Origin of the sequence: Nonomuraea sp. NPDC050202, from assembly GCF_040656115.1 — a bacterium.
Taxonomy (GTDB): domain Bacteria; phylum Actinomycetota; class Actinomycetes; order Streptosporangiales; family Streptosporangiaceae; genus Nonomuraea.
In genome coordinates this window covers 174,487-282,642 of sequence record NZ_JBFALF010000005.1, presented here as the reverse complement: position 1 = coordinate 282,642, position 108,156 = coordinate 174,487, and the positions used below count along the sequence as shown (strand labels likewise).

133 protein-coding genes (2 of these 133 cut by a window edge) are annotated in these 108,156 nt (G+C 69.9%); 43 read left to right on the top strand and 90 right to left on the bottom strand.

Annotated elements, in window-relative coordinates:
• The 13 genes from AB0I79_RS18005 to AB0I79_RS17945 all read left to right on the top strand — a co-directional run.
• Window positions 1-504, top strand: partial view of a hypothetical protein gene (locus AB0I79_RS18005; RefSeq protein ID WP_357873838.1) — the 3' portion only. The gene continues 468 nt to the left of window position 1, outside the view; the window shows 504 of its 972 coding nt (coding positions 469-972); its start codon lies beyond the left edge, outside the window; its stop codon occupies window positions 502-504.
• Window positions 505-649: 145 nt separating this feature from the next.
• Window positions 650-1,777, top strand: coding sequence for a pentapeptide repeat-containing protein (locus AB0I79_RS18000; protein WP_357873835.1), 1,128 nt, complete (start codon window positions 650-652; stop codon window positions 1,775-1,777).
• Window positions 1,778-2,070: 293 nt separating this feature from the next.
• Window positions 2,071-10,206 (top strand): hypothetical protein, encoded by an 8,136-nt coding sequence (locus AB0I79_RS17995; RefSeq protein ID WP_357873832.1) that lies wholly within the window; start codon window positions 2,071-2,073, stop codon window positions 10,204-10,206.
• A complete protein-coding gene (locus tag AB0I79_RS17990; RefSeq protein WP_357873829.1) occupies window positions 10,206-10,421 on the top strand; it encodes a hypothetical protein in 216 nt (71 codons plus the stop codon). Before AB0I79_RS17995 ends, AB0I79_RS17990 begins: the two co-directional genes overlap by 1 nt.
• Before the next feature lie 3 nt (window positions 10,422-10,424).
• Complete coding sequence (locus AB0I79_RS17985; protein WP_357873827.1) at window positions 10,425-10,682, top strand: hypothetical protein; 258 nt, start codon at window positions 10,425-10,427, stop codon at window positions 10,680-10,682.
• Between the two features lie 415 nt (window positions 10,683-11,097).
• The gene (locus AB0I79_RS17980; RefSeq protein ID WP_357873825.1) at window positions 11,098-12,036 is read left to right on the top strand and encodes an alpha/beta hydrolase; all 939 of its coding nucleotides are present in this window, start codon (window positions 11,098-11,100) and stop codon (window positions 12,034-12,036) included.
• Window positions 12,037-12,267: 231 nt separating this feature from the next.
• The gene (locus AB0I79_RS17975) at window positions 12,268-12,729 is read left to right on the top strand and encodes an IPT/TIG domain-containing protein (RefSeq protein WP_357874272.1); all 462 of its coding nucleotides are present in this window, start codon (window positions 12,268-12,270) and stop codon (window positions 12,727-12,729) included.
• A gap of 25 nt (window positions 12,730-12,754) precedes the next feature.
• Entirely contained in the window at window positions 12,755-14,425 is a 1,671-nt protein-coding gene (locus AB0I79_RS17970; RefSeq protein ID WP_357873823.1) for a hypothetical protein, read from the top strand.
• Window positions 14,426-14,540: 115 nt separating this feature from the next.
• Window positions 14,541-14,741, top strand: a complete 201-nt coding sequence (locus AB0I79_RS17965) for a hypothetical protein (RefSeq protein WP_357873821.1) — start codon at window positions 14,541-14,543, stop codon at window positions 14,739-14,741.
• 222 nt (window positions 14,742-14,963) lie between these two features.
• Window positions 14,964-16,046 (top strand): hypothetical protein, encoded by a 1,083-nt coding sequence (locus AB0I79_RS17960; protein ID WP_357873818.1) that lies wholly within the window; start codon window positions 14,964-14,966, stop codon window positions 16,044-16,046.
• Window positions 16,047-16,112: 66 nt separating this feature from the next.
• Window positions 16,113-18,104 (top strand): 2'-5' RNA ligase family protein, encoded by a 1,992-nt coding sequence (locus AB0I79_RS17955; protein ID WP_357873815.1) that lies wholly within the window; start codon window positions 16,113-16,115, stop codon window positions 18,102-18,104.
• The gene (locus AB0I79_RS17950) at window positions 18,101-18,457 is read left to right on the top strand and encodes a hypothetical protein (protein WP_357873812.1); all 357 of its coding nucleotides are present in this window, start codon (window positions 18,101-18,103) and stop codon (window positions 18,455-18,457) included. The genes AB0I79_RS17955 and AB0I79_RS17950 overlap by 4 nt, the downstream gene beginning before the upstream one ends.
• A gap of 132 nt (window positions 18,458-18,589) precedes the next feature.
• Window positions 18,590-19,921, top strand: a complete 1,332-nt coding sequence (locus tag AB0I79_RS17945) for a phage major capsid protein (RefSeq protein ID WP_357873810.1) — start codon at window positions 18,590-18,592, stop codon at window positions 19,919-19,921.
• 85 nt (window positions 19,922-20,006) lie between these two features.
• Here AB0I79_RS17945 and AB0I79_RS17940 read toward each other — a convergent pair whose 3' ends face one another.
• Window positions 20,007-20,363, bottom strand: a complete 357-nt coding sequence (locus tag AB0I79_RS17940) for an STAS domain-containing protein (protein WP_357873808.1) — start codon at window positions 20,361-20,363, stop codon at window positions 20,007-20,009.
• Window positions 20,364-20,862: 499 nt separating this feature from the next.
• Here AB0I79_RS17940 and AB0I79_RS17935 point away from each other — a divergent pair, with 499 nt between their 5' ends.
• Genes AB0I79_RS17935 through AB0I79_RS17925 form a run of 3 tightly spaced genes read left to right on the top strand, consistent with a single transcriptional unit; the run spans window position 20,863 to window position 22,458 of the window.
• A complete protein-coding gene (locus AB0I79_RS17935) occupies window positions 20,863-21,462 on the top strand; it encodes a hypothetical protein (protein WP_357873805.1) in 600 nt (199 codons plus the stop codon).
• Window positions 21,463-21,472: 10 nt separating this feature from the next.
• Window positions 21,473-21,940 carry a hypothetical protein gene (locus AB0I79_RS17930; protein WP_357873802.1) on the top strand — a complete coding sequence of 156 codons (468 nt, stop codon included), beginning with the start codon at window positions 21,473-21,475 and terminating at the stop codon, window positions 21,938-21,940.
• Between the two features lie 11 nt (window positions 21,941-21,951).
• Complete coding sequence (locus AB0I79_RS17925; RefSeq protein ID WP_357873799.1) at window positions 21,952-22,458, top strand: hypothetical protein; 507 nt, start codon at window positions 21,952-21,954, stop codon at window positions 22,456-22,458.
• A gap of 8 nt (window positions 22,459-22,466) precedes the next feature.
• Here the strand turns inward: AB0I79_RS17925 and AB0I79_RS17920 are convergent, their stop codons facing one another.
• The 7 genes from AB0I79_RS17920 to AB0I79_RS17890 form a co-directional block, all read right to left on the bottom strand.
• Window positions 22,467-23,105: a hypothetical protein gene (locus AB0I79_RS17920; RefSeq protein WP_357873796.1), complete on the bottom strand. Its 639-nt coding sequence runs from the start codon at window positions 23,103-23,105 to the stop codon at window positions 22,467-22,469.
• Window positions 23,106-23,160: 55 nt separating this feature from the next.
• The gene (locus AB0I79_RS17915) at window positions 23,161-23,409 is read right to left on the bottom strand and encodes a hypothetical protein (RefSeq protein WP_357873794.1); all 249 of its coding nucleotides are present in this window, start codon (window positions 23,407-23,409) and stop codon (window positions 23,161-23,163) included.
• A complete protein-coding gene (locus AB0I79_RS17910) occupies window positions 23,410-23,775 on the bottom strand; it encodes a hypothetical protein (RefSeq protein WP_357873792.1) in 366 nt (121 codons plus the stop codon). It lies immediately after the preceding gene.
• Complete coding sequence (locus tag AB0I79_RS17905; RefSeq protein ID WP_357873789.1) at window positions 23,775-26,234, bottom strand: DNA translocase FtsK 4TM domain-containing protein; 2,460 nt, start codon at window positions 26,232-26,234, stop codon at window positions 23,775-23,777. Before AB0I79_RS17905 ends, AB0I79_RS17910 begins: the two co-directional genes overlap by 1 nt.
• 72 nt (window positions 26,235-26,306) lie before the next feature.
• Window positions 26,307-27,215 (bottom strand): AAA family ATPase, encoded by a 909-nt coding sequence (locus AB0I79_RS17900; protein ID WP_357873786.1) that lies wholly within the window; start codon window positions 27,213-27,215, stop codon window positions 26,307-26,309.
• The gene (locus AB0I79_RS17895) at window positions 27,212-28,390 is read right to left on the bottom strand and encodes an RNA ligase (RefSeq protein WP_357873783.1); all 1,179 of its coding nucleotides are present in this window, start codon (window positions 28,388-28,390) and stop codon (window positions 27,212-27,214) included. Before AB0I79_RS17895 ends, AB0I79_RS17900 begins: the two co-directional genes overlap by 4 nt.
• Before the next feature lie 80 nt (window positions 28,391-28,470).
• On the bottom strand, window positions 28,471-28,815 hold the full coding sequence (locus AB0I79_RS17890) for a hypothetical protein (protein ID WP_357873780.1): 345 nt from the start codon (window positions 28,813-28,815) through the stop codon (window positions 28,471-28,473).
• A gap of 294 nt (window positions 28,816-29,109) precedes the next feature.
• Between AB0I79_RS17890 and AB0I79_RS17885 the strand changes: the two genes are divergently transcribed.
• The 3 genes from AB0I79_RS17885 (at window position 29,110) to AB0I79_RS17875 (ending at window position 30,664) form a co-directional block, all read left to right on the top strand.
• Window positions 29,110-29,598 (top strand): hypothetical protein, encoded by a 489-nt coding sequence (locus AB0I79_RS17885; protein ID WP_357873777.1) that lies wholly within the window; start codon window positions 29,110-29,112, stop codon window positions 29,596-29,598.
• 119 nt (window positions 29,599-29,717) lie between these two features.
• On the top strand, window positions 29,718-30,338 hold the full coding sequence (locus AB0I79_RS17880; RefSeq protein WP_357873775.1) for a hypothetical protein: 621 nt from the start codon (window positions 29,718-29,720) through the stop codon (window positions 30,336-30,338).
• Window positions 30,317-30,664, top strand: coding sequence for a hypothetical protein (locus tag AB0I79_RS17875; protein WP_357873773.1), 348 nt, complete (start codon window positions 30,317-30,319; stop codon window positions 30,662-30,664). The genes AB0I79_RS17880 and AB0I79_RS17875 overlap by 22 nt, the downstream gene beginning before the upstream one ends.
• A gap of 4 nt (window positions 30,665-30,668) precedes the next feature.
• On the opposite strand, the gene AB0I79_RS17870 is transcribed toward AB0I79_RS17875, so the two are convergent.
• The 3 genes from AB0I79_RS17870 to AB0I79_RS17860 are packed head-to-tail and all read right to left on the bottom strand — an operon-like array spanning window position 30,669 to window position 33,431.
• Window positions 30,669-31,235 (bottom strand): hypothetical protein, encoded by a 567-nt coding sequence (locus AB0I79_RS17870; RefSeq protein ID WP_357873770.1) that lies wholly within the window; start codon window positions 31,233-31,235, stop codon window positions 30,669-30,671.
• Window positions 31,236-31,282: 47 nt separating this feature from the next.
• The gene (locus AB0I79_RS17865; RefSeq protein WP_357873767.1) at window positions 31,283-31,921 is read right to left on the bottom strand and encodes a 2'-5' RNA ligase family protein; all 639 of its coding nucleotides are present in this window, start codon (window positions 31,919-31,921) and stop codon (window positions 31,283-31,285) included.
• Window positions 31,893-33,431: a hypothetical protein gene (locus AB0I79_RS17860; RefSeq protein WP_357873764.1), complete on the bottom strand. Its 1,539-nt coding sequence runs from the start codon at window positions 33,429-33,431 to the stop codon at window positions 31,893-31,895. The genes AB0I79_RS17865 and AB0I79_RS17860 overlap by 29 nt, the downstream gene beginning before the upstream one ends.
• 230 nt (window positions 33,432-33,661) lie before the next feature.
• Here AB0I79_RS17860 and AB0I79_RS17855 point away from each other — a divergent pair, with 230 nt between their 5' ends.
• From AB0I79_RS17855 to AB0I79_RS17820, 8 genes are all read left to right on the top strand, one after another.
• On the top strand, window positions 33,662-34,564 hold the full coding sequence (locus tag AB0I79_RS17855; protein ID WP_357873761.1) for an SAM-dependent methyltransferase: 903 nt from the start codon (window positions 33,662-33,664) through the stop codon (window positions 34,562-34,564).
• 23 nt (window positions 34,565-34,587) lie between these two features.
• Window positions 34,588-35,514, top strand: coding sequence for a hypothetical protein (locus tag AB0I79_RS17850; RefSeq protein ID WP_357873758.1), 927 nt, complete (start codon window positions 34,588-34,590; stop codon window positions 35,512-35,514).
• 31 nt (window positions 35,515-35,545) lie between these two features.
• The gene (locus AB0I79_RS17845) at window positions 35,546-35,869 is read left to right on the top strand and encodes a hypothetical protein (RefSeq protein WP_357873755.1); all 324 of its coding nucleotides are present in this window, start codon (window positions 35,546-35,548) and stop codon (window positions 35,867-35,869) included.
• Between the two features lie 831 nt (window positions 35,870-36,700).
• Window positions 36,701-37,438, top strand: coding sequence for a hypothetical protein (locus AB0I79_RS17840; protein ID WP_357873753.1), 738 nt, complete (start codon window positions 36,701-36,703; stop codon window positions 37,436-37,438).
• On the top strand, window positions 37,435-38,175 hold the full coding sequence (locus AB0I79_RS17835) for a hypothetical protein (protein WP_357873751.1): 741 nt from the start codon (window positions 37,435-37,437) through the stop codon (window positions 38,173-38,175). The genes AB0I79_RS17840 and AB0I79_RS17835 overlap by 4 nt, the downstream gene beginning before the upstream one ends.
• Window positions 38,172-38,792 carry a TIGR02466 family protein gene (locus AB0I79_RS17830; RefSeq protein ID WP_357873748.1) on the top strand — a complete coding sequence of 207 codons (621 nt, stop codon included), beginning with the start codon at window positions 38,172-38,174 and terminating at the stop codon, window positions 38,790-38,792. The genes AB0I79_RS17835 and AB0I79_RS17830 overlap by 4 nt, the downstream gene beginning before the upstream one ends.
• Window positions 38,789-39,328 (top strand): hypothetical protein, encoded by a 540-nt coding sequence (locus tag AB0I79_RS17825; protein WP_357873745.1) that lies wholly within the window; start codon window positions 38,789-38,791, stop codon window positions 39,326-39,328. The genes AB0I79_RS17830 and AB0I79_RS17825 overlap by 4 nt, the downstream gene beginning before the upstream one ends.
• 33 nt (window positions 39,329-39,361) lie before the next feature.
• Window positions 39,362-39,583 (top strand): hypothetical protein, encoded by a 222-nt coding sequence (locus tag AB0I79_RS17820; protein WP_357873742.1) that lies wholly within the window; start codon window positions 39,362-39,364, stop codon window positions 39,581-39,583.
• 74 nt (window positions 39,584-39,657) lie between these two features.
• Here the strand turns inward: AB0I79_RS17820 and AB0I79_RS17815 are convergent, their stop codons facing one another.
• The 6 genes from AB0I79_RS17815 to AB0I79_RS17790 all read right to left on the bottom strand — a co-directional run bounded on the left by AB0I79_RS17815 (window position 39,658) and on the right by AB0I79_RS17790 (window position 46,654).
• The gene (locus tag AB0I79_RS17815) at window positions 39,658-40,002 is read right to left on the bottom strand and encodes a DUF6300 family protein (RefSeq protein WP_357873740.1); all 345 of its coding nucleotides are present in this window, start codon (window positions 40,000-40,002) and stop codon (window positions 39,658-39,660) included.
• Window positions 39,999-43,553, bottom strand: coding sequence for a DNA polymerase III subunit alpha (gene dnaE / locus AB0I79_RS17810; protein ID WP_357873737.1), 3,555 nt, complete (start codon window positions 43,551-43,553; stop codon window positions 39,999-40,001). Before dnaE ends, AB0I79_RS17815 begins: the two co-directional genes overlap by 4 nt.
• A gap of 183 nt (window positions 43,554-43,736) precedes the next feature.
• Window positions 43,737-44,726, bottom strand: coding sequence for a hypothetical protein (locus AB0I79_RS17805; protein WP_357873735.1), 990 nt, complete (start codon window positions 44,724-44,726; stop codon window positions 43,737-43,739).
• Entirely contained in the window at window positions 44,726-45,892 is a 1,167-nt protein-coding gene (locus AB0I79_RS17800; RefSeq protein WP_357873732.1) for a hypothetical protein, read from the bottom strand. The genes AB0I79_RS17805 and AB0I79_RS17800 overlap by 1 nt, the downstream gene beginning before the upstream one ends.
• Before the next feature lie 16 nt (window positions 45,893-45,908).
• Window positions 45,909-46,298: a hypothetical protein gene (locus tag AB0I79_RS17795; protein WP_357873729.1), complete on the bottom strand. Its 390-nt coding sequence runs from the start codon at window positions 46,296-46,298 to the stop codon at window positions 45,909-45,911.
• Window positions 46,295-46,654, bottom strand: a complete 360-nt coding sequence (locus AB0I79_RS17790) for a hypothetical protein (protein WP_357873726.1) — start codon at window positions 46,652-46,654, stop codon at window positions 46,295-46,297. The genes AB0I79_RS17795 and AB0I79_RS17790 overlap by 4 nt, the downstream gene beginning before the upstream one ends.
• A 265-nt stretch (window positions 46,655-46,919) precedes the next feature.
• On the opposite strand from AB0I79_RS17790, the gene AB0I79_RS17785 reads away from it, so the two are divergent.
• Window positions 46,920-47,075, top strand: coding sequence for a hypothetical protein (locus AB0I79_RS17785; protein WP_357873723.1), 156 nt, complete (start codon window positions 46,920-46,922; stop codon window positions 47,073-47,075).
• Window positions 47,076-47,135: 60 nt separating this feature from the next.
• On the opposite strand, the gene AB0I79_RS17780 is transcribed toward AB0I79_RS17785, so the two are convergent.
• The 9 genes from AB0I79_RS17780 to AB0I79_RS17740 form a co-directional block, all read right to left on the bottom strand.
• Window positions 47,136-47,261, bottom strand: a complete 126-nt coding sequence (locus AB0I79_RS17780; RefSeq protein WP_357873720.1) for a hypothetical protein — start codon at window positions 47,259-47,261, stop codon at window positions 47,136-47,138.
• Between the two features lie 66 nt (window positions 47,262-47,327).
• Complete coding sequence (locus tag AB0I79_RS17775) at window positions 47,328-47,579, bottom strand: hypothetical protein (protein ID WP_357873717.1); 252 nt, start codon at window positions 47,577-47,579, stop codon at window positions 47,328-47,330.
• An 87-nt stretch (window positions 47,580-47,666) separates the two neighbouring features.
• On the bottom strand, window positions 47,667-48,314 hold the full coding sequence (locus AB0I79_RS17770) for a helix-turn-helix transcriptional regulator (RefSeq protein WP_357873714.1): 648 nt from the start codon (window positions 48,312-48,314) through the stop codon (window positions 47,667-47,669).
• A gap of 312 nt (window positions 48,315-48,626) precedes the next feature.
• On the bottom strand, window positions 48,627-49,010 hold the full coding sequence (locus tag AB0I79_RS17765) for a hypothetical protein (RefSeq protein ID WP_357873711.1): 384 nt from the start codon (window positions 49,008-49,010) through the stop codon (window positions 48,627-48,629).
• On the bottom strand, window positions 49,007-49,330 hold the full coding sequence (locus AB0I79_RS17760) for a hypothetical protein (RefSeq protein ID WP_357873708.1): 324 nt from the start codon (window positions 49,328-49,330) through the stop codon (window positions 49,007-49,009). The genes AB0I79_RS17765 and AB0I79_RS17760 overlap by 4 nt, the downstream gene beginning before the upstream one ends.
• Window positions 49,327-49,632: a hypothetical protein gene (locus tag AB0I79_RS17755; RefSeq protein WP_357873705.1), complete on the bottom strand. Its 306-nt coding sequence runs from the start codon at window positions 49,630-49,632 to the stop codon at window positions 49,327-49,329. Before AB0I79_RS17755 ends, AB0I79_RS17760 begins: the two co-directional genes overlap by 4 nt.
• Window positions 49,633-49,700: 68 nt before the next feature.
• Entirely contained in the window at window positions 49,701-49,895 is a 195-nt protein-coding gene (locus AB0I79_RS17750; protein ID WP_357873702.1) for a hypothetical protein, read from the bottom strand.
• A 96-nt stretch (window positions 49,896-49,991) separates the two neighbouring features.
• A complete protein-coding gene (locus AB0I79_RS17745; protein ID WP_357873699.1) occupies window positions 49,992-50,390 on the bottom strand; it encodes a hypothetical protein in 399 nt (132 codons plus the stop codon).
• Window positions 50,387-50,614 carry a hypothetical protein gene (locus AB0I79_RS17740; protein ID WP_357873696.1) on the bottom strand — a complete coding sequence of 76 codons (228 nt, stop codon included), beginning with the start codon at window positions 50,612-50,614 and terminating at the stop codon, window positions 50,387-50,389. The genes AB0I79_RS17745 and AB0I79_RS17740 overlap by 4 nt, the downstream gene beginning before the upstream one ends.
• A gap of 118 nt (window positions 50,615-50,732) precedes the next feature.
• On the opposite strand from AB0I79_RS17740, the gene AB0I79_RS17735 reads away from it, so the two are divergent.
• Window positions 50,733-52,070: a pentapeptide repeat-containing protein gene (locus tag AB0I79_RS17735; RefSeq protein WP_357873693.1), complete on the top strand. Its 1,338-nt coding sequence runs from the start codon at window positions 50,733-50,735 to the stop codon at window positions 52,068-52,070.
• A 30-nt stretch (window positions 52,071-52,100) separates the two neighbouring features.
• Here the strand turns inward: AB0I79_RS17735 and AB0I79_RS17730 are convergent, their stop codons facing one another.
• The 13 genes from AB0I79_RS17730 to AB0I79_RS17670 form a co-directional block, all read right to left on the bottom strand.
• Window positions 52,101-53,192: a tyrosine-type recombinase/integrase gene (locus tag AB0I79_RS17730; RefSeq protein ID WP_357873691.1), complete on the bottom strand. Its 1,092-nt coding sequence runs from the start codon at window positions 53,190-53,192 to the stop codon at window positions 52,101-52,103.
• Window positions 53,176-53,583: a hypothetical protein gene (locus AB0I79_RS17725; RefSeq protein WP_357873688.1), complete on the bottom strand. Its 408-nt coding sequence runs from the start codon at window positions 53,581-53,583 to the stop codon at window positions 53,176-53,178. The genes AB0I79_RS17730 and AB0I79_RS17725 overlap by 17 nt, the downstream gene beginning before the upstream one ends.
• A gap of 3 nt (window positions 53,584-53,586) precedes the next feature.
• Window positions 53,587-54,033, bottom strand: a complete 447-nt coding sequence (locus AB0I79_RS17720; RefSeq protein ID WP_357873685.1) for a hypothetical protein — start codon at window positions 54,031-54,033, stop codon at window positions 53,587-53,589.
• A complete protein-coding gene (locus tag AB0I79_RS17715) occupies window positions 54,030-54,977 on the bottom strand; it encodes a DNA translocase FtsK (RefSeq protein ID WP_357873682.1) in 948 nt (315 codons plus the stop codon). Before AB0I79_RS17715 ends, AB0I79_RS17720 begins: the two co-directional genes overlap by 4 nt.
• Window positions 54,974-55,312 carry a hypothetical protein gene (locus tag AB0I79_RS17710; protein ID WP_357873679.1) on the bottom strand — a complete coding sequence of 113 codons (339 nt, stop codon included), beginning with the start codon at window positions 55,310-55,312 and terminating at the stop codon, window positions 54,974-54,976. Before AB0I79_RS17710 ends, AB0I79_RS17715 begins: the two co-directional genes overlap by 4 nt.
• Entirely contained in the window at window positions 55,309-55,905 is a 597-nt protein-coding gene (locus AB0I79_RS17705; protein WP_357873677.1) for a hypothetical protein, read from the bottom strand. Before AB0I79_RS17705 ends, AB0I79_RS17710 begins: the two co-directional genes overlap by 4 nt.
• The gene (locus AB0I79_RS17700) at window positions 55,905-56,246 is read right to left on the bottom strand and encodes a hypothetical protein (RefSeq protein ID WP_357873674.1); all 342 of its coding nucleotides are present in this window, start codon (window positions 56,244-56,246) and stop codon (window positions 55,905-55,907) included. Before AB0I79_RS17700 ends, AB0I79_RS17705 begins: the two co-directional genes overlap by 1 nt.
• The gene (locus AB0I79_RS17695) at window positions 56,243-56,629 is read right to left on the bottom strand and encodes a hypothetical protein (protein ID WP_357873672.1); all 387 of its coding nucleotides are present in this window, start codon (window positions 56,627-56,629) and stop codon (window positions 56,243-56,245) included. Before AB0I79_RS17695 ends, AB0I79_RS17700 begins: the two co-directional genes overlap by 4 nt.
• Complete coding sequence (locus AB0I79_RS17690; protein WP_357873669.1) at window positions 56,626-56,904, bottom strand: hypothetical protein; 279 nt, start codon at window positions 56,902-56,904, stop codon at window positions 56,626-56,628. The genes AB0I79_RS17695 and AB0I79_RS17690 overlap by 4 nt, the downstream gene beginning before the upstream one ends.
• On the bottom strand, window positions 56,901-57,251 hold the full coding sequence (locus AB0I79_RS17685; protein WP_357873666.1) for a hypothetical protein: 351 nt from the start codon (window positions 57,249-57,251) through the stop codon (window positions 56,901-56,903). The genes AB0I79_RS17690 and AB0I79_RS17685 overlap by 4 nt, the downstream gene beginning before the upstream one ends.
• 57 nt (window positions 57,252-57,308) lie before the next feature.
• The gene (locus AB0I79_RS17680) at window positions 57,309-57,785 is read right to left on the bottom strand and encodes a hypothetical protein (protein WP_357873662.1); all 477 of its coding nucleotides are present in this window, start codon (window positions 57,783-57,785) and stop codon (window positions 57,309-57,311) included.
• A 56-nt stretch (window positions 57,786-57,841) separates the two neighbouring features.
• Window positions 57,842-58,177: a hypothetical protein gene (locus AB0I79_RS17675; RefSeq protein WP_357873659.1), complete on the bottom strand. Its 336-nt coding sequence runs from the start codon at window positions 58,175-58,177 to the stop codon at window positions 57,842-57,844.
• A 102-nt stretch (window positions 58,178-58,279) separates the two neighbouring features.
• Window positions 58,280-58,669, bottom strand: a complete 390-nt coding sequence (locus AB0I79_RS17670; protein WP_357873656.1) for a hypothetical protein — start codon at window positions 58,667-58,669, stop codon at window positions 58,280-58,282.
• 166 nt (window positions 58,670-58,835) lie between these two features.
• Between AB0I79_RS17670 and AB0I79_RS17665 the strand changes: the two genes are divergently transcribed.
• Window positions 58,836-59,195 carry a hypothetical protein gene (locus AB0I79_RS17665; protein WP_357873653.1) on the top strand — a complete coding sequence of 120 codons (360 nt, stop codon included), beginning with the start codon at window positions 58,836-58,838 and terminating at the stop codon, window positions 59,193-59,195.
• A gap of 124 nt (window positions 59,196-59,319) precedes the next feature.
• Window positions 59,320-59,676, top strand: coding sequence for a hypothetical protein (locus tag AB0I79_RS17660; RefSeq protein WP_357873650.1), 357 nt, complete (start codon window positions 59,320-59,322; stop codon window positions 59,674-59,676).
• A gap of 94 nt (window positions 59,677-59,770) precedes the next feature.
• On the opposite strand, the gene AB0I79_RS17655 is transcribed toward AB0I79_RS17660, so the two are convergent.
• Window positions 59,771-61,249: a hypothetical protein gene (locus tag AB0I79_RS17655; RefSeq protein WP_357873647.1), complete on the bottom strand. Its 1,479-nt coding sequence runs from the start codon at window positions 61,247-61,249 to the stop codon at window positions 59,771-59,773.
• Window positions 61,250-61,395: 146 nt separating this feature from the next.
• Here AB0I79_RS17655 and AB0I79_RS17650 point away from each other — a divergent pair, with 146 nt between their 5' ends.
• The 5 genes from AB0I79_RS17650 to AB0I79_RS17630 all read left to right on the top strand — a co-directional run bounded on the left by AB0I79_RS17650 (window position 61,396) and on the right by AB0I79_RS17630 (window position 64,706).
• Window positions 61,396-61,749, top strand: coding sequence for a helix-turn-helix transcriptional regulator (locus AB0I79_RS17650; RefSeq protein WP_357873644.1), 354 nt, complete (start codon window positions 61,396-61,398; stop codon window positions 61,747-61,749).
• A 302-nt stretch (window positions 61,750-62,051) separates the two neighbouring features.
• Complete coding sequence (locus AB0I79_RS17645) at window positions 62,052-62,483, top strand: hypothetical protein (RefSeq protein ID WP_357873643.1); 432 nt, start codon at window positions 62,052-62,054, stop codon at window positions 62,481-62,483.
• Window positions 62,484-62,553: 70 nt separating this feature from the next.
• Window positions 62,554-63,045: a hypothetical protein gene (locus AB0I79_RS17640; RefSeq protein ID WP_357873640.1), complete on the top strand. Its 492-nt coding sequence runs from the start codon at window positions 62,554-62,556 to the stop codon at window positions 63,043-63,045.
• A gap of 33 nt (window positions 63,046-63,078) precedes the next feature.
• Complete coding sequence (locus AB0I79_RS17635) at window positions 63,079-64,143, top strand: MAB_1171c family putative transporter (protein ID WP_357873637.1); 1,065 nt, start codon at window positions 63,079-63,081, stop codon at window positions 64,141-64,143.
• 29 nt (window positions 64,144-64,172) lie between these two features.
• Window positions 64,173-64,706: a hypothetical protein gene (locus AB0I79_RS17630; protein WP_357873635.1), complete on the top strand. Its 534-nt coding sequence runs from the start codon at window positions 64,173-64,175 to the stop codon at window positions 64,704-64,706.
• 1 nt (window position 64,707) lies between these two features.
• Here the strand turns inward: AB0I79_RS17630 and AB0I79_RS17625 are convergent, their stop codons facing one another.
• From AB0I79_RS17625 to AB0I79_RS17580, 10 genes are all read right to left on the bottom strand, one after another.
• Window positions 64,708-64,902, bottom strand: a complete 195-nt coding sequence (locus tag AB0I79_RS17625) for a hypothetical protein (RefSeq protein WP_357873632.1) — start codon at window positions 64,900-64,902, stop codon at window positions 64,708-64,710.
• Window positions 64,899-65,264, bottom strand: a complete 366-nt coding sequence (locus tag AB0I79_RS17620; RefSeq protein ID WP_357873628.1) for a hypothetical protein — start codon at window positions 65,262-65,264, stop codon at window positions 64,899-64,901. The genes AB0I79_RS17625 and AB0I79_RS17620 overlap by 4 nt, the downstream gene beginning before the upstream one ends.
• Window positions 65,265-65,364: 100 nt before the next feature.
• Complete coding sequence (locus tag AB0I79_RS17615; protein ID WP_357873626.1) at window positions 65,365-66,174, bottom strand: N-acetylmuramoyl-L-alanine amidase; 810 nt, start codon at window positions 66,172-66,174, stop codon at window positions 65,365-65,367.
• Between the two features lie 177 nt (window positions 66,175-66,351).
• Window positions 66,352-67,248 carry a hypothetical protein gene (locus AB0I79_RS17610; RefSeq protein WP_357873623.1) on the bottom strand — a complete coding sequence of 299 codons (897 nt, stop codon included), beginning with the start codon at window positions 67,246-67,248 and terminating at the stop codon, window positions 66,352-66,354.
• 63 nt (window positions 67,249-67,311) lie between these two features.
• Entirely contained in the window at window positions 67,312-67,614 is a 303-nt protein-coding gene (locus tag AB0I79_RS17605) for a hypothetical protein (protein WP_357873621.1), read from the bottom strand.
• Window positions 67,615-67,677: 63 nt separating this feature from the next.
• Entirely contained in the window at window positions 67,678-68,094 is a 417-nt protein-coding gene (locus AB0I79_RS17600; RefSeq protein ID WP_357873617.1) for a hypothetical protein, read from the bottom strand.
• A 68-nt stretch (window positions 68,095-68,162) separates the two neighbouring features.
• Window positions 68,163-68,645, bottom strand: a complete 483-nt coding sequence (locus AB0I79_RS17595; RefSeq protein ID WP_357873614.1) for a hypothetical protein — start codon at window positions 68,643-68,645, stop codon at window positions 68,163-68,165.
• A 55-nt stretch (window positions 68,646-68,700) separates the two neighbouring features.
• Window positions 68,701-68,952, bottom strand: a complete 252-nt coding sequence (locus AB0I79_RS17590) for a hypothetical protein (protein ID WP_357873612.1) — start codon at window positions 68,950-68,952, stop codon at window positions 68,701-68,703.
• A gap of 8 nt (window positions 68,953-68,960) precedes the next feature.
• Complete coding sequence (locus AB0I79_RS17585; protein ID WP_357873610.1) at window positions 68,961-69,146, bottom strand: hypothetical protein; 186 nt, start codon at window positions 69,144-69,146, stop codon at window positions 68,961-68,963.
• An 80-nt stretch (window positions 69,147-69,226) separates the two neighbouring features.
• The gene (locus tag AB0I79_RS17580) at window positions 69,227-70,120 is read right to left on the bottom strand and encodes a hypothetical protein (RefSeq protein WP_357873607.1); all 894 of its coding nucleotides are present in this window, start codon (window positions 70,118-70,120) and stop codon (window positions 69,227-69,229) included.
• A gap of 195 nt (window positions 70,121-70,315) precedes the next feature.
• On the opposite strand from AB0I79_RS17580, the gene AB0I79_RS17575 reads away from it, so the two are divergent.
• From AB0I79_RS17575 to AB0I79_RS17555, 5 genes are all read left to right on the top strand, one after another.
• Window positions 70,316-70,870 (top strand): hypothetical protein, encoded by a 555-nt coding sequence (locus tag AB0I79_RS17575; protein WP_357873604.1) that lies wholly within the window; start codon window positions 70,316-70,318, stop codon window positions 70,868-70,870.
• A gap of 62 nt (window positions 70,871-70,932) precedes the next feature.
• On the top strand, window positions 70,933-71,277 hold the full coding sequence (locus tag AB0I79_RS17570; RefSeq protein WP_357873601.1) for a hypothetical protein: 345 nt from the start codon (window positions 70,933-70,935) through the stop codon (window positions 71,275-71,277).
• A gap of 56 nt (window positions 71,278-71,333) precedes the next feature.
• Complete coding sequence (locus AB0I79_RS17565) at window positions 71,334-71,570, top strand: hypothetical protein (protein ID WP_357873599.1); 237 nt, start codon at window positions 71,334-71,336, stop codon at window positions 71,568-71,570.
• 161 nt (window positions 71,571-71,731) lie between these two features.
• On the top strand, window positions 71,732-72,070 hold the full coding sequence (locus AB0I79_RS17560; protein ID WP_357873596.1) for a DUF3846 domain-containing protein: 339 nt from the start codon (window positions 71,732-71,734) through the stop codon (window positions 72,068-72,070).
• 63 nt (window positions 72,071-72,133) lie between these two features.
• A complete protein-coding gene (locus tag AB0I79_RS17555; RefSeq protein WP_357873593.1) occupies window positions 72,134-72,514 on the top strand; it encodes a hypothetical protein in 381 nt (126 codons plus the stop codon).
• Between the two features lie 183 nt (window positions 72,515-72,697).
• Here AB0I79_RS17555 and AB0I79_RS17550 read toward each other — a convergent pair whose 3' ends face one another.
• The 29 genes from AB0I79_RS17550 to AB0I79_RS17410 all read right to left on the bottom strand — a co-directional run bounded on the left by AB0I79_RS17550 (window position 72,698) and on the right by AB0I79_RS17410 (window position 90,599).
• The gene (locus tag AB0I79_RS17550) at window positions 72,698-72,964 is read right to left on the bottom strand and encodes a hypothetical protein (protein WP_357873590.1); all 267 of its coding nucleotides are present in this window, start codon (window positions 72,962-72,964) and stop codon (window positions 72,698-72,700) included.
• Window positions 72,961-73,512, bottom strand: coding sequence for a hypothetical protein (locus tag AB0I79_RS17545; RefSeq protein ID WP_357873587.1), 552 nt, complete (start codon window positions 73,510-73,512; stop codon window positions 72,961-72,963). The genes AB0I79_RS17550 and AB0I79_RS17545 overlap by 4 nt, the downstream gene beginning before the upstream one ends.
• A complete protein-coding gene (locus AB0I79_RS17540; RefSeq protein ID WP_357873584.1) occupies window positions 73,509-73,853 on the bottom strand; it encodes a hypothetical protein in 345 nt (114 codons plus the stop codon). The genes AB0I79_RS17545 and AB0I79_RS17540 overlap by 4 nt, the downstream gene beginning before the upstream one ends.
• A complete protein-coding gene (locus AB0I79_RS17535; protein WP_357873582.1) occupies window positions 73,850-74,005 on the bottom strand; it encodes a hypothetical protein in 156 nt (51 codons plus the stop codon). Before AB0I79_RS17535 ends, AB0I79_RS17540 begins: the two co-directional genes overlap by 4 nt.
• 11 nt (window positions 74,006-74,016) lie before the next feature.
• A complete protein-coding gene (locus tag AB0I79_RS17530; RefSeq protein WP_357873579.1) occupies window positions 74,017-74,697 on the bottom strand; it encodes a helix-turn-helix domain-containing protein in 681 nt (226 codons plus the stop codon).
• Window positions 74,682-75,152 (bottom strand): 6-carboxytetrahydropterin synthase, encoded by a 471-nt coding sequence (locus tag AB0I79_RS17525; protein ID WP_357873576.1) that lies wholly within the window; start codon window positions 75,150-75,152, stop codon window positions 74,682-74,684. Before AB0I79_RS17525 ends, AB0I79_RS17530 begins: the two co-directional genes overlap by 16 nt.
• Window positions 75,153-75,159: 7 nt before the next feature.
• Window positions 75,160-75,420, bottom strand: coding sequence for a hypothetical protein (locus AB0I79_RS17520; RefSeq protein ID WP_357873574.1), 261 nt, complete (start codon window positions 75,418-75,420; stop codon window positions 75,160-75,162).
• A complete protein-coding gene (locus tag AB0I79_RS17515; RefSeq protein ID WP_357873571.1) occupies window positions 75,417-75,650 on the bottom strand; it encodes a hypothetical protein in 234 nt (77 codons plus the stop codon). The genes AB0I79_RS17520 and AB0I79_RS17515 overlap by 4 nt, the downstream gene beginning before the upstream one ends.
• Window positions 75,651-75,740: 90 nt before the next feature.
• Complete coding sequence (locus AB0I79_RS17510; RefSeq protein WP_357873569.1) at window positions 75,741-76,706, bottom strand: hypothetical protein; 966 nt, start codon at window positions 76,704-76,706, stop codon at window positions 75,741-75,743.
• A gap of 182 nt (window positions 76,707-76,888) precedes the next feature.
• Window positions 76,889-77,782: a hypothetical protein gene (locus AB0I79_RS17505; RefSeq protein ID WP_357873566.1), complete on the bottom strand. Its 894-nt coding sequence runs from the start codon at window positions 77,780-77,782 to the stop codon at window positions 76,889-76,891.
• A 109-nt stretch (window positions 77,783-77,891) separates the two neighbouring features.
• Window positions 77,892-78,932, bottom strand: coding sequence for a hypothetical protein (locus AB0I79_RS17500; protein WP_357873563.1), 1,041 nt, complete (start codon window positions 78,930-78,932; stop codon window positions 77,892-77,894).
• A gap of 53 nt (window positions 78,933-78,985) precedes the next feature.
• The gene (locus AB0I79_RS17495) at window positions 78,986-79,573 is read right to left on the bottom strand and encodes a hypothetical protein (protein ID WP_357873560.1); all 588 of its coding nucleotides are present in this window, start codon (window positions 79,571-79,573) and stop codon (window positions 78,986-78,988) included.
• 18 nt (window positions 79,574-79,591) lie between these two features.
• Complete coding sequence (locus AB0I79_RS17490) at window positions 79,592-80,284, bottom strand: histone-like nucleoid-structuring protein Lsr2 (RefSeq protein WP_357873557.1); 693 nt, start codon at window positions 80,282-80,284, stop codon at window positions 79,592-79,594.
• The gene (locus AB0I79_RS17485) at window positions 80,281-80,628 is read right to left on the bottom strand and encodes a hypothetical protein (RefSeq protein WP_357873554.1); all 348 of its coding nucleotides are present in this window, start codon (window positions 80,626-80,628) and stop codon (window positions 80,281-80,283) included. Before AB0I79_RS17485 ends, AB0I79_RS17490 begins: the two co-directional genes overlap by 4 nt.
• The gene (locus AB0I79_RS17480) at window positions 80,628-81,293 is read right to left on the bottom strand and encodes a hypothetical protein (protein ID WP_357873551.1); all 666 of its coding nucleotides are present in this window, start codon (window positions 81,291-81,293) and stop codon (window positions 80,628-80,630) included. Before AB0I79_RS17480 ends, AB0I79_RS17485 begins: the two co-directional genes overlap by 1 nt.
• Window positions 81,294-81,348: 55 nt before the next feature.
• Window positions 81,349-81,975: a hypothetical protein gene (locus AB0I79_RS17475; protein ID WP_357873548.1), complete on the bottom strand. Its 627-nt coding sequence runs from the start codon at window positions 81,973-81,975 to the stop codon at window positions 81,349-81,351.
• A 58-nt stretch (window positions 81,976-82,033) separates the two neighbouring features.
• Window positions 82,034-83,089 carry a phosphoadenosine phosphosulfate reductase family protein gene (locus AB0I79_RS17470; protein WP_357873545.1) on the bottom strand — a complete coding sequence of 352 codons (1,056 nt, stop codon included), beginning with the start codon at window positions 83,087-83,089 and terminating at the stop codon, window positions 82,034-82,036.
• A gap of 3 nt (window positions 83,090-83,092) precedes the next feature.
• Window positions 83,093-83,470, bottom strand: a complete 378-nt coding sequence (locus AB0I79_RS17465; RefSeq protein WP_357873542.1) for a hypothetical protein — start codon at window positions 83,468-83,470, stop codon at window positions 83,093-83,095.
• A gap of 93 nt (window positions 83,471-83,563) precedes the next feature.
• On the bottom strand, window positions 83,564-83,917 hold the full coding sequence (locus AB0I79_RS17460) for a hypothetical protein (RefSeq protein ID WP_357873539.1): 354 nt from the start codon (window positions 83,915-83,917) through the stop codon (window positions 83,564-83,566).
• A gap of 134 nt (window positions 83,918-84,051) precedes the next feature.
• A complete protein-coding gene (locus AB0I79_RS17455; RefSeq protein WP_357873536.1) occupies window positions 84,052-84,528 on the bottom strand; it encodes a helix-turn-helix domain-containing protein in 477 nt (158 codons plus the stop codon).
• On the bottom strand, window positions 84,525-84,686 hold the full coding sequence (locus AB0I79_RS17450; protein ID WP_357873533.1) for a hypothetical protein: 162 nt from the start codon (window positions 84,684-84,686) through the stop codon (window positions 84,525-84,527). The genes AB0I79_RS17455 and AB0I79_RS17450 overlap by 4 nt, the downstream gene beginning before the upstream one ends.
• A complete protein-coding gene (locus tag AB0I79_RS17445; RefSeq protein ID WP_357873531.1) occupies window positions 84,683-85,264 on the bottom strand; it encodes a hypothetical protein in 582 nt (193 codons plus the stop codon). Before AB0I79_RS17445 ends, AB0I79_RS17450 begins: the two co-directional genes overlap by 4 nt.
• Window positions 85,257-85,838, bottom strand: coding sequence for an XF1762 family protein (locus AB0I79_RS17440; RefSeq protein WP_357873528.1), 582 nt, complete (start codon window positions 85,836-85,838; stop codon window positions 85,257-85,259). The genes AB0I79_RS17445 and AB0I79_RS17440 overlap by 8 nt, the downstream gene beginning before the upstream one ends.
• Window positions 85,835-86,749, bottom strand: a complete 915-nt coding sequence (locus AB0I79_RS17435) for an ATP-binding protein (protein WP_357873525.1) — start codon at window positions 86,747-86,749, stop codon at window positions 85,835-85,837. The genes AB0I79_RS17440 and AB0I79_RS17435 overlap by 4 nt, the downstream gene beginning before the upstream one ends.
• Complete coding sequence (locus AB0I79_RS17430; RefSeq protein ID WP_357873522.1) at window positions 86,746-87,702, bottom strand: hypothetical protein; 957 nt, start codon at window positions 87,700-87,702, stop codon at window positions 86,746-86,748. The genes AB0I79_RS17435 and AB0I79_RS17430 overlap by 4 nt, the downstream gene beginning before the upstream one ends.
• A 515-nt stretch (window positions 87,703-88,217) precedes the next feature.
• Window positions 88,218-88,559 carry a hypothetical protein gene (locus tag AB0I79_RS17425; protein WP_357873519.1) on the bottom strand — a complete coding sequence of 114 codons (342 nt, stop codon included), beginning with the start codon at window positions 88,557-88,559 and terminating at the stop codon, window positions 88,218-88,220.
• Entirely contained in the window at window positions 88,556-88,798 is a 243-nt protein-coding gene (locus AB0I79_RS17420) for a WhiB family transcriptional regulator (RefSeq protein WP_357873516.1), read from the bottom strand. The genes AB0I79_RS17425 and AB0I79_RS17420 overlap by 4 nt, the downstream gene beginning before the upstream one ends.
• The gene (locus AB0I79_RS17415) at window positions 88,795-89,388 is read right to left on the bottom strand and encodes a hypothetical protein (RefSeq protein WP_357873513.1); all 594 of its coding nucleotides are present in this window, start codon (window positions 89,386-89,388) and stop codon (window positions 88,795-88,797) included. The genes AB0I79_RS17420 and AB0I79_RS17415 overlap by 4 nt, the downstream gene beginning before the upstream one ends.
• Window positions 89,385-90,599: an AAA family ATPase gene (locus AB0I79_RS17410; RefSeq protein WP_357873509.1), complete on the bottom strand. Its 1,215-nt coding sequence runs from the start codon at window positions 90,597-90,599 to the stop codon at window positions 89,385-89,387. The genes AB0I79_RS17415 and AB0I79_RS17410 overlap by 4 nt, the downstream gene beginning before the upstream one ends.
• A 327-nt stretch (window positions 90,600-90,926) precedes the next feature.
• Here AB0I79_RS17410 and AB0I79_RS17405 point away from each other — a divergent pair, with 327 nt between their 5' ends.
• Window positions 90,927-91,451, top strand: coding sequence for a hypothetical protein (locus AB0I79_RS17405; protein WP_357873506.1), 525 nt, complete (start codon window positions 90,927-90,929; stop codon window positions 91,449-91,451).
• A gap of 167 nt (window positions 91,452-91,618) precedes the next feature.
• Here AB0I79_RS17405 and AB0I79_RS17400 read toward each other — a convergent pair whose 3' ends face one another.
• Both AB0I79_RS17400 and AB0I79_RS17395 read right to left on the bottom strand, forming a co-directional pair.
• The gene (locus AB0I79_RS17400; RefSeq protein WP_357873503.1) at window positions 91,619-91,969 is read right to left on the bottom strand and encodes a hypothetical protein; all 351 of its coding nucleotides are present in this window, start codon (window positions 91,967-91,969) and stop codon (window positions 91,619-91,621) included.
• 77 nt (window positions 91,970-92,046) lie between these two features.
• Window positions 92,047-92,373, bottom strand: a complete 327-nt coding sequence (locus tag AB0I79_RS17395; protein WP_357873501.1) for a hypothetical protein — start codon at window positions 92,371-92,373, stop codon at window positions 92,047-92,049.
• A 152-nt stretch (window positions 92,374-92,525) separates the two neighbouring features.
• On the opposite strand from AB0I79_RS17395, the gene AB0I79_RS17390 reads away from it, so the two are divergent.
• Window positions 92,526-92,972 (top strand): hypothetical protein, encoded by a 447-nt coding sequence (locus AB0I79_RS17390; RefSeq protein ID WP_357873498.1) that lies wholly within the window; start codon window positions 92,526-92,528, stop codon window positions 92,970-92,972.
• On the opposite strand, the gene AB0I79_RS17385 is transcribed toward AB0I79_RS17390, so the two are convergent.
• The 9 genes from AB0I79_RS17385 to AB0I79_RS17345 all read right to left on the bottom strand — a co-directional run.
• Window positions 92,944-93,363: a hypothetical protein gene (locus tag AB0I79_RS17385; protein WP_357873495.1), complete on the bottom strand. Its 420-nt coding sequence runs from the start codon at window positions 93,361-93,363 to the stop codon at window positions 92,944-92,946. The genes AB0I79_RS17390 and AB0I79_RS17385 overlap by 29 nt on opposite strands.
• Window positions 93,360-95,930, bottom strand: coding sequence for a fibronectin type III domain-containing protein (locus AB0I79_RS17380; RefSeq protein ID WP_357873492.1), 2,571 nt, complete (start codon window positions 95,928-95,930; stop codon window positions 93,360-93,362). The genes AB0I79_RS17385 and AB0I79_RS17380 overlap by 4 nt, the downstream gene beginning before the upstream one ends.
• Before the next feature lie 89 nt (window positions 95,931-96,019).
• A complete protein-coding gene (locus tag AB0I79_RS17375; protein ID WP_357873488.1) occupies window positions 96,020-98,665 on the bottom strand; it encodes a fibronectin type III domain-containing protein in 2,646 nt (881 codons plus the stop codon).
• Between the two features lie 15 nt (window positions 98,666-98,680).
• Entirely contained in the window at window positions 98,681-100,981 is a 2,301-nt protein-coding gene (locus AB0I79_RS17370) for a fibronectin type III domain-containing protein (protein ID WP_357873485.1), read from the bottom strand.
• A gap of 112 nt (window positions 100,982-101,093) precedes the next feature.
• Window positions 101,094-106,430 (bottom strand): hypothetical protein, encoded by a 5,337-nt coding sequence (locus AB0I79_RS17365; protein WP_357873482.1) that lies wholly within the window; start codon window positions 106,428-106,430, stop codon window positions 101,094-101,096.
• A gap of 71 nt (window positions 106,431-106,501) precedes the next feature.
• Window positions 106,502-106,663: a hypothetical protein gene (locus AB0I79_RS17360; RefSeq protein WP_357873480.1), complete on the bottom strand. Its 162-nt coding sequence runs from the start codon at window positions 106,661-106,663 to the stop codon at window positions 106,502-106,504.
• A 77-nt stretch (window positions 106,664-106,740) separates the two neighbouring features.
• The gene (locus AB0I79_RS17355; protein WP_357873478.1) at window positions 106,741-107,343 is read right to left on the bottom strand and encodes a hypothetical protein; all 603 of its coding nucleotides are present in this window, start codon (window positions 107,341-107,343) and stop codon (window positions 106,741-106,743) included.
• Window positions 107,344-107,433: 90 nt separating this feature from the next.
• The gene (locus AB0I79_RS17350; protein WP_357873476.1) at window positions 107,434-108,030 is read right to left on the bottom strand and encodes a hypothetical protein; all 597 of its coding nucleotides are present in this window, start codon (window positions 108,028-108,030) and stop codon (window positions 107,434-107,436) included.
• 115 nt (window positions 108,031-108,145) lie between these two features.
• On the bottom strand, window positions 108,146-108,156 hold the 3' end of the coding sequence (locus AB0I79_RS17345; protein WP_357873473.1) for a hypothetical protein. It continues 427 nt past the right edge of the window; 11 of the gene's 438 nt are visible here — the last part of the coding sequence; its start codon lies beyond the right edge, outside the window; it ends in the stop codon at window positions 108,146-108,148.

Genomic DNA, 108,156 nt, shown 5'->3' with positions numbered 1-108,156 from the left:
AGCGTGGACGACTACCTCGCCTGCGTCGCCCTGTACGAGGAGCACGGCGTCCACCTGGCGGAGGACTTCGAGATCGTCGGCGTCGGCTCCGTCTGCCGCCGCCAGGCCAGCGCAGAGATCGGCGACATCTTCCGCACCCTCGCCCAGTTCGACCTGCCGCTGCACGGGTTCGGAGTGAAGTTCGCCGGGCTGCGCCGGTATGGCCGATACCTGACGACGGCCGACAGCATGGCCTGGTCGTACGCCGGGCGCCGCACCCCCACCCAGTGCGGATCCACCCGCCACAAGAGCGAGGCTAACTGTCAGGTGTTCGCCCTCCAGTGGCGTGACCGTGTCGAGGCGGTCGCCGCTGAGGCCAAGCGGGAGATCGGCCAGCCCGACCAGCTCGACCTGTTCCCCACCCCGGCCCGCGCCGCCCAGCAGCGCATCCACAAGCCTGCTCAGCAGGCTAAGGGCACCCTCCCCAATAAGGGAGATCAGCTCAACCTGTTCGTGGCCGCCTAGCCATATCCAGCCGAGCGGGGCGGCAGGTCATGCTGCTTGTATGTCGTCGATACTTCGCAGCGCCTACCACGGATTTCGCTACGGCCTCCTGACATACCGTGCCATTCGCTGGCGGCAGCATCGACCTGGGCGTCCCGTGCGATTGATGCCCATCAGTCTGGCGCTGGTCCTGACCGTCTTGCTGGCCGGAGCGGCAGCGGTTGGGCTGGTGGCTCTGGCTCTGTCACAGTTCAGCGCGGTGGACCTCGCAACCAGGCGGCTGGGCACGACTGAGGTTCTGGAGATCGTCAAAATCTCCTTAGCCGTGGTGGCCGGCATTGGCGGCGTGGTTGCCCTCGTTGTGGCCTACCGCAAGCAACGCGTCAGCGAGGCCGGGGAGACCCGGGAGCAGGCCAAGCTGTTTAACGAACGCTTCACCACCGCCGCTGGACAACTCGGCAACGACTTCCCTGCGGTGCGCCTCGCTGGCGTGCACGCGCTGGCGGCGCTGGCCGACGATTGGGAAGGCGGTCGGCAGATGTGCATTGATGTGCTGTGCGCCTACCTGCGCATGCCCCCCGGCCATCTGCCCGACGCCAGCACGGCTCCGGCTGAGCACACCACGTGGCTGGCCATGGGCGAGGTCCGCGCCACAATATGGCGCTTGATTACTGCTCATCTCAAAGCCGACGCTCGCAAACCGTGGCATGGGGCAGATATGGATTTCACTGGTGTTAGCGTCACCCATTCGATCGACTTTTCCCGCACTGTTTTCCCATCTGGCACGGTTCTGTTCGACAGGGCGAAGTTCTCCGGCGGCCGTGTTCGGTTCGATGCGGCACGGTTCTCCGGCGGCCACATAGGCTTCTACCAGGCGGAGTTCTCCGGTAGCCATGTCCAGTTCACCGATGCGGAATTCTCCAGCGGCCAGGTCTGGTTCACAGGAGCGGTGTTCTCTGGCGGTGCGGTGGCGTACAACGGGGCTAGGTTCTACGGCCAGGCCGGATTCAGCGAAGCGAAGTTCTCCGGCAGCAAGGTCACATTCACCAATGCGTCGTTTGCAGACGGCACGATTTGGTTCGACGGGGCGATGTTCACTGGTGGCCGTGTCGCGTTCGACGGGGCAATGTTCAACGGCAGCGCGGTTCACTTCGAGCGGGCCGTGTTTGACGGCGGCAAGGTCACATTCTCCGACGTCGCCGATTGGTCCCGTCCGCCCACGGGCCTCCCTTCTCAGGTGCCTGGGTTGCTGCTCCCCCCCGCCCGTGGATCACAGCCTGGTCCGGACGCCTGACCGGCACCCATCCCTTCGCATCGCGTGCGCGAGCTGTAGCCATCGGCGGACCGGGACGCTAGCCCAGTCCGCCATGTTCCCTGCCCTGCACACCAGCACGGGGCAGAGCAGGGGGCACGGTGACCGAGCAGCGGCGGACGTGGACGATCGGCGGAGTCACCTACACCGCCGAGTTGGAGGAGAAGGCCCGCCGGCTGCGGAACGCTTTCGACCCTGACCAGCCAAGAGACAGAAAAGGGCGTTGGATCGAGACTGGCGCGTCCGTTTCGATCTGGGGTGGCGGCACTGGCACCGTGGCCCGGAACCTGGGTGGTGGCCGCCTGGAGGTGCACACCGCAGATGGGCGCAAGCTTGCCGTCCACCGCAACTACCTGACCGTCACCGCCGCCCCCGGCGGGAAGAAGCCGTCCGGCAACCCGGCAGACCGGCCGCGGCCGCAGCGGGCAGGCAAGCCCTCCAAAGACGTGGAGGAGTTCACGCCGTCCGGGCAGGACACCCGCGTCCCCGTCTCCGAGCTCCGGCCCGGCCAGCTCGCGTACGTGCACGGCTGGGACCAGTACGGCGACAGCACCAGCAACCTGGGCCGCGTCTCCGGGGTGTCGCCGGCGGGTCCGCCCAAGGACGCCGACACCCGCCCAGGCTCCGGCTGGGCTGTGTCGTTCGTGGACAACACGAACCGGCACTGGACGATGTTCACGACCGACGACGCTGTGGCGCGCGTCGTGCCGGGCGAAGACTTCGCCCGCCTGGTCGAGGCCGAGCGGGACAACGACCAGGAGCAGGCCGACCGGATCGCGCGCGAGATCCGCGACCAGGTCAACGCGATCGACGACGCGGAAGCCTCCCCTCAGACGCCTGCCAGCCCGGCCGTCGAGGTGCCCGCCGTGGGCTCGCGTGTCCGGCTGTCGAACGGCGCTGAAGGCACAGTGGCCAGGACCCGGGAGGACGGCGCGCTCGCCGTCAGGCTCGACTCCGGCAGCCAGATCAGCACCAACACGTCCGACGTCGAAACCCTCGACGCGCCCGCCCCGACCGAGAACGGCGGACGTCCCGAACTGGCTGCCCGTCAGTGGATCACCACGCCGGCGTTCAACGACCCGGTGCGTATCGAGCAGATCCAGGACACCCTCACTGGCGTCGAGGTCGAGGTCGTCACTATCCGCGGTGACCGGCGCACCCTGGCGGAGGAGGAGCTCGGCGACTGGCAGCCGGCCGACGAGCCGCCGAACCACCGTGCGGACGGCGCCCCCGTCACCCCGCAGACACGGCCCCAGGAGGGCCTGTTCGCGGACATGGGGACCGACAAGGACGGCAACCGCGACATCTTCATGGAGCTGGACGACGAAGACGACCAGCCCACGCCTACGGCCGAGGCCTCCGCCGTGCCGGACACAGCGGAGGGTAATGCCGCGGTGGAGAGCGCCGCCGGCGAGATGTCCGCGCAGGAGCGCATCCTCGACGCGTACACGCGCACCGCCCCGGGGCCTGGCCGGTGGGCGGGCTTGGCTGAACTGCGGTCGCTGTTGGGCGACATGCCTCGCGCCGAGCAGGACCAGGCGCTGCGCGAGCTGGAGCGGCTCCCGTACGCAAACCTGGTCCCTGAGTCGAACCAGAAGACGCTCACCGCTGACGACCGCGCGGCGGCAGTCACCCTCGGTGGGCAGGACAAGCACCTCATCGCCGTCTACACCGAGCGGCCCGAGACGGGCCAGTGGATCCGGCCGCGCGGCGCCGACCCCGTCCGCGTGGAGAGCGTCGAAGACACCTACGACGGGCCGGCCGCCACCGTCATGAACGCGGACGGCGAGACCTCCCGCCTGGAGGGGTGGAACCTGTTCGGCTGGCAGGCCGCTGACGCTCCCGAGCAGCCGACGCGCGACCAGCAGACGAGCGGCCAGCCCGAGGCGACCACCGAGCCGGACGGCATCAGCCCTGCCCGGCAGCGGCAGCTCGCCGAGCTCATCGAGGAGCAGGCCGCCCGGTACGTCCCGACAGGCGACCCGGGCCGCTACCTGTCCGAGGTGGCTGGCGATCAGGGTGTTCCGCGCCCCGGCGAGCGGGCATGGATCGACGCCTACCTGCGCGACCACCCCGAGGTGCTGACCGCCACCGGCGAGGAGCGCGCCGCCCGGCAGCAGGAGCGCGCCCAGCAGCAGGAAGCGGATCGGGCACGCGCGAAGACGCTGTCGCTCAACGCGCGCGCCGCGTTCGACGAAGGCCGCTTCGACGAGGCGCTGCAACTGCTCGACCAGGCGGAAGAAGCCGACCCGAACGGCCGCAACTGGGACCGGGTGCGGGAGAAGATTCGCCAGGGCCAGGTCGCCGCCGCGGCGGCGGCCGCTCAGCCCAACCCGGAACCGGCCCCTCCTCCGGCGGAGGCCGCCCCGGAACAGCAAGGTCGTGTGGTGCGGGGCGTGCGCTGGGGTCACGCCTGGGAGGTGGACGGCGTTCGCTCTGGGGTCAACTTCGCCACCCCGGAAGAGGCGCAGGAAGGGCTTGACCGGTACCTGGCCTACCAGAACGACCCACCCGAGCGTGGGCTGGCCAGGCTCGACAGGAGCGCAGGCGGCGACGGGCCGCTTGAGCGTGGCGACGTCGTAGACATTCCGCGCTGGGACATCTACGGGGGGACTGTCGAGGCCATACGCGACGGAGGCATCACCAACCCGAGTGCCCCGCAGCCGACCGCGATGACGGAGATCGAGGTTCGCCGCGCGGACGGCAAGACGGTCCGTGCTCGCGTTCGGGAAAGCTCCCTCGTCCTGCGGTATCTCCCCGACGATGCTCGTGCGCACCACGACGCCCGGATGGCGCCCATCATCGCGCAAGAGCGGGCGATGGCGGAGGAGAACCTCGCCGCCATGCGCGCCGACCGCGAGCGGCAGCAGGCGCGGCAGCCGTGGGACGGCACCAGCGAGATCACTGAGGGCAACATTCGTCACGGGGCGGAACGGATCGGCTTGGCGGACGCCAATGTTGAGGCCGCACTGGCGGGCTACAGAAAGGCGCCGGGGCGGGTCCGTACCGACGCCACCAAATTCGACCAGCACATCGCCAGCGAGGGCCAGGAGTTCGCAGAGCAGGGGCTCATGGCGGCGCACGCCCTTGCCGACGCTGCACCGCTGCACGCGGAAGGGGCAACAGGGCCGTCGCTCGCCACGATGATGGTCTCCCTGGGGCGCGCGTTCAACGAGCGGGACGTGAACACGGAGTTCCTGGCCGGCCGCGACCGCGCACGGCGGCTCATGGACGGCGACACTGACGCCCTCGACGGCTCCACCGACCGCGAACGGGAAGGCGCCGCCGCCTACCTGGCCCACTACGCCAAGGCTGTGAGCCGCGCCCAGGGGGCGGACGGCGACACCGCCCGGGAACGGGCTCGGCGGGCGCAGCAGCAGTTCGACGCCTACCAGCCTCAGGCTGAGCAGCCCTCCGTGGACACGCCCCGCGAGGCGGCACCGGAGGGACAGGCGTACGCCGACGAGATCCAGATGGGCGACACGCTCGCGGAGACCCAGTGGCGGATGGCCGGCCCTGAGGCGGGCGCTCTGCGCGCCGGCGAGTCCGCGTACGCGAACCCGGCGGGCCCGGCCCGGCTGGGTGAGCCCATCCGGGACAGCCGCCGCGTCACCGACATCCAGCAGGAGCCGGGCGGGCGGCTCACGTTCACCTTCGACGACGGCACCCGGATCAGCCGCCGCCCGGACGCGCTCGTCACCCGCGGCACGCCCGCCGACGTCGAGGGCGGCGAGGACATCCCGCAGGCCAACGCGCAGGTGGGCGACCGGATCCAGTTCGACACCGCTGGGCCGAAGCTGCCTGCTGGACTGGACCGGGAGGCGCTCGGCATCGGCCGGTTCGACCGGGTCACGGTGACGGGCAAGGTGTCGCGCCGTCAGCCCGGCATGCCGTCCGTGGTGCTCGACGACGTCACCATCACCCGCGCGGACGGCACCGCCGTGTCGGCGCCGTCCGGCACCAGGTTCACCGTGCCACGCCGCGTGACGCGACTCGACGACAGCGAGCCCACCCCGCAGCCGGAGCAGGTGCCCAGCGCAGCCCTGCGCGACGGCGACCGCATCGTGGGCCCGACCGGCGACGTGGCCGTGGAGCGGGTGGAGCAGCTCGACGACGGGCTTGTGACCGCCGTGGTGCGCGACGCCGAGGATCGACGAGAGCGGCACCTGATCGCCGCCGACCGGCCCGTCCGGCTCGCCCCTGTGCAGGACGAGGACTCGGTGGACGAGGTCGAGGCGTCTGGCCTGGCCGTGGGCGAGTGGGTGCTGATTGACGACGTGCCCATGCAGGTCGCTTCCCCGCCGGAGGTGGACGACGGGCGTGCCCGGTTCGACGTGCGCGACCAGGATGGCCGCCTGTCGGAGGTGGAGCTCGACGAGCGGCTCCTGCTGCCGCGCTTCACCGGCACTCCCTCCTCCGAGGCTGCCGTCCCGGCCGCGCCGGCGGCGGAGCCGGAACGCGTCACCGCCACTGACCTGCCGGACGGCACCCCCACGGGCAGGGTTCGGCTGCGCACCGACCAGCGGCGCCGCCTGCTGGACCTCAACCTGGACGCCACCAACTCGGGTGCGTCGCCGGAGGTGGCTCAGGCCGCCGCCCGGCTGCGCGCCCGCCGGGAACTGTCCGCTGAGCAGATGCAGGCCCTGGCCGCGCACCTGCGCACGCTGGCCGCCGACGAGAGCACGCCCGCGCCGCGCCGGCGCGCGCTCGCCCGCACGGCGGGGTGGGTCGAGGCCGCCAACGCGAAGCTGGAGGGGTTCCCGCCACCGCCGCACGATCCCGGCCGGCCCGCGCCGGAGCGGGCGTACGCCCGCAACCTGGCCATGGGCGACGTGATCGCCCTCCCGGGCGAGGACGGCACCGTACGGTTCGGCACCGTCACCGCAACCCGTCCCGTGCGGGGGTTCGGCCTGCACACGGTGCACGTCCGTCACGAGGACGGCAGCGTGGAGCAGCGGGTCCTGCCGGACGGCGTGGACGTGTGGCTGATGCCGGACCTGCCGCCCGACCTGCCCACGTCGCTGGCCGACTTCACGCGCGAGCACGTCACCGCTGACCGGATCGACGTCGGCGACCTCATCCGCTGGGACGGCTCGGACTTCGCCGACCCCGTCGTGGGCCAGGTCCTGTCCGTAGAGCGGCGCGGCGGCGAGTTCGCGGCGGTCCGCCTGTACGAGATGACGGTCCTGGACGGCGACGACGAGCAGCGCACGATCACCATCACCGACCAGGGTTGGCCCTCGGTGGAGCGGATGGGGCGCGGGCCCGCCACCAGCGACCAGCCGTACGACTCGCTCATGCAGCCGGAGACGGCCGAGTATGTCGGCTGGCGTGACCTGCGGGTGGGCGACCGCGCCACGGTGATGATGGCAACCGGCACCATCACCGGCATCACCCGGCACCCGACCGGCGACGACGTGCCCGCGGGCGCCACCGTCCAGATCATGGCCGACTCGGGCGAGCAGCGCAGCGTGTCGGTGTTCGACGACCCGGACATGCCGGACGACTACGTGGACCCTTCGGTGATGCGGCTCATCCCGGCCGACGACAACGCGGCCGCCCGCATCGCCGCCGTACGGCGCGAGCGGGAGCGCATCGCCCGCGAGCGGGAGTTCACCGCGTTCCTCGCCGACCTGGAGACCACCCGCTCCCGGTGGGCGGCAACCGACATCGCCCAGGTGGCGCGCGAGCTCCCGGCCAGCGCAAGCAGGGAGGAAGCACTCGCTGCCGCGATGGAGCGGCTCGACCGCATCGACACCATGGACGACACCGCCGCAGCGACACTCGCGTTCCGGCTCGGCGCCCGGGACAACACCCAGACCGCAGCCATGGCCCCGGCCACCAGCGCCGTCACCCAGGCGGTGAAGGCCCGCGCCACCAGCCGGATCCGCGCCGCGCTGGAAGGCACCGACCTGCTCGGCGGCGAGACGTGGCCGCGCGCACTCGCCCGCGTCGCGGCCGCGTACCGGGACCACCCGCCCGCGCCCGGGGTGCTGCCCGCCGGCGTGTCCCTGGCCAGGTTGCGCGAACGCATCCAGGGCCAGCCGGAGCAGCCCGCTCCGCGCATGGCCGACATGCCGCAGGACGCCGACCTGCCTGGCCGCCTGGCCGCGTACCGGGCTCAGCTCCCCGACGACCTGGCCAACGTGGGCCGCCAGCCCGTCATGCGGACGGTGTTCGAGCCGACCACTCTGGAGGACCTCGAAGCAGGGCGTGTCCCTGCCGTACGGCAGGCGATGCTGTGGGCGCCCGACGTCGCCGACGACGACGGCCCCGGCCCAGAGGCGATGCGGCAACTCGCCGTGCTGCGCGCGGCGGGCGCGGACCTGGACGTCCGCTTCCGCAGCCACCTGGCGGGGCGGGACGTGGCGCTCGGCGCGGAGCTCGACGCCGTCACCCGGGAGCGCGGGCAGGCATGGAAGGCGGCCGACGAGCTCGACGCGGAGATCGCCCGCATCCGCAGCGAAGGCGGCACCCCCGACGCGGGCCTGCTGGGGCAGCGGGACGACGCGGCCGCGCGCTGGCAGGCGGCGGCGGTGCGCGAGCAGGAACTGCGGCGCATGCTGGCCGAGGCCCGCCGAGAGGCGCTCGCCGCCACCCTCGCCGAAGTGCGGCAGGTGGGCGGTGACGGACTCGACTACATCGACCGGAACGGCCGCCCCCTGACCGGGCGTGCAGGGTCGAACGCCGCGGCGCTCCGCTTCGTGGAGGAGGTCCTCCCGTCCGACTGGCTCCAGGCGGCACGCGAGTCCGGGCCTGTCGAGGTGGTGACCGGTCCTGGCCAGCACGTGCACGTCCGGGCGGACGGCTCCACCCGGATCAGCCTGCCCGCCGACGACAACACCGAGATCGCCCCGGCGATCCGCGAGGGGCAGCCCGGCCGCGTCCCGGTGCCGTCCGCGCAGCCTGGCGGGGTGGCCAAGGCCACGGTGGCGGCGCACGAGCTGGGCCACCACCTGGAGGCGACCGTACCCGGCCTGCGCGCGGCTGGCCAGGCGATGCTGTGGGACCGCACCAGCCACGGCCCGATCGGCGACCGCGTCCGCCCAGAGCCGATGTACGGCGAAGACCGCGGCCGCCCGTTCGAGATCCACCCGGGCGACTTCCCGGACGCGCGCACCGGCCGCGTCAACGGCGACGGCACGCAGGAGGTGTTCGCCAACGTGCTGGAGTCGCTGGCCGGCGGCGGCGACTACGCCGACGACGACCTGCGGCACTGGGGGCTCGGCGTGCTCGCCCTCCTAGCCACCGATGCGACCGGCCCGCAGGGCGGCGTCCGCCGCGACGAGGGCGCCGAGCGGCGCGACCCGCTGGACGGGATCAACCTGCTCGCCCTGTCCGATGAGCAACTGCGGGCGCTGCTCGCCAGGATCGGCGACCCGCAGGCCGTCGCCAGGCTGCGCGCGGTCCTCGACGAGCGCGAGCAGCGCCGGACCGGCCAGGACGAGATCGACCTGGCCGACCTGTCGGACGCCGAGCTCGAAAGCATGCTGCTGGCCGGGTGGGACGGCTACGGCGACGACCCGGCGAAGACTGCGTTGCAGGACCGGGTGATCGCCGAAACCGAGGCGCGGGAGGCGGAGCGGCGCCGCCGCGGCGACGAGCTCGGCGACCTGGCCGCGTCCGACCTGCTGTCCATGGACGCCGACGACCTCGCCGCGCTGTACGGCCGCAACCTGGGCCGCTACGGCATGGATCCGGCGGTGACCGCGCTGCTTGACCAGATCAGCGCCGAGTTGGAGGAGCGCGACCGGCGGCGCGACATCGGCGCCGACCCGTATGCCGGCATCGACTTGGCGGGGATGAGCGAGGAGCAGCTTGCCGAGCTGATCGAGCGGCACCAGCCGCTCTACCACTCCGACCCGTGGTCCGGGGCGCTGGTACGGCGGATCATCGCCGAGCTCGACGACCGCGACCGGCAGCGGGGCGCCGAGGACGACCGCACCCCGGAAGAGATGCGGATCGACGACCTCATCACCCAGGGCTGGAATCCGCGCGACGCGTACGCCGAGGTGTACGGCCTGTCGGAGGAGGAGATGGACCGGCAGGAGCGGATTGCGATCATCGACGCCGAGCGCGGCACCGGCGAGCGGCGCGAGCAGGTGGTGCGCCGCATGTACCGGCAGTGGGTGTACGAGCAGGCGCTCGAGGCCGAACGCGCGACGAACGGCTACATGCTGTCCCCGCTCGGCAGGAAGGCCGGCAAGGATCCGAAGGATCTGTGGGGCGGCAACGCCGACCACGCGTACGCGTACGCGTCGGAGGAACTCAAGCGGTGGTGGGCAGACCAGCCGAACGGCGGCAGGATGACCTACGAAGAGTGGCGCGCCCAGTGGCTCGGAGACTCCCGCGACCGCAGGCAGGCACAGGAGCGGCGGCAGACCGCGGGCAACGGAAGGGACTTCGGCTGATGACGACCGGCCAGGGGCGGATACCCACCACCGAGGAGCTGGCCGCCGCGCGCCGCTCCGCCAAGCGTGCGGCGGGGCTCGGCGCCCCGCCCGGGGCGTGCCCGTACGACCCGCGCAACGCCGACGAGGAGACTCTGGCCACCGTGTGGGTCACCACGTACGTTGACGCCCTCCCCAACAACGAAGCGGCCGCCACCGGCCAGGAAGAGGCATAGCCCGTGGACCGCATCGTGGAGGGCTATATCGACGGCGTGTACTACGCCGTCACCGTGTTCGACACCGCGCCGGGCGGGGACGACACGATCGGCGTCGTCTCGGGCGCGGTCGCAGCGCGCCGGCTGCTGGAGTTCCACAACGGGCAGCCGCTGCCACACTCCGGCATCGTGCTCGACGTGACCGACCCGGAGACGGTCGTGCAAGCGCTCCAGGACCTGACCGACGTCATCCACGTCCGGCCGGCGGCCCAGATGGAGTGATCGGAGCAAGACACTAGCCCCGGGAGCCCTGCATGTTGCCAGACGTGCGGGGGTCGGGGTGGCGGTTCAGGCTCACGCTTGGGATCACGCGGGGCTGCTGGTGGGGCAGCCCTGCTGCTGATCTGCGCGCCTGAACCGCCCCCTTGGACAACTCCTTCGAGTTCGGCCCTCCGCTTCAGGACGCAAGCATTCCGAGGGGAGCGCCGTGACGAGATACCCGGCGATTGGTGCGCAGATCCACAGAACTCAGGAGGTGGCGTCCTCCGCCGTTCCACTGGCCGAACCCGCCGTCAGTGGTCCCCGCGACGGCCAGCCGGGCGCTGACGGGCGATCGCCGAGACTGCCCCGCCTGGTCGCCGTTGTAGCCGTTCTCGCTGCCTTGTTGACCGGCGTGGCCTGCTCACCCTCCCCACCCATGCCGGGGAGTCTCACCATCCATAAGGACATCGCGTACGCTCCTGCGCAGCCAGTCGGCAGCCGAGGCCACCTGCTCGACCTGTACGTGCCGACACGGTCCGGCAAGACCCTGCGGCCGCTGCTGATCGTGACCGGCGGCAGCGCCTGGCGGGAAGACAACGGCAAGAACTTCGCAGCCCAGATCGCACCTCATTTCACTGCTGCGGGCTACGTGGTGGCTGGCGTGTCCGTTCGGTCCAGCTCACAAGCCCGGTTCCCCGCCCAGGTGCACGACGCCAAGGCGGCGGTCAGGTGGCTACGTGTGAACGCCAAGCGATTCGGCATCGACCACACCCGCTTCGCCATCATGGGAGACTCCTCCGGCGGGTGGGCAAGCGCCATGATCGCACTCACTGGTGACGTGCCCACCTTGGAAGGCAACGTCGGCGTCACCGGCGTGCCCAGCAGCGTGCAAGCGGCTGTCAACCTGTACGGGCCGACCGACTTCCCAAAGATGGACGCGCAGATGCTTCCAGGCGCGTGCCAGACGTTCAACCAGATGATGGATCTGACCGGCTGCCACAACGATCCCGGCTCGCCGGAGTCGCAGTTGATCGGCTGTGCCATTCAGTCCTGCCGCTCCCATGCTCGCAAGGCCAACCCGATCACGTACCTGTCGAGCAACGATCCGCCCATCCTCATCGCACACGGGCAAGCCGACATCCTCGTCCCGCACGACCAGAGCAAGCTGCTGTACCAGGCGGCAAGGCAACGATGCGTGACAGCCACGTGGTACTCAGTGCCCGGCGTCGGTCACTCCACCGACATCCTGAAGCCCACGGTCGCAACGCCTGAGGTGCGTTCCACTGCTGGCTGCCAAGCCAAACGTGTGGACCAGCAGGCGATCCGGCCGACGCTGGACACGATCCAGTCCTTTCTAGAGAGCGCGTGGCATTGACACACGCTGGCGGATCATGATCGGAGTGAGACAGTAGGCTCCCCGGCCCGGCATTGTGCCGGTCGTGCGGGGGTTGGGGTGGCGGTTCGGGCTCGCCATAGGGATCACGCTGGGACTGGTTGTGGGGTCGGTCCTGCTGAGGTCCTGCGCGCCCGAACCGCCACCCGCGGACATCTATCTCGACGGCCCGCCGCTTCAGACCGCAAGCATCAGCAGGGGGACGCCGTGACGATGTACCGGGCCAACGGCACACAGATCAACAAGACGCAGGCGACAGCGCTGGCCACCGCCGTACCGGTGACCGATCCGCTGGTGAAGGTCTCCGAGCACCTGTACGAGGGTGTGCGGCCGGACGGCACCGACTACCCTCCCCGCCGGCGGCGGCTCAAGTTCCGTAAGGACCAGATCATCCGTACGTCGGAGCTCAACGCCTGCTTCCCCGCGCCGACGATCAAGGCGATCAGCCCGGCCGCTGGCGCGGCCGCGGGCAACACGCTCGTCACCATCAAGGTCACGAACGCGACGCCTGGCACCACGGTCACGTTCGGCGGCACCGCCGCAACCAGCATCGTGGTGGAGGACGAGAACACCATCACGTGCCGGACGCCTGCCAAGACGGCAGGCGCGGCCGACGTCGTCGTCACGAACGACTCCGCCAGCGTCACCGCCACCGGCGGCTTCACCTACGCCTGACCCGCCCGACGAGGAGCCGCCCCCCGTGGCCGTGTACCAGTGGAGCCGGTTCGGCGTGCAGTACAAGGCCGCCGTCCTGGAAGTCAAGGAGTTCGACCCCGACCAGCCGCGAGGCTGGCACGGGCGATGGATCAAGGTCGGCAGCGTGGTCCGGCTCCACGGCGGCGGCAGAGCCACCGTGACCGGCAACATGGGCGACTGGTACCAGGTGCGCCACGCCAGCGGGCACGTGACGACCATCCACACCAGGCAGATCGCCGCGGTGGTGAGCACGCCCGGCCGGCAGCAGCGCGGCAACGAGCGTAAGCCGGGGGGAGTGGTCCCCGGGCGGGCGGCGGAGGCGGCCGACCTGGACACGCTGGATGAGCGCCTGTGGGGCGACCTCGACCCGGCCGGGCGGCGAAGGCCCTTCGAGTTTGAGGCCAGCAACCATGACCTGTTCATGCGGAACCGGGCCCTGGCCAAGCGGCAGATCTCCGAGGATCTGACGCGCCGCACCGCGCACGTGAGCGACGAATACGTGCTGGAGGACTACGTCCGGGAGGTGCTCGCCCGGATCAAGTCGGGAGAGTCAATCATGGTGCGCTCACCCACCCCGTACGTGGCCAAGCATGCGCAGCCGGACTCGCCCGAACTGCCCAACGATCTGGCCGACTGGGAGTACCAGGAGCTGCTGCCCGAGGAATGGGCCAACGCCCAGGAGCGCATGCACATGCGCGACTTCGAGGTCATCGACGCGGATCGCTACCGCGACATCCTCCGGAGGAACGCGGTAGCCAGTCTGGTGGCTGCGTGGGCGCAGAACTCTGCCTCGCCCAGATCGCTGGCCGTTCAGATCGTCGCCCGGGACATGTTCGGGCTCCAGCGGACCACGCTGAACGACGTGGACGATTTCAAGCTTGAGATGGCCCTGGAGATCCTGGACCGGCAGCGCCCGTTCATCGAGGCGTTCGCCCGCGCCCAGTACGAGGCCACACAGCAGTGGCTCCGCGACGCCGGTGTCACCCACCTGCACGTGCTGCGGGGCATGGTGTGGAATCCCGTGGATCTCGGGGACGAACTGCCGGCGTGGGCCGGGCCGGAGCGCGGGCCGGACGCGTACGAGGAAGAGGTACCTCTGCGGCCGCTGTCATCGTTCACGCTATCGCCGTTCACCGCCCAGGAATTCGTGGGCCAGGAGGGCGATCCCGATTGGCAGCACGAGCATGGGCTGGTCATCGACGGCACCATCCCGGCGGAGCGCGTATTTGCTCTGCCCCGGACGGGGATCGGGTGTTTGGACGAGTGGGAGGCGGTCGTGCTGGGCGGCACCGACAGGTGGCGTGTCTCGGCGCGTACAGGCAAGTACCGCTTCTACCTGCGGCATCTCATCGCCGCCGCCACCACCCGCTACGAGCAGATCGTCGCCACCGAGTTCGCTCGTAGGATGAACATGATGGACGAGCTCCCCGACGTCTGGCCTGGGATGCATCAGAAGACTCTCGCCTTCAAGGAGATTCCGATGGCGCACAAGCGCACGTGGGATGTGTGGCTTGAAGGGCGGTTGGTGACCGACCTGACCACATGCGCCAAGATCGCGGGCATGAGCGAGGAGGACACGGCTCGGGACCTGCTCGCGCAGGAGCGCCGGGTGGATGTCCCGGCCGAACTGCTGGAGGAGTGCCGGCGAGCCCTCAACCCCGCCAGGCCAGTATAGACGACATTAAAGAAGAAGCGGTATTCTTTGAAGTTTGACGGGCTTTCGGCGGCATGTCTGCCACTGCCCGCCCGGAGAGGAGACCGTAGCCATGCCCGCACCTACCATGACCGTCGTGGAAGACAGAACCCGCCGTCCTCAGCGCCCTCACCCCAACGTCGTCGCACGAGAGCAGGCATACAGCCGGCTTCGTGACGAGTGGATGGCGGCCCACCCGGGCGCCGACGAGGACGCCATGCTCAACGACCGCGACTTCGTCCGCGCGATGAACGTGATCGACGGCCGCGACCCCGACCACGGGCTCGACGAAGACTGACGCTAACCCGACCCACCAAAGATCATCCCCGGCGTGGGTCGGGAACCGGGCGGCGACTGGCAGCCGCGAGGATGGCACGGGCGTTGGATCAAGATCGGGGACCGCGTCAACCTGGTCGGTTTCGGCCGGACAGGGACTGTAATCGGCGCCAGCCGGCGGCGCGGTGTCGGCGTGCAATGGGACGACGGCGGCACCACTACCGTCGCACCCCACCGTCTGAAGGTGGCCGAGCCTGAGCCATACCGGCCGCCCCGGCACGTTCCCGAAGCGGATCCGACCGCCACACCTGATGGGGCCGCGGCCTACTTCTCCCGCCCCGGGCATCCCAGCGACGCGTGGGTCCGCTACGACGCGTCTGGAGACCTGGACGGCTGGATCCGCTACAACCGCGACGACCCGTCCACCATCAGCCGCTACCGGGAGGTGTTCAACGATCCCTCCTGGCGGCGCGGCGTGGACGCAATGGGGTTGCGCGAAGCTCCCCCGCCCGGGGCGAGCGGCTCGCCCAGGCCGTCTCTGTCCGACCTGATCCCCGCGTCCAGAGACGACGTCCACGACCGGGGAGACGAGATCACACAGGCGTTCCGGCAGGAGCTCCAGCACCGCGACTATGCCGGCTTCGGCGTCGTCCTCGACATGGCCGAACCGGACTACTCCGAAGAGGACGGCGGCGAGGTCACCCTGGACGCCAAGGTCGTCAAGAACGGCAGGAAGGCGGGGCAGACGACCCGCATCTTCCGCCGAGGTCTGGACGGCAGCCTGTGGGTGTCGCACAACTACCTCAAGATGGAGGACGAGTTCCAGGGGCAGGGCTTCGCCAAAGCGTGGAACGGCCACCTCGAAGCGTGGTACCGCGAATCCGGGCTGGAGCGCATCGAGATCTCCCCCGGTTTGACCGCCGGCGGCTACGTGTGGGCCATGGACGGCTACGTGTGGTTCGACAGCTACGAGGCGGGCCCGTTCATGCTTCCGGACGACAGCAGTGAGCACAGCAAGAAGCCCATCCCCCGCCTAATGGGCGAGATCGCCAGCCTGGAGGCGCTGCTGGCTGTCAACCGGGACGGCACGGCGCCCGCAGGCTACGGGCTGACCGACGAGGAGATGGTGCAGGAGCAGGCGGAGCTGGAGGCGGCCCTCGCCGTCCTGGAGCGGCTCCGCCTCCCCTTCGACCATCCGGACTATCCGACGCCCCGTGAGATCGCCCTGATCGGGTGGCGGCCCGGCCGCGACCGCAAGAACGACCCGTGGCTCGGGCACCGCGTGATGGCGGGCAGCACCTGGCGCGGGGTGAAGTGGCTGACCTAATCGTGACCGGACGCTAACGGCCCTGCGCGGCCACCCTGCACGGCAGTCGATCAGGGGGTGGCTGCCGTGCCAACGCTGGAGCTCGAACGCAAGAGTGCCGGGGGACTTGCCGCCGGCGTCGTCAACGCGCAGGACCAGGGCATCGTAGAAGCCCTGGTCAGCATCACAAACGTAGTCGATAACGTCGGTGATCTCATTCTGCCCGGCGCCTACGCCGAGACGCTGGCGACGCGCACGCCCAAGGGCTTCTACAACCACGACGACAAGATCTGGGTGGCCCGCACCGAGCACGTTGAGGAGTTGCTGCCGGGCGATCCGCGGCTGCTGGCCATGGCCGCCGAGGCGAAGGTGGAGTGGCCAGCCGAGGCGGGTGCCCTCTACGTCAAGATGCGGTTCAACCTGGAGACCCCCGATGGGGCGAAGGCGTTCTCCAACGTCAAGTTCTACGACCGCGAGCAGGAATGGTCCATCGGCTACCGGGTGCCGAAAGGCGGCGCGGTCCGCGACGCCAAGGGCATCCGGCGGATCAAGAAGGTGGACCTGTACGAGTACAGCCCCGTCGCTTTCGGCGCCAACAGCCAGACGTTCACCCTGTCGGTGAAGTCGGCGCTCGCCGACAACGAGGACCTGCCCGGCAGGATCGCCGGCTGTCTGCGCGAGGGGGCGCCGCTGGAGGTCAAGCGCGACCTGATCCAGGAGGCGCGCGAGGCGGGGCTGCTCGACGTGGTGCCGATGGGGTGGCGCGACGGCATGGACGCTGCGGCTGCGCTCGAGGACTTGGCGGCCGCCGCCGGGCGGGAGGTGAAGGCGGATCGTGCCGACGCCGGCTCAGGGGTGATGGTGGCGTTCATGCTGCCCTCCGAGGTGGCCGCGCAGCTCGCCGTGCCGGACGGGGTGCCCGCCGACCACCTGCACGTCACGCTCGCCTACCTCGGAAAGGAGCTCGACGAGGCGGCGCTCGCCACGGTGGCCGACGTGGTCGCCGCGGTCGCCGCCGGGTCTGGGGCGCTGGCTGGCACGGTGGGCGGGATCGGCGCGTTCCCCGCCGGGGAGGACGGCGTGCCCGTCTACGTTCCGGTGGATGTGCCCGGCCTGGAGGTGCTGCGGCAGCGGCTGGTGGACCGGCTGGCCGAGGCCGGCATCGCACCGGCAGCGGATCACGGCTACACCCCGCACGTCACCCTCACCTACCTGCCGGAGGGCGAGGTGACGATGCCGGCGCCGGTGCCCGCGCACGAGGTGGAGTTCGGCGAGGTGTCGGTGGTGCGCGGCGATGAACTGCTGTCGGCTCTGCCGCTCGGCAGCCCGGTCGAGACCGACGCGGACGCGGAGCCGGGAGAGGACGGCGGGGACGGCTGGGACGACCTGCTCGATATCGACGACGCCGTCGAAGACGAGAGCGTCGGGGAGACGAAGGACGCCCAGCTCGACATGGCCCGCGCGATGGGGTTCCCCGTCCCGGTGAGTCTGGAGGAGGTGCGCGAGAAGCTCCGCCAGGCCGTAGCCAGGTGGGCGCGCGAGGCGGGGTTCCCTGGCTGGGTGAACCTCGTGGCCACGTTCGCCGACGTCGCGTTCGTGTGCATCCACGACGACAGCGAGATCGAGCAGACCGTCCAGGTGCCGTACGAGGTCACCCTCGCCGGCGATGTGACGATTGGCGAGCCCGTCCCCGTCGAGGTGGCCCGGTCCGGCGTGCCGGACGAGGGCGCGCTCGTGGCGGTGCTGGAGGAGGCGGCGGCCGCCGTCAAGCACATCGGCGTGGACCTGGAGACGAAGGCGGGCAGGGTGCTGTCGTCCGCGACCGCGAAGGACCTGCGGCAGGCGGTCGCGTCGCTGCTGGCGGTGTTCCGGCGGGCGGGCATCGACATCTCCGACCCGACCGAGCCGGACGAGCGGAACATCGACGAGGAGGAGGTGCTGCCGGACGAGCCGACCGTCCGGCCGGACTCCACCGCCCCGAGCGCCTTGCCGACCGAGATGAAGGCCCTCACCCCGGAGATGCTGGCCGAGGCCGCCGAGATCACCGCCGCGGCGCTGCTGTGGGGGGCCGAGCAGTGAGGTGGTGGCGGCGCGGCCGCAACCCGGAGTGTGGCCGCTGCAAGGACGCGGAGCGGCTGGAGCGGGCGCTGGCCGACGCCCGCCAGGCGCAGGCCGAGGCGGAGCAGGCCGAGCAGCAGATCCGCGTGGAGAAGGACCGGGCGTGGGAGCACGTGGATCGGCTCACGCGCCGGCTGGCCGCCATCGATGGCGACCGGTTGCGCGGCGAACGCGACGATCTGCGCCTGGAGAACTCGACTCTGCGGGCCCGGCTCATGCTGGGCGACCGGTCGGAGCTCGCTCGGGCGCGGGAGACCATCGCCGCTCTGGAGGCCCGCCTGGAAGCCGTCGAGCGCGGCTCCGTCACCCTCTGACCGCTCGCCCGCGATCGGGCGCTGACGCAAACCCTGCCGACCCGCTTTCCTCCCCCTTGATCGTCTGACGTCCCGGTGCTGACCGGGCGGCGCGACCGCGAAGTCAATCCGTGTCAGCATCAAGGGGGAGCCGTGACCACGGCTAAGAGCGACATCAACGCACGTATCAAGGAACTGACCTCCGCCCTGGAGCAGAAGTCCGCCCGGCTGAACGCCATCTCGAACACCGTCACGGACGAGACCGGCAAGGGCCACATGGTCATCTCGACCGAGGCGCACGCCGACTACCAGAAGACGCTGGGCGAGGCGCGTGAGATCAAGGCGCTCATCCAGGAGCAGAAGGAACACCTGGACATCGAGCGGTTCCTCGACGAGCCGAACGAGCCGTCCTACGCGGCCCGCGACGCCGTGGCGACCGCGCACGGCAAGCAGCACAAGTCCCTGTCGGAGGCGTTCCTCGACTCCGACGCGTACGCCGAGATGAAGTCCGGCCAGTTCCGGCAGCTCGGCCAGGTCGCCGAGTTCGAGCAGGGCTTGTACGACTTCGAGAGGAAGGACATCTTCTCCCTCTCGGCCGGCACGCACACCACGCCCGCGTTCGGCACCGCCGAAAACGTCGGCCTCGCCGAGCGGCAGCGCAGGCCCGGCCGCGTGCGCGACCTTTTCCCGTCCGAGCAGACCCAGAGCAACATTTTGTACGGGATCAGGCAGATCGGGTTCACCAACAACGCCCGGCGGGTGCCCGAGCGGGAGCAGCCGAACGGCTCGCCGGCGCTCGGCAACGACACCGACGTGTTCGGTAAGGCCCCGAAGTCGAAGCTGAGCTTCATCCCGTACACCGCGCCGATCGTCGAGCTCGCGCACACGGTCCACATCCACAAGAACACGCTGGCTGACGAGTCCCGGATCAGGGGCATCATCGACCGTGACCTTGTGGACGGGCTGAAGCTGAAGGAGGACGAGGAGATCCTCTACGGCGCCGGCAACGGCGACGAGATCACCGGTCTCTTCAACATCCCCGGCGCCCAGGAGTACACCGGCCTCGCCGCGGACGCCGCGTACAAGAGCCTCCAGCTCCGGCGCTCCGCCACGATGGCCATCCTGGCGTTCTTCGAGCCCAACGGCGTCGTGCTGCACCCCTTCGACTGGGAGCAGATCGAGACAGAGCGCGACGAGAACGGCCAGTACCTGATCGCCGTGTCCGTCGCGGTCGGCGGCGAGAAGCGCGTGTGGCGGATGCGGGTCGTGGACACCGCCGCCATCAACCAGGGCACGTTCCTGACGTGCAGTTTTGGCTACGGCGCGAAGTTGTTCGACCGGGAGAGCGTCTCCGTCCAGGCGAGCACCGAGACGGGCGAGGCGTTCGAGCGCGGCTACGTCGTGCTGCGGGGCTCCGAGCGGATCGGCCTGGCGGTGGACCGGCCCGAGTCGCTGGTGCTCGGCGAGTTCGCCACGACCCCGTAGCACTCTCGCGGCGCAGTGGGAGAGGGCAGCACACGCTCTCTCCCATTCCTCGCTTCACGCACCGTTGTGGTGAGTTGCATGGGCCTCACGAAGACTGTGCCTGCACCGCAAAGTCACGTAGCACCGTGGCAATGGCCCCCTCCACACTGAGGTGGATGTTCATGGCGTCCCACACACCGGTGATCTGAAGCACGCGAGCGGGCACATCCTGCACAGCGGCTAGGTGCAGGCATGTGCCCTGGTTTCGCGTTGCCGCGCTGAGCAGAAGCAACACGTTCAGGCCGCTGCTGTCCATGAAGGTCAGCCCGCCGAGATCCAACACCAATGGCTCTCCCGGGCGAAGCTCACGGCTTATGTAGGACTCAAACTCTTCCATGTTGGTGTGGTCAATCTCGCCGACCACGCTGATCAGCATCCCGGTGATCAGTTGCTGGCTGTCCATGTGAAGGGGAGACATGTGTACCCGTGGGTTTATGGTGCGGACGGCGAATGAGCGATGATCATGACGTCCTCCATGAGAGGCACCAGTGATTACGGTTCGTATCCGCGTAACGACAGTATTCCCGGTCTTTGGGGGTGGGAAGACCTATCGGCAAAGAATCTTGCGGAAAGCCCTCCCCGCCGCTGCTTGCGCCACTCGTATCGAAGGGAAGAGACAGCGGTTGACCTTGCCCAGCGCTTCGCTGATCTCAGTCAACCGCTACGCCTCCTGGAGGCGGGCCTGCCGCACGCCCCCCCAAGCACATCACGCCCCCTCTTCACGCCCCTCCCCTTGGCCGTATGCGGGTCAAAGCATGGGCAAAGCTTTACCTTTGGCCCGCCCAGCCGAATGTGATTGCCCCTCCTGGCGGCGAACCGACGCGAGTCGCTAGTGCTTGGCGAGATCGCCACCCCGGATCGGGAGAGGACACTAGCGGTCCTCTCCCGGCACTCTCCACCGCATGACTCCCAGCACGCGTGACCTGTACGTTTACAGGGCCCGATTCGGCGAAAGCCGCCGCCGTCGATCAGCCACTGTGCTCGATCTCGGGTTCGGCATCGAATACACCACGACGGTCACCCTGACGCTGCCCGGCAGCGTCGGCGGCCAGCCGGTCACGGACTGGCTGGCCGAGCGCGGCAACGCCAGCCTCGTACGGCTGGACGTGTCCAAGCCGGACAAGCTGGCCGGCGAGGTGTTCGACGGCGACGCGCCGCCGTACCTGTACCGGGCGCGGGACGTGCGCGTCATCGACGGCGACACAATGGAGGCGACGCTGCTGCCCATCGACGGTGTCGCCATCAAGACCAAGCTGCGGCTCGTCGGCCTCAACGTGGCCGAGAAGAACACCGGCCGCGGCGCGCACGTGGCCGCATTTGTGCGCGGCTGGGTGGACGGTCAGCCCGAGCTGCTGGTGGAGACGCAGAGGAACCACCGCGAGAAGTACGGGCGCATGCTCGGCACGCTGCGCAGCGCCTTCACCGGCGTGTCCCTCAACGACCTGCTGCTTGAGCACGGCCTGGCCGTCCCGTACGACGGAGGTTCCCGTGCCGGGGCGTAAGCAGCTCAACGTGGACGCGCTCGTCAAGGCGTACGAGGCGGGCGCGTCGGTGCGGTCGATGGCCGCCCAGTTCGGTGTGTCGCATGCCGCCATCCACCGCAAGCTGAAGGGGCGCGTCACCATGCGGCCGGTCGGCGGCCGGACGGGCACCCAGCTCATCCCGCAGGAGAAGCGGGACAAGATCGCCGAAGCATACGCCGGCGACGCCGCGATGGCGGACATCATGGCCGAGTTCGGGGTGTGCGACGAGACGGTGCGCCGCATCGCGGATGAGGCTGGGATACCGCGGCGTCCGGTAGGCGGGCAGCAGCGTCTCGACCATGCCCAGATCGTCGAGCTGGACAGCCAGGAGTGGCCGCCCGAGGCGATAGCGGTCCTCACGGGTGCGAGCCCTTCCCGCGTGCGGGCGATCTTGCGTGAGCTTCGGGACGGGCTGGCCGAGATGCCGGACGCAGACGCTAACGGCTCAGGTGAATGACACTGCCCGGCATGGCATCACCCTCCAGCACGACACGCACCCGCATCACGGACGACATGGTGGACAAGGCGGCCGCCCTCTACCGGCAGGGGTGGACGCTGCGGGAGATCGCGGCCGAGCACCGCTGTTCGTTCCAGCGGCTGTCCACGCTTCTGCGCCAGCGCGCGGACGTGGAGATGCGGACGCCGGCGCATCCGCGGGCGCTGCGGCTGTCGCCGGACAAGCAGGCGGAGATCCGGGCTGCGATCGAGCAGAAGATGAACCAGGCCGAGATCGCGCGGCTGACGCGCGTGACGCCCTCGACGGTGGCGCGGCTGGCCGAGCGGGAGAACCTCACCCTGTTCAAGGGGAAGCGGCCGAAGTGGGATGTGGATCGGGCCCGCCGCATGCGGGCCGAGAACGTCACCTACCGGGAGATCGCGGACGACGTCGGCGTGGGGATCATGACGGTGTGGCGCAAGCTCAACCCGCCCCGGGCTGCTGCTCAGCCCGTCGTAGCGAAGGCTGAGCAGCAGTAGCGCCAAGGTCAGGCGCTGCGGGTCATCTCGGCGGCGAGCAGGATGACCCGATCCACTGGGTCAAAGCCTGAGTCGCCGCCGACCGTGGCCGGCAGGATGCTGCGCGGCGCGGATTCGCAGCGCTGCCCTGACAGGGTCCACCAGAGCTGGTATGCGTCATCGGGATTCTCGGTGGCGGGGACGGGCGCGGTACTGAGCAGGTGCGGAGGGGTGTCGTACGCCGGAACGAGCGCCGCCAGGTAGATGATCCGGTCCTGGTCTGTGGCTTCGACCCGGGTTTCGAGCTCGCCGCGGTTGAACCCCACCCGGCCGTACAGGTTGGGCAGGTTGGGAGTGTGGGAGTGGGGGCCGAACTCGCTGGTGTAGACGGCGAGTCGCGCCTCGCCGGACAGGTAGGCGGTCGCCGCCTGATGCACGGCGACGTGTACGGCGTCGATGGCGTGTCCGGCCGGCAGGATCGCCTTGGCCGTATACATGGTGGCGGTTCCGTGGGGGACCTGGAGGGTTGCCGAGCACGCCTCTGCGTAGGTGGAAGCGGCCACCCAGCGGTTCAGGTCGGAGTGCCGCCTGGGGCGGTACGGCGTAGGCGGCTCGGGCTGCGGGTCAGGGCAGGAGCAGGAGCCGCAGGAGATGGTGATCTCGCACATGGCCGCGCAGACTAGGCCCCCCGGCCAGGTACCGTCCTTGGCCGATCATCGGGGGTCAGAACAGTGCGTAGCCCTGCGCGTTGAGGTCGATCTCGATGTTCAGGATGTCGGGGTCTGCCGTGTGGGCCGCCTCGATCCATTCCTGGTGAAGCCGGCGCGTGTTCTCCAGTGCGGTGTGGAAGCCGGCGCCGTGGTTGAGCCCGCCGCACACGCATTGACATTCGGCCTCGTGGGCGTCGTAGCAGCGGGCGTCACACCGCTGGGTGCGACCGCCAGGCCGGATTACGGCGAGGAGTGTGGCCACCTACGCCTCCCCGATGCCAGGCAGCGGATCCTGACCGGCGGCAGAGAGCGCTGCGGCGCGCGTGCGGGCGCGAGTCTCGGCTTGGTGGTCCTTGTCGTAATGAAGATGACAGCCCTGGCAGAAGGCCCGCAGGTTGGAGCGGTCACAGTGCTCAGGCGTGTGGTCCAGGTGCGCCGTAGTGAGGATGACGCGGGAGCCCGTGCCGTAGGCGGGCTGGTCGTGCACGTTGGGGCAGCGGCCAGCGTGGGTGCCGCGGCCGCACTCTCCGAGGCACTCGCACCGCCACCCGGCGTCTTCCTTCACCGCGAGGGAGATCTCGGGCCAGTCCGCCGGGTACCGGTGCTTGTTCTCGGGCCGGATGGGCATCAGCGGGCGCTCTCGGCGAGCCCGTCCAGGAAGGCGGGCAAGTCATCAGGCTTGACGAGCACCTCGCGCGCCTTAGAGCCCTCGCTGGGGCCGACGACGCCCCGGGATTCGAGCAGGTCCATGAGCCGCCCTGCCTTGGCGAAGCCGACGCGGAGCTTGCGCTGAAGCATCGACGTGGACCCAAACTGCGTGGTGATGACGAGCTCGGCGGCCTGGACGAGCAGCGGCAGGTCGTCGCCAATCTCCTCGTCGATCTCCCGCCGGGCGGGCGCGGCCGCGACGTCTTCCCGGTAGTCGGCGCGGGCCTGCGTCTTGCAGTGGGCGACGATCTCGGCGATCTCCCTCTCCGACACGAACGCGTTCTGCACGCGGATCGGCTTGCTCGCCCCCATGGGGATGAACAGCGCGTCGCCCTGGCCGACCAGCTTCTCGGCGCCGGGCTGGTCGAGGATGACGCGCGAGTCGGTGAGGGAGGAGACGGCGAACGCAAGCCGGGAAGGCACGTTGGCCTTGATCAGGCCGGTGACGACGTCCACCGAGGGGCGCTGGGTGGCGATGACGAGGTGGATGCCGGCGGCGCGCGCAAGCTGGGTGATGCGGACGATCGAGTCCTCGACGTCCTTAGGGGCAACCATCATGAGGTCGGCGAGCTCGTCCACGATGACGAGTAGGTACGGCAGTGGGCTGCGCGGCTCCTCCCCCGGCCGGGGTGCGACGGTGCCGGCGCGGACGGCGGCGTTGTAGTCGTCCACGTGCCGGAAGCCGGTCTCCGCCAGGTCGTCGTAGCGCCGGTCCATCTCGCCCACCATCCATTCGAGCGCTTCGGCGGCCTTCTTCGGGTTGGTGATGATGGGGGTGATGAGGTGGGGGATGCCCTCGTACACGCTGAGCTCGACCCGCTTCGGGTCCACGAGCACCATGCGCACCTCGTCGGGGGTGGCGCGCATCAGGATGGAGGTGATCAGGCCGTTGACGCAGACCGACTTGCCGGCGCCGGTGGCGCCCGCGATGAGCAGGTGGGGCATCTTGGCGAGGTTGGCGATGATGGTGCGGCCCTCGACGTCCTTGCCCAGGCCGACGATCATCGGGTGGTGGTCGGCGCGGGCCACGGCCGAGCGGAGGACGTCGCCGAGCGCCACCAGGTCCTTGTCCGTGTTCGGGATCTCCACCCCGATGGCCGACTTGCCGGGGATCGGCGACAGGATGCGCACGTCTTCGGACTTGACGGCGTAGGCGATGTTCTTGGTGAGGGCGGTGACCTTCTCCACCTTCACCGCGGGCCCGAGCTCGATCTCGTAGCGGGTGACGGTCGGCCCGCGCGTGAATCCGATGACCTGGGCGTCGATGCCGAACTGGTCCAGCACGCCGGTCAGCGCGTTGACCACGACCGTGTTGGCCTTGGTTTGCGGTCTGGGCGCACGGCCGGCCTGGAGCAGGGCGGGGTCGGGCAGGACGTACGGGCTGGGGTCATGGACGGCCACCGGGAGCAGTTCGGCGGGGTCCGCCGGTGCCGGGACGTTGTTGGCCGGTGGCGCAGGCGCGGCCGCTGAGGCGGCGGACGGCTCTGCGGCTGCGGCGGCCTCCACGGCGGCTGGTGAAGCAGGCGCGATGGTGGGCGCGGGCTGCGGGTCGGGCTCGCGCGTAGGGGGCGCGGGCGTGGCGGGGGTGGTCGTGGGCTGCTTCTCCGCCGCCTCGACCAGCGCAGGCCGCTCGGCGCGGGCACGACGGGCGGCGGCCCGCTCCAGGACGTCGCTGACGGCGCCCCGGACGAGCCGGGGGACGCGGTGAAGCGGGATGCCGGTGATGAGCAGCAGTCCGAACACGACCAGGATCAGCAGCAGGGGAACGACCACGGCCACGGGCAGCACGAGCGCGGGCAGCGCGGCCAGCAGCCAGCCTGCCAGCCCGCCGGCGGCCGCGACGGCGTCCCAGCTTCCGCCCTGGCCGAACGGGGCGGGCAGCCCCTGGGTGACGTGGACGATGCCGAGCAGCGCGGCCGCGAGCAGGCACCAGCCGGCGACCGTCCGGCCGGGCGAGGTCTTGGATCGCAGCAGCCGCCAGGCGACGGCCCCGACGAGGAGCGGAAGCAGCCACGCGCCTACGCCGATCACGGCGCGGATGACGACGTCGGCGGCGGTGGCGATGTGGCCGTCCGCGAGCCGCCACACGATGGCGGCCAGGATGATGGCGGCGGCGATGATGGCCAGCGCGATGCCGTCGCGCTGCTGCGCCTCGTCGAGGTTCTTGGCGCCGCGTACGGCCGCGCCGAGGGCCTTCGCGGTGAGCTTCCAGCCCTTGGCGGGCAGGGTGACGACCAGCTTGTTGAGGGCCCACCCGAGCGGGTCCTTGGACGCCGAGCGGCGGCGTGCCGGCGCGGTGCGCGGCTTGGCACTGGCGGTGGTCTTGGTGGTGGCCCGGGTGCGGGTGGCGGTGCCCCGGGCGCGTCTCTTGGTAGGCACGTGCTCCTCCGGCGGGGTGAGGTGCGGGCGGTTCGGGGGCCCGCGCCCGGGTGGGCGCGGGCGGGGAGTGGGTCAGAAGTTGCCTTCGGCGACCTGGAAGGTGGTCAGGCCGAGGCGGCGCCACATCTGGACGACCTGGTCGCGGTCGTCGAGGACGAAGTCCACGATGAAGTGGTCGCGGACGTGCTCATCGAACAGTTCGGCCTTGACGATCCAGTCGGCGCGGCGGTCCCCTGCGGCGCGCATGAACGGGCCGTGGATCGGGATGCCGAGGTGGTAGCGCAGCCATCGGACGGTCTCGTCTCGGCAGATCTCGTCCCGGCCGGACAGGACGATGCAGTCCCAGCCGCGCCAGTACATGGAGCGGGCGACGTCGAGCACCGGCTTGTTCGGCAGGTCCTCCCCGACGCGGCTGAGGTCGTACGGGGAGCGATCGCCCATCAGCGCGGCGGTGCCGTCCACGTCCAGGAGGAACGCCTTGGTCAGGCGTCCGGTGGGCGGCGTGTACGGGACGAGCAGCTTGCCGCGCGGCGCGGCGGCCGGAGCCGGGAGCGGCAGCGTGCGGCCCTTCAGGTACCGCTCGTGCATGCCCCGAATCACCTTCTCACCCACCGACTGGGGGCGGGCGGCGTCCCGCTCCAGGCAGACCTGGAGCGGGACGGTGGTGAAGTCGCGGACGTGCACGTCCGCGCCCGCCTTGGCGGCGAGCTGGTGCAGGCCGCGCGCGACCCGCTGGGGCAGGTTGGTGTCGTCGCAGACGACGTCCACGCCCGCCGTGAGCAGCCCGAGGATCGTGCTGTCGCGGACGGTGTTGATCCGCTGCTCAGTCACGCCCGGCACGAACTCGCTGTTGTGGGCCATGGCGCGCAGGTCGTCCTTGTTGACGCGGGCGCGGCCGCCGACGTTCTCGGCTACCCACTGCTTGGCCCATGTGGACTTGCCGGAGGCGGGCAGGCCGCGCGTGTAGATGAGGGTGCTCACGCGGCCTCCTCCTCCTGAACGAGCCACGGGATGTCCGCCTCGGGGTAGAAGCGGAGCCAGAGCTGGGCGGTGATGTCGTCGCCGCTGACCCGCTTGAACACCAGGCCCTGCTCGTGGTGGTCGGCCACTTCGGCGGCCATGGCCTTGCGGTCGTCGCCGTAGACGTAGCGGGCGAGGTCGGCGTACTCGTCCACCTCGCGGGCGAGCGCTGCCACGCTGCTGGTCAGGTCGGCGGCGGTGCGCTTCACCCAGGCGTGGAACTCGTCCGGCACGTTGTCGAGCATCCGGGCCAGCCAGTCCGGGCCCACCGCCTGGCGGCGCTCGGCGCGGCGCGGGTCGAGGCGCAGCAGGGATGCCCACTTCTTGGGGTGGTCGATGAGGTGCGCGACGGCGTTGACGGCCAGGTACTCCCAGATGGTGCGGGCGCTCGTGTTCGTGAGGACGGCGTGGAGGGCGAGGTAGTCGGCCTGCTTGAGCTTGATGATCAGCTTCTGGACAGGCAGGTGGATGACGAAGCCCTCTGCGTTCGGCCGGGGCGGAGCGGCGAGCGCCTCCCCGAGCGTGAGGTACGTGAACTGCTCCGCCACGCGGCCGGGCCAGTCGATGAGGCCGGGCAGCATGAGCAGCCCGGTCTCGTTGTTGACCGCGCCGAGGAAGACGAGGTCGTCGAGGTCGCCGTAGTCCAGCACGATCCGGTTGCTGGGGTAGATGATCTCGAACAGGTAGGTGAACGTGGGGTCGATCATCACCTTGTCGGCGAACCGCTCACGCCACACCTTCGTCGCGTGGCGGGCCTGCGGGCTGGTGAACGAGCCGCGCGTGGCTACGGCGTGCTGGCCGTCGCCGGTCGGGTAGAGGATGCCGAGGCTGCCGTCCAGCTTGTCGAAGACGTACGCGGGCGCGTCGATCGGGAGACCGTGGTCGATCTGGTCGAAGGTGAAGAACTTGGCCAGCGGGCGCGCGACGACGTCGCCGGTGCGGGTGTCGATGATCAGGCCACGGCACTGCTTGGTGACCTCGTTCCAGACGCGTTCGGCCTGCGTCTGGGTGGTGTAGTTCAGGATGGCCAGCGGCAGCTTGGGGTGGGTCTGCTGGCGGACGTAGCCGTCCTCGATGGCGTCCAGCAGGGCGCCGGGGTTCATCAGGTCGTGAAGGTGGAGCGCCGTGGTGAGCACGGGGTTTCCTTTCAGGGGGAGGCGCGGCCCGCGCCCAGAGAGGGGCGCGGGCGGCAGGCACGGGGCGAGGCGGCGATGGCCTAGCGGCCGCACTCCTTGCAGCGCTCGCAGTCGGCGCAGAAGTCGGTGACGTATCCGCAACTGACGCAGTGCTCGGGCGAGGGCGCGTTGAGGGTGTCGGCGTTGCAGGTGTAGCCGCACCACGAGGTGTCCTCGTCGGCGAGTGCGTCCTCGCTGATGTCCTGCGGGTCGGTGGTGAAAGTCCCGCAGGTTCGGCAGACGTTGCAGTTCTCGCAGGCGTAGACGGTCCGCTTGCACTCGGGGCACTGGCCCTCGGTGGTGGGCGTCGGTATCCGGCACAGGTGGTTGCAGCGTTCTAGCTCGTCGCTGGTCGCCTCGTCGGTCTGCACCTCGATCGCGTGCACGTGGGTGTTCCTTCCGGTGGTGGGGTACCGGTTCGCGCCGCTCGCAACCCGGTAACACACCCAAACATTAGCAGCGTTCTTTAATAGTGTCTATCGTGTTTCTCAGGTTGCGAGCGGCACAGGCACGGAAGCTAGGGCGGGCCGCCACCTACCGTCCGCCTCCGATTGAGGCGGACGCCGCTCGCCGCACACCCCCCGGGGGCGGAAGCGGACGGAAGGACGGGCCGCCGCCTACCGTCCGCGTCCGATCTGGACCGCCGGTTCAGAGACATCCGTTGACTCTGGAGGCGCGCCATGCCACCCCGGACCCGAAACCAGACCAAGGCGGCAGCAGCCGACCCAGTCGAGGAGACCCCCGAGGTCGTCCCGGCACCCGAGCCCGCCAACCCGGCGCCGCTCACCCCTCCCGACGAGCCGGCCGAGGCCGACACCGCCGACGACGAGCCGGTCACTGACGCTGCGCCGCTGACCCCGCCCGCCAAGCGCGAGAAGAAGACCGAGGTCAAGCAGGACCCGATGACTCCTCCGCCCCCGCCGCCGGCCGTGGGCCAGGAGGGGACGCTGGACCTGCGCTGGAGCAACGGCGAACGCGTGACGGACGCGGACGACCTGTTCGAGGACCCGGGCCCGCGCTACACGCACGTGCACGTGAAGCGGCGCGTGCTCGAGCGGCACTACTACGCCGGCGCGTCCACGCCGACCAACCGGCTGCTGTACCCGGAGGGTGCGCGGGTGCCTCGATCGGAGGCGGACCGTATCCGCCAGAAGCTGGCATCCTCCTGACCGCGTGATCGGGGGGACTCGGCGGCGTACTGGTGGGGTGTGGGTGCCCAGACGGTGGGGACCCGGCGCCCACACTCCTCCAGTGCGCCGCCGAGCTGTTTCTACGGGAGGAGGTTCGGGTGAGCGCTGACGAGCTGCTGGCCGTCACTCCGGAGAAGGTCGCGCTCCGGGCCGGGCTGAAGCTGCCGCTGACGGAGGAGCAGCGCGAGACGGTCGCCGAGGCGATCAGCGACGCGTTCGGGGACGTCGCCGCCTACCTCGGGAAGCCGCCGCTTCCGGTGACGCTGGTGCAGCGTGGCGCGCGCGGTGACGGGCGAGGCGGGTGGCGACTCGGCTTCGGCCCGGTGATCGAGGTGCTGTCCGCCGTGGCGGAGACGGGACCGGGTGGCGAGCTCACCGGGCTCTACACGATCACCTACCGCGCCGGCCTGAACCCGGCGGAGAATCCGGTGTACGGCAAGGCGCTCACGCGGTACGTGCGCGCGGCTGCGGCCGCCGCGCCGGAAGTGCGGCGCGTCGTCCAGCGCGACGCGCCGGACACGCGGCTGATCAAGGCGGCCAGTGTCGAGGGGCAGAGCGTCACGTATGAGGACGCCGGCGGCGGCGCGGCCGGCTCGGGCGCGGCCGGTGCGCCGCCCAGCCTGGAGAGCCTGAAGCGGTGGAAGCGCCGCGGCGTCAACCAGGAGCCGGGGATCGCCCCGCATCCGCTGGAGATCACGTGGCGGTGGCCATGGCCGTGATGCTCGCGACCACGCAGTTCGCGGTGCGGCGCGCGACGGTGACGACGGATGCGCACGGCATCCGCTCCGCGTCCGGCTGGGCGCCGGCGGGCGTGGCGCGGCCGGGCCGGATCGTGGACGAGCCCGTCGAGGATGGCGAGCGCGATGGGCCGGGTGTGTGGGTGCTGGGCGTCGATCCTGCCGAGTGGCCTCTGCGTGCCCGTGATCTCGTCGTGGAGGCGTCCACAGGCCGGGAGTGGGTAGTGATCACGGCGGAGCGGCGTTCGCATGCTGTAGAGCCGTCTGTGGGCTGGCTGCGCGTGGAAGGCTCGCTCCGCCCCACGTGATCGGCTACCGGCGGCGGGCCATAACGAGCGACCCGGCGAGGCTCAGGAAGTGCGAGCCCGGGGTGTCGTTGGTGCCGAACTCGGCTTCGGCGATGCGGTCAAAGACCACTTCGACGGCGGCGGACACCTTGGAACCGCGGACGCGCGTCGGCAGAGCGCGGGTCGCCGCAGCGATCACGCCCGGAACAATCACGCTCTGGCACTCGCAGTTGATCCGCTGATGAATCGGCAGAGACGGATCACGCGGCCGGTCAGCCAGGTCCACGGCGGTGCTTGTCACCCACCTACCCGCGCCCGCCGCTGCTCTGCCCCGGTCATCGCTGGCCCTGCCGACGTACTCCATCTTCGGGAGCTGGTAGGGGATAGTCGCTGGGATGGTCTGCCCGTCAGCGTGCCGGTGCGAGGGGCGTGCCTCGGCACCGTTGGTGGTCTGCCACCGCTTGGCGTCCGGCGCCCGGTCTTTCGCCTCCTCTGCCACCGCTTCGGTGATCCGTTCAACCTTGTCCCGGATGACGCCGGCAGCGAGCCGCTTGGCGAGCCCCGGAGAGATGCGTGCCTTGCTACGAGCCATGGGCGGAGAATGCCCGGCGGGTGCCGGTTGCGTCCGCCGCCGCCGACTTACGTCCGCCCAGCGCCGAAGGGTACCCGCCTGATGAGCTTCCACTGGTACATGCGGTGATCGCGGTTGATGTCGATCAGCGAAGCACGGGCCAGCACGGCGGGGATGGTGGTCGCGTGGCGGGCCAGGATGCTGCGAATCGGCTCCAGCCAAGCACCGCTGGTATGGGAGTAGGCAAGGCTCACATGCGGGCGAAAGCCGTCTTCTGCTTCGGGCACACGGTCGCTACCCCAGACGTCGGCGATCCCGTCGCGTACGGCCCGCCGTACGGCATTCACGGCTTCTGCCGGCTGGACGGGTAGGTTGACGCCTTCCGCGTCCGCGACTGGGGGTCCGAGCGTGACGGTGACTGGCCCGAGGGCGGCGAGACGGGCGGTCGCTGCGGTTGCGATCTCGTTGAGAGTCTCCGCGCTCACCTCATGGGTAAAGCCGACGCCCTGCATGGTCATGTGGAGCCATTCCACGGGGATGGGCCCCAGCACGCCAGTGGCTGCTAGTTCAGGCTGGATCTGCTTGGCGAACTCGTGGATCGCGGGTTGGTCGTCCACAAGGATGTGCCAGGTGTAGAAGGAGCGGCCTTGTTTCCAGCCCGGCCGCCACCACCAGTGGTCACGAGTCTTGGTGTCTTCCGTCGTCAAGGGCCCGCCTTTCCGGTCGCGATGTCGTCGCCGCTCGGAAGGCGCCGATCGCGTCACTGATCCTTCTGCCATCACGGCTGTCACGCAAGCTCGGGCCCATCCTCGTGGGGATTTCGGAGAGTTGCAGCAGCAGCGGTGCCGGCCGAGCATCAAGAGGCGTGTCCAGCACGGTGGCCAACGCGTGCTCGGCAGCTTCGAGTTCGTCCTGGTCGATGTGCGCTCTGACAACGTGGAGCTGTGTCATTCGTTCCGTGCCGAGGTTGCGGTCCGGCGCCGATCGGGCGCGCGATGCTGCGACGCCGCTTTCGGCCAGTTCCAGGGCCAGTGCAGGCTGGCCAAGGACGAGGGCGGCGTCGGCCCAGTAGCTAAGAGCTCGCTCTGGTGGGCAGCTCAGCACTCCTCCCAGGCACTGGCGTTCCTGCTCGGCGGGAATGTCTCGGGCCTGCGCGAGGGTCTCGCGGGCATCGTGGAGCCTGCCTGCGCGCGCGTAGTCGAGCGCCAAGGTGCTCGCGAGCATCACGTGCGTCTGCCCGCCGACCCGTGCAGCGAAGAAGGCGCCGCGCTCGGCGTGCTGGATGGCCGCCTCACGGTTATTTGCCCAGTAGGCGGCCACCTGCCTGGTCTTGCAAACCCAGGCACGGAGGACGTCGCTCCCGGCTTCCTGTGCGAAGTACCACGCAGTGTGCGTATGGGCTGCGGTCGCGTCTACGCGGCCTAGGTCGGTGCTGGCCCAGCCGAGTACGGTCATGGCCCAGGATGCGATCACGTGGAGCTCTGTCCGGTACCGCAGGGGCTGCCGCCCTTCGAGAAGGTGGAGAGCCTCATCTCGAATGCGCCGCACGTCCGCGAGCAGCTTTCCCATGGGGATCTTCAGGTAGTTGTGCGCGGCCTGCTGGAGCTCCGCTTGTAGCCGCGCGATGGTGTCATCACCGACGTTGCTCTGCTCGGCCTGGGTCAATATCTTCGAGGATTCTCTCGCGTAGAGGGAGAGCTGTTGCGCGGGGTCCAGGATGCGGCGATCTCGGAGATCGGTGAGCGATGGGTGCGATACTTCGGGTGTGCCCGGATATGGCGTCTCAGGGATCTCAATGGGTTCGTGTGTCCTGTAATTCTCGTCAAGAGACCGGTAGTCGATACGGTCAATCTCGGCCCTTTCATCACCCTTATAGAGCGCGTACTCAGTATTGGTAAGCAGGCTCCGCGCATGGGTCTGGTAGATGCGTGCGAGCACATGCAGGCCGGTTACGCTGGGCCTGCGGCCCCTCTTGGGCCAGCGCTCGAACTCAAGGATGCGCGATCTGACCATGGGGGCATCGCCGGCGTCGAGCTGGTTCCAACGGTCGGCGACGTCTTGCAGACTGAGGTCGTGAGCCGTCCGAAATGCCTCACGAGGCGACATATCCGGATGGTCCGTTTCCCACACCGCTGCGATATGTTCCCACGTGAGCCCACGCATCCGCAGTTGGTGCGAGCGAAGTGCGCGTTGCTGCCGCTTGGATGGGGTTGCCATGACTCATCCTCTGCCTTGAGCCGCCTGTTTCTAAGGTAGCGCTTACGCATCTGCCGACGAACAGCTAACGTTTCGCCCTCGCTCCGGGGAATTTCCCCAGGCCAGCGCTAACGCGTGGCGCTAACTTTTTCGGGTCTCTCTACGTTCCGCGGCTGAGCGTTTACTGACATCGAACCCTTACACGCGGTAGCAGGAGCGCGGCAACGCTCCCCCGAAACGATAGAGGCCTCATGACCGACAGCCCCAGAGGTCCCGGCAGCACGTTCAACCCGGCCCTGGCAGCCCCCTCTCACATCGGACGCCCGAACCGCCACACGCCAGCGACGGGCCCAGGAATACCAGTCACCCGCCCGTCGATCGCCGGCGTCTACAACGCTGCGACAGGCGGGAAAGACAACTCGGCTCCCGAACGGGCCGTGCTGGATGCGATGAACTCCGCGGGGAACGGCATCCATCTGAAGGTGGCCACGAGAGAGCACCTGCGGTTCGTCGCCCGCGCCACCGCCGCTGTGGCGGCCGAGACGGGCATCACGCAGTGGCTGAACCTCGGGTGCGGGCTGCCATCGGAGGATCAAGAGAGCACGTTCGACATCGTCTCCCGGTACCACAAGGGCGCCCGCGTGGTGTACGTGGACAACGATCCGAAGGTGGCGGTGCACGGGCGTGCACTGCTCGACGTGGCCGAGACAACCGCCGTGATTGAGGCGGACGCCCGGCACGTGGACATGGTCCTCGCCACCGCCAAGGCCCTCGGGGGGATCAGCCGTGACCAGCCTGCGGTGATCGCCGCCACGGCGCTGGTGCACTTCTGGGCGGATTGGGACGACCCGGGCGGGGTGCTGCGCCGCTACATGGCCGCCTTCCCGTACGGGGTCCTGATCTTCTCGCACGCCCGCGATGACCTCCTGAAGAAGGGGGAGCGGGCGAAGATGCTCTCCGACTACAAGCCGATCGCCGACATGTATCCGCGGCCGCGGGCGGTGATCGAGTCGATGTTCCTCGACGGCCTGGAGCTGCTTGAGCCCGGCCTGGTCGAGGCATCCACGTGGCGGCCCGACCACGAGCTGGAGGAGGACGTCGGCCGCGCGCACTATCTCGCGGCTGTCGCCCGCTTCGGGCCGAACATGACCTGACTTCCCCCTTCCTGGAGACTGTAATGAATCACCTTCGCTGGACCCGTGTCCCTCCGCACGTGCAGAACGCGATCGTGCAGCAGATCGGCCCCGTGGACAAGGACGGCGCCCAGACCGTCCCGGGCAAGCCCGACGAGTTCGCGGCCCGCATGTACGGCGCCGACGACCACGTGTTCATCAAGGCGATCCCGACGACCAGCCCGTACGCCTACCTGCACAAGCATGAGCGGTGGGCGGCCCGCCAGATCGCCGTCACCGCGCCGTCCGCGCCCGTGCCGCGCAAGCTGTGGGAGACCGAGGTCGGCGCGAACGCCGGCCCGCGCTGGTACATCACCGCCTGGGAACTGATCAACGATCACGCCCGCCCGGTGGACCTGCGGCGCGGCATCACGGCCGACCTGCCCGACGCGCTCGACGCCGTGGCGCAGCTCGGCAAGCTGCTCACCCCGTGCCCGCCGAACACGCCCACGATCGTCCGGCGCCTCCAGCAGGACGTGGTCCCCAAGGCCCGGCTCATGCTGAAAACGCCGCGCAGCGCGATCGCGTCGCGTGACCTGTACGAGCGGGCTCTGGACGGGTTCGTGATCGACCGCCTGAACGGTGAAACGCTGCTGCACTCCAACCTGTCCCCGCGGCACATGCTGATCAAGGACAAGGTCGCGTCGGTCGTCGGCTGGGGGCGCGCGTGCTCCGGTCGAGCGTGGATCGAACCCGCGCTGCTCGCCCCGCACCTCGTCGCCGGCGGCTTCCCTCCCGAGGAGGTTCAGGCGCTGATGTGGGCGGTCCCCTCGTGGGCGTACACGCCCAAGGACCTGAGGGCCGGCCTGACCGCGCTGTGGACGCTCTACCACCTGCACGAGGCCCATTTCGCGGACGAGCCGGACGAGACGTCGATCCGCCTGGCCGACGCCGGACGGCAGATGCTGGAATACCTGGTCGCCGAGCTCTAACCCACCGATCCGTTCCCCAAGGAGGCGCAACATGCAGGCCCGCGAGGCTGACCCCGTCGCCGAGACGACTGCGCGGCAGCAGCAAGTCGCGGATCTCCAAGAGCGCGCCCGCGGCTGGTTCCTGGTGATGGACTCGCACTACTGGCGCCGCTACATCGCGATTTACAGGGGCCACTGCGACGAGGGCATCATCTTGCAGGCGGCCGACCCTGACGCGCTGTGGCAGCTCATGGATCGGGTGGCGCCGCCGCACTGGCAGGCCGACACCCTGCCTCACATCCCCCCGGCCCGGCGATCCCAGACGGCCGAGGTGCTGCAAGAACTTCCCGCCGCACTCTGGGGGGCGGCGGGTTGAACAGACGAGACGCGGGGAGAAGCTGGTCAGAGCAGGCCGGCGGCCCTTCACGTCTTGGCGCGGCCGGTCCGGGACGGTGCACCCTGGGCCGGTCGCGCGCTAACGGCGCAGGCCCGGTGTCCGGATCCCACCGTCTCGGCCTGCGCTGGCTGACCCTCGCCGCCCACGGCGGGCCTGCCCCGTCCGGGGCGGCGAGTCCCATATCCCCCTTGGATGCCGTCTTCCCCGCGCACGGGCCTGACCGCTCTATCGCGCGGACTCCAAGGGGGCCGAGGGAGGCGGGCCTGAGCGGTCGCCGGCCTGTCTCCCTCACTGGTCAAGCGCGGGCGCACCCACGCCCTCGCCACCTGCGGGAAAAGAGCCGACACGATGCACGCGGTCTACTTCGCCTACCTGAACATCCACTACGTGGAGCTCCGCGAGGAAGACGCCCCGCCAGACATTGCCGCCCAGCCTCCCCGGGCAGACACTCACGGCGAGGAGTGACAGACGAAGGCCTTCCCCGCTGTGGGCCTTTCCCCCGTGAAGGCCCGCAGCCTCGCCCCGGGCAATGGCCCGGTCCGGGGCGGCCGGCCGTGGGACCGGCACGGCTCCAGCCGTCCCACGGCCGGCCCTGCAACGGGCGTCCCCGGCATGGCAAGGACCTGAGATGTTCCCCCCTCCCGCGCCTGACGGCGGCTTCTATGGCTGCGCGCCGGCGAATGCCGAACTGCGGCCCTGCTGGAAGAGGCTCGGGCTTCGGCTCCGGGCTTGGTTCCCCGCGCTGTTCGTAACGGCGCCCGCCGGACAACTTTCCAACTCCGTAACGACCCCCACCCCCTGGAGCGGCGTATGCGCGATCCCTGCAAAACCCAGCTCGTTGGCTGGAAGGAAGCCCAGACAGGCATGACGCTCCAGGTCTTCTACACCACCATCCGGGCCGGGCAGCGCCGCCTGTCCGATGGCGGCGGCCCGTTCGGATTCGACATCACTGTGGCGCTGCTCGTGGACGACCTGCTCAGTGACTTCGAGTGCGACGCGATCGTGGAAACCGGCTGCTACCTCGGTGACACCACCGCCTACCTCGCCCGCCGCTACCCGAGCGTGCCCGTGTATTCGTGCGACATCGACCGCGAGCACGCCGGCTTCACCCGCCATCGTCTTGCCGGCCTGCGGAACGCCCATGTGGAATGCCAGGATTCACCCTCCCTGATCGAAGAGATCAGCCTCGCTCACCGGCAACCCTTCTACTTCCTGGACGCCCACTGGGCGCAGGACTGGCCTCTGGAACGCGAGCTGGCCGCCATCCGGCGCGGGGTCGTCCTCATCCACGACTTCGACATCGGGCATCCCCGTTTCGGCTACGACACCTACAACGGGCTGGTGTGCGGGCCGCAGGTGCTGGCCCGCATGCCAGACCCTCCCGACACGTATTTCACTCCCGATCCGGACGCGCGCTGGCCGCTGCCGTGCTTGCAGACCGGCCGCCGCGCCGGCGTTGCCGTGCTGGTCATCGGCATGGACGACGAGCCCGCTCGCATCCATCGGGCTCTCATCACCCGCCAGCTCAAGGAAGAGGTGAGCACGTGAGCACTGCCCTGGCAGATCCAGTCACTGAACTGGGTGGTCTGCCCTTCCTGGACGACTCGTTCGAGCACGCGCGACTGCTCGCCCTCGTCGCTGCGCTGCGCCACCACGAGGCCACCAGCCGCGGTCTCACCGCCGTGGGCGCCGCTCCGCACGATCCGACGTCGTGGCTCATCCCCGGCAATGCGCTGCGGCTGCGCCCTGATCGGCCGCCCATCGCCGAGGTCGAGCTCACCGAGACGCGGCAGCAGGAGGTCGCGCTGGTTCTCGACATGCTGCCGGCCGTCGTACCCTCGTGGGGCCCGCTGCTGAGGCTGCCGATCCGCTATCTCGCTCACGCGGACGACACCGCATACTCGGCGTCCCTGCGGACGTGGCCGCAGCACATTTTTCTGTCCCGGCGCGCGTTCACCGCCCGGGACCAGGTCATCTCGCAAGTGCTGCACGAGAACTGCCACCAGTGGCTGTACCTCATCCAGGAAGCCTGGGACTTGCAGACGCGTGCCGAGCACGACCTGACGATGCCGTCCGGCACCACCGGCCGGTCGCTGGCGGAGGTGCTGGGCGGCGCTCACGTCGCCGCGGCGTTGATCCGCCTGTACCGGACGCTCAGCGGCCAGGAGAACCGGATCGACCACCTGGTCACCTACTCCAAGGGCTGCCTGTCCACCATCGACAAGCACCGCGACGGCCTGACCCCCGCCGGGCAGGCCGTGGCCCAGCGTCTGGAGGATCTATGACGAACGCACCCCCGCAGATGGTTTCCCAGATCTGGCCGGTACCCATCTACCAGGCGGACCTGCCGGACGCGGACGGCTACAACGCTGACCTTCAGCGGATGATCCTTCAAGCGCAGGCCGAGCAACCAGCGCCGGTGATCCTGCCGGGCGGGCTCGACGCCCGCAAGTCCAGCGAGGACATCCTGACCTGGCGCCAGCCGGCGGTGGCGTGGCTGCGGGCCCGGATTTACGACGCCGTCATGGCGATGGTCGCCGACATGCTCGGCGACGCCGCCCGCGACGTCAAGGACGAGCCGCTCGCGGAGGGCTGGGCGGTCACCTACGCCGAAGGAGCGTCGCTCCTGCCGCACACCCACCACTCCACGGCCATCGGGGGCGTCTACTACATCTCTCCCGGCGACGGCGATGCTGGCTTCCTCCAGCTCCTGGATCCGCGGCCGGCCGCGGTCGCCCGCTTCGCCTCCCCGGGGCCGATCCGGATCCAGCCGGTCGCCGGGCGGATGGTGGCGTTCCCGGGCTGGCTCAGGCACCAAGTCCGTGCCACCGCGTCGCGGGAGCACCCCCGGATCTGCGTCGCCTTCAACGTCGGCTACCGGCCGAGAGGGGACCGGTCATGAGCAGCATGGTGACCCGCCACTGGCCTACCAACGTCGTGGTCAGCGAGATCGACCTCCTGGGGATCGTCCACGACCACATCGGCAACCTTCTGCTGGAGCCATCCGACGTCCCGTTCGAGATCCTCGACCCCGAACTCGTGCTCGCCAGCCCCGGCAAGCTGTGCGACGCGCTCACCGCGTCCATGGCCGCTCTGGCTGACGCCGACAGCCGCCCTCACGTGGCACAGGCGCGGATGGAGGTGCAGCGGTGGGGCGGCGGCTATGACCTGGCCGCCTCGGCGTCTCCCGCCGACTACGTGGCCTGGTGTGTGCTGGCCGCGACCGAGCGACACCACGAGCAGTCCGGCGGCATCGCGGCTGAGGACCCGCGGGCCGGCTGCGCGATGGTCGAGATGCCGGGCCTGCCCTGGGGCCGCCCCCTCATGATCGCCGCTACGCCGGGCGCTCACCTGGCCATCCCGGGGTGGCTGACGCACTTCGTCGTCCCTGTCGAGAAGGAACAGGGGGTGATCGTCGCAGTAGCCATGTCCGTCTAACCCGATCAATCACACAGTAGCGAGAGGTATGTCATGACTTCCAAAGGCATCGACGACCGTGGGCCTCTGAGCCTGCGCCTGGACACCGACGCCGGGACCGCTCTCGGCGTCAACCCGGACGACGTCAGCCGGTTCATGGGCCTGGCCGCGCAGGGCCTGCTGGTCGCAAAGGACTGCACCGACCCGGCCGTGCAGGACGACAAGGCCCTCGACCCGTCCCGGACCGTCAGCCTGGCGTCCGCGCTCAGCGCCTGACCGGTGAACAAAGGCAGGGCCCCGGCGCCTCTCGTCGAGAGGTGCCGGGGCCCTGCCCCGTTCTGCTCGTGCGGCTACAGTTCGCCGCGCCGCCACTGCTCGATCTCGTCCTCCAGCGCCTGCTCATCCAACATCGGGACGAACACGTGGGTCGCCCACGCGATGAGCAGCCGCACGAACTCCGGGTCCTCGTCGTCCGCCTCGCCGTTGACGTGGAACCAGGTGATCAGCGGCCCGGAATGGGTGGCGTTCGCGTCGCAGTCCGCGCACAGCACAACCCCGGTGTAGCCGTCCACCCGTTCCCCAGCCGCGTTGACCCAGCCGTGCGGCACGCGCGCGTACAGCAGCCCCTCCTTGCCGCAGCGCGGGCACTCGGGTACGTCGTCGGAGGACATGACGTCGATCTGCCGGCGGGTCATAGGGACAGCGCCTCCGGCCCGAGCAGCGCCTTGATGTCGGCCGCGAATGACGATTCGCCGTTGACCGGCCAATCCGGCAGCGCCATCACCATGGTTTTGCCCGCCAGCCGCCGCACGTTGACGTGCAGCGGCACGCGCCCCTGATGTGTTTGCAGCACGTGCCGCAACTCAGCCAGCAGCTTCGGTGTGATGCGCTCCTCGCGCAGGAACAACGTGATCGGCGCCCCGGCCTCGCTGCTGGCGGCGGACACGTCGAGGATCGCCATCTCCTGGGCGAAAATCGAGATGGCGCCGTCCCGGTTGTTGATCTGACCCTTCACCGACACCACGATGTCCGGTCGCAGCTCCGGCCCGTACAGCTCGTAGTTGCGGGGGAAGAACAGGCACTCTACCGCGGCGTCCATGTCCTCTACCGTGAGGATGGCCCACGTGTTGCCGGCCTTGTTCACCCTCCGGTCCACCTTGGTGACCAGGCCGGACACCTGGACATCGCCGCGGTCTTCACGCCCGGAGTCGAGCAGGTCGGCGATGGTGGTGTCTCGGTTGCGGGCCAGGATGCGCTCGGTGCCGGCCAGCGGGTGGTCGGACACGTACAGGCCGAGCATCTCCCGCTCGAAGTCGAGCTTGGTCTTCTTGTCCCACTCCATGTCCGGGATGGCGATCGTGAACGCGGCGTCGTCGCCTGTGTCGTCCATTCCGCCGAACAGGGAGTCCTGGCCGTGCGCCTCGTTCTTCTTGATGTCGATGACGGACTCGACGGCCTGCTCGTGGATCATGAGCAGGCCCTTGCGCGGGTGCTCCATGGAGTCGTACGCGCCTGCCTTGATCAGCGATTCGATAACGCGCTTGTTGCAGGCCGTCAGCGGCACCTTGGCGAGGAAGTCGTTGAAGTCGGTGAAGCGGCCCTTCTCGGCGCGGGCTTTCACGATCCCATCGACGACGTTCTCGCCGACGTTGCGGACCGCGCCCATCCCGAACCGGACCTGTGTGTCTCCGACCGCGACGAAGTCGAGTTGGGAGTCGTTGACGTCCGGCGGGAGCACCTGGATGCCCATCTTGCGGCACTCGGCCAGGTAGACCGCGGCCTTGTCCTTGTCGTCGCCCACAGAGGTGAGCAGCGCGGCCATGTACTCGGCGGGGTAGTTGGCCTTCAGGTAGGCGGTCCAGTAGGCGACGAGGCCGTAGCCGGCGGTGTGCGACTTGTTGAACGCGTACCCGGAGAACGGCAGCATGACGTCCCACAGCGCCTGGATGGCCTCGTCGCTGTAGCCGTTGCCGCGCATGCCGGCCTGGAAGTTCGCGAACTCCTTGGCCAGGATCTCGGGCTTCTTCTTACCCATGGCGCGGCGCAGCAGGTCGGCGCCGCCGAGCGAGTAGCCGGCGAGCTCCCGGGCGACGGCCATGATCTGCTCCTGGTAGACGAGCAGGTGGAACGTCGGCCCGAGGATCGGCTCCAGCGCGTCCTTGAGCTCGGGGTGGATCGGCCCGATGTCCTGGCGGCCGTTCTTGCGGTGGGCGTAGTTGGTGTGCGCGTTGGCCGCCATCGGGCCCGGCCGGTAGAGGGCGAGCACGGCGGCGATGTCCTCGAACCGGGTCGGCTCCATCAGCTTCAGCAGCGAGCGCATGGGGCCGCCGTCGAGCTGGAACACGCCGAGCGTGTCGCCGCGGGCCAGGAGCTGATAGGTCTTGGTGTCGTCGAGCGGCATCGTCAGGGTGTCGAGCTCGACGCCCCGGTTCTGCTTGATGATCTTGATGGCGTGGTCGATGATGCCCAGGTTCCGCAGGCCCAGGAAGTCCATCTTGACCAGGCCCATGTCTTCACAGGATGGGTAGTCGAATCCGGTGATGACGACGCCGTCCTTGTCCCGCATGTGCATGGGGATCAGGTCGAGCAGCGGGGTGGAGGACAGGATGACGGCGGCGGCGTGCACGCCGGTGCCGCGGATCAGCCCTTCGATGCCGCGGCCGGTGTCGATGACCTTCCGCACGTCGGGGTCGTTCTCGTAGAGGGCGCGGATCTCGTTGCCCTCGTTGTAGCGGGGGTGGTCCTCGTTGAACAGGTCCGCGAGGGGGACGCCCTTGCCCATGACGTCCGGAGGCATAGCCTTGGTGATCTTGTCGCCCACCGCGAACGGGTAGCCGAGAATGCGGCTGGCGTCCTTGACGGCGGCCTTGGCCTTGATGGTGCCGAAAGTGTTCACCTGCGCGGTGTACTCGCTGCCGTACTTCTCGGTGACGTAGGCCACCATGCGGTCGCGCTGGCGGTCGTCGAAGTCGAGGTCAACATCCGGCGGGTTGATCCGCTCGGGGTTGAGGAACCGCTCGAACAGCAGGCCGTGCTCCAGCGGGTCCAGCTCGGTGATGCGGGTCGCGTACGCCACGATCGAGCCGGTGGCGGATCCTCGGCCGGGCCCGACCGGGATGCCGTTCTCGCGCGCGTACCGGCAGATGTCGGCCACCACGAGGAAGTAGCTCGAGAACCCCATCGGTCCGATGACCTTCATCTCGGTCTCGTACCGCTCCATCACCTCGGCCGGCACAGGGTCGCCGTACCGCATCACCAGGCCGCGCTCCACCTCCTTGCGAAGCCACGACTCCTGCGTCTCGCCCTCGGGCACGTCCGGGTAGTCCGGCATCCGGTCTACCTGCTTGAACACGTCGCTGTAGTCGCCGATCATCTCGGCCACGAGCAGCGTGTTGTCGCACGCCTCCGGCAGCTCAGGGAACAGCGCGTACATCTCGTCAGCAGACTTGAGGTAGTAGCCGGACCCGTTGAACCGGAACCGGTTCGGGTCGTCCTTGTTCTTGCCCACACCCACGCACAGAAGGCTGTCGTGCGCGTCAGCCTGGTCCTCGGTCACGTAGTGGGAGTCGTTCGTGACGAGCAGCGGAATGTTGAGCTGCTTGGCCAGCCGGAGCAGGTCCTCCCGGACCTCCCGCTCGATGCTGATGCCGTGGTCCATCAGCTCCAGGAAGTAGTTCTCCTTCCCGAAAATCTCCTGGTACTCGCCGGCCACCTTCACGGCCTCGTCATACTGGCCGAGCCGCAACCGGGTCTGCACCGCGCCGGACGGGCACCCGGTCGTCGCGATGATCCCGGACGCGTACTGCGAGATCAGCTCCTGGTCCATACGCGGCTTGGAGTAGTAGCCCTCGAACGACGCCAGCGACGACAGCCGGAACAGGTTCCGCAACCCGTCCGCGTCCTTGGCCCACATCGTCATGTGCGTGAACCGGCCGCCACCGGAGACGTCCTTGCCACCCTCGCCGTCCGCCACACCGGTCTCAGCGCGCTGCCCCCAGAACACCGGCTTCTTCACGAACCGGTTGTGCGGCGCCACGTACGCCTCAATACCGATGATCGGCTTGACCGGGGAGCCTGCCGCGACCTTCTGAAACTCGTACGCGCCGAACATGTTGCCATGATCCGACATGGCGATCGCCGGCATGTTCAGTCGTTCGGCCTCTTTGAACAGCGGCTTCATCTTGGCCGCCCCGTCCAGCATGCTGTACTCGGTGTGGACGTGCAGATGCACGAACGACTTGCTCACCCGGTCCCCTTAACGCTCGCCCCGGCAGACTTACCGCACGAGCCTATTCCGTCCCATGGGGCTGTTGGGGCGTCGTGCGCCAGGTGGTCGAGGTTGTTGCCAGCCTGTTGTTGACGCTCCGTACACCATCCAGAACACACGCGATGAGCTGGGGAAACACCTACACGGCGCTGGTCAGGAACGTCACTTGGGGGTGACCTGGATGTAGGAGCCGGCGTAGATGTTCATCCACCCGGTCGTTGTACGCAGCTCGACGTCGTCGATGTAGACGACGCTGCCCGTCGTGTGGCCCTCAGCCACCTCCATGCCAGCCTGGGCGTAGAGCTGGACGGCCCCAGCGGGCGCGCCGCCCTCGATCTGGTAGAGCGTCCAAACTCCGGCTGGTAGCGGCCGCTCGTCCACGAGTTCGCTGATCTGGTTGCCGTCCGCGTCGTACCAGGCGATGGAGACTCCGGCCTGAGGGTGGCCAGCAGGCGAGTACAGCCAGGCGCCGAATCGCCACCCTGTTCCTGCCGTGGTGGTGAACCAGTCGAACAGGACTGCGCGTGACTCGCTGTCCTGTGCGGTGAGCTTGCCAGAGTAGTCGCCGCCGTGCGCGAAGTCCGTGCTGGGCTCCTGGTCTACGCCTGAGGTATCCCAAGCTTCCCACTCGAAGTCGTAGTCGGCGCGCTGGAAGTGGGAGCCCTGGCCAGCGTCGAGCCTGATGGTGCCAGGCTCGTGCACGAGCAGCGGCCCAGTCACGCTCATGGTCGCCGCCCCGAAACGGGGGTCGCCGAAGATCTCTTCGCCCCAGAAGATCGGCCAATGACCCTGGTACGCCTGCCCGTCCTGAATGGACAGGAGGTCCATGGAGCCGAACGCGGCAGTTGGAGTGATGAACCTGAAGTCGGTCGGGTTGCTGCGGTCGGCGTCGAGGGTGACGTACATGCTCAGCTCGTACAGGCCGGGCTCCACCTGGAGCGACAAGGGCAGCGGCTCCCAGAAGCCCACGTTCGTGTAGTTGTGGTCGGCCGTCAGCGTGGCGCGGGCGGCAGCCGGGAACCGGCCTTCCCCGGCCTGGGTGCGGGCGCGTAGGCTGCCATCCGTGGCGGGGTAGACGAGCGCCTGCCCTGCGGGCGGGGCGGCGGGCGGGCTGGCCAGGATGGGCAGGCGCGGCAGGCTGAGGTGACGCATCAGGACTTCACCGTGATCCGCAGCGCGCCGGCCGACACGGCGATGTCGGAGCGGACGGCGACCGTGTTGGCGTCCACGGTGCGGGAGTCGAGGCGCACGTACTCCTTCGTCGCGACGTCCTTGAAGGTGGGTTCGACGATGTCCTCCGTGCCGAGGCTGTGCGTGATGTTCGTCCACACGCCGGCCGTCAGGGCGGGCAGGTCCGCCGAGTAGGTGCCGCCGACGCCGAGCGCGGCCCGCGCCGCCGCCGCGGTGGTGGCGCCGGTGCCGCCTTTGGCGATGGGCACCAGGCCCACGGTGATGGAGTCAGGGTTGACGACGATCGACCCGTCCGCGGCGGTGACGTCGATGTTGCCGCCGTTCTGGATGAGGCCCGCGCCGGCGCCGCCGCCGCCTCCGCCGCCAGCGAACTGGGCCCAGGCGATGCTCGTGGTGCCGGGGGTGATGGGCCCGTTGGTGGAGATGGCCCAGCCGGTCTCGGCGAGGGTGGTGCCCTCGCTGACGAACACGAACGTGTTGGGGTTGAGAGCGTCCGCGGTTCGCGCCCACGCTCCGGACGCCGCGGTGTAGAGGCCGTTCTGGGTGGCGGTGGTCTGGTTCTTGACGAGCACCCGGTCGCCGGCCTGCACGCTGACGCCGTCGATCGTCTGGAGCCCGGAGAGGGTGATGTTGGCGGTGGTGGCCACGCGGACGGCGGGCTTCACGGAGATGCCGGCGGCCGCGGCTTGCACGTCGGCGAGCCGGGCGGCGTCGTTGGCGTTGACGGGCGCGCCGAGGTTGGTCAGCTTGTACCCGGCGAGCGGGATGTCCGCCCCGGGCGCGGTGAGCTGGTCGAGCCGATTCGCGCGCACCTGCGCGACGAAGTCCGAGATGGTGCTCGCGGGCTGGGTGCCGGTGTGCTGCGCCCTGTCGAGCGGGTTGGTCGCGAGCTTCGTCAGGGCGATCCCGGCGTTGGCAGCGACCTTGGCGTTGGTGATCGTCCCGTCCGCGACGTCGTCGAGCGCCATCCACGCGCCGCCCGGGGTACGCCAGGAGGCTTTCCCGGTCGCTGGTGAGGCCCACAGCTCGAACGTCACCGGCGCGGCCGGCTCGGTGGACGACGTCGGCATGACGAAGCCCACGGGCGGGATCTGGTTGTACTTGTGCTGGCTGTACCAGTTCGGCATGACGGTTCCCCCGAGGTCAGGTGAGGCGGAGCGTGCCCGACATGGGCACGGCCCAGGTGATGCGGACGGTCGTCTCGGTGGGGTAGGACGGGTCGCCCTCGATTCGCTCCCCGTCCGGGGAGAAGCAGGTGGCGTTCGGCTGGCGGGACTGGCCGTGCTCGACCTCCCACACCAGGGCGGGCGCGGCGAACACGATGTCGCGCTGGAAGGCTCCGCCCTCCGGTCCGGCCGGGCCCTGCTCGCCGCGCGCGCCGGGCGGCCCCTGGATGCCGGGGACGGCCAGGTCGAGCTCCACCACCTGGTGGTGCTGCTCGATCGTCAGGGAGATGCCGCCATCCTGCTCCACCGTGAGGGACGGTCCGGCGGTCTGCTGGACGACGAGCTCCACGCCGGGCTGCTGGGTCATCGGGTCACCTCGCCGGTCACGCGGACGGCGCCCTGGAGGAGGCGGAGGGGGCGGCCGCCAGCGTCCACGAGCTCCAGGTCGTATACGCCGACCCGCCACGTCCAGGCGGCGGACGTGGCGCCGGGGATGTGCAGTGTCACCGTGCCCGCGGCCGCGTCGGTGATGGCGAGCCCGCCGCCGGTGGCCAGGTCGTACAGGAGGGGCGCGTCGGCGCCGTGGTGGGCGCGCACGTGGGCGCGGACGGTGCAGCCGGTCAGGTCGAGTGGCGGCCGCCCATCGGCTTGGGAGCGCACGGTGAGGACGTAGTCGTAGTCGATGCCCTGCTCAATCAGCATGTGGAAGGTGGCTGCGGCCATGGCGGCATGGTGGCGATGGCCAGTCGTTTGCGTCCCCGTTCGGGGATCCCACGCTGAAAGACCCGTTATAGCTGGCGCACCCCCCATCCTCGGCCGTAACATAAGCGCGTCCACCAAGAAACGGGCAGGGACAGAGAGGAGCGGGGCTTGTAGAAGCCGCCACGGAAGCAATGTCCAGCCGGATGGGTCGGGTGACCCATGCCTGGATTTGCGTCCTGCCCGTTTAAAGATAGGTGGAACTCGACGTATGTCCCCCGAACGCGTCATGCTGATCGTCATCGCGGCTATCTGCACCATCAGCATCGCCACTGGCCTCATGCTCGCGGACGGCTCAACGTGGCCCGCCGCGCTCCTCACAGGTCTTGCTGCTGGAGGTGCAACGTTGTGGGGGCTGCTTGGCTGGTTCGGCCGCCATCCCTAACTGCGGGGCCCGAACCGAAGCGCTTCGGTTCGGGCCCCGGTCGCTCTCGGGCGAAGGAAGTTACCAGCCGCCCATGTGCCGCATGCCGCCCGTTGAGTCGCGGAAGCCGCCGCCGACGCTGTGGGGCAGCCAGCCGCCGGTGTCACTTCCAGGGGCCCAACCGCCGGTGTCGCTTCGTGTCATCATGATCGCGAGCATGCCAGGCGCGGACGATGAGAGGCAACGCCGGGCTGGCCCAGGCTGGAGCGTGGGTTACGCGGTCTCCTCGCCGTGGCCTTCTTCGACCTCGTGCAGGTCGGCCAGGTTCACGATGTCCTGGAGCTCGTGCAACTGGTAGTAGCCGGGGAAGCCGATCGCCTGCCCGTTCCTGGTGACGCGGTACCACACCTCGCCGGGCATCGCCTTCGTCTCCCGCAGGCGCGCGAGCAGCCAGTGCTCGTTGTGCGGTGAGAGCTGGACGGGTACGACACGCAGCCCGTCAGGCCCTGCGAGGTAGCGGCTCATCATGCCGCCTGGCCGGTCGAGCGTCCCATGGATCGACGATACGCCTGGTGCGTCGGCGAGCCGAGGGATGGGCGATGCCGTCCTTGGTCAGCCGTCGGGCCGATGGTCGAGGTGGATCAGTTCGGGCGGCAGCGGCGGCAGAGTGATGTCGCGGGCGCGCATGGTGTCGCGGAGCTGGGCGAGGAGTTGCTCGGCGTGGCCGGCGCGCTCGGTGTGGCCGTGGGCGGCGGTCTTCCACGCGTCCCGGTGTTGTTCGGCGTCGTCTTCGGCGCGGGCCTGGGCGGCGGCGGCCGCGCGGGTGCGGGCGGTCCAGTCGGCGAGCAGCTTCTGGTGCTCTCGTAAGAGCCGGAGCGCGGCGCGTGGTCCGGCACCGTCGTCGTCGGGGTCGCCGGGGAGGGGCGCGGTGCCGTCGAGCCAGGCGAAAGCCTCCTGCGGGTCGGTTTCGACGCCGGGCAGGATCTCTACCCGCTCATCGCTGGTGGGCGGCGTGAGCAGGGTGAGGGGCGGTACCTGGAGGGCGCGGGCGACGACAAGGAGTTCGGGGACGCTGAGGAGGTTCCGCCGTCCGAGTTCGAGGTTGGTCAGGCTGGTCCGGTCGATGGGGTAGCCCATCGCGGTGCAGCGGTCGGCGAGTTTCTGCACGCTGAGGCGGCGGCGTGATCGGTAGTGCCGGATGTTGTCGGCGACCTGGTGGGTGTAGCTGACGGCCCATTCGGTGTGTTGCTTGCCGGGCACGAGCGGTGGGGTCCTTCCGTGCTGAGGGCTTGCAGGGGCGGAGTGACACAGGGTAGGTGATCTTTAACGGGTCGCACAACTGCGGTTGACTAAGCGCTGTCACTGCGCTCGTGGGGGTGCGCCGCTCCACGCAGCAGCGCACCCCAAGAGCTTCACGCAGAGTAGGTGCTCGCCCCGACATTTTCCGCACCTTCGCCCCGCTCTGTCACAGCCTCCGGGGCCGGAGCGGCAGTTCTGTCGATGCCGGCGTCTCCCGTGGCGGCGGCCGCGCCCGCCCGGGAGCCGCCGCGCAGGTGAGACTCGGGCTGTCCTTCACCGGGGTGGGGAACGCGTTCGACGGTGCTGTGCAGGCTGGCCAGGGCTCAGGTGGAAGGCGTTGACGGCGAGCTCGTGCCGCGGGTCGTGCCGGGTGGCGTGGGTGGCGTCCGGGTAGGAGATGGCGCCGGTCGTCCCCCAGGTGACGACGTGGTCGATGCTGGACTGCGGGTGGCGACGCACGAGGTTGACGAACTGGCTGCTGGCCGTCTCGTCCAGGTGCCAGACTGCGGTGTCCCCGCCGGCGCGCTCGGCGATGGTCTTGTTGTCGAGCAGGTGGTTGGTCAGCCACGTCACCATGTCGCGGGCCTGCTGCACGTCGAAGCTCGGCGTGGCTGTGCCGGGGTCGCGGCTGCCGAGCTCGTCGTAGAGGCGGCTCATCGGCGTCCCCTTCGTGTCCGGCGGCGGGCCCGCGCCTGGTAGCGGGTCTTGGCGCGCCGCTGCCCGGGGTGCGGCCGCCCGTACATCCAGCGGTGGGCGTTCCAGGAGCAGCGGATCACCTGGAACGGGATGGTGAAGGTGACGTCGCCGGGCAGCTTCCACGACTCCCGCGGTGCGGCCTCGACCACGCCGCCGGACGCGAAGCCGATGCCGTCGCCGAGGATGCCGAGGTCGCGCCAGTCGCCGTCCGGGTCGTCCAGGCGGGTGCCCGCCGGGGCGACCATGGCGCGTACGCGGCCGCCGAAGATGATGCCGGTCACCGCGCCCACCACGGGCCGAGCAGCGGGTGCATGCGGTCCATGAGCTTGCGGAAGCTCGCCAGCGCGGCCGGCGTGCCGGTGAGGGTGAGCAGGTGGAGCCGGAACAGGTGCCCGCCGTCGTGCCGCACCTTGACGGTGATGCCGCGCGCCTTGGCGGCGAGGAGGATACGGCGGAGGGTGCGGCGGGATGTCGGCGAGTACCGGCGGACGATCACGTGCCAGGGGATCGTGCGGACCGGGGGCGGCAGCGGCGGCCAGATGTCCAGCGTGGGGGCTGGTTTTCTGCGGAACAGGCGGAGCATGAGAAACGGTCCTCTCCATAGTGGGGAGAGGACCGTACGAGGTGGCTCCGGTTAGTGTCTGTCTCCGATCAGGCGGGCGGGAACGGGCACGGGTTGTTGCCGGGGCTCCCGCCGTGCGCGATGCAATACACCTGGTCCAGCGGCGCGTGGGCTCGGGTGGGTTCCGTGATGGTGAACTTCTGCCCGGGGACGATGGCGCGGGCCTGCTCCCCGGTGACCGGGACGAAGATGGTGGTTGCCCACCTGTGTGGTGTGTCAACCATTGTGCGATCTTGGCGGGATCGCGCCCGGATGTCCAGTATGTGCGCCCATGTGTCGTCGCATGCCGGCGGCGAAGCGGCGCCGCTCCCGTATCTCCTTCACGCGGAGGTTCCCGCGGTGATGTGGGTGATCTCGTCCTGGAGGAGCTGCATGTGCCGGTACTTCACCTCGACGGTCTTGTAGGGCCAGTCGCGGGTGGAGGTGTCGCCGAGGTAGGCGTGGCCGAGGCCGAGCACGTGGACGCGCCCCTCGCGTCGTTCGACCTGATACCAGGGCGTGTCGCCTGCGCCGGGCAGCGCCGCGTTGTAGGAGGGGTGGGCGCGTACCTGGGCGAACGCGGCGAACAGGGCGGGCACCTGGTCGAGGGGGATGCTCCATTCGCGGTCTGGGGCGATGGCGAGGTGGTCGCGGTGGCAGCCGAGGTAGAACGACTCGCGGCGTACTTCGACGGCGAAGGGGCCCATCTGCGGGGTGGGTTCGAGGCAGCCGCCCATCATCGTGTCCTTGCGTCGGGGCCGCTGGAGGTTACGCGGTCGGTGAGCAGGCCGTCCAGGGCGAGCAACAGCAGTTCGCCGGTCTGCCAAGTGCCGGGCTCGCTGTCGAGGGCGCCGAGCGCGTTCTCCAGTTCGCTGGTGCGCTGGCGGACGGCGTCCATGTCGAGGTCGAGCGCGGCGGCGAGCCGCTCGGCGGCCTTCACGGTGTAGTGGTCGCGGTAGCTCACTGGTCTGCTCCTGGCTGGGGTTGGGCCCGGTTGGCAAGCGTAGCCGCTGGACGGCTGGGCGTGCGGGCGGGTAGCCGAACCGAGGCGGCGCGGCAACCGTTCTGCAAGCCTCCCGAGCTTGGATCACAACATGAAGTTGCCGTCGTGGAATCCCCGGCTCAGGCAGTCCGCCGGCGTCACGCCGCGCGCTCCCGAACCGGCGGCAGATGCGCACCCCGTGCCCGCCCGCCCGAAAGTTCCCGCCAGGCCGGTCCCCTGGTGGATCCCGCCCACCGCGGTGCTCGTTATCGCCGCGGCAGGATCCGCGATCTGGTGGCTGCTGTCCAACAAGGCGACGGCAGCCGCGAATGTCGAGGTGGTCCGCACGGTGCTGCTGATCGTGGGCGGGGTTGGCGCGGCGATCACGCTCATGCTGACGTTCCGCCGGCAGCGGCATCTGGAGATCGTCGCGGCCAGCACCGAGCATGACGCGGCCGAGCGGCGCGTCACCGAGCTGTACACGAAAGCGGTCGAGCAGCTCGGCAACGCGCAGGCCCCAGTACGGCTGGGCGGGCTGTACGCGCTGGAGCGGCTGGCGCAGAACACCCCCGAGCTGCGGCAGACGGTCGTGGACGTGATCTGCTCCTACGTGCGGATGCCGTACACGCCTCCCCGCGATGATGCCGGAGAACGGCAGGAGAAGATCCGCGCCGCGCAGCGCGCCGCCCGCACGCGAGGAGGAACGCCTTCGGGTAGCGCGGCTGACGGGCGAGACCCCCGCGAGGAGAAACAGGTCCGGTTGACGGCTCAGCGGATTCTGGCCGACCATCTGCGCTACATCCCGCCGTCTTCCGAGCGGCGCCGGTGGCGGCGCGGTGAACCGGCGAACCCGCGGTTCTGGCCGGGGATTCGCGTGGACCTCAGCGGCGCCACCCTTCTCAAGCTGGATTTCAGAGGCTGCCGCATCGACCGCGCCGACTTCAGCGGGGCGGCCTTTGCCGGCGACGCCTACTTCCGCGGGGCGACCTTTGCCGGCGACGCCGACTTCCGCGGGGCGACCTTCACCAACGACGCCTACTTCAGCGGGGCCACCTTCACCGGCGAAGCCCTCTTCGATGAGGCGACCTTCACCGGCGAAGCCCTCTTCGGCGGGGCGACCTTCACCGGCGAAGCCCTCTTCGGCGGGGCGACCTTCACCGGCGAAGCCTTCTTCGGCGGGGCGGCCTTCACCCGCAACGCCTTCTTCGGCGGGGCGGCCTTCACCCGCAACGCCTTCTTCGGCAAGGCGACCTTCACCCGCGATGCCCTCTTCGCCGGGGCGACCTTCACCGGCGACGCCTTCTTCCGCGGGACGATCGTCACCGGCGAAACCCACTTCGGCGGGGCGACCATCACCGGCAACGCTTTCTTCAGCAAGGCGACCTCCACCAGCAACGCCTCGTTTGACTCGGTGGTGCCCTCCGAGGATGAGCCGTGAACGGGTGGTCGGCGAGGGTGCGCTGCGACGTCACAGGCTGGGGTTGCCATTGCTGTCAGCGCCTGGCTGGGCCTGGCCGGGTAGGCGTAGCCGCTGGACGGCGGCGCGGCGGGTGGCTTTCGGCCTGCGGTCGTAGCGGGCGGTCGTGGTGGGGGAGGCGTGCCCGGCCAGGGCCTGGGCAGTGGCCAGGTCCACGCCCTCGTCGAGGAGGTCGCCGATGAACGTGCGACGGAAGTCGTGTGGGGCGATCTTCTTCCCGGCGATGGTGGGCTCGTTGTGGGCGGCCTGGGCGATGCGTTTGATCAGCATCTTGCGCAGGGCTTGCCCGGTCATGTGGGCGGGCCGGCCGGTGTGGTCGGTGCGCAGCCGTCCGCCCTTCCATACGGAGGGGAACAGGGCGCCGGGGGTGCGGCCGCGGACGCTGATCCACGCGGCGATCAGGTCGGCGACGTCGGCCGGGACGTAGGTGTCGCGTTCCTTGTTGCCCTTGCCGAGGACGCGGAGCTCGTGCTCGGTGGGGTCCCAGTCTGCCAGGGTGAGGCGGACGAGCTCGTCGCGGCGGAGTCCTGCCCGGTAGAGGGTGGCGAGCATCGCCTTGTCCCGTACCCCGGCCGGGTCGCCGGGCTTGTCCGGGGCGTCGCACGCGTCGAGGAGCGCGGCGACGACTTCGGGCGGGAGGTGCTGCCCGGCAGGTTGGACGCTGGTGCGTTCGGGTTCGAGGTCGCCGGCGCGCTGCGACTCCTCCAGGGAGACGAGGCCGAGCCTCCACGACTCCTTCAGCACGCGACGGAGGGCGACGAGGTGCTTGTTGATGTAGGCGGCGGACCAGCCCTGTTGCAGAAGCTTGGCGCGCAGGCGGGTGGTGTGCTCGTACCGGAGGACGTGCCACGGGAAGTCCTCCCCCGTCACCTCCTGGTCGTCGAGCGGGGCGCCGCGGATGATGCGGGCGAGCCGGTCGAGGCAGCCGCGCATCGCGGTCTTCGACCCAGGCGAGCGCAGGTTGTCCAGGTACGCCCGGTACGGGTTCCGGATCGGGTCCACGCGGACGATGGCGCCGTCGTCCACCAGCTCATCACTGGCGGACGCGACGATGACGGGCAGCCGGTCAGCGGATACGGACATGGACCTGATTCATCTTCCCCTTGACACGCAGTCTGGCGATGCCTGCCAGAAGCGAAGCGATAGTTGCTGTCCATTCAGGCGAGGGGATGGTGGCGAGCCTGACCGCGTCTTCCGGGCCGGCGCAGTCGTGTATGAAGCGGCGACGCCACAGCTCGCCGAGCTCCTCCATCTGCAGGAGGATGCGCCTGGCCATCTCGCTGTTGTAGGCCATCCATTCCTCTTCAGTGCCGGCCACCGCGTGGTCCGCGTCGTGGGCGCGCTGGGCCCGTGCGGCGCTCGCCCGCGCGGACGCCAGTTTCTGCGCCTGCTGTTCAACGTTCTCGTCCATGCGGGCGATCGCGTCTGCGAGCATCGCGGCGAGATCTTCCGGGGCGTGGTGTCCGCTGGTCATTCGTCATCCTCTCCTTTGGCCGGCCGCAAGCGCCGCGGCGCAGGCTTCCCAGCCGGCGCGCCACGCGTCGGCGTACAGCCGGTCAATCAGCTCTAGCGGGTCGGTGGGTGTTCCGTCCGGGTCGGCGAACCCCATCACGTCGAACGCCCACTCCTCCGGCGCGGCCGGAGGCACGCCTTCGTCGAGGGCGGGGCCGACGCGTAGGCCGCGCTCCTCCAGCTCTTGGGCGAAGTCGGGGGAGGAGAGAGCCTCGTACATCTTGTCGGCGAACGCGTAGAACAGGGCGTCCGCGACCAGGTCGTACGGGGACGCCGTCTCATCGTGGGATGTGCGGTCGGCCAGCCGCCGTTGCAGCCCGTAGTAGACGTCACGCGCCGCCCGGTACCGGTCGCGGGCGGCCTTCTCCTCCGGGGTGCGCGGCTCGACACCGGGCAGCAGCGGGCGGCTCACCGGGTCCTCGTCTCGTCCACGGCGACGCCGAGCGACGCCAGCAGCTCGGGCAGCGCTGCCGGCTCGACGAGCACCTTGCGGTTCTGCCCGACCATGGAGGAGACGACGCCGAGCTCCTCCATCCGCTCGAGCAACTTCATCGCCTTCGCGTAGCCGATCCGCATCCTGGTCTGGAAGCGGGCAGCCGACCGGGAGCCGACAACGAGGGTGATGCCCTCCGCCAGGAGCCGCAGATCCGCATCCTGGGCCGGGTCGTAGCTGGGGGCGGCACGCCGGGCGGTCATCGCCCTCCACCCTGCCGGCAGCTTGTCGGCGAGCCTGGTCAGCACGGACGGTATCGGCAAGGCGAGCTCCCGCAGCGGACCGGGCAGGTACTGGGCGAGCCACAGCAGCCGGCCAACCTGCCGATCCACCGCGTCCAACTGCCGTACGTGCTCGCGGCCCACGTCCGCCAGCCGCTGCTCGCAGATCTGCTCTGCCTGCCGGGCGCGCTGCTCGGCGGCGGCCGCCCGCCGCTCAGCGGCGGCGATCACCGGCGCGGCAACCTCGCGGGCCCGCTTCTCGATGTGGTCGTCCAACCGGTCGATACTGTCGAACAGCGTCCTGCCGAGCCGCGCGAGCTCCCGCTCCAGGAGACCATCCGCGTCGCTGCCGTCCTGCCCGTCATCGCGCGCATCACCCAACAGGGCCTTCAGCCTGCCCCCGGGAGTGGCGGCCACGTCGGGGACGTCGAACGCGAACAGGCCAGCGCGACGGCCGGCGCGCAGGTACAAGGCCGCGTCCACCATGAGGGCGTCCTGCGCACCAGAGAACGGGAAAAGGCCAGTGGACTCGGGATAGTCGGCGTAGTGCTCGGCGGCCAGGGCCTGCCGCGCGGCCGCGAGCCGGCGGGCGTGCTCCCGCTCCACGTCGTCGGCGTACTCGAACGGGTGCCTGATGCTCACTGCGCGCTCCTCGTCTTCCTGCCCGCCCGGCGGGCATCCCCGTCCACGTACACCACGCCGTCAACCGGATGACACGGCACACTCCACCCCGGGCCCTCGTCGAACCGCACCCGGATACCAGCGTCCCGAAAAGCGGTGATCCGCCCCGGCTTGCCGTACACCGTCACCCGATCACCACGAAAGGCGGGCACCCGGTAGTACCGGCGCACATACTCCGAAGGACTACCGTCCCAGCCCTCCCACCAGTACCCCGCGCGTGCGCGCGCGTTAGCCTCCCGAAACTCCCGGGGCGGGGTCTGGCCTTTGGTCAAAGGGGCGTCGGTGTTGGTGGTCATGAGGGTCTCCGTGCGGTCTGGGCGGCGATGTGGAAGCCGTAGGCGAGTACGCAGGCTGCTCGGACTGTGGGGGCGTTCTTGCGGGCCAGGAGGGGGCGGATGGGGACTCCGCAGGTGCAGGTGATGACGCCGGTGTCGCTGTCCATGGCTTCCGGTACGTGGAGTCGGGTGGTGCCGTCTGGGGTAGCTGTGGGTGCGTGGCGGGGGCAGAGGTTGGTTCCGCCGAGGATGCCGCGCTGGAGCATGCGCCAGCCGGGGGCGATGGGTTCGCCCTCGTGCATGGCGATGAAGTCGTAGGAGGCGGCGCAGTGGGCGGCCGCGCAGCGGCGGATGCCGGGTGGGGCGATGCGGAGTTTGTCGATGGTGGCGATGAACCATGCGGTCTTGTAGCGGTACGGGTTGGAGCCGTCCGCGCGCAGGACCTGGCCGTCGAGCCACACGTCTCCGGGGAGCCCTTTGGCCGGGGTGGCTTCGCCGATGATGAGGGCGAGCGGGCGTTCGCGGGAGAGCGCGGCGCCGGCGGGGACGTAGACGAGGCGGCCGGGCTGGAGGTCGTCGAGGGTGGGTGTGGTGGCGTCGATCTTCGTCGCCATCAGGCGCCCCTCTCCTTCTGCTGGTGGATCAGTTCCCAGACATCGGGTAGCTTCGGCGGCTTGATGCCCAGCGCGGTCATCAGCCGGATCGCCGGGCCAGTGTCGTAGCCCAGCCCGTGCAGCATGAGCACATACGTTGAGCACGGCCAGGCAAGCCGCTTACCCCGGTGGTCGCGGCATGTCGGGCACCTGGGGATCTCGTCCCAGCCATCCGGGGTATCCCAGTCTGCGGGGGCGTGCGTAGCCATCAGCACGGCCTGGCCGCCCTGGACGCGCCGGATGTAGTTGGTCGCCCCCCACGAGGTGAGCGCCATGCCCTTGAATCCGTCCGCCTCGTTCATTCGTCTTCCTCCCAGGTGTGTCCGTGCAGCACGTTCTCGTGGGGTCGGCCGGTGTGTCCTGCTGGTAGAGAGCAGAGGACTTCGACGGGGTAGGGCGGGCCGGGGGCGTCCCATGCTTCGCACCGGGGGCCGCTGGCGCGGGCGGCGTCCTCCAGCTCGTCCAGGCGGCGCTCCTCTTCTTCGCGGGCCTGGGCGGCGGCGCGGCGTTTGTCCCAGCCGCGGCGCGCACCGGCGGAGCGGCGTTCGCGGATGGCGGCGCGTCTGGCGACCTGCTCAGGGGACGCCTCGAACGCCTCCTGCTCGCGGCGCTGCTGCTCCATGAAGGCTTCGACAGCGCGGACGGTGTCGTCCCATACCTGGGCGGGGCTGCGGTTGTCGGTCACCGGGCGCCGTTCGTGTCGTGCTTGGCCTGGTCCTGGGCGTCGAGGTGGGCCTTGACGGCGAGGTAGCCGGCGTCGGTGACGGTGACGTGGTGCCCGCCCTGGCCGGGGACGCCGAGGTCGAGGGTGATAAGCCCGAGTTCGACGAGGGCGTCCACGTCGCCGGGGTTGAGGGCGTGGCCGGTGGTGTCGGGGAAGGCGCTGTAGACCCATACGGGCTCGGTGATGGCCTTGGCCAGAAAGTCGAGGCGGGTCTGGGTGAGGCGGCGGCGGGTCACTGGACGATCTCCCATCCGCCTTCGCACTGCTCCAGCATCCAGTCTCGGTACTCGCGGTCGGCGTATTCGGTGCGCTGCTCGTCCGTCATGGCGTCCCATTCGGTGACGGGGATGCCGGTGTCGTAGGTGTCCCACACCTTCGCGCCGTGGAGTCCGATGCTGAGGTCGAACTTGAGCACCATCGTGGCGGGGTGGCGCTTGTCGCAGCCGACGTCTCCACAGCCGAGGTCAGGGTGGGTGACGACATGGCCGCGCTCGGCGCAGTCGTCGCAGTGGCCGGGGCGCCCGATGCGCTGCCGCTCGGGGTTGCTGCCCGCGTAGAGGTGGGTGGTGCCGGTGGTGGCCATCAGGCGTTCCTTCCAGGGGGTGGGCCGCCGGGCGGAGCGCCTGGCGGCTGGGGGCGGTCAGTCTCCGTACGAGCAAAGGATCCAACCGGGGGCGGGCTGCTTGGGGGTGATGCCGAGGGTGGCCAGGGCGGCGGCGAGCTTGGCGTCCCAGCCGTGGCGCTCGGGGCCGGTGGCGAGCCGGTCGGGGTCGATCATCGTGGTGTAGCCGCGGGCGATGGTGATGGTGTGGGCGGCGAGGACCAGCATGGGTTCGGCTTGGTGGCAGTAGGTGCTGAAGTGGACGCCGAGCCGCTTCTTGGCCTCGCCCTCGCGGGTCCAGTAGTCGTCCCCGATGCGGGTCGCGTAGGTCTCGGTGAAGCCGGACGCGTTCAGCAGGTGGCGCGTGGCCTGGTCTTCGAGGTCGTCGTCGTTGTCCTCGTTGTACCAGGGGAGGCGGGCGAGGTTGTCGTAGTCGTCGTCGATCTCGTGGATGGTCCACATGCCGCTGTGGCCGAGGTTGTAGCCGTAGGCGAGGATTCCGTCACTGGATGACATGGTGCGCTCCGGAAGGGGTTAGGGCCGCCGGGTGAAGTGCCCGGCGGCCGGTGCGGCTATTGGATGGGGAAGCCGAGGAGGTGCGGGGGCACCGTCCAGGACTTGTGGTGGCAGGAGACGATCACCTCGCACGAGGCGTGGGCGGTGTTGAGGGTCTCGTCGGGACCGATGTCGGTGGCGATGGCGACGGTGACGGAGAGGGTGATGCTGGTGTGGTTGCCGATGGCGCCGGTGAGCATCTTGGCGATCTCTTCGTCGGTGGCGTACCGGAGGGGCTTGTACTCGCCGATGATGCATTCGGTGCAGCCGCACTCCCAGGGGTCGATCGCGTAGGGCTTCTGCCGGGGCTGCGGGCGTTGGCTCGCGGCGGCGATGATCTCGCTGAGGGTCACGGGGTGGTTCCTTCCGGTGGTCGCGTGTTGATCGTCGCGCGATTAGTTCCTGGAACTTTGATTCCAGTTACTAATGGTTTGGGGTTGTTGGGGCGGGCGGGGCTACTCGTCGGCGGGGTCGTCGGGGTATTCCCAGTCGGACCATTCGACGCGCCCACCCTCGACGGTGATCTCGGAGGTGCCGCCCTCGTCGTCGCGGATGTGCAGCGTGCCGGAGAACTCGCGTCCCTCGCCGCACGTGGCCATCAGGTCCTGGATCTCGGCGTACGGGCTGCCGAGCTTGCGGCCGTAGTCCATGGCGGGCACCAGGCCGACGATCATCTTCCAGCCGGTGACCGGGTTGGCCTCGATGTCGAACACGAGGTCCACGGGGACGCCTGCGCGGGAGCCCTGGTACTTCTCCGGGTTGTGGTCGCTGCGGGAGCGGGCGGCGGTCAGGGGGATGGACGGTTCGATGTCGATCCGCCCATCCATGGTCATACTGGTGCTCACGTTCTGCCTCCTTGACACCAAAACATTAGCATCAATCTTTAATGATGTCTATATGGGCAACCATTCAAGATCATTTGCTATTAACGGCCAGAGTTCACGCGCTGACACGCTGGGTGGAGGTGATCACCGCCCTTGGGTGATCAACGATCACAACGAGGAGAACCTGTTGACTAACAGCTCCAACACGGCCAACAACCCCGTGGCAGTAATCGCCGTGCTCCGCTCCGCGCCCTTCCGGCCGGAGCCGCCGGCGGCGTGGGCGCTCGCCCGCGACACCGGGCTCGGCTGGATCTTCGAGGACGACATGAAGATCCGCCTGGAGTCTTACCGCTATGACTCCGACCTGGACCACTACACCCTGTATGTGGCTCCTCGGGCCGAGTGCCACCCGCGCGACCTTGACGCCATGCGCGTCAGCAAGGCCCCCAACGACGTCGTGCACCGGGAGACCTTGTGCGACGACGACACGTTGATGGCTGTGCGGCAGGCCGCGCATCGGCGCGGGAAGGCCACGCCGGTTTCCTGACCGCCCATCCCCAGGCGGCCCGTCGTCTCGTATCGCGCGAGGCGGCGGGCCGTCGCGCGCCCACCCGCGCAGCCTCTCCCCCGTCTTTTGCGGCACTAGCTCATGCGTTCGATAACGTGAGCATATGGAGCGGTCGCGGGTGCACCTGCACAACTGGCCTGAGGACCGCGGGGCGGGCGGTCAGTTGATCCCGCATGATGACCCGCTGGTGTGGTGGACGGTGACTGCGGTGCACGCCTGGTATGAGGTGCCGCGCGAGGAGGTCGCCGAGTACGACGAGTTGCTCGGCATGGTCGTGCCGAAGGTGAATCGGCTGGCCAGCCTGCGGGCGTACCTGGTGGACCTGGACGGGACGGCGGCCGGGCTCGACGTGCGGGAGCGGGTGCTGCTGCATCAGCGGGCGCCCTACACGGCGTGGTGGTTCCTGCGCGCGGTGAGTGCGGAGGAGCTCGAGAAGATGGAGCAGTACAGGAAGGGGTAGGGCTTCGCGTCTCCGCCCCTCCCGCCTAGCAAGGACGAGCTCTGCGCAGCTCGCCAAGGGGCGGAGACGGAAGCCCGGTTCAGGGGACGCCCGGTCAGGGGCCGTACCACCACGCTGACGCCGGCGAGGGCAGGCCGGCGGGCAGGCCCGGTGCCAGCGTCTGGGGCGGCGCCGCCGGCGGGTCGGTGGGGTCGGGTGCGGGCGTGGTGGTGTCCGGTTGTGGCGTATGCCTGGTCGGCTCTGGGGTGGAGCTCGTCGGCGGTGCGGTTGGCGTGCTGGGGTCCGGCGTGGGTGTTGGGAGGTCGGGGGATGTCGTCGGCAGCGGGGCCGAAGTGGACGGGTCTGGTGTGGGCGTCTGCTCGGGCGTGATGGTCGGTGTCGCTGTCGGCGTGGGCGGCGCTACCGCCGCCTGGTCGGGCGGTGGGAGGGTCGGCGTGGAGGTGGGCTGCGTCGGCTCCGCAGTCGCCCGCGGCGAGGAGGACGTGACGACGGGCTGCGGCGTGACGGCTGCCGAGCTCGTGGGCTTCGCTTCCGGCGTGGCCGCCTTCGTCGCCACCAGGGGGTAGGACTTCACAGGCGAGGGCGGCGCCGTGGTGGTCGGGGCTGTGGCCGTGGGCGTGTGCGTCGGTATCGCGGTCGTCGGCGTTGAGGTCGGCGTGGCGTACGGGGTGGGTTCGGCCCAGGTGGGGCTGGCGGCGGGCGCGGTCGTCTCCGACGTGGGGGCTGGTGCGGGCTCGGCAAGCATGACGATGGGGGCGGGCTCGCGGGGCGCGTCGAGAATGACGGGCGCTGTGGCGACCAGGCCGGTGGCGGCTACCGCGGTCGCCGCCTGCGTCATGGTGATGCCGGCGACGCCGGCGACCTGAGCGATGACCTGGCTGGCTGCGCCGACCAGGGTTGTCCCTCCCCCGCTGATCGCGGCCGCGCCTAAGCTCGTGGCGCCTGCGGTGCCGGCGACGGCCGGGGCCGCCACGCCTGCGACGCTCGCCGTGCCGGCGGCGGCCGGGGCTGCGGCGCCAGCGGCGGCGGCTCCCGTTGCGCCGCCGGAGGTTGCCGCGGCCTTACTGCCGAGGAGTCCGCCCGCGCCGAAGGGGATCAGCGCGGAGACGGGGATGCGGTTGAAGCGGCCGATGAACCGCTTGGTGGCCTCGCGCATTTGGATGACCCGGGCGCGCGCGGCGAGCCGGTAGGCGGTGCTGGTGCGCGGGTCGTCGGCTGCCTGCTGGAGGAGCGCCTGCTCGCGTTGGAGGAAGTCGGTGAGCAGTTCGGCGGCTTCGGGCGCTTTCTTAATCAGGTCGTAGAGCGCGGTCTTCTTCCGGTCGAGAGGGGTCTTGTTCTGGATGTGGGAGACGATGACCTTCGTCTGGACTCCGTCTTCGTTGACGAGGCGTTCGGCCTCGAGCGACAGGAGGGACAGGAGGACTTTCGCCCGCTGGTCGGCGATGGCGAGCTCATTGGCCAGGGCGTCGATGAGCGCGAACTTGTCGAGGGCGGGGCCTTCGCGGTGGTCGCGGAGGTAGAGGTCGAGGAGGCGGCTGAAGTCGCCTCCTGGGGTTTGGGGTTCTCTCGCCATGTGGTGCTCCTTGGGCGGGGCTCCACTAACAGTAGTTAGCGCCTTGGGATGGTTCATCGTTCCGACTAATGTGCACCTATGTCAACTAGGGTTCGCAGCGCGTTTGGGCAGGTGGGATGCCGCATCTAGCGGCTCGGCTCAAGCGCATGCGCGAGCTGACGATCAATCCGGTGGACGGCGAGCCGTACTCTCTGCGAGAGGTGGCGGCGAGGATCGCCGCGACGGGCGTGCCGATCACGGACGCCTACCTGTCGATGCTGGAGACCGGCCGCCGGAAGTCGATCTCCGTGGACAAGGCTGTCGGCATCGCCCGCTTCTACGGGGTCCCGGTCGAGTATCTGCGCGAGAACCTCGAACAGGAGCTGCTTGAGGCGGTCGAGTCGCAGCTAGGCCTGTTCCAGCGGGTGGCCGAGTTGCCGCCGGAGGCGCGCCGGCGGATCGCCCGCGCGGTCGAGCGGGAGCGCCAGGCGCACGGGCTTCCGTTCCAGCCGGAGCCGTGACGGGCGTGCCGTGCCGTCATGCCGCCTGTGGAGCCGCGGGGATGGCGGGTCGGCGGGGCGAGGAGGGGCGGCGTGCCGTCCGGCGAGGTCAGGGCCGCAGCGCTGCGGTGTGACAAATCGTGCTCCAGTACGGTGTGTCAACTGGCGGAAGCTTGGGTTGGTCGTCGCTGGTTTCCACTCGGAGGGACGATTCGATCGCTTGATGAGTCAAATGTCAACTAGTGGCGACCATTCCGGGAAAAGTGTGTACTGTTGGCGTCCAGCCGGAATGTGTGGGTTATCCCGGAAGGGCAGGTATAACGGTGGCGACTCTGGCCGAACGGCTAGATGAGGCGTTGCGCGAGAGAGGTCTGTCCGACCGGAAAACCGCGAAGCTGCTGCGCGAGCAGGGCGTTACGGTCACGCACGCCTACATCGGCCAGTTGCGTAAGGGGACGGCGGAGAATCCGTCGCTTGTGATCCTGACGGGTCTGGCCCGGTTCCTGGGCAAGTCCCTCGATTGGCTGGTCGGCGTCGAGGAGCAGCCTGACGAGGGGCCGCTGACGCCTGAGGAAGCGGCGCAGGTCGCTCGTATGGAAGACAAGGCGATGGCGCTCAAGATGCGCAACGTCGCCAAGCGGCTGACCGGCTTGAAGGACTCGGCGTCGCTCGACGCCGTCGAGCAGATGCTGGACACCATGCTGAGCGTCGAAGAACGCCATCGGCAGCGCGAGCGTGAGCGAGACGAAATCTAGACGATCTGTAGCAGCCAGCAGGCGGGGGCCGGGGTAGGCTGTCCAGCCTGCTCGGAAAGGTCCCCAACAGGTGCGTTTCAACCCTGATCTGCATGCGGCTCTGCAAGCGGTCCCGATTCCGCAGCCGTTCGATCTTGAGACGTACCTGGATCGCATCTCCGAAGCTCGTGGCCGTCCCCTCTTCGTGCTCGACCTGCCCGAGGGGATTGCCGGCGCCGTCAACGGGCTGTGGATCGCCACCGAGATGGCTGACCACATCTGGGTCGCCCCGGGCGCCCGGGGCATCCTGCGCGTGCTCATCGTGCTGCACGAGATCTCTCACATGCTGCTCAATCACGGCCAGGTCGGGGACGACGAGACGGCGCTGAGCTGGCTCTTGGGCAAGGCGCTGGGGATGACGGCGATCCGGGCGGCCGGGCGGAGCAAGTACCAGACGCAGGAGGAGCGCGACGCCGAACGCTTGGCCACGCTCATCCTGATGCACGTGAACGAGCCGCTCGACGACGCCGCTGACGGCGACGAAGGGATGCGGCGGATCAAGCAGACGTTCGGATACGAATAGGAGCAGCGTGTGGGCGTTGTTGACTGGTTAGCCATGGTCTTGCTGTGGGGTGCTGCGATCTCCCGCATCCGGCCGGCTATGGAGTCGGTCCAGCAGAGGATGCTTTGGGGCGCGTTCACCGGCCTGGCTCTCAGCAGAGTGTTCTCAGCGGCGCCGATCGTCGAATGGCTGGACGCCACCACGCAGACGGAACTGGCCACTCTCCTTCGCCACCTCACCGGCCTGGCGTCGGCGACGTTCCTGCTGGTGTACGTCGAGACGATCACGCGCGATCCGGACACGTGGCGGGCCCGCCGGATCTGGACGGGCGCCGCGGTCACGATGGCCACCCTGACCCTGATGTTCCTCATCCGGGGAGGCCGCATCTACTGGGTGGACGGCGCGCACTCCCCTGTTGAGACGGCGTGGCAGGGCCGTGTCTATCTGGCGGTGTTCGATGCGTGGCTGATGACGTGCCTCGCGTTCGCCGGCTTCATGTTCGCCAGCTACGCGCGGAAGGCGCCGCCGCTGCTGCGCGTCGGCCTGGTGCTGTCCACGATCAGCATGGTCGCCGGCGTGGCCAACCGCGCCGAGGTGATGGTCGTCAACCTCGCCAACCTGATCAACCCGGACACGACGTGGCGCGAGAACGATGTGTTCGGGCAGGCCACGCTGCTGGCCTGCATCGCCGGCATCACGGCGGGCACGTCGATTCCGGCCTACCGGGCTGCGTCGGCGCGGATCCGCGAGATGCGCATCCTGTGGGCGCTGCGGCCGCTGTGGAAGGGGCTCACCGCGTTGTTCCCGGACGTGGCGCTCGGCATGAAGGGCACGCTCAAGACGCAACGAGTGCGGCGGGTGCTGGAGATCCGCGACGCGATGCTGAAGCTCACGGCGGTGACGTCGGCTCCGGCCAGCGAGCACCCGGGCGACGCGGCCGACTGGGTGCGGAGCGCCCTCGCGGCGGCCCGTACGGGCCAGGTCGGTGACGATCCTGAGGGTGAGATTCCCGGGCCGGACTTCGGCAACGACATTGAGAAGGAGACGGCGTGGCAGCTCAAGGTGGCGGAGGCGTTCAGACGGCCGAGCGCGGAGAGAGCCGTATCGCGCGCCTCTTAACGGAGGTCCTGGCACCCAAGAACTTCGTGATGGGACTCCCGCTCGCGGTGGGGGCGATCACCGGCGGGTGGGTCGGGCTCGGCTGGGCGCTGATCGCCGCGGTGTTGTGCGGCGGCATCCCCGCGGCCGTGATCGCGCTCGGCGTGCGGTCCGGCCGGTTCGGCAACCGGCACATCACCGAGCGGTCCCAGCGCCCGAAGCTGATCGCCGTGATCGTGGCCCTGGTGGTGGTCGCGCTGGCGCTGCTGGTCGTGCTCGGCGCTCCGCGGGTGATGGTGGCGTGCGTGGCCATCATGCTGGCCACGCTCGCCGTGCTGGGGCCGGTCACCGTGGCCGGATGGAAGATCTCGTTTCACACGGCGGTGGCCTCGGGCAGCGTCGTCATGGTCGCATGGGTGGTGCCGGGCGGCTGGATGTACGCGGTGGGCGTGGTCGGCGCCGTCGTGGTGGGGCTGATCGGCTGGTCGCGGGCCACGCTGGGCGACCACACACCGGCGCAGACGCTGGCAGGCGCCGTGGCGGGCGCGGCCGCCACGTGGGCCACGCTCGCCGTGCTGCTGTAGCTCACCAGATCAGGGCGATGGACACGCCGGCGGCGACTCCGAACGCCGCCACGGGTCCGAGGAACATCAGCGCCATGCCGCCGAGTTCGTTGCGGCTCATGGCGATGCACAGGCCGACGAACGCGCACAGGCTGGACACGATGATCCAGGCAACCGCCGCGATGAGGATCGTCAGGGCGATCCCGGCGGCGGTCACTGCGCGGCCATTCCGGCGTCGGCCGCCGCGGCAGCGGCGCGGGTGCGGGCGGCGCGCACCTGGTTGAGCAGGTCGAGTGCGATGCGTTCGGCGTCGTCCACGGGTAGGCGTGAGGTGAGCTGACCCCAGTTGATGGTCAGGTCGTCGGGGCTGGGCTGGTGACCGGGTAGCAGGTGCGTGGTACTCGGGGCGGCCGGGGCAGGCTTGTTCCTGTCGGTCCCGGTGACCATGACGAAGGCGAGGAACAGCAGCCAGCCGACGAGCAGAGCGGCCACGAGCGCAGGGAAGTTGCCGGGCCACCACTGGCTGGCGTATGCCGGCGGGCACAGCATGGTGGCGATGCCGGCGATGCTGGTCAGCATCGCTTGCAGGATAGTGCGGGACATATGGGCTCCAGGGTGGGTGTGACCTGCGGGAGTGCAGGGTTGTGTAGGGTTTGCGGGTTTGTGCGGGGGCGGAAGTTCAGTCGGCGGCGCGCCAGGTCTTGGGGCCGACGACACCGTCCGCGTCGAGGCCTTCAGCGCGCTGGAAGACCTTGGTGGCGGCGGCGGTCATGGGCCCGTACCGGCCGTCCACGGTGATCGTGTAGCGGAGCTGCTTGAGGCGGCTCTGCCAGGTGGTGACGTCGGCTCCGCTCATGAGCGCCGTGCCGGGCCGGTAGGCGAGCAGGCGGCCGGGGAAGGCCGGCCAGTCGCCGGGCTTGGTGGTGGACGGCTTGGGTGTGGTCGGCTTGGCCGGCTGTGATGTGCCGCCGCCGAGGTAGTGCTTGACCTGGGCGATGAACGAGTCCCAGGGAAAGTTCGGGCCCGGGTCCCAGTGGTCGCTGCGCTTGTAGACGGCGCTGACGTCGGCGTGGCCGACGATGCCGCGCTGGCCGGCGCGGAGCTGGGCGCGGGTGAGCCGGCGGGCGGGGATGTTGTGCTTGTCGCACCAGACAGCGACCTGGCGGGCGGCGAGGTCGAGCAGGTCCTTGCTGTACTCGTCGGCCCACTGCGCCTTCGACTGGCCGGCGCGTCCGGCGAGCTCGATCTGGAGCCCGTCGCTGTTGCAGCCGGGGGCGGCCCATGCGGTGTCGCTGTCGGCGACGCACCGGACGACGCTGTTGTTGTCCACGCACAGGTGAGCGCTCGCCTTGGTGCTGGTGCGGGCGAAGTAGGCCGCCACGTTCTCTGCGACGGTCGAGCTCTCCCCCGTCTCCATCGTGTGGACGACGATGACGCGGATTGGCGCGATGCGGCCCCTGGTCTTGTTCGGCGACGTGATGGTTTGCACGGGTGTGCCCCCTCGTTCGCGGTCCAGGCCCTCGACGGCCTGGCGGTTGAGAGAGGGAGGGTGTCGGGCGGGATGGGTTAGTGTCCGGGCCCGAACGTCGGTGAACGCTGCCGAACGGTTCTGAACGCGGGCGAGCGCCGACCGCGCGGTGCGGTCGGCGCTCGCGGCCGGGGTGGTTTAGGCGGCCTGGGCCAGGTCCTCGCCGCCGTCCTCCTCTTCGTCCTTGTCGGCGTCGTCGGCGTCGTCCTCGTGGTCGCTGGTGGCCAGGCGCTCGGCGATGGCGGCGGCCTCGTCGGCGTCGTTCGCCTCGACGGTGACGGCGTAGCGCTGGTACTCGCCGAAGTCGCCGGAGTTGCTGTCGCTGTCGCACATGTCGCGCTCGCCTTCGACGACTCCGGCGACGTACAGCGGGGAGGGTGACATGTCGAGGTCGAGCAGGCCGGTCACGGTGTACGGGCGGGGACTGTCCACGTCGCGGCCGTCGATCTCGAACAGGTGCGGCGCGCGGTTCAGCGTGGCCTCGGTGATGCGGACTTCACCGACTTCGCCGAGCGGCACGCACGTGAGCGCCTTGGCCAGGATCTGCTTGGCCTCGTCGAGGGTGTAGGCGTGCAGGCGGGCCACCGCGTCGAGCTCGACGTCGAGGGCGTAGCTGTGCAGGACGGGCGCGACGGGTGATACGCCGAGCCGGACCTCGGTCACTTCGAGGTCGTCGTCGGCGCGGTAGTGCTCGGCGAGCTCCAGCCAGTAGACGCCGCCCTGGTGCAGGTGGTCGTGGATGGCGTCCGCGTTGTCGGCGATGGCGGGCGGGACGTCCACGGCCACGGTGACGGTGCGGGAGGTGCGCGCGAACGTCTCCAGGGTGACGATGACGCGGGACAGGTCCGGGTCGGTGGAGGGCCGGAGCTGGTAGCCCTCTTCGCCCGGGTCGAGGAACATCTGGCAGGCGAGCTCGGCGAGCTCGCGCTGTCGTGGGGTGATGTCGTCGAGGTCGTGGCCGGCGGCGAACGCGGCGGCCGCGTGGACGAGCTCGTCGATCGCGTCCGGGGCGAAGTACGTGTGGGGCTGGATCACGGGGTGGTTCCTTCCGGTGGTGCTGGCGCGCCCGTACGCCGCTCGTGCGGGCCCGCTGGTGGTTCAGGGTTGGGGCAGGAAGATGTCGAGCCCGCCGTAGAGGCGGGGGCCGGCCGCGCCCGGGTCGTCGTGGCCGGCCGCCGGGGCGTCGGGTGTGGTGACGGGGGTTTCGTCGAGGACGTCGATGTCGCCGTCGATGCTGAGCGATTCGAGGGTGACGTCCGGGTCGCCGCTGGTGAGGGTGAGGCTTTCGACGACGTCGCGGAGCTTGGCGCGGGCCTCGCTGCGGGTGCGGGCGGTCACCTCGCCGACGATGAACGTCATGGTGTCGAGGCGGAAGCGGCGCAGGGCCGGAGGGTTGGTCACGGGGTGGTTCCTGGCGTGCGGGGAGCCGCGCCCGCGTGGGCGCGGCTCCGGCCGGGCGGGTGGTTAGCGGGTGGTGTCGGCGGGCGTGGGCTCGCCGAGCTGCTCGGGCGCGGTGAGGCGGGTGTGGCCGTACAGCTCCCATGACTCGCAGCCCCAGCGGCACGGCTGGCCGGGCAGGGCGTCGCAGTAACCGCAGGCGTGCGGGTAGGCGAGGGACGGCCGGTGGCCGGGCTCGTCGGCGAGGGCTTCCTCTCGGTAGCGCTGGTATGCCGCCTGGAGGATGACGCCGGGGTGGACGTGGGCGCGTTCGAGGCGGTGGAGGATGTCGCCGATCGCGTCGCGGGCGGCCTGGTCGAGGTGTTCGTCGTTGCTGAGGTCGCGGTTGTCGGCCATGTAGGCGTCGTTGGCGTAGGCGCTGATGGCGACGATGCCGCTTTCGGCCCGGTCGCTGTTGGTGGGGTCGGCGTTCGAGACGCGCACGCTGTGGTTCCTTCCGGTGTGGGCGGGGCCCGTACGCCGCTCGTACGGGCCCGGGGGTGGTGTGTGGGTCAGCGGTTGAGGGCGGCGGCCACGAGGGCGAGAACGTCGCCGTACGGGGCGGAGCCGGGGACGGCGACGGGCTCGAACGTGGGCTCGTCGTCGCCGTGCTCGCGGGCGAGGTGGTACGGCTTGCCGTTGCGGTCGATGGCGGTCACGCAGCGCTGGGCGAGCTGCTCGAAGCTTTGGCTCTCGTGGTCGTAGGTGAGGGCGACGAGCAGGAAGCCGGGCATCGGCTGGCAGGTGTCGGCGTACAGCTTGAGGTCGTGCTCGGCGTCGCCGGTCGCGCCGGGCGCGCCGATGACGCCGACCAGGAGGGCGCTCCACTGCCATGCGGGGATGTGGTGGCGGGTGATCGTGAGGACGCCGTTGACGGTGGCGGCGGTGACGACGTGGAGTTCGGGGTTGGCCCAGCCGATCTCGTTGGTCTCGTGGCTTTCCAGGGCCCGCAGGAGGTGGTTCATGATGTCGGGGGTGATGTCGGGGGTGGTCATGGTGTCCTTCCGGGTTGGGGCCCGTACGCCGCTCGTACGGGCCCGTGGTGATCGGTTAGCGGTTCAGGTCGGCCAGGGCGGTGCGTGCGTCCAGGAGATCGCCCTGGGCGCGCTCGTAGCGGTCCAGGACCTTGGCGACGATCGGCCGGGCCGGGGCGTCGCGTAGGGCGAGCGCGTGGGCGAGGTCGATCGGCGTGGCCATCGGGACGCGCACCGCGATGCGCAGGAGGCGGGCCCAGCGGTTCACGTCGCGGTGGGCCGCGCCGAGTGCGCGCTTGGCGAGCCAGCGTTCGGCGGCGAGGTGCATCGGGGCTCCTAGTGGCCGGTGTTGGCGCAGACCCAGCCGAAGCCGGGGGCGTAGGTGGTGGCGGCGGCGTCGCAGGTGCGGCAGGTGTGGGCGGGCTCCTCGTACGGCGGGGTGATGCGGGCGGCGAGAGTGGCGAGGTGGCCAGCGGCGCGGCCGAGGGTGTGGGCGGTGAAGCGGGCAAGCGTGATGCGCATGGGTGTCCTCCACTTGGCTCAGGGGGTGGGGTGCCTGCCCCGGCGGGATGGTGCCGGGGCAGGCGTGGTTAGGTCTGGGCTCAGTGGAGGTCGCCGTGGCGGTCGCCGCGCTTGCGGAAGACCTTGAAGCCGATCCAGGCGGCGGCGGCGATCCCGGCGACGATGGCCAGGAAGCCAATCACGCGGAGGATGGCGTCCCAGATGCTGCCACCGTCGTCCTTGGCGGACATGTTCTGCATGGCCAGCCACATCGCCATGTAGTCAGGCTGGGCGGTCACGGTGGTGACCGGTGCGGCGGTCGGGAAGGTGATGTCCGTGTTGGGGTCGGTGCCGCTGGGGGCGGCGGTCGGCACGGTCGGGATGTAGTTGTTCACGGTGGGCTGCTGGCCCGTCGTGGGGGCGGGCTCGGTGACCTTGACGGTGGTGGTCACGCGGGGCTTGGCCGTGCTCGACTTGGTCGGGGTGGCGCTGGGCTTCGGGGTGACGGTCTTGGTCACGGTCGGGGTCGGGCTGGGCGTCTGGGTGGCGCTGGGCGTCTCCGAGGCGGTTGGGGTGGCCGTCACGGTCTTGGTCTCGGTGACGGTCGGGGTGGGGCTGGGGGCGGCGGTGGCCGTGAGGCTCATCTCGCTGAGGGGGACGCTGCCGAGGATGGCGAGGGTGTAGTTGCCGGGCGCGTCCGGGGTGAAGGTCGCGGTGACGGCGATCTCGCCGAGGCAGGTCGGGTTGCCCGGTTCCTTGGCGAGGTTCGTCTTGTCGCCTGTGGGGGTGCGCAGGGTCAGGGTGGCGGAGCAGGCGTCCGTGACGGTCGCCGTGACCGTGACCGGCTTGCCCGTGGTGAGGGCGGTGCCGGGGGTGGGGGAGGTGATCTGCCCGGTCTCCGTGAGCGCCGCAGCGGCGGCGGGGAGGGCGAAGAGGCAGCCGACCGCGAGCGCGACGAGCGTCGCGAACATGCAGGTCAGAGTGGCGAAACGCATGCGTTTCCTTCCGGTGTGTTTCCTGCGGGAACGCCGCTCGCTCCCGCCGAACACTTAAGACATTAGCAGTCTTCTTTAGTGATGTCTACACAGGCAAAGCGGTGATTGCCGATGTAGACAACATTAAAGAATACTGCTAATGTTTGGGTAGTCGGCAGGGAGCGAGCGGCGCTCCCCCAACCGGAAGGAACACCCATGGCGAAGCCCCTGACCCGCGAGTCCTCGCACCAGACCCACCTCCTGTGGCTCCAGCGGCTGGCGATCACGACGCTCACCAGCTACTACGACATCACTCCCTCCCACATGCGGGAGGCGCACGACCGGATGACGGCTTCGCTGGCGCTGGCCAGGCAGATCGCCGACCGGTACAAGGGCGACCACACCGCGTGGAAGCAGATCCGCAACAACGTCGTGGACGCGCTCGCCCACATGGGCCGCATCGTCGCGGTGGAGCCGGACTTCACGCTGGTGGAGCCGTTCTTCGTGGAGGCTCGGGAACTCTGCCGGTCCTACCTCGTGGGCCTGACCCACGAGCAGCGCGTGCAGCTCGCCACGTGGGACAGGTTCGAGAACGCACACCTGGTGGAGGAGTCGCACGAGGAGGGGCGCGACCCGGCGCTCGTGATGTGGCTCCAGCCGGTGTACGCGCCGGAGACGCCCGCCAAGAAGCGCGTGCAGGACAAGGCGAACGAGCGGTACGCCGAGCGGTACGGCGAGTTGACCGTGATCAACCTGATCTTCGCCGCCTGATCGTCCCTCCTGGGCCCGCCCGAGCGGCGGGCGGGCCCTCTCCCCCGGAAGGAACACCGCCTGTGAGCGCCTCGATTCTGCTGCTGCCGAACCGGCAGATGCGCGTCGTCAACCTGCCCGCCACCGCCTGCACCCTGCCCCTGACGCTCGACCTGCTCAATGCCTTCTCCGCCGAACGCCACCAGCTCGCCCCGGGCGTCGGCATGTGGATCGACCCGAACAGGCAGGGCCTGGGCCACGACACCAACATGCCCGCGACCAAGCTGTCCGTCCGGCTCGGCGGCCTGTGGATCCCGTGGTACGGGCCGGTCCTGGTGTGCGGCATCGACGAGCAGGGCCGCAGCCGGGACCTGACCGCCGACCAACTCCGCGACCTCGCGCCCTTCCTGCTCCGGCTCTCCGCCTGATCCCCTACCTGGGCCTGCCCGCCGCGCGGGCGGGCCCGCCTCCTGAAAGGGACGCGATGACCCGCACCCCGATGCACACGCACGTGGACGCCGAGCAGCTCGGCGACGGCTACCTCATCCACGTGGGCGGCACCACGTACGTGATGGCCGCGCACGCCGAGGCCGGCGACGACGGCCGGATCGCCGTCACGGTGTACGAGGGCGACGTGCCGCACACCACACCGACCCTGTTCTACGACGTCGGCGAGCAGGTCCAGGTGTCGCTGCGCAGCCCCGCACTTGCCCGCCGCTGAACCACTCCCCTGGGCCCGCCCGAACAGGGCGGGCCTTTGCCGTGCTGGCAGATTCTCGGATCTACCTGGATAGACAACGTTAAAGAAGACTGCTAATGTTTTAGTAGTTCGACGGGGGCGAGCGGCGCTCCCGTAGGAAACACCGGAAGGAAACACCAGCAGTGAGCACCGCAATCGTCCTCACTCCGCAGGGCGAGATCCGCGAGGTCAACCTCCCCACCACCGGTAGCAGCCTGGACGTCATGTACCGGGAGATCGGCTGCCGGTCGGTGGACGTCGTTCGGCTCACCTCGCGCCTGGACATGTGGCTCGACGACGAAGGGATCTACACGCAGGAGATCAACCCGTTCGCGACCGCGCTGGCGCGGCATCACGGTTACACCTATCAGCCGTATTTCGGCACGGTGCTTCTGTGCAGCGTGACCGACGAGGGCGACAGCATCGACCTCACCGTTGACCAGGTCCGCGCCCTGCTGGCGCACCTGCTCGACGTCGTCTAGTCCCCTCCCGGGCCCGTCCGAGCGGCGGGCGGGCCCACCACCCGGAAGGAAACCTCCCAGCTCATGAAGTTCACGCGCGCCCACCTCATCCGTGCCCTGTTCGCCGCACAGCGGCGCGGCGACATCCCCCAGCCCGCCATGCTGCGCTTCCCGCCGCTCGCGCTCGGCGATCTCGACCCGCGCCACATCACCGAGGTAGACGAGCAGAGGCAGATCATCAAGGTGTTCGTGTGGACCAGCACGCCCTGCCCGGAACTGGCCCGCGCCTACTTCGACGTCATCGCCCGCCACCTGGAGGGCGCATGGGAACTGGACGTGCTGGTCGCGCACGGCGACCCCGCCGACCGGACAGCGCAGATCACGCAGCGGTGGTTCCCCGGGCCCGCCGAGCCGATCCCGGCGCTGCTGCCGACTCGGCCGTTGCAGCCCGCCATCCCTGCCTGACCTGGGGCAGGCGCGGCGGGATCGGATAGCCGGTCAATCGCCCCTTGTGGTGGGGCGCTGGAGTTTCCCTCGCCTAAGCGCCACCCCGACACCTCGAACGGCCCACCAGCGTCCACCGCTGGCGGGCCGTTCCGCGTTGCAGAGCAACGCACCTCGAGGGCGTGGGCCGCCACGCCTGCGAGGTCAGGAGCTGGCCCCCGCAGACAGCTCCCGGTGGATGCCGAGCGCCATGCGCGCGGCCTGGCTGTAGGCGTGGTGCTCGCCGCACGCGGAGCAGGAGGGGCGGCCGCCGGCCGCCGGGTGGTCGGGGCACGGCCGGCGGCCGCGCAGGATGCGTTCGGCGATCTCGCGGCGGAGCGCGTCTTCCAGCGCCTGATAGGCGACGGCGATGCCGGGCCGTTCGGGGACGGTGGCGGCGTGCTGGAAGGCGCGCGTGCTGGGGCGGGTCACGGGGTGACCTCTCCCCCGTCGTCGTCGCCGGCCTGCTGGGCTTCGCGGGCGGCCTGGGCGACGCGGTCGGCCAGGCCGGTGAGGTCCACGCCGTGCGACATGGCGACGGGCCCGCCGTCCTTGCCGGTGATCTCCAGGGCCTTGACGGGCTGGTAGCGGTCGCGGCGGGTGCGGGCGAGGTATTCGAGGGCGAGCTTGCCGTTGGGCGGCGTCCACTGCTCCTCTACGCTTCCGTCCGGCCGTTCGGATCGCTTGATCAAGACTCCGCCCTGGAAGTCCTTGAAGATGACGTCCACGGCGAGCCGTTCGGCCTGGGCGCGGGCCTGCTCGACGGCCTCGGCGAAGTCGCGGAGCTCGTCGGGGGCGTCGTCTTTCTCGGCGTCGGCGAGCCACCGGTAGACGGTGGACTCGCCCACGTTGGTCAGGGCGCACGCGGTGGCCAGGTAGAGCCCTTCGCGGATGTGGCCGCAGAGCTTCTGCTGGAGTTCGGGTGTGAGCTTGGTGCGGCGGCCGCCGGCGTGCTTGGTCTCGTCGTCGTCGGTGCTCATGGGCTGCTGCCTCGCTCGGGTGTCTGCTGGGCGACGGTGTAGGCCGGCTGGCCGTCGTCGCGCCACGGGTTGAGTTGGATGGACAGGATGAGCTCCTCTTCCGTCTGGCAACGGCACGGCATGGCGGAGGCGGGGGCGACGAGGGACATGTGGTGCCAGCAGGAGCGGGGCTCGTCGCGGTAGTCGATGCCGGCGCTGAGCGGCTGGGGGATGTCGAAGGTGATCGTGCTGCCGTCCGACAGGGCGACATGGGCGGTGATCCGGTCGATCCTGGGGACAGCGTCGCGGTCCCCGGCCGGCTTGAAGATGGCGGCCAGGGGGACGCGGCGGTCGTGGCTCATTCGCCGTTCACCAGGTAGGTCTCGAAGCGGCGGGCGACCTTCACGATGTCGTCGGCGTGGACGTCGGTGGGGCCGGACAGCGTGCACTCGGCGGCGAGCTTGAGGCACTCCAGGCGGGCCTCGTTGAGGCGCTTCGGGTCGAGGTAGTTCATCGCGTTCTCCTTCAGTGGCTGGGGCCCGCCGTGGCGCGCCATCTGGTTTGCTTGCCGTGGACTTGCCGCTCGACGAGGTGGAGTGTCTCCAGCGCCCGTAGGGCCTGGAGGGTCCGGTCGCGGTGGCCGGTGAGGTAGTCGAGCTGCACCCGGGCGATGCTGCGCGGGTGGATGCGTTGCAGGGCGGCGAGGATCTCCTGGTGGTCGTTGGCGCGGCTGGTGTTCTCGGCCGCGGCTTGGGGCGCGGCTGGCGGTTCGGTCGGGGCGGCGTCGGCGTAGTGGCGTTCGATCTCGATCACGCCGTCTGGGTGTTGCCGGATGATCTCGCGGAGCATGCCCGGTACCGGCGCGGGTGCGAGGTTGGCCAGGGCCGCGGGTGCGGCCAGCGCCGCGGTGGTGGCCGCGGCGCGCGGCTGTGGCGCGGGCAGGGCTGGCGGATCGAGGCGGGCGCGGTCCACGGCGGCGCTGAAGGCGGGACGGTTGCGGAGCCAGAGGCTGATGGTGGATGGCGAGAGGTTCACTTCGCGGGCTGCTTCTGCCGCCGAGTAGCCGTTCCCGAGCAGTGTGATCAGCCGGCCTTGCATATCGGGGGTGAGCTTGGTCGGGCGGCCGGGGCCGCGGCGTGGGTGGGTCACGTCGTACTCCTGGGTGGGGTGTGCTGCCGGGCTGTGCTGGGTCACGCGGTTGTCCATGTGGCGGAGTTGGGGTTGATCCATGTGGCGGTGTTGGCGGGCGTCTCGGCGACGTCCACGCGGGAGATCTGCGCGTGGCGTGGGCTGGCGAGGTTGAACAGCCACTGGCCGGCCTGGTGGCCGATCAGGTGGGCGACTGTCTCGACGGTGGGCCAGGAGCTGGCGTGGCCGGCGGCGGTGTCGAAGGTGAAGACGCGGCAGCCCTCGGCGCGCAGAGCAGGCGTGAGGGGGTCGGCGGCGCCGAGCAGCGCGGCGTGGTCAAGGTTGGTGTCGATCCAGTCGCGCATCAGGGTTTTGAAGCTGCCGAACTCGACGAGCACGCCGTCGTGCAGGTCGGCCGCGGCGATGTAGATGGTGGTCCGCCAGGTGTGGCCGTGCAGGTTGGTGCATTTGCCGGGCAGGTGCGGGAGCCGGTGGGCGGCGTCGAAGGTGTGGGTGAGCTGGGCGGCGTACACGGGTGTCCTATCGGCTGGTCTTGACGGTGGTGCGGGCGGGCGCCGGCCGGGGGCGGCGCTGGCGGTAGGCGCGGTTCGCGGCGCTGATCGCGGAGAAGGAGACGAAGGCGGCCGTGGTGGACCACAGCACGCCGGAGAGCACGCCCGTAGTGGCGATCGAGGCGATGAGTAGCGCGGCGATGGCGAGGTTCCGCACGAGGGTGCCGACGAACGCCCCGCAGCCGGCGATGAGGGCGAGGTCCTCGCCGTCGAGGTCGGGGGCGTTCACGCGGCCGCTCCGGCGGGGATGCGCGGGGTGAACCACGGGTTCGTCGTGATGCGCGGCATCACGACGGTGTCGATGCCGGCCTGGTCGGGCTGCGCGGCGGCGGGCGCGGCTGCGTTCCAGGGGGCGCGGTCGAACAGGCCGGGGTGCTCGGTGAGGAGCTGGTCGTAGATGGGGGTGCCGGCGTCGGCCAGCGTGGGCGGCGTGGCCGGGTGTGCGGTGTGGGTGATCATGCGCGGGAGCATCCCGGGCGGTTGGGGTTAACGTCTCGCTCCGTTTCTGGGGGCGCCCGGCAGCCGCAGCGGTGCCGGGCGCGGGTGGCGTTACTCGGCCGGGGGCTCCCAGATGGTGCCGGTCCAGGTGTAGCCGGAGCCGTTGAGCACGCGCGCGATGTGCCGTTTTGAGCAGCCCACCGCGGCGGCGATGCGCGGCGCGGTCATGCCCTGGTCGGCCAGGCTGGTGATGTGGCTCCAGTCGTTGATGCGTGGCTTGCCCGTGGGGCGCGGTGGGATGCCGGCGGCGCGGGCTATGGGGGCGACGCTGCCGGGGCTGATGCCGAACGCGGCGGCAATGTCTCGGAGGGATTGCCCTTCCGCGTAGGCTGCGGCGATTTCCGCCCGCTGGCTCTTGCTGGGCTGTCCTTGCAGGGGGATTCCAGCGCGGTGGAAACGCCTGTAGATCCACGAGTAGGTGAGATTGTGCTGCTGGGCGAGGTCGCGGACCGATGCGCCCGCCAGGTGCTGCTGGGCGAGCGCGTCGATGTCGATGCTCTGGAGGTGGGCTTTGCGGAGGATGATGCGTCGCGCGGGCGAGAGCGGCCGGTCGTAGGGAAGTTTCCCGTCTGGCGCCCGCTTCAGCTTGCGGCGCACCTGCTGAACGCTGCCGGGTGTGGAGTTGATGCGGGCTGCGATGTCCTTCGACGTCGCGCCCTGCTTGGCCAGGTCCTGGATCAGGTCGTAGTCCAAGCCGCGAAGCGATCCAAGCGGGCGGGGCGGCAGGCCGGCGGCGGCAGCGGCCCGTCGTACGGTGTTCTCGCCGACGTTGTACCGGTAGGCGATCCGGTCGATGGTCTGCTCTGCCTTGTAGGCGCGGACGATGGCTTGCCTGGTCTGGGGGCGGAGCCTGCCTCGGCGTTGCTGGCGCCGGGGAGGCGCGGCCGCTCCGGCGTCCACGAGCGCTTCGTAGACCTGTTGCTGGGAGATGCGATGGCGGGTGGCGAGTTCGCGGATGGTGGTTCCGGCCTGGTATTCCTCGGCCAGTCTGCTGCGGGTTGTGGTGTTCGTGTCCATGGTGGGGGCACTGTGCCGAACATTTACGCTTGCGTCGCGTCGGCCGGTCTCTGGGGCTGTGGTGGGCATGACGGGTGTTCTAGGGCGCGTGTGCGGTTTGTGTCCTGCTCCGTTGGCGGCGGCCCTTCAGCAGGCGAACGCCCCGCCGCCCTTCGTGGGCGACGGGGCGTTTCCGTGTCGGCTTACTTGGCGGGGATGTACTCCTCCGCGCCGTCGAGGACGTGGCCGCGACCGTGGCAGGCGCTGCACGCCTTGACGGACGCGGACTCGACGACACCGGTCCAGTGCTCCACTTGCTCGCCCCAGTTCTTGAGCGCGTCGGCCTGGCTGCTGCCTTGGACCTGGTCGGGGACGGGCAGGTGGAGGTGGCGGTCCACGGTGATTTCACGCAGCACGGGCTTGGGCCTCCTGCGCTTGTCGAGTGTGAACGGGGTGACCCACCTCTTCTCTGGCACTTCCAGGGGGACGGTCATGTAGACCTTGAGCATCTGGTCCTGGTTGTAGCAGCCGGTGACGTACGGCATGCGCTTGATGATGCTGGCGAGGTGGTCGCGCAGGCCGGACAGGTAGCCGGGGAAGAGGTGGCGGTATTCGCCTCGCTTGGTGAGGGTGGTGGGCAGGCCCGCGGTCCAGGTCGGGGTGGCTTTGGCGTCGGGCGGGAGCGGCGAGTCCTGGAGGACGATCCAGGGGCCGTCCACGGGGACGATGGTGGGCTCGGTCGGCTCCCTGACGGCGGAGTACAGGCTGTACCACATGTCATCGTCGCCAGAGCGCTCGTTGAACTCCTCGGGCGTGAGGGTCCGCAGGAAGCGCGCGTTTTCGTTACCGAGGTCCTTCAGGTCCCAACGGACGATGCGGTCGGCGTTGCGGATGTGGACGGCGATCTCGTGCGGGCCGGGGCTGGTGGTGCCCCACCAGCCGGGGACGTTGAGCTTGGTCATGGGTTCGCCGTTGGCGTAGGCGGTGGCGCTGGTCGCGGCGGGATTGTAGGTGCCCTTGACTGTGAGGATCAGGTAGTACATCCACATGCCGTCCTGGACGAGGACGTAGCGTTCGTTGATGTCGGGGGTGGTCACGTGGTGGTTCCTTCCGGATGCCGGGCGGGAGCGCCGCTCGCCCCCGCCCGCGATCCAAACATTAGCAGCGTTCTTTAGTGGCGTCTATCTGGGTGCGTTGAGTGGTGGGTCAGTCGGACCGGGGGTAGACGATCGCCAGGTCGCCGGGCATGACGACGTGGGAGCCGCACTGCCCGCAGTCGAAGTACTCGCTCTCAGGGTCAAACCACTGGCCGGGGTCGGCGACGAGGCTGCCGTCGCCGGCGACGTGGAACCCGATCTCGCGTCTGGTCATCTCGTGCTCAGCGATCTCATCGCGGGCGCCGCAGGCGGGGCAGATGAGATGCCCGTCCTGCACGGTGACGACGAGATCGCGGGTGCGGCCGTTGACCATTCGTGCGGCCTGGTAGGCGTGCCAGCCGGGGCAGTTCTCCGGCATGACGTTGAGGTCGCCGCACGCGGAGCAGTGCCAGATGCCGGAGTTGAGCGGGTGGTCGGGGTGCTCGTGGACGTCGTGGTCCTTGCGGAGCAGGAACCCCAGGAGGTGGGCGAGCGCTTCGTCCGTGCGGCTGGGCTCGCGGCCGGGCTGGCGGAGTCGGCCGATGGCGTTCTGGAGCTCGGCGCGGTGCTCGGCCATCTGCTCGACGATGGCCTTGTGGTGGAGGCTCTGTGCTTCCTGGAGGGGGTGGACGACGGCGTCGATCTCGTCGGCGGCCGCGCGCCACTCGGGCTGGAGGTCGTCGGGCAGGTCGTGGCGCAGGGCCAGGAACGTGCCGCGCTTGAGCGGGTCGAAGCCGAGCGGGCCGGCCGTGCGGGCGAGCTCGCCGGCATGGGCGCGGATGCTGCGGAGCCGCTCGCGCTCGGCCTCGTACTCCTTCACCATGTCCTGGTAGTCGTCGGGGTCGGCCTGCTTGAGCCAGGGCGGCGGCTGGGGCACGCCCGTGGGGCGGGTGGCTTCCTCTTCCGTGCGCTCGCTCTGGTGGCCCAGCACGTCCACGGGTGCTCCCCTGCTCCACTCGAAGCCGGTGCCGGTGCGGCACAGAATCCAGTGGAGGGCCTGGGTGCGGTTGGCGAAGGTGGCGGGGTGGCAGTAGATGAGCCTTGCCACGGTGCAGGTGACTGAGCCGCAGCTCTGGCCGGGCGGGCAGGAGTCGCAGGGGGTGCTGCTCATGGTGGGGATCTCCGTTCGTGGGAGGGCGGCGCGGGCCGCCCTCCGGGTGATGGCTATGGGTTGACGGTGAGGTCGTCGGGGAGGTAGACGGCTTTGCCGCATGTGCCGCAGGTGAGCTCGTCGAAGAGGTAGCGGCCGTCTTCGCGGTCGCTGCTGATCGTCTTGGCGACGATTCCGGCTGCGGCTACGCCGGTGGCCGGGGCCAGGGCGACGGTGACGCGGCGGCTGGCACTTTGTCGTCCAACGATGGTGTCTTGGGCGCCACAGGCGGGACAGATGAGGTGTTCGCCGTCGATGATGATCGCGGTGTCGTTGAGATCGGCGGGGAAGGTCGCGGTCAGGTGGGGGCGGAGCTGGTCGAGCTGCTCCTGGAACGCGTCGAGCTCCTGCACGGTGCGGAACTTGAGGGCGGTGCCGTAGGCGGCGATCGGTTCGTCGTAGTGGGGCGGCGTGGGGATGACGAGGGTGGCGGAGCGGTTGCGCTTCCGGCCGGGCTTGCGCTCGTAGTCCTCGCCGTATTCGTCGGTGGCGATGTAGGGGGTGGCCGGGTCGTTGCGGTTGGTGGTGCGGAAGGTGATGGTGACGGGGCCGCGCTTGCCGTCCCGGAGGACAGACGCGGAGAGGGTGCTGGTGCTGGTCATGAGGGTGCCTTTCGGGGGCTAGGTGTTGGGGTGGGCGGCGTCGTACTGGTCGCGGATGTGGCCGGGGATGCGGCCGAAGTCGCCGATGTCGAGGTCTTGGGCCTTGGCCCAGGCGCGGATGGTTCGGTCGCGCTCGCGGTCGCTGGTGGTGGTGCGCTTGGGAGTGGCGCCCAGGGCCTTGGCCTTCTCTTCTGCGGCGGCGAGTTCCCGCTTGAGCTTGGCGACGCGGTCGGCGGCGGCCTGCTTGGCGGCGGCGAGCTGCTCGGCGGCGATCCGGCGCTCCTCCGCCTCGGTGAAGAGGGTGTGGAGCTTGTCCATGGCTTTCCGGGCACGGTCGAGGGCGGCCTGTACGTGGCGGTCGCCGCAGGCGGCGGCGGAGGCGAGCAGTTCACTGGCGTTGTACGGCTCGCCCTGCTCGTCCTCGTCGAGCACGAGGCGCAGCTTGCCGGTCCAGGAGTCGGACAGGGCCTGGAGTTCGGGCGAGAGAACGGGCGTGAAGTCCTCTTGGCTGGAGTCGGTAGCGCGCTGGGTGGTGGAGTGGATCTCCCATCCCTGCTGGCGGGCGAGGGCGACCAGGTGGCCCAGGGCGACGCCGGTTGCTGCGGCGGCGTCCTTGGCCTGGTGACCTTGGGTGAGGAGGAGCAGGGCGCGGGCATAGACCGGGGTGATGGGCTGCTGAGGGGTGGGCCGTTCGGCCACGGCGGCGGTCATCGGTGGGTGTCCTTCGGGTCGGTGGTGAGCCAGCCTGCGCGTACGCGCAGGCTGGTGATGAGCGGGGTGGTGACGAGCCAGGCGTGCGGGTCGTCCCGCATCGCGGCGGTCTCGCTGCTGAAGGCGACGACGTCGTAGGCGACGGTGTGCACGTCGGGCAGCGGCGCCCGGTCGATGACGGCGGCGGCCTCTTCGGTGACGTCGTCGGCGTGGCTGTGGAGCCAGGCCAGGACCCGGCGGCAGTACGCCGGGTCCATGTCGTCGATCTGGTGCTCGCGTCCTTCTCCGTCGATCCAGATTTGGTCCTGGTCTGTGAGCGCGAGCCAGTTGGTGATGTCGCTCATCAGTCGAGGTGGTCGCGCCAAGTGTCGAGCGGCTGCTCGGGCAGGGCCGCGCCGGGATGGCCCGTGATCACTCTGGGCATGATGAGAGCGAGAAAGACATCGCCAGCGGTGGCGATGAAGGGGCGGTCGCTGCCGCGCAGGTGGATGTTCATGGGCTTGCGGGGCTTGGCGAGGGCTTTCGCCGGTCCGAGTCTCGCCAGGTGGGATGCGTCGATCATGAAGCGGTCGGTGAGGACGTCGTCGGGCGTCAGGTGGTCGGAGATGATGCTGCGCCAGGGCAATTCGCTGGGGCTGGCGGGGAACCGAAGCTTGGTGCGTCCGTAGGCGAGCGTGATCTGTTTCGGTTCGATGGCGAGAGAGACGCGCATCTTGTCCTTGATGTCGTCGAGACGACTCGCGATCGTGTAGGCGGGCACGGAGACGCGTACGGCGAAGTTGACGGACGCGACGGTGAGCGGCTGCCGGACGATGGCGATCGTTCTGCGGTCGGTGCCGATGAGCAGCAGTTCGTTGTTGACGGCCTCGATGTGCAGGTGCGTGATGGGGGCCGGGGCGTCGTCCTCCTCGCGTTCGGCGATGAACGGGAGGACGGAGCCGGCCAGGGCCTTGAATCGGGCTCCGCTGGTGTGGAGCAGGGCGGCCGGGCCGGTCACGGTGACGGTCACGGGGGTGTTCTCCGGTGGGATGGCGGGGCGGCGGTGGCGCCGCCCCGGCGGGTTGTCAGTCGGTGGCGTCGGCGAGGCTGGCGGTGGCGATCTCGTCGATGAGGTCGCGGGTGTTGCGATGGCCGTTCTGCTCGACCAGGTAGGGGATCTGGGAGCCGAGGCCGTTGTTGTTCATGTCGCTGGCGTGCGCGGAGGCGGTGTCGTGGACGGTGTCGAACAGGTCTTCCGCATCGACGCCACGGTGTTCGGCGTAGCCGACCAGCCCGTCGAATTCGAGGGCGACGAGCGCGAACGCCTCGCACATCTTGTTCCGCTCGGCGATGAGGCGGGCGAGGACAGCACGGATGGCGGACCAGCCGGTGGTGGGGGCGGTGGTGGCCTCCTTGAGGTCCGCCAGGTCAATAAGGTCGGACTGGAGGGTGACGCCGGGGGCGAGGGTCACGCTGAGGAGGAAGTCGTCGTTGCGGGAGTCGGCGACACACCAGAGGGACATGCCCGTGATGGCGTCGAGGCGGCGCTCGTCGCCCTCGGGCAGGTTGTGACGGAGCGCGTTGTGGGCGCAGATCAGGACGGAGTGGACGTCGTCAAACTCTCTGACGGTGAAGTTCGCGGCGAGGCGAGCGTTGGTGAGGACGAGGTCCCACTGGGCGTCCGTGAGGGCGATGGGGCGGGTGTCGATCATGGGGTGTTTCTCCGGCTGTGGGGCCGCCTCGCTGTGAAGCGGGGCGGCCGGGGGTCAGTTAGGCGGCAAGGTCCAGCGCGCGGCGCGCGGCGGCCAGGGTGCGGGTGGTCTCGGCGGTGGCCTTCGCGGCGATGCGCGCGGGCGACCACATCGGGACGGGCTTCTCCTTGATGAGGCTCTTTTCGTGGCGGCGCCGCTGGATGGTCTCGATGCGCACGTAGGCGAGCTGGTAGACCGTCTGGCGGGCCTGCTCGGCGGCGGCCGGGGCGGCGGTTTCGAGTTCGGCGGCGTCGAGCGCGGCGCGCATCTCGGCCAGGGACAGGTCTTGCTTGAAGCTGTGGCCGATCTGCTGCTCGGCGTGGATGAGTTCGTCGAGCAGTGTGGGCCTGCGCTGCGCTGCGATGGCCAGGTCCTCGACGGTGGCAAGCACGCAGAACGAGCAGGACAGGCGGGTCATCCCCCACGAGTAGGCGGCGTGCGGGCGAAGCCCGGCCTCCTTGATCTGGTCCCACACCTGCTTCCAGGTCCAGTCCCTGATCGGGTGCCAGCGGTGGATGGTGCGGTTGCCGCTGGAGTGCGAGGTGTCCACGGCCAGGATGTCCATGCCAGCGCGCCGGTCGGATTCCTCTCCCCTGATGCCGAGCGCGTACAGGACCTGGATCGGGCGGTCGGTGATGCCGAGCTGCTCGCGGATCTCGGTGACCAGCTCGGTGACGAGCTTCATTCCTTGCGAAGTCTTTTGATCACTTGTGCACCATCTAGCTGAGCTGGATGGCCAGTTGCGGCGTTCCTCGACGAGTTGGTGCCACAGTCCGCCCAGTTCGCGCCTGCGGATGACGAACTCGAATCCGTACTGCTCGGCGTGCTCGCGGGCAAGCTCGGCCACCTCGGGCCACTCGATTGGCTCGCCGGTGGGGGTTTTGCCGAGGTCGTTGTGCTGGACGACGACTCGGCCGGTGAAGCCTTGCTCCTTGATGAGCTTGGCGACGTAGGCGAGCAGCGCCATGGAGTCTTTGCCCGCGCTGCTGTTGATGACGATCAGGTCGTAGGCGAGCAGGTTGACGAAGACGGGCGCCGGAGGGGCGAACTCCGGCGCGTCGAGCGTGAGCTGCATGGGTCAGACGGCCGCCGGGGAGGCGGCGAACAGGCCCCCGAGGGCGGTGGTGACCTCGTTGAGGACGTGCTCGGTCAGCATGTCGTGGTGGTGGTGCATGGCGAGCGCCACCCAGGCGACGATCGGGGCGGTCGGAACGTCCGCGCCCTGGAATTCGGTCTTGTAGACGATGGGCCAGCCGTTGGTGTCGCTGGCGTGGTCGGCGAGGCGAGCGACGGTGATCTCGGCGGTCTGCTCATTGACGACGACTTCGACCTGCCGGTGGCGGTAGGTGCGCAGGTACCAGTGGCCGGTGTCGAGGTTGTCCTGGGTGACGAGGCCCTCGGGGAAGCCGAGGCGGGCGAGCTGGGGGGCGAGGAAGCCCGCCCAAGGGGTGGTCATGCCCATGGTGGTGGTGTCCTTCCGGTCTCAGCCGAGAGTGCCGCTCACCCCCCGCTGATAGACCCAAACATTAGCAGTGTTCTTTAATGTTGTCTACACGGGTCCAGTGTTATGGAGGGAGTCCTCAAGGGCGACCAGGGCGTCCGCCTCCTGGCCGTCGTGCTCGACCAGTACGGCCACGATCGCCAGGTCCTTCCGGGCGATGACGAGGTCCTGGCCGGTGCGGGCGCGGGAGGCGATCGGCGCCAGGACCTGACGCAGGCGCGCGAGGCGGCCGGCAAGACCCTGGTTCGCGCGCTCGGCGTTGATCGCGCTCGTCAGCGCTTCGGCCTGGGCGATGCGCAGCTCGCTGATCCGCCGGCGGGAGAGGATCCGGGAGCGGAGCAGCAGGATCAGCGCGATGTGGACGCCGATGAGGTAGAGCACCAGCGCGGTGTCCGGGCTCACGTCAGCGCCCTCAGGCGCTGGCCAGGCTGTGGTGCGAGCATCAAAAGTCCTCCCGGCGATGTCGGCTGGCCGGGAGGATGACGGAGGCAGGCGGCTTACGTCTCGCTTCGATTAGGAGACGGCGGCGGCGCTGGTCAGGCGGCGGCCAGCGCGTCGGCCGTACGACGGCGTCCCCGCCGCGCGGGCGGGTTCGCGGTCAGGCCGGCGTGCTTGAGGTAGCGGCGGATGGTGGATTCGCTGACGCGGTGCTGTGTGGCGATCTCCGCCACGGTGAGCCCGGCGTGGTGGTCGGTGATCACCTTGGCCGCGTTGACGTGCTTGGGGGCGTTCTGGGGCCGTCTGAGAGGGAAGTGGGCGGCTGCGGCGATCTGGGAGATTCGTGCGCTGGTGAGCCCGAACTCGGCGGCGATGTCCTTGACGGGCATGTCGCCCTTGTAGAGGTCGAGGATGCGGGCGTCGCGGTCGGCGGTGGCGGCCTGGATGGTCACGGTGTGCTCCTGGGCGGGGGTCTGCCAGTGGGTGCCGCACCGGCAGATGAGCCGGGGGTTGTCGGTGTCGTCCGGGTGGTGCCCGGCGCAGGCCGGGCACAGGGACGGGGGCGGGCTGGTCATGGCCGGTGCTCGCGGATGCGGACGACGGCGAGGCCGGCGATCCAGGCGAGCATCGCGGCGGGGACGATCCACGGGCCGGTGCTGGCCGTTGCGGCGGCGGCGATGGCGGCCGCGGTGACGGTCCAACCGGTCCAGAACGCGAGGTCGAACGGGGTCATGAGGTTCTCCGGTCGGGGGTCTCCGCGGCGGTGGGCGCCACGTGGTGGAAGTCGAGGAAGTGCTGTCGCCACCCGGCATCGGCTGCTTCGTTGGTGGGGGCGGGCTGGTGGCGGCGGCGCAGCGGGCACTTGGGGATGAGGCAGCGGAAGCCCGGCGTGCCGCCGGGGCGGCGGAGCGGGACGACGTTCCCGCCGGCGGGCGGCTGCGGGGGCTCGGGAGTGGTCTTGGGCTGGGCGGGGCGCACTACCTCGCACCCTTTCCTCGGGCCGCTGCTGCGGCAGATGAACACGGGGCCCTTGAGCTCGGGCATGGGGGTGTAGAAGAACCGGATCGGGTAGTCGGTGAGCTTGGCGAGCAGCTTGATTTGCTCCAGGGTGGGGACGCGCTTGCCTTCCTCCCACTCGTCCACCATGGGTTCCTCGCCGCCGAGCGCCTGGTCCACTTCGGGGCCGTACAGCTCGTGAAGGTCGAGCGCCTGGGTGATGCGTTCGGGGACGGGCTTGAGCCGGCCGGAGGCGATGTCACGTTCGAGCTGCTGGCGGGCGGCCGCCTGCTGATATCGGGCGCGGTCACTCATCGTCGGGCTCCCACAGGGTGCGGGCGATGCCTTCGCTGCCGTGTGTGTGACGGGGTCGTGAGGGGCGGTCCCATCCGGCGTGCGGCGGCCGCTGGGCGATGATCCGCCATCCGGCGCCGCGCAGGCTGGAGCCGGTCTCGCCGAGCCGCACCGCCTCGCACGACCCGTGGGTGCATGCAGCGGGGCTGTCGCACATGGGGCCGTGGATGGTGGCGTGGTTGTAGGTGATCAGCCGGTCGAAGCCCAGGTTGTAGGTGACCTTCCTGGAGCGGCCGAGCAGCATGCTGGCGACGTTCGGGGTGCCGTCCGTGGCCGCGCGGGTGATCTCCAGGGTGCGGCCGTCGTCGTAGTGGCGGGCCACTGGCCGGCCGACGATGGCGACGCCGTGCAGGGTCCGGGTGGCGACGTCGGCGACGCCGATGGAGAAGACGTGACCGCGGGGCGGCCGCAGGTGGCGGTGCCAGGTCGCGATGAAGGCGCACGCCTGCCGGAAGTTGACGGGCACGAACCGCAGAGCTGGCGCGGTGGGGCGGGCCCCCGCCGGGTGGGCGGGGGCGATCGGGGCGAGGGTCACCAGGGCACCGGCTTCCGGTAGGACTCGCCGTGGAAGCGGACGACAGTGGCCTCGTGCATGATGCGGTGGACGATGCGGGCGCCGTACCGGTCGATCATGTTCGGGGTGACCGGCTGCTGCTCCTTCGGCGTGTCAGCGAACCCGCGCCGGTCGTACGGCAGGTTCGTGCTGATGCCGGTGCGGCGGCGGTTGCGGACGCGCGCGTCGATGAGCCGGTAGAGCTGCTCCAGCGTCCACTCGCTGAGCTTCTCCGCGCCCAGGTCGTCGAGGAACAGGTGATCGCACCGCTCGGCGAACTCGAACGCGCGGATGTCGCCGCCGGGACGGAGCCGGTCGTTGAGGTCGGCCACGTTCCACGCCACCACCCACATATCGCGGCGGACGGCCTCGTTGCAGACGGCGAACCCGGCGTGGGTCTTGCCGAGGCTGTTGTCGCCGACGAGCACGAGGGTGCGGGAGTCGGTGTCGAGCCAGCGGGAGACGCGGCCGTCCGGGTCCTGCTCAGGGCGGAGCCCGGACAGGGTCGCGTCGGCGTAGTCGGCGTAGGTGCCTTCCAGGTTGCGCCGCCACGCCGTGTGGCGGAACTCGCGCTGCTGGGCGAGCACGGACTCGGCGGTCTCCCTGCGGGCGCGCTGGCAGGCCGGGCACGGCGGGTGCTGGCCGGGCCTGCCGGTCTTGGGGCAGGTGCAGGCGTCGCCGGGTGAGGTGGGCATCGGGACGACGTTGCTTCCGCGCTCCAGGGCGGCGCGGGCCTTGGCACGGGCGTCCGGCGACAGGGCGGCCAGCCATGCGGGCTCGCCGAGGTCGGCGCGGGGGACGTCGTCCGGGTCGGTGCGGCGGCTGCTGGCCTGGGCGAGCAGGTGCGGGTCGCGGTCGTCTGGGTCGCCTGCTGCGATGGCGGTGATGGTCATCCCCATGCCTGCCTGTTCTGCTCGTTCGCTGCGTCGTCGGGGTCGTAGGGGGCGAGGTGGTTGCCCGGGGTGTGGCTGCGGTTGAGGGTCCGGACGGGGGCGATGCCGCGCACTTCCATCAGGGCGTCCTCGAACACGCTGAGCTGGGGGAAGCGCTTGCGCTTGCTCCGGAGCGCGTCGGCGATCTCTCGCTGCGTGTAGTTGTCAGCGAGGGCGGTTTCGAGCATCTTCACCAGGCCGGGGAAGCCGGTGCCGTTGGCCGACCGGCCGATCTTCGGCACGCCTGCCTCGTCGCACTGGTCCCACCACCACTGGGCAACCTTGGTCGCCTGCTCGAACCGGAGCTGCTCCTCGGGGGAGCGCTCCTTCTTGGGCTTCGACGACCGGGAGGTCTTCTTCGACGAGGCGGCGGGGGGCCTGTCGCCGCCGAGGAGATCCTGCTGCTGCGCCTCGCCCGCAGGAGATGCCGACGAAGGAGGCATCTCCTGATTTCTTTCATTGGTCTTCTTGTGGTTGGTCTTCTTATGCGTGCGATCTTCCGCGCGCGGCTCACCCGCGCGCGGCTCACCCGACGTCGGAAAATCTGACGACGGTTCCGAGCTGGGGGAACTTTCGGCGTCGCCCGTCGTGCGATTTTCTGACGACGGCTCCGCGCTGGGCTTCTCCTCCTGGTACTCCTCGGGGCAGTCAGTGATCCAGTACTCGGTCTCGCCAAGCCGGCCCTTCGCGTCGCGGCGCTGGATGCGCACGAGGTAGCCGTACTTCTCCAGCTCCTCGATAGCGCTCCGGATCGCGTGAACGCCCTCCGGACCCAGCTCGACGAGCGCGGCGATGCTCGTCATCCACCCCTCTTGGTGGGAGGCGAGCTCGACGAACAGGCCACGCGCGCGGCGGGAGATCCTGCGGTCGCGGGCCAGGTCGTTGGAGACCTGGGTGAAGTTGTCGGCGCGCATGCGGCCGCGCCGGATGACGGACTGGACCGGCCCTGCGGACTTCTGGTTGGTGCTCATCGTGCGTGGGCCTCCCGGCCGGAAGAACGAGGAGGCTGTGCCGGAGGCGGGAACGCTCCCGGCTTACGTGCAGCGTTAAGTACGCTCATGCACGTCTCCCTCGTGTTGCTGTGGAAAGAGGCGAAGGGGGCATCCAGGGCCTCAGAGCGTTGGCGCGCTCTGCCTGGCTGCGACGGCGGTCCCTCTCGGGGCCGCCGTTGTGGCTAGAAGGCGGTCGGCGGGGTAGCCGACGCCGTAGAAGGTGAAGGGGTGGGGCAGCGCGCAAGGGTCACGTGGGTCCTCCCGGTGGGGTGGGGGCGCTCCCTGACGGCGCGGTCCTCGCGGGCACGCCCGCTTGCGGACAGCGTTGATCGGGCGGTGGCCTCGTTGAGGACCACGCCGTCAGGGAGCGCACGCACCCCACCAAGGGCGCGCTGTTTACGTCTGCCTACGACCCAACGTCCAGCGTGTGATCTACGTCACGCCACGGTGGGGAGGGGGCACACGTGCCAGTGCTCCCCGCACGGCGCGACCACGTGCTGCTCCACCCCCGCCCGGTCGGCGTACGCCTGCGCGCCACCAAGCTCGTAAAAGACAGGGGAGGTGTCCGTCTGGCAGCGCAGCCACGGCCGGCGTACGCCGTACTCGTCGATCGCTCCGCCGATATGGAAGCCCTGGCAGGAGTCGCACACGTACGTGTGCTTCTTCTCCCCCCGGTGGGCCCGCCGCGCGATCCGGCGGGCGGCGCGGCGGGTGCCGTACCGGATCTTGCCGGTCTTCAAGCAGCGGATGAACGCGCCATCGTCACAGGACCGGCTCATGACGCCCTCCCGCCCAGCCGCAGCCTGCGCCGCTCGGCCTCGCTGTGCCCGCCCCACACGCCGTCCACGACCTGGAGGCTGACGGAGGCGCCGAGGCACTCCTCGCGCACCGTGCAGCCCGAGCACACGCGCTTCGCCTGCGCTTCCGCAGCCGTTCCGGCGTCGGTGTCCGGCGAGGCGATGGGGAAGAAGATCTCCGGATCGACGTCACGGCACGCCGCGCGATACATCCAGCTCATTGCGGGGTCCTCTCCGTGTCGGTCGAGACGGGCAGGCCGGGCAGGGTGGCCAGGCCGGTCAGCAGCGCGTGCGCCAGCGCGCGGATCCGCTCGGGGGCGAGCACTTGCGCGACGAGCTGCTTGTCCAGATGCTTGAACGGTGTCGGCGCGCCCTTCTTGAGGGTCAGGCCGGGGACGATCTCGCCGTGCCGGTCCACGGGCGCGCCCATCTTCACGGCGTGCTTCTTGATCTCCGCCACGACGGCCGGGGCCAGGACCTGCATGGTCAGCACGTTGTGCCGGTAGTGGTCCGAGGCGAGCGCCCACGCCACGAGGCGCGGATCGGCGGGGTCCAGCTCAGGCGTGACCTTCCCGTCGTTCATCTGGGTGAAGCCGAGCCGTGTGCCTCCGATGTAGCCGCTCTGCCGGTCTTCCACCGGCATCACGGGGCGTCCGTCCGGCGTGGTCGCGGTCAGGCCGTCATCGCCGAGTGCGATCAGCGCCTTGGCGATCGACTCCAGCAGCCGTCCCGCCAGGTACAGGCTGGACGCGGCCTCGCGGTCCGCCACGGCGGGCTGCGCGCCCGCCGTGGCCTGCTCGACGCTGCTCATTGCGTGCCCGCCGTCGCGTTCGGCGGCTGACCGTACGGCAGGCCCAGGCGGGCCCGGCACTGCTCCAGCATCCGGTACAGGTGCGCGTAGTCGTTCTGGCTGGCCTCGCCGGCTGTCCGCGCCTGGCGGAGGTTGTTCTCGATCGTGTCGAGGTCCTCCTTGGCGTCCTCGCCGCCGCTGGCGACCGCAATGGCGTGCGCCCACGAGGCCACGAACTGCTTGTCGTCGGGCACGTGCTCGGGTGCGGGCGGCGCGTCCTGCGCCTCCCCGGCAGGCTGCCCGGTTGCGGGCCGCTCGGCGGCGGCCGGGCGGGTGGGCCTGCGGTTCTCCTTCTTGGCCTGCTCGCCCTTCCGGGCGATCAGGCCGCCGAGCGCCTCGACCTCTTCGTGCTCGTTCAGCACGGCCGCGCGCAGCAGGTTGGCCTTGCCCGCCAGGCGGTGCAGTTCGCGCAGGTCGTCATCCGTCATGGCCGGGTCGAACGCCTGGTCGCGGATGTCGAGCGCGTCCGGCATCGGCTGGCCCTGGCCCAGCCACTCGGCGATCGTCTTGCCGAGGTCCTCGCCCGGCTCCTCAACGATCACGCCCGGCGGCACGTCCAGGACCCGCGACTTCGTCACGGTGCCCGCGTGCGCCATGTCGAGCGACAGCGTGAAGTGGAAGTCAGCGTCGAAGTTGTCGCGCTGCTCCGGCTTCGTCCCGTACTTGACCACGCCGAACCGGCCCTCGCCGAGCTCCTGGAGCTGGTAGTCGGCCCGCGTGCGCAGCGTCGCGATCAGGTGGCCGGGGAAGCTCAGCAGCGCGTCGAACAGGTCCTGCTCCTGGCCCCGGGTCTCCCCCCAAGCCTTGTTGTTGTTGCCGTTGTACTTGTTCAGGGCGAGGTGGTCCACCTGGGACATCAGCCCGCCCCGGCCCGACCAGAACATGGTGGCCGTGTCCACGATCAGCGTGTCGATCCGCTGCTCGGCGGCGACGGCGAGCGCCTCGATCAACAGACTGGGCTTGCCGGAGTTCATGGGCAGGTGGACGAAGTCGAAGTGCTCGGCGTACAGGGCGGCGGAGCCCCGGTTGGTGTCCACGACACCAACCGTTCCGCCCATGCCCTGCGCCATCCGCAGCGAGGTCCACGTCAGGCCAGAGCCGGACGGGCCCTGGACGGCGACGCGCGACTTGAGCGCCACGCGGACGGGAGCCTCGAAAGCGAGGTTGCTCACGTGTTTCCTTCCGGTTGTGCGGTCGGAACTGGGGCCGCTCCCCTGCTCCGACCACGGCTGACGGGCCGACCAGACCGGAAGGTTCAGCGGGTGAGGCGCATGAAACCGCCCCACCCGGGTTACCGTCCCGATCCGGCGACACATCAAAGAACTATACTGGATCTTTAGTCAGCCTAGCCCGATCACCGGCACACCACAAGACGCACGTTTGATCACAGACCCCTGGGAAAGTCCCCCAGCACTCCCCTAAAGTTGGGCCGAAGGCTCTAACCTTGAGCCGTCACTCAGGAGCCCCCGCAGCTTCCCCACCCTCGGAGGTCCCGCCCGGTGCCGAACGACCATCACCGCGATGTCGCATTACGCGTCGCCCCCGACCTGAACGGCCGCCAGACCGCCCGCGTCGGCTACAGCAACGTCGCCAAGGAGATCGCCGACCACGCAGCCCGCAAGGTCACAACCCGCGACGACGCCCACGCCGCCCCCGGCGAGTTCATCGAGCACGCCCTGCAACTCAAGGTCATGGCCGCCGAGCTGCTCTACCGCGCCGTCACCGTCGAACGCATGAACGGCACTTCGTGGGAAGACATCGCGGCCAAGATGAAAATGACCGTCCCCCAGATCCTTGATCTGTACCGGCACAGCGACCTCACCCACCTGGCCGAAACCAGCGGCGAAACCGGAGTGTGGCGCGTCCTGGCCGAGACGTGCGTCTCCCCGATCCGCGGCACCTGCGACCCCCACCCGGGCAAAGTCGCTCTCGAACTGGACGACTGGTACGCGTCCTACGCCTCGGGCCAGCCCGGCGACCCCGCCGGCACAGCCGCCCCCAACTCAGTCACAGCCCACCTGTAAGTCGGAGTCGCCGGCGGGGCGGCCCGGAAATGAGCACGCCGCCCCCCAGAGCAGGCTTAATGGCAAGCGCGAGGAGCGGCCTCTACGCGAATGCCACCTGAACCAGGGGACGGCGCACTACCGGAAGGAAACCCCTCCAAAGAGGTGGGTTCCTCTGGCCGCAGAGTCTAGGCCCTGCGGTCCTCCCGCAGGAACTCGTAACCCGTGTACGGCTCCCGCTCCGCCGGCACCTCACCCGCGCCGCCCGACGCCGAACCCGCCGAGCTCGAGGCCGCGGCGCTGTAGGCCGGGCCAGCCACGAAGCCGACGCTCAGCAGGAACTTGCCGAGCCACGCCAGGCTGGGCACCTTCTCCAGCAGCCGCGCCAGCGTGTAGTAGCCGGAGATCGCCAGGCCGGTCACGACGGTGGTCGTGGCGTCCACGTCCAGGTCGAGGCCCTTCGCGCCGAGAATCGCGGCCACCGAGGCGACCCACACCGGCACGTACGTACGCAGATGAGACTTGAAGAAATCGGACATCGCTCTGCCCTCCATCGGGGGTCCTTCGATCGACCCCGGGAGGATGCCGCCCCGGCCGAGCTAGCGTCCGCCCCCGGTTACTTGCCGAACAGGTCGAGCACCTGGCTGAGGAACAGACCCGTAGCCGCGATCCCCGTAGCGATCCACATGTTCGTTCGCCGCGACTTCTCCGCGGACTCCTTCCGGCCGGCCAGGTCCTGCTCCACCAGCCGCAGCCGCGCCTCCTGGTCGGCCTGGCTGCCCTCCAAGTGGCCCACCCGCTGGCCGAGCAGCGCCTGCGCGGCGATCTGCGCCCGCCACTCCGTCGCAAGCTCGCGAATCTCCAGGCTCAACGCGTCAATCCGCCCCTCAACCCGCTGGATCAGCCGCGACAGCTCCCCCGTGGTCGGCTCCTGCTCCGCCATGACTGCCCCCGCACCCACTCGACCTCTGCCTGTCGAGCGGGCATGCTGCCTTGTCCGGCGGCCTACCGTCCCCTCTCGGAGAACCTGTTGCCAGATCACCGAGCCAGACGATTACAGTTCGACCCATCCCATCCGAGAGGCACGGAGAAGCCGTGGATTTTACGCCCCTTTTTGCCTACCTGTGGCAAGCGCTCCGCCGACCGATCCTCCTCGGCTCGCTCATACTCTGTTTCCTCGCCATAGGAGTTGGGACCCTGTGGTTGTCAAGGTCCGCCTCTGACTGGTGGCAGGACTTGCTCCTCAACGCAGGAGTGAATCTCATCTTCGTCGGAGCCATCGACCTGCTCATCCTCAGCGTGATCGCCCGAGGGTTACTTGAGACCCGCACAGACATCGCACCTGATGAGCCAACCGCTCTTGATTTCCAGAGAGTGCCATTCGATCAGCTCCTTGAAATCACGGCAGCTCTTGACAAGATGGCTGGCCGGGAGCTCTGGTGCGATCAGCATGGAGTTGTTCACCTCGACGCCGCCGAGCACGAGGACTTGCCCACATCTTTCGTGCAGCAAGTCAGCGATGCCAAGCGCCCAGCACCGTGACCGACATCGCGCCCGAGCCCGACGTGCGGCGGGCCCGCACATCCACCCTCTTCCGGGCGCCGAACGTCCACGTGCTTGGCAGGAACCCGGACACGGTGATGGTGCCGGCGGCCGTGGACGTCTTCGTGCCGATCGCCACGCCGTCCACCGCGAGCTGCACCTCCAGGGCGCCGCCCACGGTCACGTCCACCGCCAGCGAGCTGCCCGAGCGCGGGAACACGCTCCAGGCGACCGTCTCGAACGAGGTGCCCGACACCGATGTCGCCTGAGTTGAGAACGTGACCCCGCGCATCCCGATCTGGAGCTCGAGCTTCTTCACCCGCGCCTGGAGGTCCTTCACGAGCGCCACCAGGTCGTGCAGCCGCTGGTCGCTGGCCTTGATCTGCGTCACGACGCGCCCCCGCCGGGGAGCGACTCGTCCACGGTGGTGGTGAGCTCCGCGGTCGTCACGGTCACCCGTTCGCCCTCGTCGGTGTTCGGCTCCACCCGAATGCTGATGATCTTCATTTCGCGGTCCAGGCCCGGCGACCCGTCCGGCCGCTCTGGATACAGGTGGTCGTGCTGGATGATCACCGGCACGTTCGCGCCGAGCTCCCACTCCCACCAGCGGACGTTCGTGCCCGGCACGAGCTCGAACTCGAACACCATCCGCGCGCCCTTGGACGCGTCCGCGGCCCGCTGCGTCTCGTCCTTCAACGCCTGCGGCGAGGTGAGCCCCTCGAACGTGTAGGCCTGTTCGAGCTTCGGCCAGCCGGCCGCGTGCAGGTCGTCCCGCACGACCTTCTCAATCAGCACGCCGCCCTCGGACAGGGCGAGCTTGCCGTACACGACGGTGGCCAGGCCCGGCCTGGTAGAACGCCGGAACCGCTTCACGTTGCCCGGGTACTCCAGCGTCAAGATGCTGGACGGCGGATCATCCCGGTTCACGCGGCTGAGCTCGAACCTGGGCCGGTCGTTCTCCGGATCCCACGCCGGCTTCGCCCACCACTCGAACCCGCCCGGCGCCGCGGCGATGTCGCCGATCTGGTCGCCCGCCCGGGAGAAATCCTCCTCCCTGTACTCGCGATCTACCGGCGTGGTGCCGAGCACGCCGGACGTGACGAGCCATCGCTTGTCCGCCTCCGCGCCGGTCAGGTTCAGGATCCAGTCGATCTCGGTGTGCGCCAGCGTGCCCGCGCGCGGCCCCGTGAAGGGGATGAACCGGCGGCTGTAGATGCCGGTCACGTCCTCGACGCTGAGCCGCAGGATGCCCGTCTCGGAGTCGTAGTCGGTCGGGTCCACCACGCGGCCGCCGCCCACGAACCGCTCCCCGCGGTAGATCAGCAGCATGGTGCGCTCGCTGCGGGTCGCCGCCTCGACCCGGCCGACCGTGTAGTCCTCGTCGTACAGCGGGATCTCCGCCGTCAGGGTGCCGGCGCCGCCGAGCGCCAGCTCGAAGCCCACGTTCTGCAACGGCAGGCTGTCGAGCGGCCGGTGGGTGGCCCAGTCGTACAGCACATACTCATATGGCGGGGTGGCGCCGCTGGAGTCCTCCAGCGTGGTCGCCGTCAGCGGCACCTTCGCGGTCCGGTTGCCGAGCTCGTCCACCGCGTCCACGGCCAGGCTGTACGTGATCCCCGGCGTGAGCTGGGTGAAGGTGAACACCTGGCTGGCCGGCCCGACCTGCGCGACGCGGGTCGCCCCCAGGTAAAGGCCGTACCCGTCGAGGCCGACGTTGTCATCAGTGCTCGGGTCCCAGGTGATGGTGACGGCGGTCTGCGTGACCGCGACCAGCCGCACCGCCCCGGGTAGGCTCGGCGCGCTCGTGTCCGCCTGCGCGCGGACGGTCTTGGTGCCGATCGCCGACCGGTTGCCGAGCAGGTCCTTGGCGTCCACGCCGACCGTGTAGAGGCCGCCCGCTGTCAGGCCGGTGAACGTCCTCGTACGGGTCGTCTGGTCCGCGCCCTGCTTCTGGCTGTTCAAGTAGATGCCGTAGCCGACGATCGTCGTCTGGTCGTACGGCTGTTCCCAGCCGACCGTGATGCTGCCGGCCGCCAGCGCCGTCACCTTCACCACCGGAGTGGCTGGCGGCGTCGTGTCGTTGATCGGCGTCAGCGTGATACTGGCCTTCTCCGACCGGTTGCCCTTCCCATCGACGGCGTCCACCTCGATGGTGACCGGCACGCCCGGCGTCAGGCCGCTGAAGGTCTTCGTCCGGCCGGACTGGTCGCTGCCGTCCTTGGCGCCGTTGCGGTAGATGCCGTAACCGGACACGCCCGTCCCGGAGTCGCTGGACGCGTCCCACGTGACCGCCAGGGACGTCGGTGTCATCGCCGTCAGCCGCAGGTTGCCCGGGATGGTAGGCGGCTCGGTGTCGGGGGTGGGCCCCCACACCCCGGCCGCCCACGCGTAGTTCGGTGTGCCGGACGGCAGACCGGTGATCAGCGTCTGCGACCACGACACCGACCCGGACACGAACTCGTCCACCGCCGTGGTGCTGTAGACCCTCCTGACGGCGCCGTCGTTCCAGTCGCGGTACACATACCCGCGATGCGTGTAGCCGCTGGGCCACGACGCTGAGGAGTTGTCGCTGCCCTGCACGTAGACGGCGCAACCGATCAGCGACACGCACCCGGCCGGCAGGTCCGACGCGCTGAAGAACGCCGAGCCGCTACTCAGCCCGGTGCTGGAGCCGTAGAACTCGTCAGCATCACTCAGCTCGTACATCCAGATGGAGATGCGATCAGTGCTGTCGGAGACGGTGACCGTGACCGACGAGTCCCCGCCGTAGCTGATCTTGCTGAGCATGCGGATGCCGAACGTGTGCCGCGTCCACTCGTGTTCGTCGTAGCCGCCCGAGATGCCCGTCACGCCCGAGTAGCTGTTGACGAACAACACGATCCTGTTGCCGTAGCCGACGCTGCCGAAGGAGTACGTGTGGCTCGTACTCGGCGACTGCGTGTTGTACGGCGTAGCCATCCTGACCAGCGACACAGAAGCCCCCCGTGGCCGATGTCGTGATGAGGGCTGCACCATGCCCGGCCACGGGGGCTACCGTCTGGGCCCGGTCAGCTCCAGGCGTCGTACGCCTCGATCACCAGCCGCGGCGTGCCCGCCTGCCCGGTGACGGGCTCGCCCGCCAGGGTGATCGTGTTGATGCCGGGGATGAGGTGGAACCACGCCGGCAGGTGAGCGAGCGCGCTGCGCCCCGGCCGCGGCTCCGGCCACACCTCCGGCGGTACGTGCCCCAGCACCTGGCGCGCCGCCAAGTCGATCGTGAACGAGTAGCGCGGATCTGCGGGCAACCTGGAGGCGTCCCCGGGCATGCCGCGCATCACCGTGCCCGTCTCCTCGTGCGTGATCGTCCACGCCTGGATGGGCCCGTACAGCCGCATCCTGGCGGGGATGGTCGCGTACTTGCCGGACAGTTCGATCGTGGCCGACGCCTCCCCCGGCAACGACCCGATCAGCGCCGTGGCGGTCACCGGAACGACCGCGTACCGGCGCGGGTCCGCGACCTTGAGCGGCAGCTCCCACTGGAACGCCAGCGGCCCATCGTCGGTGATGCGGATCTGCCCGTCCAGCCGGACCCGCACTCGCCTGGTCATGCGGGCGTCCGCCACCCGCAGCCACGCCTTGGCGCCGGGGTGGATGGATCGCAGCAGCCGCTGCTTGGCCGCCAGCATCGCCAGGTTCGTGTCCGCCACGGCGGTGCCCGACAGCACGATGCGGCGCGGCCCGTGCCTGCCGGCGCCGTCCCAGCCGCCGTCCACGCCGCCGCGGTTGGCGGAGACGGGCGACACCGGCGCCGACGACGCCCACCCCTCCGGCTTCTCCACCGTCCACGTCACCAGGTGCTCGTCGAGCACGTTGCCGGCCCACGCGCCCAGCCGGTACACCGGCGTGGCCACTGGCACGTACGGCAGACCCACCGTGGTCACCTGCTGCGTGTTGTCCGCCGACCGCTGCCCGATCGAGTCCACCGCCGCCACCCGCACGTCGTACGTCGCCCCCGGGGTCAGCCCGGTGACGGTGTGCTTGCGGGTCAGCAGCCCGTCCACCGTGTAGTCCACGCCCGGCGTGACGTGCACGGTCTGCTGGTCCACGATCACCTCGTAGCCGACCACCTGGAAGTCGTCCTCCGACGACGTCCACGCCACGGTGATGGAGTCCTCCCCGGCCGTCGCGGTCACCACGGGGACGGTCGGGTCGAAGTCGTTCAACGTCCTGACGATGAGCTCCGCCGGCGCGGTGGTGCGCTGCCCGATGTGGTCCACCGCCCACACCCTCACCACGTACTCGGTGTCGTCCGGCAGCCCCGACCACGACAGCGTGCGCACGCTGGTGGTGGTGGCCACCACCTGCCCGCCCACCGCGACGTCGTAGCCGACCACCTGCACGTCGTCCGACGCCGGATCCCACTCCACGGTCCAGCTCGTGTACGACAGCGCCGTCACGCGCAGGTTCGGCGGCGCCGCCGGCGGCTCATCCGCCGGCGTGACGTGCGTGAGCTGGGCGAGCGCCGACCGGTTGCCGGAGGAGTCCACGGCGTCCACCGCGACCTGGTAGGTGCCCTCGGGGTCGAGCTCGTCGAACGTGTACGACGTCGCCGACTGGTCGCCGCCGACCTTGTCGCCGCCGACGTAGACGCCGTACCCGGTCACGCCCACGTTGTCGGCGGCGGGGTCCCACTCGATCGTGAAGAAGTACGGCCCGCCCGCGGTGACGCGCAGGTTGGTGGGCACCTGCGGCGGCTCGACATCCGCCAGCGTCTGCACCGGCAGAGAGGCCTTCGGCGACCGGTTGCCAGCCGCGTCCGCCGCGTCCACCTCGACGGTGTAGCTGGTGCCGGGGAGCAGGTTCGACAGCGTCCGCCCCAGCGCCAGATCGTCGCCGGCCTGCGCCACACCGTCGAGGTACACCCGGTATCCGGTCACGCCGTTGTCGTCGGTGGCGGCATCCCACGCCACCGACACCTGCGTCAGCCCTTGCGCGGTCACCCGCAGGTTGCCGGGTGTGCTGGGCGGCGTCTCATCCAGGACCACGACCAGGCTGGCCTTGGTGGAGCGGTTGCCGTCCCCGTCAACGGCGTCCACCTCCACGGTGTGCGACCCGGCCGCCAGGGTCGGGAAGTTGTAGGTGAGCACCGCCTGATCGGCGCCCTGCTTCGCGCCGTCGAGATAGATCCCGTACCCGACCACGCCGATGTTGTCCGTGGCGGCATCCCACGCCACCGACGCCGACGTGCCCGTCTTCGCCGTCACCCGCAAGTTGCTCGGCGGGCCCGGTGGCACCGTGTCCGGGATGATGAACGTGACGTCGTCGATCCAGACAGCGTTCGAGCCGCCATCGGCGGTGGAGTCGCGCTCGTACCGGAACGTGATCTGCGTCGCGCCGTTGAGCGCGTACGTGCCTGGCTGGATCCACCCGGTGACGCCCGCGATCCAATACCGCTCCGTTCCGCCGGTCAGGAACACGAACGGGTCATACCGGTTGGTGGCCGAACCCTCGGTCGAGACGTTGACCCGGAACGTCACTGCGGTTGCCCCGGCCGGGACGTTCATCGTGCACACAGACGAACCGCCCGTCGAAGGAACCGCGGCGCTCTTGAGCGACCAGGAGCCGGCGAACTTCTGGCTGCTGTCCCGCGTCCAGTTCCCCGACCTCGGCACCACCGCCGTGCCGGACTCGAACCCCTCAACAATCGTCGGCATCGGCCAACCCCCTTCTCAGATCCACGCGTCGGTCGCTTCGATGACCAGCCGCGGCGACGTCTCCTCCTGGCCGGCCACGAGAGCGCCCGACAGCCGGATGGTGTTCGGGCCCTGCGCCAGGAAGAATCCGGCAGGAAACCGCGACAGCAGCGTCCGGCCAGGCCGCGGCTCCGGCCACACTTCCGGCGGCACTATGGCCCACACCTCGCGCGTCGCCAGGTCGATGTCCAGCGCGTACCGGGCGTCCGGCAGCACCGTGCCCGGTTTGGTGCGGATCTCCAGCCCGCGCTCCTCCACCCGGATCACCGGATCGAGGACGGGCCCGTACAGCCGGAGCCTGGCCGGAATCGTCGGGTAGTCGCCCGCCATGACGACGGTCGTGGCGCCGCTCGTCTGCGCCGGCTCGAACGTCACCTCGGCGTACACGGGCCGGCGGGCGAACCGGCGCGGATTCGACGCCTTGACGACAAGCGTCCAGTCGAACGCGAGCGGCCCCCGGTCGGTGACCCCGACCGTGTCCTCCAGCCGGACCGTGGCCTGCCTGGTCAGGTGCGCCTCGGCCACGCGGAGCACGCCGACACCTGACGCGGGCAGCACGCCGGTCAGCCGCTCCTGCGCCGCGAGCATCGCGATCTGGCTGTCAGCGACCGCCGTCCCCGACAGGGTGACGATGCGCGGCCCGTACCGGCCTGGCCCGTCGAACCCGCCGTCCGCGTTGTCGGAGTCGGAGCCCAGCGTGATCGGCGCCGCCGACGACGACCAGCCCTCCTCTTCCTCGACCGTCCACGTCACCCCGTGCACATCGCGCGCGTTGCCGACCCAGTCGCCCAGCCGGTAGACCGGGCTCGCCACCGGCGTCCAGTCCCCCGCCGGCACAGTCACCGTCACCGACACCGCCGGCCCGCGCGCCAGGCCGGCATCGACAGCGCGCACCGCGACCTCGTACAACCCGCCGGCTTCCAGGTCCTCGATCACGTAGCCGAGCTGCGTCGTCGAGGCGGCCAACTGCCCGTCCAGCAGCACCTCGTATCGGGCGATCGGCAGCGCCCCAGCCTCGGACGCACCCCACGCCAGCGTGATCTGCTCCCGGCCCGCGGTGGCCGTCAGGCCGGGCGGCGCGGACGGATCTCCGCCAGCGAGCGTGGACACCTGGATCGTGGCGGGCGCGGACCGGTTGCTCATCGCGTCGGCTGCGTCCACGCCGATGGTGTAGGTGGTGCCGCGCGCCAGCCGCGTGATCGTGTACGTCCGCTCGGCCTGGTCTGGACCCTGCCGTACACCGTTGAGGAACACGCCGTACCCGGCGACACCCACGCTGTCGGTCGCGGCGTCCCACTCCACCGTGATGGAGGTGTGCGTAACCTCCGACGCGCGCAGGTTCGGCGGCGCCGAAGGAGGCGTGACGTCCACCTCGGCGACCACACTGATCTGCGCCCGCGGCGACCGGTTGCCGGCCGCGTCCCGCGCGTCCACCTCGAACAGGTACGTCTGGCCAGGCGTCAACCCGGTGAACGCGTACGACAGGTCCGCCTGGTCCTGGCCCAGCTTCTGGCCGTCCTGGTAGACGCCGTACCCGGTGACGCCCACGTCGTCGGTGGCGGCGTCCCACTCGATCGAGACGGCCGTCCCCGTGATCGACGTCGCACGAAGCATGGCCGGCGCCGATGGCGCGGCCGCGTCCGTGGTTCCGTAGCCGACGAAAGCGGCCACCGCCGTATTGGTGCCGCTCGTCACCGTCAAGCCATTGATGGTGAACGTGCGCGCCCCCGCCGCAGGCATGGCGCCGTGCGCGAACGCCGAGTTGGACGACAGCACATCCACCGTGAAGTGCCGAGCCAGCCCCTGAGTCCACGAGGACGACGACGCGACCCCGTTGGGGTTGTTCACCACGCCGAACACGCGGCCAGTCGCCCCGGCCGGCACCGTCACCGACGAGGAGGAGAGCGATGAGGCGATCGTGGTACCCGTCGTCTTGAACAGCAGGTTCGGGCAGTCGTCCCGCTCGTACAAGACCGCGTGCAGCCGGTAGTCGCCGTGATCGATGACGACGGACGTCTCGTTGCCGACTGCGATCTTCGACAGGACGTATACGTGGTTGTAGCCGGTCGCGTGATAGTCCTCGGCCCACCCCGCCGGCGTCGTGAACGAGTTCCAAGAGCTGATGACCAGGATCAGCCGGGCGCCCGCAGTGGGCGCGGTGAACGTGATCGTGTGCGGCCCGCCGCTGCTGGTGCTGTAGGTTTTCGCGATCCTGTTCGTCACATCTGCCCCCGCCTCTGTGACCGTCGAGGCCATGCCGTCCGCGCAGATCGGCATGCCTTTGATCGACCCGGGATGGTACGCACGGACCTCGCTTACGGCAGGCCCCGATCAGCCGAGAGGGCGGCCGCCACGCGGGCGGCCGCCACGCGGGCAACCGCCCGCGGTGTCACGGCGAGCCGACCAGCGCCCCCAGCCGGCGCGCCGCAGCCTCGCCGATCGTGACCTCGTTCTGGCCAGGCTGCGCGTGCACGATCACCGTCGCCGTCGTCCCTTCCCCGGTCCGCTGCTGCGCTGGCATCGCCCTCGAGGCCGCCCGCGACCCCCGGTACAACGCGGCCGCGCCGCGCTCGTTCAGCGCCTGCACCGCCTTCGGCCCACCCAGCGCGTCCAGCGCCGCCGGCGTCAGCACCCACTCGTCCTTGCCTGTCGAGTTGTTGACCAGGCTCCGGCCGCGCGGCAGCACCCCGCCCGAGTCCCGGTTGAGCTCGGCGTCCTCGGCGTCGAACTTGGCGATCACCGCGTCGATCACCTTGCGCGGGATCGCACCGATCAGCCGCTGCACCGCCGTCCGGTTGCCGATCGCCCCCACGATCGCGTTCTTGATCGGGTTCAGCGTGGCCCTGGCGCCCGCGCCGAGACCCTTGGAGAACACGTTGCGCACGGCCGCAGAGACGCCCTGGAGGATCTTCTCCAGGGGAGACAGCTCCTTCTCCTTCGGCTTCGTCTTCGACTGCGTCCCGCTCTTGCCCACGGTGCCGCCCTTGGCGAACGCCAGCCCGGCCTGGCCAAGGAACCGGGCAGCGCCGGTCACACCGCCCGTGCGGGCGGCCCGGTTACCGCCGTCGATGAAGCCGGCGCCGAGCGCCCGGGTCAGTTCGGGCCGGAGCCAACTCTCGCCCTCGCCCACCCAGGCGAGCAGCCGGTCCCGGCCGGGCGAGTACCCGGGCTGGACGCCGTAGCTGGTCGCGGTGCCGATCGCGCCCTGGATGCCGCCGTCAGCGAAGTTCGCCGACACGTTCGGCAGGGTCGGCAGGCCGACCGCGCCGGCGATGCCGTCCCACATGCGCTTGATCGCCCCGTACCCGGTGTTGACGACCCACCGGATCGGCGCCTTGATCGCGTCGGGCACGGCCGCCCAGATTTTGGCGATGCCGGACTTCGCGGTGCCGAACGAGTCCTGCATCGCCTTCGTCGTCTCGGCCACCTTCTTCTTCGCCGGCGCGAGCCCGGGATCGGTCTGCGCAGCGATGGTGTCCCACGTCTTCTTCGCGGACGCCGGCGCGTCCTTGGACAGCTTCAGGAAGGACGCCCCGCCGGCCTTGACGAAGGCATCGATCTGGGCCTGCGAAACAGGCTTCCCCGCGTCGATCTTGGCCTTGATGTCCGCCCACATCGACTGGACGTTCTTCGGCGCGTCTGTCCGCAGCTTGAGGAATTTGCCGTTCCCGTCCGTGACGAAGGACCCCACCTTGAGCGCCGCGGTGGCCAGCCCGGTGGTCAGGTTGTTGTTGATCTCCGAGAGGGCGTCCCGGATGTGCTGCGGCGCGCCCTGCTTGAGCTTCAGAAAGGACCCGCCACCAGCGGCAACGAAGTCGTCGATCTCCTTCTGCGAGATCGGCGTCCCCGCGGCGATCTTCTCCTGGATGCCGGCCCACATGTCCTGGACGTGCTTGGGCGCCTTGTCCTTCAGCTCCAGGAACTTGCCGCCCGCGGAGTTGGTGAAGGCGCCCAGCTTGTTCGCGGCCACGCTGGTGAAGGTGTCGATGCCGAGCATCGCGGACTGCCAGCCGACCCGCAGGTCGTTCGGCGCGTTCTTGGACAGGTTCAAGAACTGGGCGCCGCCGGCGCGTACGAACGCGTCGATCTTGGCCTGGCTCGGCGAGATCCCCGCATCAAGATCCTTTTTGATGCTGGCCCACATCGACTGGATGTTCTTCGGCGCCCCCTGGGAGAGCTCCATGAACTTGCCGTTCGTGATGTCGATGAAGCCGCCCAGCCGCACGCCCAGGCCGTCCGCGCCGGTCTTCGTGCCGTTGTCCAGGCCGCGCCACATCTGCTGCCACATGTCCTGGATGGTCACGCCGGTCCCGCCGAACAGGGTCCCGACCGTCTTGAGCATGTTCTCGATCGGCGCTGTGGAGAACAGGTTGCCGCCGAGCGCCTCGGTCAGCCGCGGCCCGATGAAGCCCTCCAGGCCGCCCTTCGCGGCGCCGAGCACGCCACCGATCACGCCACCGATCGCGGTCCCGATGCCGGGGATGATGCTGCCGGCCAGCGCACCCATGCCGGCGCCAGCGGTGCCCTGCTTGAGCGCCTCGCCGATGGCCGACGCCACGCCCTTGTCCGAGCCGCCCGCGATGGCGTCACCGATCGGGTCGGCGACGAAGGCGGCGATGGTGCCGATGATGCCGCCCTTGCCCACCTTGCCGAGCACGGACCCGATCTTGCTGCCGATGCCTGAGTTCTTGAACTCCTTGCCCCAATCGACGTCGGCGAGCAGGTCCACGCCCGCGCTGCCGATCAGTTCGGCCAGCGCGCCACCGAGCCCGCCCTTGCCTCCGCGCGTCTTCTTGCTGCCGCTGGTGGTGTCCGTGTCCGGCGTGGTCGTCTTGCCGGTGGTGTTCTTGCCGGTCGTCGTGGTGGTCTTGCTGGAGGTGGTGGTGGTCTTGCCGTTGACGATGACCGTCCCGGCCGTCACCCGCATGGTGCCGACCTTCGTGGACCCCTTGTCGTCCTTGTCGTCCGTGGAGTCCTTGCCGCCGCCGAAGCTGGGCAGCTTGCCCAGCAGCTTGGACAAGCCGCTCACCTTGCCCAGGGACTTCGCCAGCTTGCCGACCTGGTCGCCGAGCGCCTTGACCAGCTTCGTCACGCCGGGAACCTTGCCGAAAACCTTGATCAGCCCGCTGACCTTGCTGATGATCAGCCCGATCGCGAGCGCCACCCCGGACAGGTACAGCGTCCACTTGATGATCTCGCCCGCGACCGGGTGCCCGGCCATCTGGTCGAGCCAGCCCACGATCGTGGTCAGGGTGTCCACGAACCCGGCCAGCGTCTCGCCGCCCACCGTGTCCGTGATGGTGAACAGCAGGTCGGACACCTGCTTGAGGAACCGGCCCAGTGCCCGGACCACGACCACGGTGTCCTCGAAGAACTTCCGGATCTGCTCCTGGTTGGCAGGGTCGGACGCCCACTCGCGGAAGTCCTTCGCGGCGGCCGACAGGTCGTCCAGCAGATTCCCGCCGGATGGCGCGGCGATCTTGCCGAGCTCGTAGATGCCGGCGCTGACGTCCTTGACGATGTCCCATAGCTGCTTGGCCCGCTTGAACCCGGTCTCGAAGAACTTCGCCATGGACCCGTCCTTGCGGGCCTCGCTGGTCCACTCGGCGAACTTGTCGGCGCCGCGCTCGATCCAGTCGCCGAGCTTCTCCGCGTACGGGGTGGCCACCACGAGGATGTCCATGACGCCCTTGAAGGCCGACTTGCCGGCCCGCCCGAAGTTGCCGACGATCTTCGTGTTCGACTTGAGGATCTTCGACAGGTCGGTCCGGAACGACTTCGAGCCGACCCACCGGCCCCACTCCTTGGCCACCTCGCCGATCTCCCGGCCGGTGTCCTCCAGCCCGTCCTCCAGGGTGTCGAGCATCGGCATGCCGCGCTCGATCCCTTCCTGAAGGCCCGGCAACAGGGCCTCCTGGACGGCGAACCGCAGATCCTTCAGCCGCGGCTGGAGGGTGCCGGCGATGAAGCGGGCGAACCGCTGGCCAGCGGGCGACAGGTTGTCCATGGCCTTGGCCACGGCGGACACGCCGGCGCTCTGCTGCTTGGCCGCCTCCGCGGCCGCCTTCTGCGCCTTGACCAGTTCCTTCTTGGCGTCGGCGAGACGCTCGGCGGCGAGCATCTCGTTCCACAACGCCTCCCGGACGTCGCGCCGGGCCCGCTCCTCGGCCTTCTTCGCCTGCTCGACGTCCTTCTCCGCGTCACGGACGCGCTTCATCGCCTCGGTGACCCCGCGCTGCGCCTCGGCGATGGCGCGAGCCCCTTCGACGGCCGCCTTCGCCGCGTCCTCGCGCGCCTCGGCCAGGGCGCGCTCGGCGTCCCGCTCGGCCTGGGCCGCCGCAGCGATGCGCTCCTTGGCCGCCGTGACCTGGTCGGACCCTTCGACGCCCTTGGCGTTCGCCTCAGCCTGCTCCTCGGCCAGGTCGCCGTTACGCTCGCGGACCTCCGCCAACCGCTGGAGCGCCTGCCGGTAGGCAAGATCAGCTTCCTTTTTGTCCAGATCTTTCGCGAAGGGGTCGGCCACGACCTTGTCGAGCCGCTGCTTGGCCCGCTCGACGGCGAGCGCCGCCCCCTCCTCGTCCAGCGCGCCGCCGCGCACCGCGAGCTCCAGGTCCTCCAGCCGCTCCTTCGCGGCGCGGCGGGCATCATTCAGCGCCTCGGTGGCCCGCTGGCTCGCCCGCTGAGCCTCCGCATACCGGCGTTCCGCCTGCTCAACGCGGTAAGCGGCGTCCTCCTGACGTTCGGCCGCCTGCGCGGCCACCTCGCCCACGCGTGCCCGCGCGTCGCCCACCGCCGCCACGGCGTCGGCGACCCGCTGCTCGGCCTCGACGATCGCCTCCGCGGCCGCCTCCGCCGCCTCCTTCGCATCCGCGGTCCGCTCCGCCGCGAGCATGCGGGCGTGGTTCGCGTCCCGGATCGCCCGCTGCGCCTGCTGGATCCGCTCGGCCGCCGCCTCCTGCGCCGCGGCGTACGCGGCCGCCGACTGGCCGCCGCTGGCCTGCGCCGAGCTCAGCGCGTTGACCGCCTCCCGCACCCCGGACAGGCCGAGCATCATCGTGCCCAGCCCCTGCACGGCAGCGCCGGCCAGGCCGGGCAGCGCGCCGAGCGCGCCCACCGCCTGCGCGGCGCCGGCCGCCAGCGCGAACAGGCCGCTGCCGGCGGAGATGGCGGTGGAGGCGAGCACCGCCAGGCCGGACACCATGAACGGCACCTGGGCGAGCATCGTGATCGCCTGGCCCAGCGCGGCCGTACCCTGCACGTCCACCGAGACGGGGATCCGGCGGCTGCCCTTCGCCATGAGCTGGGCGAGCTGCTGCTCCAGCGCGGCGATCCGCGCCTGCGCGTCGCCGTCGTCCACCTCGGGACGGATCGTGGTCTGGGTGTCCCGGCCCAGATCGGCGAGCTGCGCCCGCGCGGCCGCGTCGTCCACGTCCGCCCGGACGGTGACGGTCTGGGAGCCTGACAGGCCGGCCAGCGCGCTGCGCGCCGCAGCGTTGTCGAGCTCGACCTCCATGCGGATCTTCGCGATCCGCTCGGCCGCCTCCGCCGCCGCCTTGGCCTGGACCTCCACCCGGGCGGCGTCGATCTCCGCCGAGATGTGGGCCTTGACGCCCTTGATACGGGCGTTGACTTCGTCCTGGAGTTTCTTGCCCCAGTTCGCGCCCAGGTCCGCGACGACCTCGAGCTCAATCCGGCCCGCAGAGATGCTGTCGTCTTCGTCTGCCACCCCGCCCACCCCCCGATGTGCTGGGGGTGAAGGGTGGCGGGGACGCCCAGCTAGCGTCCCCGCTCAACCAGTCAGCGCGGCGCCCGCGTGGACGCCATCAGCATGTTGATCGCCCGGTCGAACCCGCTGCCGCCGCCCTGCTTGCCGCGCTCCGGCCGGCCGCTGCCGCGCCTCACGTGCGGCGGCCGGTTGATCTTGATGGGCTTCTTGCGGCGGTGATCGGCCGCGAGCACGCCGATCTCCTCCACCGCCTCGGCGACCAGCTCGTGGAGCGACGTCCACGGCTGCGCCCGCTGCTCGGGCGTGCTGTTTACTCGGGCGTCGGGAGGGAGCTCGTTGGCGAGGTCGAGAAATCGCCGGGCAGATATCCACCCTCGTTCACCGGGCCGGAGCCAGACTCCGGAGATGTCGAGCCCTCGGTAGTGGTCGAGGAAGTCTGCGTCGAGGCGTCGCCACTGGCGGAGTCGCTCGGCGACGGCTTGGATTCCCCCGCGCTGAACGCGTACCTCCCGGCCAGGCCCTTGAGCAGCGCGCCCACGTCCAAGATGCTCGGCCGCTCCGCCACGAACGCGTCGTAGCCGCCGTCGCCCATCAGCCTGCGCCCCATCAGGCGGACCGCGTCGAGCAGTTCGCCGGGGAGCTTGGGGTTCTGGATGACCAGGTCAACCACCATGGACGCGATGGACAGGCCGGCCTTGGTCAGGTCAGCCTCCTTCAACGCGTTCAACACGGTGCGCGCGATCAGTGCGGTGTCCACGTTGAGATGCGCGAGCGGCTCCAGCACATCCACCGGAAGCTCCGGCGGCAGGAGAATGACCGCCCCGCCGAGACGTAGCTCGATCGGCTTTCCCTGGGTGCCGCTCCGGCTCACCCTGGCCGCGTTCAGGTCCAGTACTACGCTGTCGTCCACCATCAGGGGACCCCCGTCCGTCTGTTCGAGTGACGGCCGGGAACGGTACGGGCGGGCCTGGGTTTGCGTCCCAGCCCGCCCGCACGCTCCCGGTTACGGAGTCGTCGGCGGCGCCGCCGGCGGCGCGAACGACGCGAACGCGGTGTTGAACACGTCGTAGAAGGCGCTGCCCACGTCCGAGCCGAGCACGGACAGGTTCAACGGCAGCGTCGCCGACTCGTCACGGCTGAGCTCCTGCTGCACGCCCTCACGCTGCATGCAGCGCGGGATGATCCGCCGCATCCGGCGGGTACCGTCGCCGAGCTCCAGCACCGCGGCGACCTCGCTCCTCGTGCCGATGCTGGGCGGGGTGTACTTGTAGTACTTGGCGCCGCCGCCCTCGGGCGTGATCTCCTCGATCGTGCCACCGCCGTACACGGCCTGGAAGTTGGCCGCGGACCACTCCAGCAGCTCGACCTCCAGCGAGGCGGCGTCCTTGGTCTGCCACACCTTCACCGGGTAGGCCGACTGGTGCGCCTCGGTCTCGGCGAACTCCGGGTCACCCGACCAGGACAGGCTGTCCGGGGTGAACAGGCCGACGTTCTTCCAGCCCGTGGGCATGGTCGCGGTCGGGCCCTCCGGCGCAGTGGTGCCGACCGGCGCCAGCCACAGGGCGGCGATCGACGCGGTAAAGACATTCTCGGCACCCATGTGGGCCCCCTCCACGCGGGGCCGCCCCCCGACGTACGGGGATGCGGCGGAACGGGTTGGGGACCCAGGCCGGGAATGATGGACAGGTGGAGGCTCTTGCGTCCGCCTCCGACGATCAGGAGCTCT

Coding starts and splice junctions, on each gene's coding strand:
- AB0I79_RS18000 (WP_357873835.1), top strand. CDS start 650: ATGCCCATCAGTCTGGCGCTGGTCCTGACCGTCTTGCTGGCCGGAGCG.
- AB0I79_RS17990 (WP_357873829.1), top strand. CDS start 10,206: ATGACGACCGGCCAGGGGCGGATACCCACCACCGAGGAGCTGGCCGCC.
- AB0I79_RS17980 (WP_357873825.1), top strand. CDS start 11,098: ATGCCGGGGAGTCTCACCATCCATAAGGACATCGCGTACGCTCCTGCG.
- AB0I79_RS17975 (WP_357874272.1), top strand. CDS start 12,268: ATGTACCGGGCCAACGGCACACAGATCAACAAGACGCAGGCGACAGCG.
- AB0I79_RS17940 (WP_357873808.1), bottom strand. CDS start 20,363: ATGGACAGCCAGCAACTGATCACCGGGATGCTGATCAGCGTGGTCGGC.
- AB0I79_RS17935 (WP_357873805.1), top strand. CDS start 20,863: ATGACTCCCAGCACGCGTGACCTGTACGTTTACAGGGCCCGATTCGGC.
- AB0I79_RS17925 (WP_357873799.1), top strand. CDS start 21,952: ATGGCATCACCCTCCAGCACGACACGCACCCGCATCACGGACGACATG.
- AB0I79_RS17920 (WP_357873796.1), bottom strand. CDS start 23,105: ATGTGCGAGATCACCATCTCCTGCGGCTCCTGCTCCTGCCCTGACCCG.
- AB0I79_RS17910 (WP_357873792.1), bottom strand. CDS start 23,775: ATGCCCATCCGGCCCGAGAACAAGCACCGGTACCCGGCGGACTGGCCC.
- AB0I79_RS17885 (WP_357873777.1), top strand. CDS start 29,110: ATGCCACCCCGGACCCGAAACCAGACCAAGGCGGCAGCAGCCGACCCA.
- AB0I79_RS17870 (WP_357873770.1), bottom strand. CDS start 31,235: ATGGCTCGTAGCAAGGCACGCATCTCTCCGGGGCTCGCCAAGCGGCTC.
- AB0I79_RS17860 (WP_357873764.1), bottom strand. CDS start 33,431: ATGGCAACCCCATCCAAGCGGCAGCAACGCGCACTTCGCTCGCACCAA.
- AB0I79_RS17855 (WP_357873761.1), top strand. CDS start 33,662: ATGACCGACAGCCCCAGAGGTCCCGGCAGCACGTTCAACCCGGCCCTG.
- AB0I79_RS17850 (WP_357873758.1), top strand. CDS start 34,588: ATGAATCACCTTCGCTGGACCCGTGTCCCTCCGCACGTGCAGAACGCG.
- AB0I79_RS17845 (WP_357873755.1), top strand. CDS start 35,546: ATGCAGGCCCGCGAGGCTGACCCCGTCGCCGAGACGACTGCGCGGCAG.
- AB0I79_RS17840 (WP_357873753.1), top strand. CDS start 36,701: ATGCGCGATCCCTGCAAAACCCAGCTCGTTGGCTGGAAGGAAGCCCAG.
- AB0I79_RS17830 (WP_357873748.1), top strand. CDS start 38,172: ATGACGAACGCACCCCCGCAGATGGTTTCCCAGATCTGGCCGGTACCC.
- AB0I79_RS17825 (WP_357873745.1), top strand. CDS start 38,789: ATGAGCAGCATGGTGACCCGCCACTGGCCTACCAACGTCGTGGTCAGC.
- AB0I79_RS17820 (WP_357873742.1), top strand. CDS start 39,362: ATGACTTCCAAAGGCATCGACGACCGTGGGCCTCTGAGCCTGCGCCTG.
- AB0I79_RS17815 (WP_357873740.1), bottom strand. CDS start 40,002: ATGACCCGCCGGCAGATCGACGTCATGTCCTCCGACGACGTACCCGAG.
- AB0I79_RS17805 (WP_357873735.1), bottom strand. CDS start 44,726: ATGCGTCACCTCAGCCTGCCGCGCCTGCCCATCCTGGCCAGCCCGCCC.
- AB0I79_RS17800 (WP_357873732.1), bottom strand. CDS start 45,892: ATGCCGAACTGGTACAGCCAGCACAAGTACAACCAGATCCCGCCCGTG.
- AB0I79_RS17795 (WP_357873729.1), bottom strand. CDS start 46,298: ATGACCCAGCAGCCCGGCGTGGAGCTCGTCGTCCAGCAGACCGCCGGA.
- AB0I79_RS17790 (WP_357873726.1), bottom strand. CDS start 46,654: ATGGCCGCAGCCACCTTCCACATGCTGATTGAGCAGGGCATCGACTAC.
- AB0I79_RS17785 (WP_357873723.1), top strand. CDS start 46,920: ATGCTGATCGTCATCGCGGCTATCTGCACCATCAGCATCGCCACTGGC.
- AB0I79_RS17780 (WP_357873720.1), bottom strand. CDS start 47,261: ATGATGACACGAAGCGACACCGGCGGTTGGGCCCCTGGAAGTGACACC.
- AB0I79_RS17775 (WP_357873717.1), bottom strand. CDS start 47,579: ATGAGCCGCTACCTCGCAGGGCCTGACGGGCTGCGTGTCGTACCCGTC.
- AB0I79_RS17765 (WP_357873711.1), bottom strand. CDS start 49,010: ATGAGCCGCCTCTACGACGAGCTCGGCAGCCGCGACCCCGGCACAGCC.
- AB0I79_RS17755 (WP_357873705.1), bottom strand. CDS start 49,632: ATGCTCCGCCTGTTCCGCAGAAAACCAGCCCCCACGCTGGACATCTGG.
- AB0I79_RS17750 (WP_357873702.1), bottom strand. CDS start 49,895: ATGGTTGACACACCACACAGGTGGGCAACCACCATCTTCGTCCCGGTC.
- AB0I79_RS17745 (WP_357873699.1), bottom strand. CDS start 50,390: ATGATGGGCGGCTGCCTCGAACCCACCCCGCAGATGGGCCCCTTCGCC.
- AB0I79_RS17730 (WP_357873691.1), bottom strand. CDS start 53,192: ATGTCCGTATCCGCTGACCGGCTGCCCGTCATCGTCGCGTCCGCCAGT.
- AB0I79_RS17725 (WP_357873688.1), bottom strand. CDS start 53,583: ATGACCAGCGGACACCACGCCCCGGAAGATCTCGCCGCGATGCTCGCA.
- AB0I79_RS17710 (WP_357873679.1), bottom strand. CDS start 55,312: ATGACCACCAACACCGACGCCCCTTTGACCAAAGGCCAGACCCCGCCC.
- AB0I79_RS17705 (WP_357873677.1), bottom strand. CDS start 55,905: ATGGCGACGAAGATCGACGCCACCACACCCACCCTCGACGACCTCCAG.
- AB0I79_RS17700 (WP_357873674.1), bottom strand. CDS start 56,246: ATGAACGAGGCGGACGGATTCAAGGGCATGGCGCTCACCTCGTGGGGG.
- AB0I79_RS17685 (WP_357873666.1), bottom strand. CDS start 57,251: ATGGCCACCACCGGCACCACCCACCTCTACGCGGGCAGCAACCCCGAG.
- AB0I79_RS17680 (WP_357873662.1), bottom strand. CDS start 57,785: ATGTCATCCAGTGACGGAATCCTCGCCTACGGCTACAACCTCGGCCAC.
- AB0I79_RS17660 (WP_357873650.1), top strand. CDS start 59,320: ATGGAGCGGTCGCGGGTGCACCTGCACAACTGGCCTGAGGACCGCGGG.
- AB0I79_RS17655 (WP_357873647.1), bottom strand. CDS start 61,249: ATGGCGAGAGAACCCCAAACCCCAGGAGGCGACTTCAGCCGCCTCCTC.
- AB0I79_RS17650 (WP_357873644.1), top strand. CDS start 61,396: ATGCGCGAGCTGACGATCAATCCGGTGGACGGCGAGCCGTACTCTCTG.
- AB0I79_RS17635 (WP_357873637.1), top strand. CDS start 63,079: ATGGTCTTGCTGTGGGGTGCTGCGATCTCCCGCATCCGGCCGGCTATG.
- AB0I79_RS17630 (WP_357873635.1), top strand. CDS start 64,173: ATGGGACTCCCGCTCGCGGTGGGGGCGATCACCGGCGGGTGGGTCGGG.
- AB0I79_RS17620 (WP_357873628.1), bottom strand. CDS start 65,264: ATGCTGACCAGCATCGCCGGCATCGCCACCATGCTGTGCCCGCCGGCA.
- AB0I79_RS17595 (WP_357873614.1), bottom strand. CDS start 68,645: ATGACCACCCCCGACATCACCCCCGACATCATGAACCACCTCCTGCGG.
- AB0I79_RS17590 (WP_357873612.1), bottom strand. CDS start 68,952: ATGCACCTCGCCGCCGAACGCTGGCTCGCCAAGCGCGCACTCGGCGCG.
- AB0I79_RS17585 (WP_357873610.1), bottom strand. CDS start 69,146: ATGCGCATCACGCTTGCCCGCTTCACCGCCCACACCCTCGGCCGCGCC.
- AB0I79_RS17580 (WP_357873607.1), bottom strand. CDS start 70,120: ATGCGTTTCGCCACTCTGACCTGCATGTTCGCGACGCTCGTCGCGCTC.
- AB0I79_RS17575 (WP_357873604.1), top strand. CDS start 70,316: ATGGCGAAGCCCCTGACCCGCGAGTCCTCGCACCAGACCCACCTCCTG.
- AB0I79_RS17565 (WP_357873599.1), top strand. CDS start 71,334: ATGACCCGCACCCCGATGCACACGCACGTGGACGCCGAGCAGCTCGGC.
- AB0I79_RS17555 (WP_357873593.1), top strand. CDS start 72,134: ATGAAGTTCACGCGCGCCCACCTCATCCGTGCCCTGTTCGCCGCACAG.
- AB0I79_RS17545 (WP_357873587.1), bottom strand. CDS start 73,512: ATGAGCACCGACGACGACGAGACCAAGCACGCCGGCGGCCGCCGCACC.
- AB0I79_RS17540 (WP_357873584.1), bottom strand. CDS start 73,853: ATGAGCCACGACCGCCGCGTCCCCCTGGCCGCCATCTTCAAGCCGGCC.
- AB0I79_RS17535 (WP_357873582.1), bottom strand. CDS start 74,005: ATGAACTACCTCGACCCGAAGCGCCTCAACGAGGCCCGCCTGGAGTGC.
- AB0I79_RS17530 (WP_357873579.1), bottom strand. CDS start 74,697: ATGGACAACCGCGTGACCCAGCACAGCCCGGCAGCACACCCCACCCAG.
- AB0I79_RS17515 (WP_357873571.1), bottom strand. CDS start 75,650: ATGATCACCCACACCGCACACCCGGCCACGCCGCCCACGCTGGCCGAC.
- AB0I79_RS17510 (WP_357873569.1), bottom strand. CDS start 76,706: ATGGACACGAACACCACAACCCGCAGCAGACTGGCCGAGGAATACCAG.
- AB0I79_RS17500 (WP_357873563.1), bottom strand. CDS start 78,932: ATGAGCAGCACCCCCTGCGACTCCTGCCCGCCCGGCCAGAGCTGCGGC.
- AB0I79_RS17495 (WP_357873560.1), bottom strand. CDS start 79,573: ATGACCAGCACCAGCACCCTCTCCGCGTCTGTCCTCCGGGACGGCAAG.
- AB0I79_RS17490 (WP_357873557.1), bottom strand. CDS start 80,284: ATGACCGCCGCCGTGGCCGAACGGCCCACCCCTCAGCAGCCCATCACC.
- AB0I79_RS17485 (WP_357873554.1), bottom strand. CDS start 80,628: ATGAGCGACATCACCAACTGGCTCGCGCTCACAGACCAGGACCAAATC.
- AB0I79_RS17475 (WP_357873548.1), bottom strand. CDS start 81,975: ATGATCGACACCCGCCCCATCGCCCTCACGGACGCCCAGTGGGACCTC.
- AB0I79_RS17470 (WP_357873545.1), bottom strand. CDS start 83,089: ATGCAGCTCACGCTCGACGCGCCGGAGTTCGCCCCTCCGGCGCCCGTC.
- AB0I79_RS17465 (WP_357873542.1), bottom strand. CDS start 83,470: ATGACCACCCCTTGGGCGGGCTTCCTCGCCCCCCAGCTCGCCCGCCTC.
- AB0I79_RS17455 (WP_357873536.1), bottom strand. CDS start 84,528: ATGACCAGCCCGCCCCCGTCCCTGTGCCCGGCCTGCGCCGGGCACCAC.
- AB0I79_RS17450 (WP_357873533.1), bottom strand. CDS start 84,686: ATGACCCCGTTCGACCTCGCGTTCTGGACCGGTTGGACCGTCACCGCG.
- AB0I79_RS17445 (WP_357873531.1), bottom strand. CDS start 85,264: ATGAGTGACCGCGCCCGATATCAGCAGGCGGCCGCCCGCCAGCAGCTC.
- AB0I79_RS17435 (WP_357873525.1), bottom strand. CDS start 86,749: ATGACCATCACCGCCATCGCAGCAGGCGACCCAGACGACCGCGACCCG.
- AB0I79_RS17430 (WP_357873522.1), bottom strand. CDS start 87,702: ATGCGCGCCGACAACTTCACCCAGGTCTCCAACGACCTGGCCCGCGAC.
- AB0I79_RS17425 (WP_357873519.1), bottom strand. CDS start 88,559: ATGAGCCGGTCCTGTGACGATGGCGCGTTCATCCGCTGCTTGAAGACC.
- AB0I79_RS17420 (WP_357873516.1), bottom strand. CDS start 88,798: ATGAGCTGGATGTATCGCGCGGCGTGCCGTGACGTCGATCCGGAGATC.
- AB0I79_RS17415 (WP_357873513.1), bottom strand. CDS start 89,388: ATGAGCAGCGTCGAGCAGGCCACGGCGGGCGCGCAGCCCGCCGTGGCG.
- AB0I79_RS17400 (WP_357873503.1), bottom strand. CDS start 91,969: ATGTCCGATTTCTTCAAGTCTCATCTGCGTACGTACGTGCCGGTGTGG.
- AB0I79_RS17395 (WP_357873501.1), bottom strand. CDS start 92,373: ATGGCGGAGCAGGAGCCGACCACGGGGGAGCTGTCGCGGCTGATCCAG.
- AB0I79_RS17380 (WP_357873492.1), bottom strand. CDS start 95,930: ATGGCTACGCCGTACAACACGCAGTCGCCGAGTACGAGCCACACGTAC.
- AB0I79_RS17375 (WP_357873488.1), bottom strand. CDS start 98,665: ATGCCGACGATTGTTGAGGGGTTCGAGTCCGGCACGGCGGTGGTGCCG.
- AB0I79_RS17370 (WP_357873485.1), bottom strand. CDS start 100,981: ATGCCGATCTGCGCGGACGGCATGGCCTCGACGGTCACAGAGGCGGGG.
- AB0I79_RS17355 (WP_357873478.1), bottom strand. CDS start 107,343: ATGGTGGACGACAGCGTAGTACTGGACCTGAACGCGGCCAGGGTGAGC.
- AB0I79_RS17350 (WP_357873476.1), bottom strand. CDS start 108,030: ATGGGTGCCGAGAATGTCTTTACCGCGTCGATCGCCGCCCTGTGGCTG.